We start from the raw sequence: 115,343 nt of genomic DNA, 5'->3' as shown, positions 1-115,343 counted from the left end.
TCAACACCAAGTTGTGCGGCGATGTCATCAAAAGTATAATTTTTCGTTTCACGGCTTGTTTTGAATTTTTGGTAATCAAAAACAGGCAGGTCATTTTTGTAAGACAAGGCCAGCGAATCCTTCAAATCAGCCGTTCTCAGCACCTGGAAACGGTTATCAGGCCAAATAACGATCATGGAATCCACATCGGTTTTTTTGCCCAGACCAATGTTCATAGGAACCTCCATACTCGATTGAAAACCACGAACCGGAAATTTCTCAAAACTCAGCACTTTATCTTTCTTGAAGACCAGGCATTTTGTTCCGATTGCATTGACATTACCAGGCTTGCCTTTAAGATAAATACGCGTATAGTCCCCTTTTGAGACCTTTTTACTATTCAAATTTTCATACACAAAAGCCTTTTCATTAATGTTATTCGTCACAATGTCCAGGTCACCATCATTATCCAGATCCGCATAAACAGAGCCATTGGAATACGAAACCTGATCATTCCGTACGAGTCCTTCCATATCCTGGAAAGCCAGGTCACCTTTATTGGCAAAAAATTTGTTGTTCAGCTTAATTTCTGGCAACTTATCAGCCAGTCCCGGATCATTTTCATCGAAATTCTTATTCCTGATCTTCTCCTGAACCACGTCGTCCGATACAAATTTGATGTAGTCCGTATCATTCATCCGTTTAGGAATACCGTTGGAAATGAACAGGTCTTTCAAACCGTCATTATTGAAATCGGAAAAAAGCGCAGCCCATGACCAGTCGGTTGAATGCACGCCGGAATACATGCCTATCTCGCTAAAAGAGCCATTACCATTATTGTATTGCAGATTATTACGTGCAAACTGATAATTATAACCTTGCCGGATCTTGTATTTGAAGATGCTGTACATGTCCTCCCCTTCCGATTTTTTGAGGATTTCATAGTTCGACGGCAGCATATCCAGCGAGACGATTTCCGGGAAAATGTCATTGTTAAGGTCACCAATATCCACGCCCATCGAAAACTGGCTGGTGTGCATGAGCGACGAATCGGTCATATCCAGAAATGCGCCGTTTTTTTGATTGATATACAAATAATCATTTTCATGAAAATCGTTGCCAATATACATATCGGGATAGCCGTCAAAATTGATATCGCCAACGCCCAAACCGAGGCCGTATCCCAACGCAGAGCTGTGAATGCCTGTTGTTTTGGAAACTTCAATGTATTTTCCGTTGTCGTTTCTAAAAAGCTTATCGCCTGCCAGCGGATGATAAACATTTTCAAAAAGCGCCCGCCTGCCAAATGTCCCATTCTGGTGAACTGAATGATTGAGCTGGAACATATCCAGATCACCATCGAGATCATAGTCAAAAAACATTGCCTGTGTGCCAAAAACGACCAGATCCAAGCCATAGTCCTTCGATTTTTCCGCATAAACGGGAATACCATCCTTGATTTCCTGGCATACAAAGAGAAGGTTATGCCCCTTCATCGTTTCAAAATTGCCAACCTGGCTAATGTAAATGTCCAGCATGCCATCCTGGTTAATGTCCACAATGGAAACGCCGTTTGACCAACCTTTTTCTCCCGTGAAATTCGCCTTTTCGGTTACATCCTCGAACTTCATGCCCGATTTATTCAGGTAGATTCGATTAGGCTCCTGATTGCCCGTAAAGCAAAGGTCCACCAGTCCGTCGTTATTAAGATCACCCGCTCCTACGCCGCCACCGTTATAAAAATACATGTAGTAAAATATATTGAAATCCTTGGTGGGTTTCAGCGTGTTGGAAAAGTCGATTCCCGTTTTTTCTGCTGTCAGGAGGTCAAAATCATACTCCGCAATGTCCTTTTCCTTTGAGCAGGAAAAACCGGCCAGGAATAAGACAAATGGAAGAATCCTGAAAAATATTTTTCGAAAAAGCATGGACTACAAATTGGCCGGTTGCGGCTTATTAATCTTAAAAAGAACGGGTTTTGCATTGCTTACCAGATTGATCAGGTAAGGTGCGCCCTGAATGGTGATCGGGCTGATCTGTTTCACTTCTCCGTCAATAGCATAGCCGCTTTGCGTGCTCATTAGCAGATCAAACTGCATATTTCCTTTGTTAATCAGCACATTGCCACGGCATGCGTCCAATGCTCCCAGCTGCGGAATAAAATGTGTGTAATTGCCGCCCACAATCAGGTCAGGCTTACCGTCGGCATTCACATCGGCGCTTTCTATGGCATTCAAACAAGAGATTTGAGCCATATGCGGCAATTCTTTCAGGGCAAACTGGCCCTTGCCGTTATTCACGGCAACCGCAGATTTGAGATAGCTAACCGACTTTTCAACTGCCGCTTTCAGCAAATCTTTCGGAAAGAGATCCTGAACCGATTTGTTGGCATATTCGGAATGTTTCAGACTTTCCTTTTTCAAGAATGGGAATTGGGTTGTAAGCTCCCTTTTTAATAAAATCGGCATATCACGCTCGTCGACCGTTTTGGTCATAACCTTTTCAATTGTCCCGTTTTTATTAAAGTCGTTGATCCAGATTTTCAGCGGCGCATTTGTCGACGCTTTCAGTGAAAAATTCTCGCCGATATTGCCAAAAACAATGTCCTGATCGCCATCGCCGTCCATATCGGCCACTTTCAGGCAGCCCCAGAAGCCGGCAAATTGTTCGAGGCCGGTTGTGATTTTTTGAAACTTGCTGCCGTCGTATTTCAGTATAACCGGCGCCATCCAGTCGCCGGCGATAACAAGCTCTTTGGACTTATCGCCGTCTACATCCGCCCAGGAAGCATCGCGTACCATGCCTAACTTGGTTAGTTCCGGTGCAATTGTTTTTCCAATTTCCTTAAAAACACCCTTTCCATCGTTCTGATAAAGATAACTTCTCGGACTGGATCCATATTCACGCGGCACGCTCCGGCTTCCGACGAACAGGTCAACATCGCCATCATTGTCATAGTCATGCGCAACAATCACAGCTGTGTTCATGGAATTAGGTGGCAACGCACGTGTGTTGATTGCAAAATTCCCCTTTCCATCATTCAGATAAAGCCGTGTTGGCAGATCCGGGCTCGTGACGAGCGTTTCATTTCCTCCGCTTCCCACAACCAGATCCTGATCACCATCGCCGTCTGCATCAAAGAATATTGCCGCAGTGTCCTCAAAACCAGCCAGATCCGTAAAAACTTTTTGCGTGGACTTAACGAACGAAGTGCCTTTCTGCAAATACAACTGCCCGCCCTGCCCTTTCGCACCACAGACGTAAACGTCCGCCTTACCATCGCCGTCCACATCCCCGATCGCCGCTTTCGGGCCTTCCTGCGACAGCAGCATGGGAATGTTACGCTCATGATAAAAGTCCTCGTATTTGTCTTCCTGATGTATGTCGAAACCATCGCTGGCAATTTGCGTAAGCAGCATTTCTTTTGCCTGAGCAGGGTTATTAAAATCCGCTCCCGTATTACTAATCTTAAAATTCAGCGTAGTATCTGCACTGATCCTGGGATAGCTTGTTACTTTTCTGTTTGGCCAAATAATGCGAATGGAATCAATGGTATTAATCTTTCCTAAGCCAATTGTGATCGGATATTCCGTGCTCGACTGGAATCCACGTGCCGGATTAACTTGTTTGCTAAAAATCTGGTTGCCTGCAAAAACTTCGATTTTAGAACCAATCGCATATGTGTTTTTGCCCTCACCGGTCAGTTTGAGCTTGATATAATGGTTTTTTTCAGGCTTAGCTTCACTTTTATTTTTATAAACAAAACAGCTTTCATTCACATTATTTACAACCAGATCCAGATCGCCGTCATTGTCCAGATCCGCGTAAGCTGCGCCATTGGAAAAGGATTTTGCACCTAACCCAAATTCATCCCCGCGTTCCTTGAACCGCAAATCTCCTTCATTATGAAAAAAGTTGTTAGGAACGGGATTAGAAGGCATTTTGTCGATAATGTTCTGCATATTCTCTTTTTCCCCTGACATCACCATTTTTTGTGTGACTTCATTGGCAAAAAAATCTATAAAGTCCTGATCGAGAATATCGTGATAAATGCCGTTACAAACGTAAATGTCCGTTTTGGAATCATTATCTGCATCGAACATCAAGGCACCCCAGCTCCAATCACTCGCCGCAACTCCTGAATAATTTGCGATTTCACTGAATGTGCCGTCCTGATTATTGAATTGCAGGCTGTTTTGCATGTATTGATTATAAAAACCCTTCTCTTTTTTGAGGTTGAAGAGATAATGGTTTTCAAACGATGTGGTCGTTTTGTAGCGGTATTCTTCGCGTGGCAGCATATCTGTGACAAATAATTCAGGATAACCGTCATTATTAATGTCCGCCATATCCGCACCCATAGATGCCAGGCTTGTGTGCTTTACACGTTTTTCAAGCTCTTCGGAGAATGTCCCGTCCTTTTGATTGATATACAAATAATCCTTTTCGTAGAAGTCGTTGCAGATGTAGATGTCCGGATATTGGTCACCATTAATGTCGCCCACTGTAACGCCCAGACCGAAGCCGATCAAACTGCCATAAATACCCGCTTCCTGGCTTACGTCCACAAATTTGCCGTTGTCATTCCGCAACAATTTATCGCCTCCTCCTTTAAGAAAATCTTTCACAGGCCAGTCCTTCGCGCGCATATTGCGGTCGTTGGCGTAGTTCAATGTATTTACGGGAATGAAGCTGTTGTTGAGAATGTAGGCATCGAGATCGCCGTCGAGATCGTAATCGAGAAATGCTGCGTGCGTGGTATAACCTGTTTCGTTCAGGCCATACTGAGCGGCAGACTCTGTGAAAGTCTGGTCACCATTATTAATGTAAAGGGAATTGCCCTGTTTGTTGACAAATTTCTGGTAACCCGCATTGCAAACATAGATATCGAGCAAATTATCGCCGTTAATGTCGACCATGACAACGCCCGTACTCCATTTCGTTGGTTCCGCTACGCCGGCTTTGTTGGTAATGTCCTCGAATTTGAAATTGCCCTTGTTTAAATAAAGCTTGTTATCGCCCATATTGGCGGTGAAGTAAATATCGGGCAAACCATCATTATTAATGTCCCCTATCGCGACACCGCCCCCATTGTAGAAATTCCGGTAATTGAAGATGTTGATGTCCTCCTTGTCTTCGACCTTATTAACAAAATCAATGCCTGTCGCAGACGCATCCATTTCTTCAAATAAGCCGTCCGGTTTGCTGGAATCCTTGCAGGAAGATAAAAAGAACAGGAAAGTAAAAACAGCTGCCGTGTACACGGCGCCTATATATTTTGTTATCATTTAATTCGATATCGAGGAGCTGAAAACTTCTTTTTCAGTAATGTTGCCAAAACTAACAGCGGGCTTTTTATAAACGATGAAGCCTTCCGCGGGTATATATTTATCAGGCTGCTGGAAATCGCTATACTTCCCGACTTTCCCTTTAATCCGAAAAACCATTTTGTCTTTTGTAAATTCTGTTGCGGTAATCTCGCCCTCGGCCATCATGTAACCTTCCCCGATCATCTGTTGTTTGTCAATGATCTTTCCCATTTTAATACTTGTTTCAACCGGTCCGTTAGCTGTGATCGCTTTGGTAATAGGTTTGGCGGCATACCACTTTTCTCCTCCCAGATTAATAATGGTCTTGCCCTCAAACTGATCCGTTAATGTAAGGTTCATCATATTATCGGAGATCAGCGCCTGGCCCGAAAAAACGCTTTCATTTGGATAAAATTCTTTCCCTCCGATCGTTATGACAATTTTTGCCTCATTCTCCTTTAACGTCTGAAAAAGCTGGTCTGCGGCCTGATCGGATGAATCTTTTGAACTACAACTAAAAACAATGAACGCTAAAAATAAAAGTAAGCAACGGGTCATTACCTTATGATTCAATTTGTACGCCAATAATAAAACAAAAATGCCCGAAATGATCGAGCATTTTTGTCAAAAGATATGATTTAAATCTTAGTATCCAGGATTCTGTTCAAGGTTTGCATTGGAAACCAAAGCAGCAGAAGGGATTGGATAAAGAACGGTATAAGCTTCTTTTACAGATGTTCCTGTGCCGGTCGTAAATTTACCGAAACGAATTTCTGTTGTTCTCTTACCACCTTCCCAATACAATTCGCGCCCGATTTCGTCGAACAGGTTAGCTTCTGTTAAAGATGCAAGTGCAGTTGCCCCGCGCAATGTTCTCAATGCATTGATTTGCGTTAAAGCACCAGCTGCGTTTCCGCCTCTAAGCATTGCTTCGGCTTTCATCAAATAAGCTTCTGCGTAACGCATGAGGAGATATTTTCCAGAGTTTGCAGGGTGATATTTGATAACTCGGATACCTTTATCCGTAGCAGCACCAGCCAATGGAACGTCTTTTGTGAATTGCAACGGCTTTTGCGTACGTGTATCAATTACTACCGCACCCTTATCGTCATACTGCTGACCGATCAGGAAGCCAAGACCGATACCTGAAAATTGCGTTCCATCTTTCTTAGCAGGCTTTCCGATACGTGTATCTTTTGCTTCGAAAGTGTCATAGAAATCAGCCAGGGTAGCAAATCCATTCCATCCGGAAGGGTTTTGCCCGTAGTGCAATGTCATGAACCAACGGTTTTGAGCTGTTCCTTCCTGAACATTGAAAATCGGTTCAGTCTTCGCTGCAGAAGAAAATGCTGCGAAATAATCTTTTTCCAATGAATATCCGTCAGCTGTGATTGCATCTACGTAAGCGATTGCTTTGTCCATGTCGGCCTTATCGAATGTGTAAGGACCTTCCGGCGTAGTGCTTTTGTAAACAGCCTTGTTCAGATACATTTTAGCAAGCAGGAAGTTCGCAGCTGCTTTGGAAGCCGTTCCGTTTGTTACAGACGGCCCTTTTTTAGGCAGGTTAGGAAGCGCTTCTTCCAGATCTTTCACGATGTAATCAAATGCTTCCGAGCGGCTCAACACCTTGGGAAGATCATTCACACCTTGTGTTACCTCACGGAAAGGAACTACGCCCCAGTAATCCATAACCCAATGCATATTATATGCTCTCAGGAACTGTGCCTCTGCTTTTTGTACAGCAGTAGGATTAGATGCAATGATCTCCGTTGCTTTGTAAGCTCTCTGGTTCAATGCATTCCATGCGCTCAGGATGTAAGAGTGGGAAGCATCCCAGGTATGCTGGTCCAAAGTCCGCCACACCCCGTTATCACCCCAGTCAACACCACGTGTTGGCGGGATCATTTCAGCTGTTGTGTGCTCTCCCAGGGCATAAATCCCTGCCTGATCTGAATAAGTTGATAAATCTTTATAAGCAGATGCGAGTGATTCCACCACATTAACAGGGGCAAATCCACCTTCTGCAACTTCGTTAACTACTGAATCTTTTTCATCATTAACAAGGTCAGTACAGGCCGACATCGTCGCCATGCAAACCCCGCTAACCAAAATTTTATATATCTGACTGGTTTTCATCTTGATAATGAATTTGAATTAAAATGAAACATTAACACCAACTGTCCACGTTCTTGCTCTTGGATAAGCCGTATAGTCGATCCCGAATGATGGTATATCGTTCAACGACTTATTGGTGCTAACCTCTGGGTCCTGTCCGCTATACTTTGTAAAAGTTAATAAATTCTGACCTGTAACGAAAAGTCTCGCATTGCTCAGGACTTTGTTCGCCTTCATAGGAACGCGATATCCCAAAGAGAAATTTTGAAGTCTGATAAAATTACCTTTTTCAAGGAAGCGGGTTGAAACGTCTGGCGCGTTCAATGCTCCTTCTCCGTTGCCGATCACGTCTTTTGTTACGTTACGACCATTTGCAAAGGATCCTTGTGTAAAGAATGCATTTGCAGTGTTTGAATACAAATAGTGACCAAATACACCATTAAAGAAAAGACTCATATCAAACGCTCCGAAAGTCAGGTTATTTGTAAGACCTGCGTTAACTTTTGGAAGCGGGCTTTTTCCACCCAGGAATTGCTGGAAGTCACCATTTGGATAAAGAGAGTTTCCGTTGTCATCAAATCCGCCGAACTCGCGAAGGAAGTAAGCAAACAGTGGCTGCCCTTCTGCCAAACGCTGAGCAAATGCACCTGACAAACCTTGTCCGTTGATCTCACCTGTATCATATGTTCCGATCAGGTTTTTCACAAGGTTTTTGTTATAAGATCCGTTCAAGACCATTTCCCACGAGAATTTTTTACCGTCCACGATGACGCCGGTCAAAGCAAGTTCAATACCACGGTTCTGGATATCCGTATCCAGGTTGCGGTAAACAAATGGGTTTGGAGCAGGCTGAGCAGCAACAACTTTAAAAAGAAGGTCTTTTGTGCTTTTGTTGTAAAGGTCAAGTGTTCCGCTCAATCTTCCTTTCAGGATAGAAAAATCAATCCCTAAGTTAAATGCAGCTGTTGATTCCCATTTCAAATCCGGGTTGTTAAATGCAACTGCATTCAAACCACCACCTGTGATTCCGTCACCAGCCTGGTTGATTGCGTAGTCGCTGTATCTGTCACGTCTGTCATAAACGTTGTGAGGGATCGCCTGGTTACCGGTAACACCATAACCAACTCTAAGAGAAAGGTCTGTAAATACCGTTTTAGGAATAAAATCCTCTTCAACCAGTTTCCATTTGAATGCTCCTGACGGGAAATAACCATATTTGTTGTTTCCACCGAATTTAGAAGAACCATCCACACGCAATGTACCGGTGAACAAATATTTGCTGCCAAAACCAAGGTTAACACGACCGAAGTAAGATTGCAGCTCGTCTTTTACATAGCTGGAATTTTGTACAACAGAACCAACACTTGACAATGCTGTTCCATCCTTAATGTTAACAGTTCCGGCTATACCCAGGTTATTGATCATCAGATCCAGGTCATTGGTACGGAAGTTAGCTGCTGCTACATTTTTGCTGCCATTTTCGAAGCTCTGATAGGAATAACCCAAAAGCGCATTTAAAGTAACGCTTCCTATTTCCTTGTCATAAGTGAAATAGTTTTCCATCAACTGGTTGTTGCTTTCCACGTCACGGATGTAAACGCGACCGATATTTTGAATACCCGCAACTACCAGGTCCTTTGAATAAGCTTGCTTTCTTGTAGACATCGATTTATCAAAACCAAGAACCGTTTTGAATTTCAAACCGCTGAAAATTTCAAGTTCTGCATTAATGTTACCGAGTGCGCGAAGCGTGTTGCTGTTATCCTTCGAAAGATTCACAAATGCCAGCGGGTTAGGCTCCGTTGTGGTTGACTGATTCAACACGCCGTCTTTATAAGCAGCACGCGTTGGGTTAGCTTTCAAAATACTTCCCATCAAATCACCTTCAAAACCGATGTTCTCAGAAATAGGAACACCCGTGTCCTGCGTATTTGCGAAGTTCAGGTTGCTTCCAATTGTCAGTTTGTCATTGATGAATTTTTTTGTTCCGCTGAAACCAACGCTGTAACGTTTCACATTAGATGTTTCAACGATACCGTCCTGGTTCATGTAACCCAGTGAGAAACGATAATTTCCTGATGGATCACCACCACCATAAGACAGGTTGTGCTGGTGTGTGAATGCCGAACGGAACAGCAAATCCTGCCAGTCGGTGTTAGCACCCTGATCCTGACCGCCTGCAGCCTTATATCCTTCCGCGTCCAAAAGATCGTATTTCTTAGTGATGTTGCTTACTCCCAATGAGTAACCATAATCAAGTGCTCCTTTGCCTTTTCCTCTTTTTGTTGTGATCAAAACCACACCATTCGCACCGCGTGAACCGTAGATCGCTGTTGCAGACGCATCTTTAAGAATGTCCATGCTCGCAATATCGTCCGGATTCAGGAAGTTAAGCGGGTTTTTCGCTGGTTGACGGCCAACACCCTGGTTATCACCGCCTGATGACGTGTTATCGCCGCTCAAAGGCACACCGTCAATTACAAAAAGCGGGTTATTACCACCCAATACAGACGACGTTCCACGGATACGTACGTTAATACCACCGCCCGGCTCACCGCTCGACTGGGTAATCTGCACACCCGCAACGCGTCCCTGCATCAATTGCTCAGGAGAAGTCACGATCCCTTTCTGGAAATCTTTTGATCCCAAAGCAGAAACCGCGCCTGTTGCATCTTTTTTCTTAACCGTTCCGTAACCTACGACAACGACTTCTTCCAAAGCCTTCACATCTTCGGAAAGTGTAACATTAAGTGTTGATTTGTTGCCAACCGCCACATCCTGCGTCTCATATCCAATGGCGCTGAAAGTCAATGTTGAGTTGCCAGGAACGCTGATCTGATAATTTCCTTCTACGTCTGTATTAGTTCCTTTTGTACTTCCTTTAATTGTAATGGTAACTCCCGGAATCCCACCGGTTTTAGCGTCTGTAACCTTACCGGATACATTCACATCCTGCGCAAAAGCATTTGTGGTTAAGCCAATCAAGATCATTAGGATGGCGAATAGCCCTGTGCCGTGTCCTGAAAATCTCTCTTTCGTCGCAATGTTCTTTGCACTGCTTGAATCATGTCGACGAAACACATGAAAGGATAAATTCATCATAGGTCTGTTAAGTAAATTGTTAAATCTGGTCACCGCTTTGTGTATCATTTTAACATTTGCGTCCAACTTCACTAAAAAATGCCCTAGCTCTTTTATTTTGGCCTTTTTTGTGAATTTTACTACGAAAAAGTTAAAGTTATTCAATGACGGTCATACAAAATAATATAAAAAGGTCGGATAATACAATATCGCTTTTCTCAATTTTGCTTAAATAAATCAATTTTTAAGCAAGAAAGTTACATTATCCAATTATAGTGCAAACGCCATATTTGAGAAGTACAAAAGCAGCGACAATCGGTGACTTTTTAATTAAAGTTTAATTTTTAACGCTTCACGCCTATAAAGACTTCTGAAAATATTTTGCTGGAAATCCTTGATCGTTGTTCGTAACTTTGAGGCTGTTATTTTCCGCTTATCCAACACCATGACCGCGCCGCTTTCCGTAACTAACAGTGATTTAAGTCTTCTTGCCAAACAACTCGAGGGTGAACTGCATTTCGATAATACGATGCGGACCCTATATGCGACTGATGCTTCCGCCTACCGTGAAATGCCCCTTGCGGTTGCCATTCCCAAGTCGGAGGCTGACATCAAAAAGTTGATCGCATATGCTACGGAAAAACACATTTCGCTTATCCCGAGAACGGCTGGAACATCCCTCGCAGGGCAGGTTGTAGGCAACGGAATCGTAGTGGACGTTTCCCGGAATTTTACTAAAATTCTTGAAATAAATGAGGCCGAAAAATGGGTGCGTGTGCAGCCAGGTGTGGTGCGCGATGAGCTTAACATGGCCCTGAAACCATACGGACTTTATTTCGGACCAGAAACGTCAACCGCTAATCGCGCCATGATTGGCGGAATGGTCGGAAACAACTCCTGCGGCTCTAATTCCATTGTATATGGCAGCGCCCGGGAGCATACTTTGGAAGTGAAAGCCATTCTTGCTGACGGTTCCGAAGCTGAATTCAAAAACATAAAAGGAAATGATTTCAGGAATTTGCTGTCCAATGCGCAGCAGAAAAACGGAAGTGCAACGCTTCTGGATAAAATATATCTCAAGACAAACGAGATTCTTCAATCTGATGAAAACCAAGCTGAAATAAGGAAAAACTTCCCAAAGCCCAGCATCGGCAGAAGGAACACCGGTTACGCATTGGATATGTTGCTCCACACCGAGCCCTATGCCGACAACACCGGCCAGAGTGAGCCCGCACAACCTTTCAATATGTGCAGTCTGATCGCAGGATCTGAGGGAACATTGTGTTTTTTGACAGAAATAAAATTAAACCTTGTTCCACTGCCCCCAAAGACTCAGGGACTCGTTTGCGTACACTGCGACACCATTGACGAAGCATTAAGGGCCACAATTCTGACATTAAAATATCAGCCGCACGCCGTCGAGCTTATTGATGACTACGTGCTGGAATGTGCCGCTACGAATGCAGAACAAAAGAAAAATGCATTTTTTGTAAAGAACAAGCCGGACGGCAAATATCCGGCGATTCTAGTCGTGGACTTGTCAAGAGAAACGAAAGAGGAAGTGGAAGCGCTGGCGGCAGAAATGACACGGGATTTGCAGGAAGCTAACATTGGCTTTCATTATCCGCTGCTTTTTGGAGACGATACCAAAAAGATCTGGACATTAAGAAAAGCCGGTTTGGGCTTGCTGGCAAACATTCCTGGCGATGAAAAAGCGGTTGCCGTTATCGAAGACACAGCAGTTGACGTGTACGACCAGCCTGATTATATCCGTGATTTCAATGTAATTCTGAAAAAACATGGCATGTCCGCCGTGCATTATGCACATGCAGGAACCGGCGAAATTCACCTCAGACCCATCATCAACCTGAAAACCAGCGAAGGCCACAGGCAATTCAGGATGATTGCAGAGGAGATTGCCGATCTGGTAAAAAAATATGACGGTTCCCTTTCCGGGGAGCATGGCGATGGCCGTTTAAGGGGCGAATTTATTCCGAAAATGGTTGGCGAGCATAATTACCAGCTTTTTAAGGATATCAAAAGAGCCTGGGACCCCAACAACATTTTCAACCCGGGAAAAATTGTGGATACGGCTCCTATGGATACTTTCCTACGCTATGAAGCCGATCAGCAAACACCGGAATTCAAGACTTATTTCCGTTTTCAGGACCAGAATATTTTACAGCATGCCGAGCAATGCAATGGTTCCGGCGACTGTCGCAAAACGCAAATGAGCGGAGGCACGATGTGCCCGAGTTTCATGGCAACGCGCAACGAAAAGGACACAACCCGCGCCCGCGCCAACATTCTCCGGGAAATGTTAACGCGTTCTCCAAAAGAAAACCGCTTTGATAATAAGGAAATTAAGGAAGTTTATGACCTCTGCCTGGCTTGCAAAGGCTGCAAAGGGGAATGTCCTTCCAATGTGGATGTGGCCAAATTAAAAATGGAATTTTTGCAGCAATATCACGATGCAAACGGCATTCCGCTGCGTTCTTGGCTGGTTGGAAATTTCTCGAAGATGACAGGCATAGCAAGCTATATTCCCTGGGCCTATAATTTAATTTTCAAAAATGCGCCTCTACGCAAAATCGCCAATCAAATCGTTGGCTTTCACCCCGAAAGGACAATGCCGTTGTTGCACAGCACGACGCTGAAAAAGTGGTATGAGCAACGCAAAACAACCAAATCAACGGGCCGTAAGGTGTATCTTTTCTGCGACGAGTTTACAAATTATAATGATGTCGAAATCGGAAAGAAATCCATTTTGGCATTGGAGAAACTTGGTTACGAGGTAATTATTCCAAAACACGCACCATCTGGAAGACCGCAGCTTTCCAAAGGCTTACTAAAAGATGCCAAAAAGATTGCGGAGGAAAACATTAAGCTGCTTAAAGACCTGATTTCGTACGACACGCCACTCGTAGGCATCGAACCATCTGCAATCCTCACGTTCCGCGATGAATATCCGGATCTGGTCAGTGACGAACTGGTAGAAGAAGCCAAAAAACTGGCGCAAAACGCATTGCAGTTTGACGAGTTCATAGCAAGGGAGATCGAGTTAAAGCACATATCAAAAGATCAGTTTACCAAAGAAAAGCGGCTGATCAAGTTGCACGGACATTGCCAGCAAAAGGCAGTTTCAAGTGTTATACCAACGAAAAAAATGCTTTCGCTTCCTGAAAACTATACTGTGCAACTGATTCCTTCGGGATGCTGCGGCATGGCGGGATCGTTTGGTTACGAAAAGGAGCATTATGACATTTCCATGCAAATCGGAGAGCTCGTTCTGTTCCCGGCAGTTCGCCAGCAACCCGAAGAGGTGATCATCGCAGCACCGGGCACCAGCTGCCGCCATCAAATCCACGACGGAACCGGAAGGCACGCAATGCATCCCGCCGAGATCTTGTGGGAAGCATTGATTTAAATGCAAAAGACTTTCCAAGCTTGGGCGTCTGGCCCAGCTTGGAAAGTCTGAACTCTAAGTGTCAATCTAAATCATTTAATTCGACAATGCCGATTCAAGAAAACGTCAATTCGAGATAAAAGGCGCTTTTCGGACGTAAGTTTCGTCCGTCAACTGCGCTATCAGAAAGTACGCTATATCCGCCGCACTGATCTTACTTCCAGGCGAATCTGCCAAATTGATCTTGATTTCCCCCTTAGTTTCAACAAATTCAATAAACGGAACCCGCACCATTGTCCAGCTAACTTCACTGGCCAAAAGTAAAGCATAAGACTTTTGCCGATCTGCATGAATATCCGGAAAAGTCGCCTTCATCCAATCCGTTGCTTTTTGTGTTTCAATGCCTTTTTTGTCAAATGGCGTATCCACATTTAGACCCGCTAATAAGATATATCTGAAATTTTCCGAATCATTTTTGCGCCTGGCAACTGCATTGATAATGTTCGTTGTCGCCTGACTCGCCACAAGCGGCTCGCCTTTCCGCTGCCCAACCGTGCTGATCACCGCATCGCAACCTTCCAGAAGGTGCTCAACAACGTCAGCATCCAGCGCATCGCCTTTGACGATTTCTATTAATGGATTTTGGATTTTGAAATCCTCAGGCTTCCGAAGCAATAATTTCAATTGAAATCCCTGATCAAGTAACTGGTTTACAAGACGTAACCCAGTCCTACCGCCACCACCGAGGACAGCTATTTTATGTATTTGATTCATTTTCTCTTTGGTAAATTTTTAAGCAATAGAATTTCTCCCCACTTTTTGAGCCGGGAATGTCACGGAATGTTAGAACCCGCAACGGATGCTGTATGATTTATCAGGAGATTTGAATGAGGTAAAGATAGGAAAGGAAAGCTCAGATGAAAAAATTTCACTTTTTATGATTTTCGACTTCGAATATTTGGTATATGGTTCAGTTTTATACTGATTATCATGCAGATACAAATCTCCAACCATTGGTTGGAGAAATTGGATGGTATCTGGCTGTTCTAAATGATACTGTCAAGCTTCCTCACGAAACCGAGTCAATCGGGATTATCATTTGCAAAAGCAAAGACAGGACGATTGTTGAATATTCACTTAAAAGTGCTGGGCAACCTATCGGGATTGCGACTTACAACACTTCACATCATTTACCGAAAATGTACGAAGCATTGCTACCGTCTGCCGCAGAGATTGCGCAGAAGCTTTTTGAATTTAGTCAATGAAACGTTATATGATAAATTTACGAAGCCCGATTTTACACTAATTCCTTCCCAAATTAAAATTCATCGTTGTCCCGATACGGAAGACGGTGTGCTTATACTTAAACCCTTCAAAACTATTTACAACCTCTACACGAAACGGGAAGCGGATGCCTACGTCGAGGCCGTAGCCCAGTTCGGCGTAATTGTTTGATGTTGGGGTGGCTAAGTAATGCAGCATGAAGTTTTCTTTGATGCCGAGAATGCGGAACCAGGTGATTTGGGTCAGCAGAAATTTGCGGAATTCGCTGAGTACGTGGGCTTCGAAGAAGTGCTTGGAAGTGCTGTACCGATAATAATCGAGCATTCTGAACGTGCTTACCGGATCGCCAAGCTGAAAGAAAAAGCGGTTGCCTGCGAAATGTTGATAGTCAGGGAAAGCGACGCTGTCGCCCATAAATTGTCCGGCAGCCAGTTTATAGCTCAGTTTGCTTCTCACGCCCGTTTCAAATCCATGCTGAATGCCGATTTTGAAGAAATCATATTTCACATCGCTGCCAAACACCTTGTTGATCCCTTTGCGGTAATCAAGTGACAATTTTGGCGAATCATCGTCATAGTACGATGTTTTCCCGCTCCTCGTGCGGTATTTCTGCCATGGTTTGTATGACGCGGCGATTCCTAATGTTAATGCCTGATGCTGCCGCATTTCGACAGACTTTGTACCCGACTCGTCCGTTAACTCGGCGTTAAAAGGAATGTTAGAAGTGAATTCTCTGCGTTTCCAGTCGATCCAGCGATAAGAATTGGTGTTCCGAAGATTGCTGAGCGGGCTGCGATCTGCGTATTCAATGTTAGCTTTTAGCTCAAAATGCTCGTTTTCACGGTCAGTAGCGAAGTCGAGGCGGAGAAAATTCTTTTCGTAAACTTTGATGAAGTTTTGTTCTAAAAATAATGTTGTAATGGAATTCAGCAAAGGGTGCATAGGGTTTTCACCATTGAATTGAGACACAGTTTGCCCGCCCGATACATTGATCTTGTTGCGTTTCCAGCCATAATCAACTCCTCCCATTGCCATTAGTTTTTGCCGGGCAAAAGAATATCGGGTGAGCGCATTAAACGATAATTCCGATTGCGCCCGCGAAGCAGAATACCGCTTTACACCATTGGTGCCGATTTGCAAACTGTCCGGCGTTTTCCTGGCGCCATTCCCTTTGTAATGCAATTTCAAACCACCGCCATTCAATACCAGCCCTTCCACCGTGTTGACCTGCGCACCAATGAGCGGCGTGACATAATCCAGCCGCCAGGGGCTTTTTTTACCTAACCTGAAACTGTGACCCGTAAAAATATCGCCCACAAAACCCAGTCCCCCGCCCTTTTTATTGTTCTTGGTCGTGTCCGATTTGGCCACTTTCAAACTGTCTTTCTGCTCTTCCGTGCCCTTATTCATTACAACAATACTGTCCAGCCGCGTGTAACTTTTAACTTCTGCAGTCGTCAGCGGGACCGTGCGAATGGAATCCCAAAAAGCCGTGCTCCGGATGCTGGCCATGGAATCCACGACAGTAGAATCATTTCTTGTAAAATTGAGATCAATGTCCTCGCCCTTTTCCTCTTTCGCCTTGATGTCCTGTTTTTCGTATTCCTTCATCAGTTTCCGGAGGTTCTTGGCAGAAAACTCCTTTTGCTTGCTGACAACCTCTTCCAGCTTTTGTGACTTGATTTCCCGGCTCGTCAGTTTCACTTTTTTCGCCTCTTCTTTCTGTTTTTTATCATCCACAACCACAATGTCCGGCTTAAATGTCGGGTTGATCTTAATATTTGAAAACGATTGTGATATTACAAAATCACCTTTCCCTTTGAGGCCATATATCCCGCCCTGAACGTGAAACTGCTGATTAACCGGCATCCAGACACCTTGAACCGGACTGTAAACCTGTTTGATATCAATGGTAAAACCAGTGTTAACCGTGGTAAGGTCGAGACTATAAATGCTCCATTCGTCTTCAATGATATGGATCCTGCCCTTATAAACGCCTTCGCCATAGGAGCGCGGTGTTACTTTTATTTTGTTTACCTCAATGCCATTTTCACGAAAAGCACCCTGGTATTCAAATTTATAGTAAGCAAATGCACGCGGCGACAACGGGGAAACAGCCTTTACGACTTCCGGCTGGTAAAAGCTGGTTAACAGGTAAGCATTGGGATTGGCAAAATCTTTGTCCTGGCTATTCCTGGCTGCAATAACTTTCTGTTTGTAAGTATTAGGCTGCTTGAATGTGACCTCTGAAACGCTTTCGTTAAGCATGGGAACGCCTTTCTTGAAATTCATTTCCTTCTCCATTTCCTTCAATTCTTTTTTGTACAAAAATTCCAAAGGAAGATCTGTTATCACTACGGAAGATTTGGAGTAAGCTTTGGCAACATAACTGTCCACTTGCAACAAATGATAGCGGCTTTTAGCAATCGCGCGGCGCATAATGGTGTACGCAGGATCTTCGTCGCGGCTTCCTATGCGAACTTCGCCAAGATTGAGCGCCTGCTCTTCCATAGTAAGGTCGAATGTTTCCATTCTGCCTTCGACAGTAAAACCTTTTTGGCCTGTTTTGAAACCCAGATATTGAAAAATGACCTCATAATAACCCGGTTTCAGATCCAGCTGATAGCGCCCCTCTTCATTGGAAATGGTGCTGATGGATGTGCCTTTGACAACAATCGCAGCAAAAGGAAGCGGATCGCCGTTTTTGGTTTTGATAATGCCTTTAATCCCACTCGAAGCAGTGCTTTGTGAAAAGCATTAATTGACAGTGAATAAGAAAAGAAAAATGACAATAAAGTAGCGTTGGAGCATAGAAAGACGGAGTCCCGTTTGAAATGGCAAATAGTCTGTTGACAAGATGCATTTAAATATAAACGGGTTGCTTTAAAAAGCCAATAGATTTTTCCGATCAGTTACATATCCGCAAATTCCCACGCGCTCTGGTAAGCATTCAAGCCGTCGGCATAGGAGATAAAATCCGAGTAAAACGGCAAATTGGAAAGGGTGGCGCTGTCGCCGATCACCACCAGCTTTTTGCGTGCCCGTGTCATAGCCACATTCATCCGGCGAATGTCCGAGAGGAAGCCGATCTCGCCTTCGGGATTACTGCGCGTCATGCTGATGTAAACAATGTCACGTTCCTGGCCTTGGAAACTATCGATTGTGTTAACCGAAATCTTATCTGTAAATGGCTGTAAAACAGCATTATGAATTAATTGCTCCTTTAATAAGCCTATTTGCTCTTTATAGGGAGATATAACCGCAATGGTTGGGAAATTCTCAATTTTGAAGCTTTTGGAGTGCATTAATTCGCTCGCGTATTGTGTCAAGTGTTTGAATAAAAACGCTGCTTCATCGGGATTCGTCGAGCTTGTTCCTTCCAGCTTTTCGTCAAAACCGCAACCCGCCGTGTCAATAAACGCCAGCGGAGCATCATCGGGAAACACCAGATGACGGGCGACAGAAACGTTGGCTTTGAGTTTGTTTTGGTAAAATATTTTAGAAGAATATCCCATAATCGCCTCGTTCATCCGATACTGCTCTTCCAGTAAAGTCACGGATTCGGGATGCAGCGAAACACATTTTTCAAGCAATGTTGTACTCAAACCGTTTTTCGCAGCTTCACTTGATTTAATGGTCGGGGCCAGCTGAAAATGGTCACCAGCGAGCACTACTTTTTCCGCTTTCAGGATCGGGATCCAGCAAGCGGGTTCCAAAGCTTGTCCGGCCTCATCGATGACCACAGTTTTATATCTCAAATTCCTGACCGTGTAGTGATTGGCACCGACCAATGTTGCGGTGATCACCTGCGCTTTGCTCAGGATATCCTCAATTGCATATTGCTCCACACTCCCCACTTCCTTCATGATCTTGTGGGCTTCGTCAAAAAGCGCTTTGCGCTGATCCCGTTCGGCTTTCCCAAAATTTCTTTTGTATTTGTGAGCGAGATTTTTGTATTCGTTTGCCTGCTTTTTTAATGCTTTAATGTCCTTCATGCGCGTATGCGCAGTAATTTTGCTATCCAGCGTCAGCGACATTAATCGCTCCGAAACGCGGACCGGATTGCCAACCCTGAGCACATTCAAACCTTCATCCGTCAATTTTTCGCTCAGCAAATCCACTGCTGTGTTACTGGGTGCGACAACCAGGATCTGCTGATAATCTTGTCTGACCAGGGCCTTAATCGCCTGCACCAGCGTGGTGGTTTTCCCGGTTCCGGGAGGCCCATGCACAATGGCCAGGTCCGAAGCCGAAAGTATTTTATTAACAGCCTCGTTCTGTGAGCTGTTTAATGTTGGAATTGCTATTTTGGGAAGTTCCTCGTTGAATGAAGGCGACTTTTCACCGGTAAGTATTTTTACCAAACGTCCTTCCTTCTCATTTTCGAGCAATGCGGCTGCCGACTTAATGGCGCCTTGCATTTCGTCATAACTATTGTCGTCGAAAAGCAGATCAATGCCCAGCTTTCCATCACGAGACCACTCAGGTAACTCGTCCGTACGAAGCGTAATTTTCAGCCTGTTACCGCCTTGGTGTGTGATAATGCCCTCTAACCGATCCTTTTTGGGTTCATGATTCGAAAACAAAACTGCCGGCATCCCAAACCGGAGCTGATGTGAAATATCCTGATGCGTAGTACGCTCAACCTCAACAGTCAAATAGTCGCCGCGGCTCATTTCCGAGCCCCGGATAGCAATCGGATACCAGCTAAGCCCACCGGCACGTCGTTCAGAAACTGATGATCGCTCGGTAAGTCGCTGGTAAGAAGCTTTGTCTTCCTCCCTTTCCGTTTTAAGTAAATCGAGGAGCCTTTTGAAATAATCCATGCACAAATAAAGTCAACAAAAGCGGTTTAATGCATTACACCGGCATCTGCGCCCTGCTGCACTTCTACTTTTTCTTTAATAAAACGCCTGCCAAAAACCAGCACAGAAAGTGCCAATAATGAAGATCCGGCCATTGCCGCAACCATCGGGACGACGGAAGGCTCTTCAAATAAGCTGATCACGATGGATATTAATGTTCCCGCCCCCATCTGAAAAGCGCCCATCAATGCAGATGCACTGCCCGCGTTTCGCGTGAAAGGCGCCAGTGAAAGCGCCGCGGCGTTGGGATAAGTATAACCAATGCAGCAAAGAAAAAAGAACAGGAATGCAATGGTGACCGGCAATGTAAGAAAGCCAGCCAAGGCTGCGGCCAGAAAAGTGAAGCTGACCAAAACCTGACAGATCAATGCAATGTTAACAACCTGCTCGCTGCTGAATTTTCTCAGAAACAATGTGTTCAATTGGCTTGAACCAATAAATCCGACAGAAAGAAAGGCGAATATCCAGCCATACACTTTGCCGTCTGTATGAAAGACTTCCATAAAAACGAGCGGCGAACCAGATACGTAAGCGAATAATCCTGAGAATGCAATGGCGCCGGTCAGCGCGTAAGTGTAAAATTGCGGCTCGCGAATCACTTGCAGAAAGTTGAGCAAAATAGGCTTCGGTTTCAGGGAAAGCGACTTATCGGGCTTATAACTATCTGGCAACCAAAGCACTGTAGCAATCAAAATCGCCACGCCCATTCCGGTGAGTATCCAAAATACCGAATGCCAGCCAAAAGCGTCCGTAACATACCCACCGACTGTGGGCGCTATCATGGGCGAAACGCCTACGACTAAAAGCAACAACGAAAATACTTTCGCATTGTCTTTAACCGGGAAAAGATCCCTTACCATAGCAACGGAAGCGACGGTAGCCGCACAACTTCCAATAGCCTGAATTACCCTGAGCAAAATAAGATCATTAATGCTGTTCGCCATCGCACATCCGGCCGAAGCCAAAATATAAACGGCCAACCCGATAAACAGCGGCCTCTTTCGTCCGAATTTGTCGAGTAGCGGACCATATAACAATTGGCCTAAGGAAATTCCTACAAAAAAGCCAGATAATGAGAGTGAAACTTTGGCAGCGGTTGTGTGCAAATCTTTGGCAATGGCTGGAAAACCAGGCAGATACATATCAATTGAAAAAGGGCCGAGCGCTGTCAGACTGCCCAAAATCAGGATGAGAAAGAAATACGTTTTTTTGGACATTAGTAATATGATGGCGTGGTATTATGCCAATGTAACGCGGATAGGCAGGCGCGGGTTCGGGGAAATTGGATTTATCTCACCAACTGACCACAAAAAAGAGGCCCCGTTTTTCGGAGCCTCAAGTATTTTTCACGACAACAGATCGGATTTCAGGCCGCGATCCAGTCCAGCTTTTTATAAACCTCACGCTCGCTTTCGCTCACGGCATATGGAACTTTGTTTTTTAGGTAAATAATGCAGCCGCGTCCTCTTTTGATCGGTGCTATTTTCACTACGTCGTCTCTGTGAATAATAATGTTAATGAGCTTTTGGCCCAGCAATTTAAATGTACCTGATTGTACCATGTCTCTTTTAATGAAAAACGTTATCGCCTTAAGCAATCCCACTCAACGAGTTGTCCGACTTCAAATACAACAAAAAGTAGTCCTTTGAAATAGCGAAATAGCCGAGGTCAGTTCTATTGCTCAATTGAAGAAAATCTGCCACTTCTCTCTGCGCATCCATTTCATTAGTAGCGCCTGTAACTGTAAGAACTGCGCCGGGTTTCAAAGTACTTATTGCGTTATTTCCAAGTGTAGCTATCATGTTATATTCAATTAAGAGTTAGTCGTTTTTTGAAATTGTTTTGACGAGAGTTTATAAATAAACATGCCAGACAATCTGATCAACGACAGGATAATCTTAATGAAACCGTACTTTCCGATCTTTCAAATGAAATATATAAAATTAAAATGCTGATTTCAAGCATTTTGCATAATTAAAAAAAAATTTAGATTATCCATTAAAAATCGGAAGTGAAACGCCGTTTCTCACCGCCGGTGACTTCGAAAATTCCGCAATTTGAACGTGCGAAATTCAACTTCGGTCTACAATTTCCGCACTTCATACGGCCTGCTCTGAACTTCGGTAATCTTGGATTTTATTGGGCTTTCTTTCTGCTCAATTTTGGGTCAAATCAAAGGCGTCATGAAAATCCTACTTACAGGTCTCCTGCTTCTTCTTACATATAACTGCATTGCCCAAACTTCCATTCATGGACGGGTGACCGATCAAAAAGGAAATGCCATTCCAGGCGTTAACATTTATCTGAAAGGAACTTATGATGGAACTTCCTCAGATCCGGATGGCACTTTTACAATGGAAACCGGCGAGTCCGGCACGCAGACCCTGACTGTGCAGGCGATTGGTTTCAGGAGCCGGGAAATTACATTGGAGATCAAAGGACAGCCAGTGACCCTCAACATTGCATTGGACGAAGCCATTAACCAGCTGAACGCAGTTACAATTTCCGCTGGCGCCATGGAAGCGGGCGATGAGAAGAAATCAGTTGTGCTGAAACCACTGGACATCGTCACCACTTCCGGTGCAATGGGCAACATTACGGCTGCATTGCTAACATTACCGGGCACTTCCACGGTGGGAAACGACGGGCGACTGTTTGTGCGTGGAGGCGACGCCTCGGAAACTGCCATTTATATCGATGGTCTGCAAGTTGGGAATGCATTTGGCAGCACCACTTCCAATGTTCCTACCCGCAATCGTTTTAGCGCAAACCTGTTTAAAGGATCATTTTTCAGCACAGGGGGATATTCTGCGGAATACGGCCAGGCACTTTCATCCGCACTGGCGTTGAACACGCTGGACCTTCCGCTCAGAAACCAGGGCGATGTGAGCATTATGTCGCTGGGCGGCGGCTATACACAGACTTTGGTGAGAAACGACCGCGCGCTGACTGCCTCTGCCAATTATTATAACCTGGCTCCGTACCAATCTCTTGTAAAGCAAAATTTCGATTGGGAAAAAGCGCCTTCCAGCTGGGATTCGGAGGTTTCGCTGCGACAGAAATGGGGCAATGCAGTGACCGGCAAGGCGGGTTTTATCAAAGCCTACTTTCATACAGAAGGCAGCAATATGGCGATCTGGCAGAAGATCCCGGGTAATGACGGCCGCGGAGATCGCGTCAAGCTTAACAATCATTATAATTATGGCAATGTTTCATTCAGGCATTCGGGCGGTAAAGGCTGGCTTTTTTATGGCGGCGCGGCGCTGTCCGATAACAGGGATGCGATTCAGTTTAATACAGATGATATAAAGCAGGTTAACCGGATTTTCCATGCCAAAATCGTCGCTGTAAGAGACTTCTCGTCACAATTTTCAGTAAAAAATGGCCTGGAATATTATGCCAAAAGTTATTCAGAGACATTATCGAATCAGAATCAGACGAGACAATTTTATGACAATCTGTTCAACCATTTCGTCGAGGCAACGTATTATTTCAGCAATCGCCTCATTATAGTGGGCGGCTTGCGGAGCGGGCATGGCACGCTGGCCAAGCAAACATGGCTTACGCCCCGGTTCTCAGTTGCTTACAAGTTGAATAATCAGGGACAGTTTTCGTTTGCGGCAGGGAAATTCAAGCAGCTCGCCGAGGAGAAGCTAAGGATATATCAAACCGATCTGAAAAACTCAGCAGCAACACATTACATTCTCAATTACTTCATCGTCAACAACAACCGCACATTCCGCGCTGAGGCTTTTTATAAAAATTACGACAAGCTGTTCACTTTCAAAGGCTTGGCAAGCACTCCCAAAAACATTGCTTTAAATGGCTCGGGTTATGCAAAAGGTGTCGACTTTTTCCTGCGCGACAAGAAAACGGTCAAAGACACCGATTTCTGGATCACTTACAGTTTCGTTGACAGCAAGCGGAAATTCGCCGCCTATGAAACCAAAGTTCAGCCAGCATTTGCCCCAAAACACAATGGCTCTGTTGTGGTGAAACATTTTGTGACTGCAATGAAATCTTTGTTAGGAACCTCCTGGTCATGGAATAGCGGCTACACTTATAACGATCCCAATCTTCCGGGCGAAATGCAGCGCAAAACAAAAGCATACAGCGACCTGAGCCTGAGCATCAGTTACCTCCCGAAACCCAATGTAATCCTGCATGTAGCCTGCTCCAATGTTTTGGGACGACAAAATGTATTCGGCTATCAATATGCCTCGCAACCGGACGAGGAAGGTTCCTATGCGGGCAAGCCGGTGGGCCAGGGTGCCAAACGGTTCCTGTTTGCAGGACTCTTCATCACACTTTCGAAGGATAAAAAAGCGAATCAACTAAACAATCTATAATACCAACTATCATGAAAAAACTAGCACAAATCGCCATCGCGATATTTTTCACATTCCTAAGCGCTTCTGCGCAGGATTCGCCTTACCAGAAGGCAATGAAGAAGGAAATCGCGAAACTTATCGAGAGCGATTCGCTTTCAGCGTTACAGCAATCGGCCAATGCATTCGGCCGGATAGCTGAACTCAACCCAAATGAATGGCAGCCTGCTTATTATCAGTCACTTGCCTATACATTCCAGGGTTTGGATAAATCGCTTTCTATTGATAAAAAGGACGAGGTGCTGGCGAAAGCCGACAAACTGGCTCAAAAAGCCGACGCATTATCTAAAAACAATGCGGAAATCGTCGCCTTGCAGGGTTTTGTGTTGATGGCAAAACTCAATGCGGATGCAGCAAGCCGTGGACAGAGCTTATCGGGTCCGGTGTTGCAGACATTCGGGAAAGCGCGTGCTATGGACCCTAAAAATCCCCGGGCACTTGCGCTAACAGCGCAAATGGAATACGGAATGGCCAGATTTTTTGGTTCCGGGACTGAAAAAGCGTGCGGATATGCAAAGGAAAGTCTGGCTATATTTGCTTCACAGGACGAGCAGGCGCTCAAAGCAGCCTTGTCGCCCACCTGGGGAAAAGCTTTGGCGGAGAAAATGGCGAAGACCTGTCAATGAAGCAATTTTTGTATTCAATAACCCTTTCTGATATCAATAATTAATGAAACTTGCTGCGAAGGGTTCGAAAAAATTCTGGAATTTTTCTCCGGCCTTTTTGGGTGCAAACCTGCTGATCGCGCTGGTTATTTCGATCGGCTCCTTCGCAGAATGCATTGCCACTGGTGAAGGTTACGGGGCTTTGGTGCAGGATATTCTGATTTCCTTTGTGATGTCTTCCACATTGAGCTACGGCGGATTTTTGATGGAAGATTATTTCGACAGGACCATTTCCTGGATTCAATATCCAGTCAAAAGATTAATCCTGGAAAGCCTTTGCTACTTTCTGTACGTGTTTTGTGCGAGCATTGTGATCATTTTTTTATTCCAATTATTTGTTACAAAAACATTTACAATCATCAACATTCCCTGGAACAGACTGGTAAGCTGGACGGCTTTTCCAATGAAAATCTCGTTTGTGATTTTGTTCATACTCATCAGCCGGTCGTTCCTGCTGGAATGGCGCACGGCGGCGATTGAGTCGGAGCAACTGAAAACGGAGCGGTTTGCGCAGCAATATCAATCCTTGAAAGATCAGCTTAATCCCCATTTTTTGTTCAATTCCCTGAATGTGCTAAGTAACCTTGTATATGAGAATCCGGACACGGCAGCCAAGTTCATTCGCCAGCTTTCCAGCACTTACCGTTATGTGCTGGAAGTGCAGCAGGAAGAGCTTGTTACGTTGAAACAGGAGTTAGGTTTTGCAGAAAATTATCTTTCGCTCCAAAAGATTCGCTTTGAGGAAAGTTTGCACTATGATATTCAGATCACTGGCAATCCGGAAGGATTTTTACCGCCATTATCATTGCAATTATTGCTGGAAAACGCAATCAAGCACAATGTTGCTTCCCTGGAAATGCCATTGAAAATTGATATTGGGCTTGCTAGTAATCATTTGATAGTTAAAAACAACTTACAGCCAAAGAGCAGTCTGCCGGATGATTCTACGGGCGTCGGGCTGGCTAACATCAGCAAGCGTTATGAATTGTTGAGCGGGGCGACAATATCGGTTACAAAGCTTGACGGTTGGTTTGTGGTTAAGCTCCCTTTATTGAATGTTGCTCAGGAAAAGATCTAATCGAAGTCCAACAGTTAGATACGTAGCGACGATAAAAATACACGTTGGCAACGGGATCGCGATATGCCAAGTCGCAGAGCGACGAAATATTGGTAGCAACAGAATCGCGAAAACGACAAGTCGCAGAGCGACGAAACATTGGTAGCAACAAAGTTTTAAAGCGCAAGGTAAATCCCGGCAGGGATGCAATGATGGGCTTGATGCATCCCGTTACATGAATTGATATAAATTTTGCCCCGGCAGGGGAATCCTGTCTCAAAATAAATGACTAAAATCTTAATCATAGAAGACGAAAAACCGGCGGTGAGGCGTCTTACTCAGCTTTTAAGCGAATATTTGCCCGAAGCCCTGGTGCTGGAAAGCCTCGATACTGTTACGGGCGCCATTAACTGGTTCGGCAACAATTCGGAACCAGACCTGATCTTTCTGGACATTCAACTTGCGGACGGCATTAGTTTTGAGATTTTTGAAAAAGTGAAAGTTACTGCGCCGATCATCTTTTGCACGGCTTATGACCAGTATGCAATCAAAGCATTCAAGCTAAACAGCATTGACTATTTGCTCAAACCCATTGATCCGGAAGAACTTAAACAAGCATTGAATAAATTTAAATCAGGCAAGAAAGACCAAGGCATTTCCCTGGATCAGCTACGCAGCCTGATGCAGCCTGAAACCAAAACATTCAAAACGCGCTTTCTGATAAAACTGGGAGAACGTATTCAGAGTGTTGATGTTCAGGACATTGCATTCTTTTTTAGTGAAGACAAAGCTACATTACTCCAAACCCGGCAAGGCAAGAAATACATTGTGGATTACATTCTGGATGAGATCGAGGAAATGGTCTCGCCGGATCATTTTTTCAGGATCAACAGGAAATACATCAGCTCTATTTCCGCTATTAAAGATGTCTTCATTTACTCAAACAGCCGCCTGAAAGTGCATCTCGAAAACTGCACGGATAAAGACATCCTCATCAGCCGTGAGCGCATGGGCGCATTCAAAAGCTGGCTTGGGCAGTAACGCGGCACGGATTTTTAACACATTATCTTTCAAAACGATTGATCACTTTCGAAGAAAGATATGAGAGCAATTTGGTCCGGGGCTATCGGATTTGGCCTTGTCAACATTCCCGTCAAACTTTTCAGTGCGACCCAGCAAGCCGAACTGGATCTGGATATGCTGGACAAAAAAGATCACGCGAACATTAAATATCAGCGTGTGAACAGCAACACGGGTAAGGAAGTCGACTGGGACGACATTGTCAAGGGTTATAAGGTTGACGACGAATACGTTGTGCTCGATGACAAGGACTTCGAGAAAGCCAGCCCGGAAAAAACCAAAATCATTGAAATTGCAGAGTTTGTCAATGAAAAAGACATTGACAGCATTTACTACGAGACGCCTTATTATCTACAACCCGAAAAATCAGGCGGCAAACCTTATGCATTGCTTCGTGATGCGCTGAAAAAAACGGGGAAAGCAGGTTTGGGAACTTACGTTTTGCGGAACCGCGAAAGCCTGGTTTTGATCAAGGCTGCCGGAGATCTTTTAATTTTGAATAAGATAAGATTTCAGGACGAGATCCGCGATACTGAAGAGTTGACTATTCCGGACATTAAAATAAAACCCGCGGAGATGGCTATGGCGGTGCAACTCATCGAGCAGCTTACCACGGATTTTGACATTTCAAATTACAAAGACACATACAATGAATCGCTGCTGAAACTGATCATGGCCAAAGCGAAAGGTAAAAAACCGGCCACGCCGAAAATGAAGATCGTGCATTCGAAAAGCAAGGATCTTATGGCTCAGCTAAAAGAAAGTTTGAGCGCGCCGAAACGTAAAGCATCCTGACATGAAAAAGAAAGCGGAACTGACGCATCTGGACAAGATTTACTGGCCGGACGAGAACATTACCAAAGGTGACTTGCTGGAATATTACAGCCTGATCGCACCGTATATTTTGCCTTATCTTAAAAACAGGCCGCTATCGTTGCGCCGCAATCCGAACGGCATCAAAGAAGCCAGCTTTTTTCAGAAAGATGCTGGCGACAATGTGCCGGACTGGATCAAAACGGTCGAAATCCTTGCAGAATCTACGGGAAAAATGGTCAATTATTTCGTATGCAATGACCTCGAAAGTCTGCTTTACATTGCCAATCTGGGCTGTATCGAAATGAATCCCTGGAATTCGACCATTAACAAGCTGGATAACCCGGATTACATTGTGATGGACATAGACCCGTCCGAAAAAAACACATTTGAAGATGTTGTGGATGTGGCGCTGGTTATCAAGGACATTATCGACCAGACTGGTATGACAGGCTTTTGCAAAACGTCAGGCTCACGCGGACTGCACGTTTACATTCCGTTTGGCAAAAAATACACTTACGACGAAAGCCGCGATTTCGCAGAGATTTTGGCCACAATGGTAACAGAAAGGCTTCCAGAGATTACAACACTGGAACGCTCACTGGCCAAGCGCAAGAAAAACCACATTTACGTCGATTTCATGCAAAACAGGATTGCCCAGACGCTGGCATCCGCATATAGCGTACGCCCCAAGCCGGGCGCAACCGTTTCCTGCCCGCTGGAATGGAGCGAGGTGAAACACGGGTTAAGTCCGAAAGATTTTACCATTAAAAATATGCTGAAACGCGTGGAGGAAAAAGGCGATCTTTTCAAAGGTGTTTTGGGCAAAGGCGTTGACATTCACAAAGCTTTGCAAAAACTGGAAACCTTACACGCGGGCTGATCCGGCATTTTAACTAAAATCACATTAGGAGATGTTTTGAAGTAATAGTTACTTTATCGCTTCAACCATAACCTAATCCCATGCTTTTTTCAAAATTTACCAAAACCCTGCTCTCTCCGCTCGCAGCAATCCTTGTCGCTGCGCCCTTGTTGATAACGACGGCATGCAAATCCGAAAAAAAAGCCGAGGAAAGTGCCGCAGACAGCACAGCAACAAAACCAGTCGTCATCGGTTATGTGGGAGGTTTCCGCGGGCTTGTTAATACGGACCGCATTGAGGTTGACAAGCTTACGCACATCAACTACGCATTTGTAGATGTACAGAAAGGAAAGGCTTTTTTAACCAATGAAAAAACAGATTCCACGAATTTCCGTAAGCTTAAATTACTGAAAGAGAAAAACCCCGACCTTAAAATTCTGATTTCTCTCGGTGGCTGGACTTGGAGCGAGAACTTCTCTGACGCCGTATTAACAGAAGCTTCCCGAAAAATCTTCGCAGCGAGTTCCGTTGACATTATCAAAAAATACGATCTTGACGGCGTAGACATAGATTGGGAATATCCCGGCATGCCTGGTGAAGACGGCAACGTTTACCGTCCCGAAGACAAGCAGAATTTCACATTAATGTTTGAAGCAATCCGTAAGGAACTGGACGCTTTTGAAAAAGAATCGGGTAAGAAAAAACTGCTTACTACGGCCGTTCCGGGTTTTACGTCTTTTCTAAAAGTGGTTGAAATGGGCAAAGCAGCAGCTTTCCTGGACTATGTCAATATGATGACTTACGACCTTTTCCAGGGCGATACCGCAGTGCATCATGCGGCGTTATATAATTCCGACATTTACAAAGCGAGTCATTCCGTGGATAATGCTGTAAAGGCGTTTTCGGCAGAAGGTGTTCCTATGAACAAACTGGTTGTAGGCCTTCCTTTTTACGGGCGCATGTTCCGTGTGGCAAAGCTGGATAAGGGCCTTGGCCAAAAGCAGATTTCGCAAAAATATGTGGATGGCTACACGATGATCAAAGACAGCATGATTAACAAAAACGGTTTTAAAGAATATCGGGACGAAACCGCAAAAGCGCCTTATTTAATGAATGCTAAGACAGGTGATGTTTTGAGTTACGACGACGAACAGTCTGTGCGGGAAAAATGCAAATATGTGCTGGATAAAAAATTAGCAGGCGTCATGTTCTGGGAATACGATTCCGACTCGAAAACCTATCTTTTGGACGAAATTGATAAAACATTCAAATAGTCAGAACAAACTCCATTGTTCGAGCTCGTGAAAACCTTCTTTCAGCTCACCGATCCGGAACCTGTTCACAAACTCATGCGCCCTGCGGGTAGGTTCCGGAAGCCGGTGTTTCCCAAGACATTTCATAGTGATGTCCATGCTGTCTTTTAGGCTCATTCGGTGCCCTGGTGATATAAAAACGGGTTTTACATTCAGCTTGCTCCTGAGCGCAAATCCAATAGTTTCCCCTCTGTCGGTCACGAGTGTGTAATCTCCCTTCGTTTCCCCCGGATCAGCATAATTTCCGGCCAGCTTCTTCTTGGCGCAGCCCAATGTCATCGTATCTGTCAGTACACCAAAATGCGTGGCTATTCCGAGTCGCCGCTTGTGCAGGATGCCATTCCCGTCGAACATAATGCAGTCCGGCTTCACGGGGATCTGCTCGTAAACCTTCAACAACGCCGGAATTTCACGAAAAGCGAGATAACCTGGCACGTAAGGAAAAATATTCGTGGTTTGCACGAGCGAACAGGCGATCGGCTTCAAATCGGGATAACTGAGGACAACCATGCCTGCGTATACTATATCACTGTTCAGGTCCAAAGAAATATCCGCCCCGGCGATGGTCTTGATTTCACCCTCCATGGGCGTAAGCCTGACCTGCGTCCGCAACTTTTCCTGAATGAGCGTAGCTTCCGCAATGGTCAGCTGGCCATAATTTGATTCCGGCGTTTCAATAATGTTATTCATGTGTGACTGGCATGATATTCTTTGTGTTCCTTAAAATATTTCGGTTTATTAAAAAATCAAGCCATCCTCATGGAACAAGTTACTGTTAAGCGTAAATGGGCAAATTGGAAATTCATTGCCTTTGTCATCATTCTCATTGCCATTTTTATCAAATTCTTTGTCCTCGGCGACGGCGACGAGAACGCACCGGTTACAGTAGAGCTGGATTTGCCAAAAGTTGCAATGCGCAATATGGAAGAAGTGGAAGCGGTTTTGGGTAAAGGAACGCTGGACAGCTATTATAAAGATGAGGTCGCAGGCTGCGAAAAATGCCCGAAGATGATCTATCGGGAAGGAAAGGTGGAAATCATTTATATCAATGAAATTGCCGACCAGATCCAGCTCAATAAACTTTCAGATTACGATTTTGAAGATCGGGTTATTTTAGGAATACTGAATTTAAAAGAAAACATTGCCCCGAACATTGATGATAATCATCTCAAAAGATGGGATAATTACGAGAAATATTCACAGATCTCAGCCTTCGGCAATGGCAGTAAAACTGAATATATTCTGATCAAGGCCAAAACCGAGTAATACTAATTGTATTATTTCAATGTTAAATACAAATTAACTTTCTCCGAAAAATTGTATTGCCCAATCATATTATCATTCGTCAAACTCCGTTAAATTACTCATCATCAATAACAACCATTCATATTCCCGTTAGCTCACTTATTGAAAAAATCCTATGTGTCTATATAACTTTGATTTACATTTGTACAGTCAAATAAGACAAACACAAGATTTAAAAATATTTAGCTATGAAAAATTCAATCACAACATTCGTTTGCGCTATGGCGCTCAGCACTACTTTCGCATTTGCTAACATAGAAGATAAAACAAAAGTAGCAGCACCCAATACATTACCAGCTTCGGCACAAACCATTGAAACGCCGGCTCCGCAACGTGAAAAAGCGACCAACGATTACGCGAAGTACACGCCGGCACAAAAAGCTTCAATTGTTGAGCTTAAAGTGACAAAATAGTTAGAGAATCAGTTATTAAGGTGAAATTGAGATTAAAAAGGAGAACCACTTAGTTCTCCTTTTTTTATGCCTTTTAGGAGCATTTTTATTTCAAGCAGCGGCAAGGCTCGACCCATCTGCCTTCTGCTCCTGATTCGCTCTGATCCTTTCAAGATATATATTGGCAAATGCCAGCAGTACGAATCCAAGAAAAAATTGAATGTAAGTGAATTGCATCAGTACATGGGACCAGCTGAGGTCCTTCATGAAAAATTCCTTATACAGCAAGAGGGCCACACTTCCCAGGTAACCAATGCTTTCGCAGATGTAAACAAAGAAACCCGCATTGGCCTTCATCCGGAAAAGAGCGATCATGCGCTCGAATACCACCGTTTGCAACACTGTGTACGCCAGGAAAGTCCCAAGTCCCACCATCAGCATCCAGTAAAAACCATTGATTGCACCTTTCTGAAAAAGAAATGTCCCTGCGCCTAATAATGTCACAGACACAAATAGGATCAGGTTAGTTAGCCGGAAACCCTTTACATTATCCCGCACAAAAGCCAGACTTCCAATAATTACTAGCACCACCACGCCCGTGATCATTTCTGTTGTCGTAAAGACGCTGCTTCCCCAGTTCGCATCGATTTCGTTCCAGATCTCAATCGTGAAATTATCCCTGAAATCACGCAGTACGACGAGCGTGGCGTAAAACACGACCAGACAAACGATCGGAAAGCCAAATTGCGCCATCACAACGCGTTTATCTTCCTTCGTCATCGGCTTGCGCTCTGTTCTTAACTGGATGTCCTCAGGCGTCGGCTTAGGAATTACCGAAAGCATCCACACAAAAAAGCAGAAAAACGGCAAAAACAATGCACCCATAAAACCTGGCATCCAGAATTCCGAAATGCGGGGAAGCATGGTGTGCAGCTCAATGTAAGTGGTTTTTAATATCCCGGAAGCCACCACAACGCTGATATTCAGCCCCATAGCAAGCATTTCGGTAAACCTGCGCCCTTCCAGAAAACTGAAAACAACTCCATAAACCATCCCAAGCGGCAAGCCATTGATAAACAGGAAAATAAAATTGTAAGGGTAAGGAACGAGTCCGAAGAAAAGCAATGCGATTTCCGCAACGAGAATTAATGAGATAATAAGTTTAATCCGGGAGCTATGTTTCAGCTCCGAAATGACCTTGATCCCGGCAAATTTGGAAAGTGTATAACCGGCAACCTGCGAAATAATCAGGATCGCCTTGTAACTGACATCGCCCAGTTCAAGTCCCTGATACAGACCTGCGTTAAAGGGTTTCCTGAAAGCATACATACAAAAATAGGCTCCAAAAGAGGCAATAACGGCCCAGGCAATGAACAGCGTGTTGGAACGCTGCAATGCTGTTTGTAAACGCATAGCACCGGTTTTTATGAATTACACAAAGACGGAGGCCTTTTCAAGGGCGTTTTCGAGGATCAGCAAGGCTTCGCGCAACTGCTCGCGACTAATGATCAGCGGTGGCGATAGTTGCAGCACATTCCCTTGCGAAACTTTAAAACTCAAACCATTTTTGAGGCACTCGTACATCACAATTTCTGCTTCCTTTATGGCTTTTTCCTTGGTGTCTTTGTCTCTCACTAATTCAATCCCCCACAACAATCCTACGCCCCTCACATCGCCGATCAGCGGGAATTTATCTTCTAATTTTTGTAATTCAGCTGCCATGAAAACGGCATCTTCCTGCACTTTTTCCAGGATCCGGTTTTGCTCCATATAGTCGAGCATCGCTAATGCGGCCACGCTCCCCAGCGGACTTTTTTCATGTGTAAAATGCCCCAGCGAGACGCTTTGGGCAATGTTATGCGATTCGCGGGCAATGATGGCGGCCATGGGCATGACGCCTCCGCCTAACCCCTTTCCTAAACAAATGATATCCGGCTCAATGTCATAATGTTCAAATGCGAACATCTTTCCCGTCCTGCCGAAGGCAATGGGAATCTCGTCGAGAATGAGTAAAACTTTGTGTTTCGTGCATATTTCACGAACCCTATTCCAATACGCTTGTGAGGGTATCTGGACATCCGTATTCCTCATGGTTTCGATCAAAAAAGCACCAATATCGCCCTCCTTTTCAATGACATATTCCAGATAATCCGCATAAGCCAGATCACCGTTTCCTGCATTGGCAAATGGTCCGCGATAAGTCATAGGTGGCGGAATGCGTTCTACACCTGGCATAAGCGGGCCCATATCTTTGCGAAAATCCAACTCACCGCCAGCAGAGATCGCATCCAGCGAAGCGCCGTGAAATGAATCCCAAAGCGAAACGACTTTGTGCTTTCCTGTCACAATGCGTGCCAATTTCAGAGCAATACTGATCGCCGACGTGCCTCCCGGTGCAAAAAGCACACGATTAAGGTTGCCGGGTAACAGACTTCCCAACTTTTTTGCCAGCTCAATCGCCGGGACATTGGTGTAACGCCTCGGTGAAAAGGGCAGGATATCGAGCTGTTCTTTTAATTTTTTAATAATGTAAGGATTCCGGTAACCGAGCTGGTGCACATTGTTGCCATGGAAATCCATATAAGTTTTACCCTGAATGTCAGTCAGATAAATCCCTTCGCAGTAAGCTAGCACATCCAGGCAAGGCGTTGACAACGACTGGTGCAGGAAATGCTCCGCATCTTCTTCCAGGTAGGAAACAGTTTCCGGATCGCTTATCACAGCATACCAATCCCGGCGTGCATCTGACAAATTGATATCCCCCTCCGTTCTGTTATGTTCCGCCATATATGACTAATAATGAGATTCCTGCATCCTGAAAAATAAATTATTTCGCGCTCTTCCAGAGATTTTCCGGTTCTTTAAGACCTTCAAATGCAGGCTTCACCGGGCGACCGATCCAGGCATATGGCTGCTGAACGCCGAGCACAAATGCAATCGTAGAAGCAAGGTCATAAGTGTAAACCTCCTGCTCGATCTTGTATCCCTTTTTCACATCCTTACCGTAAAAAATCCCCGCAATCTCGGCTTCCTGAGGTGTAGCGCCGCCGTGACCTTTGTTAAGTCCGCCATGATCCGCCCAAACGATCACCAATGTTCTGTCCATTATCCCGGCATCTTTCAAGCCCGAAAGAATTTTCCCGATCAGCGAATCGGCTTTGGCAACGGATTGATAATATTCCGGCGAGCCGTGGCCGCCGTGATGTCCTGCATGGTCTACGTGATCGAAATGCACAAAACCCAAAGCCGGTTTTTTGGTTTTTATATAATTGATGAAATCCGTTGCAGTGGAATCCTCAGTACCAAAACGCTTGTCGTAATTCACAGCGTCTTTTTGAAATAACCTTCCAAAACCATCCCAATGATACACCACGCCAATTTCGGCCTTAGGATTCGCCTTCTGAAATATACTGAAAATTGTGGGAAAGCGCCCGTCCTTTTCCTGCACGATCGGCGGCAAAGTGTGCTTATCAATTTCCCAATCATTGTTGATAATGCCATGTTGCTCAGGTCCCGCACCCATGATCATGGACGCCCAGTTCTGGCTGCTCGCGGAGGTTAGCACCGTGCGCACATTCCATTTCACGCTGCCATTAGCGATCATATCATGCAATACGGGCGATTTTCCTTTGTTAATGCCATCCGGACTTAGCCCGTCCACACCAATAACGATCACATGTTCAATGCCTTTTGGCCTGTCTTTTTGGGCAAAGCAAAAAGAAGAAAACGCTGCGAATGATAAGAGAAACGAAATTCTGAGCAACATATATTAAGGGTTTAGGATTCACTATAAGTTCCGCCGATCACCTCATCGCAAAGGCCGAAAGAGAGCGACATGCCCGCCCCGCCAAGTCCATTGATGATTGTGACGCCTTGTTCGGGCTTTAAGACGATTTCCGTCTTGCCATTTGTCATTTTTGGATAGATCCCATTCCAGGTTTGGGAAACTTTGGGTGATTTGAACTGCGCAAAAGTGCCGAGATAATCAAGGATCATTTTATTGATAAATTCGCGGTCGAACGGGTCAAATGTGAGCGCATACTCATGCGAATCGCCCACGGTAATCTCGCCCAGACCGTTTTGGGAAGCCATTACGTGAATGCCCCATTTGAGATATTCGCTGTATTCTTCCTGATATCTTGCTTTTAAACCTGCCAGTGAAGGTGCGGCTTTGAAACCGTCGTAATGGATCAGTGAAAGTCCGCCGCACAGTGCCGGGCCGATTTTCCAATCGTTGGGCTGTGCTTCCAGTCGGAGCATTTGTAATTTACATTTGGTCAAAGGCGCTGCTGCGAACTCCGCCGGATATAATGTCTCAAAATCCTGTCCGCTGCAAACAAAAATTTCATCCGCCGACCAGCTTTTGGAGCCGGATGAAACATTGGGATAATTGATTTGCGAAATGACCGTGTCCCAGTAAAAGGTTACACTCCACTTTTCCTGCAAGTAACGCGCAACGCCAGCAATGGCCTCCCGCGGGTCCACGATCATTTCATCCGCAGAATATAGTGAGCCTAACAAGCCGTTTCCATTCACCGCTGGCGACATTTCTAATGTTTCAGCAGCATTCAGGACTTTCACAGGCCGGTAACCGCTTACCTCCACAAACTCTTTGATTGCTTGCAACTCGTCATTCTTATAAGCCATATGCAAGCTGCCGCCTTCAAAAAACCAGCATTTAGCCTCCGTAAGCGTTTCCTTCCAGATGCTTTTGGCCTTCAATGCCCGATTATATAATGTTCCCTCGGGCTGCCCGATTGGCCACACCATCCCAAAATTCCTGATAGAGGCGCCGACAGCTTTCGAAGAACGCTCGATGACCGTAACCTGATAACCTCTTGACACCAAAGCCCTTGCCGTGGCTAATCCTACAATGCCTGCTCCAATAACAATAGCAGATTTACTCATCCTGATGTTGTTAAAAATTGCTATTTGTGAACTTCGCCAGCGTAAGCCGGGCTTTCTGAAATGATGGCAACCACGTCCGCAATGTCGTCAATAATATGCGTGGGTTTGTAAGGAAGCAGCTGGTCAGCCGTGAATGCGCCGGTGGTTATCCCGATCACATATTTGCAGCCTGCATTAATGCCTTCATTGATATCAACCTCAGTATCACCAACTTTCGCGACATTATTTGCGGAAGTAATGTTGAGTTTCTGCATAATTTTATTGATCATATCAGGATAAGGCCGTCCATAAGGCACCTCATCACTGGCAACCAGACAGTCGATTTTATCTTCCCAACCAAGCCGGCTGATAATCACATCCGCAATGTCCCGTGAAAATCCGGTGTTCAAAGCGATCTTCACGCCAGCCTCGCGCAATGTTGCAAAAGTCTCTTCCACATGCGGCAATGGCCCTATTTCCTGTGTGGTGCTGTAAAATTGGATCATTCCGTTCACGAAATGCGTATGAATGTCATTTACCAGCGCGTCTGTAATTTTCGTCTTATCCGCTTCGCGCGTTTCGAGCATCATCCTGATAGCCAGCGGCTTCTCATATCCCATTAAAGGATTTACAGCTTCAATGGCAATGTTATAACCCTGCGATTGCATTGCTTGCTGAAAAGCAATTCCTACAAAATTTTTGTCCTTGACAGTGGTCCCTGCCATGTCAAAAACAACAAGTTCTATTAACATCTTTGCATATATATTGGTGAACAAATACTGAATTTCTGGAAAAGGGCTTAGGTAATCTCGTTAATCTAAAAAATGCCTGGAAGTGCGTGAAAGCGCGATTGAGAACCATAGCGATCCTGTTGAGGCACAAAACTAGTGATATGCCCGAGAAATAAAGTTAAGTAAATGTTAATTAATATTTAACATTTACCCCAAAAATAAACAAGAAGTTAAGCTTCGTTGAAGAAATAGATCACCAGCAGCAACACTTCGTCACCATTGATACATTTAGGGTTATGCAGCTCGTTAGCATCGAAAAACATCGAATCGCCCTGATTCAGGACATATTTATTTTTGCCAACCGTATATTCGACCGACCCTCGCAACACATATTTGAACTCGTAAGCATTAGTGCGAACCATCGGGCGCTTGGCATCTTTTTCGAGACGGAGCAGGACCACGTCGATGTGGTTGTCTTTGAATTGTTTACTGAATATGCGATGATAGTAGAAGCCTTTGGCGTTTTCTTTGGTAAAAGGCTGATATTCTTCCTTCCGTCGTATGAGCACATTATCGCCCGGAGCGGTCGAAATTATGTCTTTGAAAAACACATTCAAATCAATGTCGAGCGCCTTGATCAGGCCGAGCATAACGGGAAGCGAGGGAATGGTGCGGCTGTTTTCGATCTGCGAAACGAGGCTTTTAGTAACTCCTGCTTCGTCAGCGATTTCCTGTAACGTAACGCCCTTATTTTTCCTGACTTCCTTTAATTTATTGCTGATCTGAAAAAGAATATCCTCCTGCATAATCCCGAAAATTGTTGCCTTTTGCCTTTAAATATGCCACAAGGTAATTTTTATTTTTTGTATAAAACAAAATCTCCCGGTTCATGGAACGGGAGATTTGCAACACGTTGTGTAATCGCTATGTTAGGCCAGCATATCTGTTATATGACTGTGGCTAAACTTATCTTTCACATTTTTCAACGATGTTTTCATGGCTAACAGCATTGCTTTTTGAAAATTCGGCCCGAAGCTAACCCTGGCAACACCCAGGTTTTGCAGCTTACTAAGTTCAGGCGTCCCTTTCGTAATTAATATGTTTATGGGAACAGCAAACTCATTGACCAGCGTAGAGATATCAGACTCTTCCCGTACAAAAATGGGGTAAACTCCATCCGCCCCCGCGTCCGCATAGGCACATCCGCGCTCGATGGCCACTTTTAGTTTCTCGTCATTTGTAAGCGAACTTGGTTTCAGAAAAACATCGGTTCTGGCATTAATAAACAACCGGACGCCTGCTTTTTCGGCTACTTTCCGGATCAATCTGATGCGCTCAACCTGCAAATCAACAGGCAACAGCTCATTGGTTTTCGGGTCGCTATCCTCTATATTAATCCCCGCAACGCCTGTCGCCAGCACTTTGCGGATATTGGCCTTCAATCCCTGCAAATCAGTGGCATAACCGGATTCGATATCGGCGGTTACAGGCACTTCAACCGCATTGACGATTTGCGTGATTACATTCAGCGCCTGGTCAAAAGGGATTTTTTCGCCATCCTGGAAACCATTGGCGCGCGCGATAGCCGCACTGGCAGTGGCGACAGCCTGATAACCGGTTTCTTCAAGCAATGCAGCACCCGCAACATCCCAAATGTTAGGCAAAACCAGCATTTGCTTGCTGTAATGCAGCTTTTTAAGCAGATCTGCCTTTTCTGATTGTGAGCTTTTTCTTTTCATTTTTAAGATCGCTAAGCACAACAAACTTACCCAAGAACAGGACTATTAAAATGATCCATTTTGATTTTTTTGAATAGTCCATTCAAATCGTAAAATTGGCAACATCTCGCCGTTCAAGCATTCAAGGCAATATTTCAATGGTCTTAATATTGAATTTTTTAACTTTAAAAATCGCTTAACAATACAACATCATTGCCGACTGACGACCGATCGCCGGTCGCTGAAAGTTATTAGACATCAAAATCATGAAATTCAGAAAACTCGGAAAAACTGACGAAAAATTATCTGCGATTGGACTTGGATGCATGGGCATGAGCATCGCTTATGGCCCGACTGACGATGCCGAAAGCATTGCCACATTGCATAAAGCGCTCGATTTGGGAATCAACTTCTGGGACACTGCGGATATGTATGCCAATGGCCAGAATGAAGAATTGATTTCAAAAGTGTTGGTCCCAAACCGCGATAAAGTTTTCATAGCTACGAAATTCGGCTTTCGCTACAGGGAAGATTCGGGTGATGCAAAAAATGCTAACGGCTCGTACTTTGACGGATCGCCCGCCTGGATGAAAACTGCCGTTGAAAACAGTTTGAAACGCCTCAAAATCGACACAATCGATCTGTATTATGCCCACCGTATTGACCCAAATGTGCCCGTTGAAGAGATGGTTGGCGCTATGAGTGAGCTGGTAAAGGAAGGAAAAGTGCGTTATCTGGGACTAAGCGAAGCTTCTGCCGCATCAATTCGGAAGGCACACGCTGTGCATCCCATCGCGGCGTTGCAGAGCGAATATTCTATGATTACTAGAGATCTGGAATCGGAAATCCTGCCAACGGTGCGCGAACTGGGCATTTCGTTGGTTCCGTTTTCGCCATTGGCAAGGGGATTGGTGACCGCAACATTACAGGTTGACGCATTAGCTGAGACTGATTTTCGTCGGACATTACCGCGTTACCAGCAGGAATACGCCGATAATAATGCCAAGCTGGTCAAAGGTTTTGCAGAAATTGCTTCCAATAAAAATTGCACGCCCGCACAGCTTGCGCTCGCATGGGTGCTGGCACAGGGAGAAGACATCATCCCTATTCCGGGGACCAAAAAGCGCAAATATCTGGAAGAAAACGCAGGTGCGCTGGAAGTGGAATTGTCAAAAACCGACTTAGCGACCATTGACGAACTCGTAGCGCGATACCCAGACACGGGCGAGCGCTATAATGAGGGCGGCATGCAGCTGGTGAACCATTGATATTTACGTCAAAATAAAATATTGCTATTCCATGCATTTATGTTAAAAAATCCTCCATAGTGCACATTAAGCCATTTTTAATATTGTATTTATATTAAATCACCACTCACTGGTAGTTTATTTATTTTATATTTGATAAAGCATAACCCTTGCCAACTGTAAATTTCGATGACCCACTTTCAACACTTTTCCGATGACGAGCTGGCCGCTTTGATGAAGGAGGGCGAAGAAGGTGCATTCGACGAAATTTACAACCGGCATTGGGACAAGCTTTTCTATGCTGCCCACCGCATGGTGAAGTCAGCCGAAGTGGCTGAGGAAATTACGCAGGATACGTTTATGCTGTTCTGGATGAAGCGGGAAACGCTGGAAATCCAGTCGCTTAAACCGTATCTGGCCGCAATGCTCCGCTATGAGGTGTATCGCTATCTGGCTAAATCCAAACAGGAGCAGGAATTGGAATTGTCGATCAAACAACAGGCGGTAACCTCGGTTTCCATAGACCAGGAGATTGAGAATAAACTACTTTTGGAAATTATTACGAACCTTACAAACCGCCTTCCAGAAAAATGCAGGCTCGTTTTTCAATACAATAAATTGCAGGACAGATCTTTACCGGACATTTGTGAGGAGCTGAACATTTCGCCCAAAACAGCCGAAGCGCATTTGACCAAAGCATTGAAAATGGTCCGTTCCAACCTGAGCGGCGTCACGCATCTTCTTCTGCAAATTGTGCTCCTTGCCAAATTTTAAGGTACTTCCATAAATTTTCTAAATTTTTTATTCTACAACTAAGGGGTTTTGCTTCCTTCTCCCCTCTAAGTAATGCAAAGGGTTTATCTGCTTTGCAATGACACAAGAGTACATCAGACAGCTTGCCGTAAAATTTCTCAACGGGACAGCCTCGGAAGAGGAAAAAGAGATATTGCATAAGTGGTACGACAGCCTGAACCCGGACGTGCCCGAAACCGAAACCGTCTTCACGCGCAACCCTGAAACGGCGAACGATATGAAGGAACGGATGCTGGCTAATATGAAAGCATTGCAGCAGCCCGCTCACAAAACCCTCGATTTTACGCTCATTAAGCGATTAGTTTCATGGTCAACAGCCGTAGCGGCGCTTGTGATTGCCGGTTTTATTTTTTGGACAAATCAGCATAAACCCGCCGAAACGGGTATCCTGCTCGTTCAGGCACCTTTGGGCAAAACATTGAAAGTAACATTGCCTGACGGCTCGTCCATCTGGCTCAATGCAGGTTCCAGCCTCACTTATCCGCATTCATTTTCGGGAAAAACAAGGGAAGTTGTTCTGAAAGAAGGCCAGGCGTTTTTCGATGTGAAACACATGACCCACAAGCCTTTCATTGTTCATGCCAAAACCTTGAATATTACAGTTTTGGGAACGTCATTTGATGTAAAAGCTTACCATAATGATCGGGATATTAAAGTAACTGTCAAGACGGGCAAAGTAGGCGTGACCATGCGCGATAAACCTGAACATCCAGCATTAATGTTGCTTCCGGCAGAACAGGCGGTTATTCCCGAAAAAACAACCAAAATCCATGTTAGCGAGATCAGCAAGCCTGCTATTGCGCCTTGGAAAGATAACAGAATGGTGTTTGAAGATGAATTACTATCCGAAGTCTTTCATGCATTGGAAAGAAAGTACAAGCAGCACATTGTCGTGGAAAAGGCCGATTTATCCGCTGAAAAAATATCCCTGACCCTCGATGATCAGCCGATTGGCGATGTCTTGAAAGTGTTGGGTTTCTCCAAAAAATTCAATTATTCACAATTAAACGACAGCACGATTGTAATTAGATAAAAAGCACTGAAAAATGGGGCTGGCTTTCCAGGAAGGCGGGCTCAAAAAACAGAAACCGGGAACACTGCGAATGTCCCCGGCAATGAATGTCCCTCTGCTATGCAATGCTTCGAACCATCAATAGCGAGAACGGGCGCGGTTTAACAGGTTAACCATTAAACATCCAAACAAATATGGTGAATTATTACCATAAGGGACTCCCCTTATTCAAAAAATTTATGCGCATTTCGACGCTTATTTTGGGCATTAACATGCTGACTGCGGCTCTTTTGGTAGCCGGCACAAGCGAGGCTCAGCACGTCAACATGGATGTGCGGCAGTCGAGAGTGAAGACTGTTTTCAGACAAATTGAACAGCAGACCGGCGTCACTTTTGCATTCGACGAAAAGCTCGTCCGTAATGCGCCGCAGATCACGCTTTACGCCATGGGACTGCCCGTGCCGGAAATCCTGAAAATGATCGAAAAGCAAACTTCGCTGGAATTCAGGCAAGTGGGCAAAATGATCGGGGTTACAGAAAAAACCAAACAGGAAATGGAGCGAGAGGCGGCGGAAATCCAGTCGCAATATCTCTTGCGGCCTATTAAAGGTAAGGTTACCGACGACAAAGGCGAAGCATTGCCCTCCGTTGCGATCCGCGTGAAAGGGACAAACGACGGAACGATGACGGATCTGGACGGAAATTACAGCATTGATGTGGCTGGCGATGAGTCCATTCTGATTTTCAGTTTCATTGGCTTTACTGCGCAGGAAACAATGGTAGGCTCGCGTTCCACATTGGATATCAAGCTTTTGCCGGATGTTTCTACGCTCTCCGAATTGGTTGTGACGGGTTATGGCGCGCAGCGCAAAAAGGATTTGATCGGCGCCGTTTCTGTTGTGGATGTGGAGCAATTGAAACAAACGCCTGACGGACAAGTTGCTAACCAGTTGCAGGGAAGAGCTTCCGGCGTTACCATTATCGGCTCCGGCCAGCCTGGCGAAACACCGCAGGTGCGTATCCGCGGTTTGAACACTTTTGGAAATAACTCACCTTTATATGTTGTTGACGGCGTTCCCACGACTTCAATCAGCGACCTGAACAGCAATGATATCGCTTCCATGCAAGTGCTGAAAGATGCCGGTTCTGCCTCAATTTACGGTTCACGCGCTGCAAATGGGGTGATCATCATTACGACCAAAAAAGGAAAAGACAAGGTTAAAGTGAGTTACAGCGCCTGGTATGGCATGCAAACGCCGCCAAAAGGGAATGTCTGGAACACATTGTCGCCGATGGAACAGGCGCAATTGAAATTTCAGGTGCAGCGAAACGAGGGAGCAACCGTGGGCGACGACCAATATGGCTCAGGCCCTAATCCAGTTTTGCCGGATTACATTCTGCCAACGGGCGCTAAGGAAGGCGATCCCGGTACGAATCCCGACCTCTACTATGTGAACCCTGAATACACATCGGTGGATGATTTCAACAAATTCAACCAGATTGTAAAGGCAAACAAAGAAGGAACAGACTGGTTTCACGAGATCTTCAAACGCGCGCCTTCAACGAGCCATAACATTTCGCTGAGTGGCGGAAGCGATCAGGGAAGCTATTTGTTTTCTCTCAATTATTTCAACCAAAAAGGCGCTCTAACCAACACTTATCTGAAACGCTATACATTGCGGTCAAACAGTCAGTATAACATTGGCAAGCACATTCGCATTGGTGAAAACCTTGCTTTTTCCGTTTCGGATAATCCTAAAAGTGCGCTTTCTGACGGCGGGTCGGCCATTGCGTTTTCATTCCGCATGCAGCCGATCATTCCCGTTCGTGACATTATGGGCAATTATGCGGGAAGCCGCGCGGCGGGCATGGGCGATGCGTTCAACCCGGTTGCAATGCGTGATCGCACGCGTTACGACAAAGGTTTGGACAACCGCTTGTTTGGTAACGTGTTTGCTGAAGTGGATTTGTTCAAAAATTTCACTGTCCGCACGAGTTTTGGTGGTGAAAATTATTCAGGCCGCTGGAATTCTTTCTCTTTTCCAACTTACGAAAACAAGGAAAACAGCAACACCAACACCTATTCCGAAGGCGCTTACTCTGGTTTCAACTGGACGTGGACCAATCTCGTGACTTTTCACAAAACCATGCAAAAGCACGACCTGACCGTTGTTGCAGGAACAGAAGCGTATAGTGGTAAGAGTTACGATCTGGGTGGCGATACGCAGGGCTATTTTTCCTTCAATCCCGATTATATGAACCTGGGAACAGGATCGGGCACAAGAAGCAATTACAGCAGTCGTTCAGCCGACGCATTGTTCTCGCTGATAGGGCGTTTGGATTACATTTATAATGATAAATATCTTTTTGGAGCCATTATCAGGAGAGACGGATCTTCGAAATTTATAAATAAAAGATATGGCCTTTTTCCTGCCGTGAGTGCGGGATGGCGTATTTCTCAGGAAGATTTCATGAAAGGCATCACCTGGCTGGACGACCTGAAATTGCGTGCAAACTACGGAGTCATGGGAAATCAGATCAATGTGCGGTCTGGTAATGCATTCACAACTTACGGTTCCAATCGCCGAAGCTCCTATTATGACCTTTCAGGCACAAGCGGGTCAGGCGCAAATGAAGGATTTGAGAAAAGCCAGATCGGAAACCCGGATGCCGTTTGGGAGAAAAACATCAGTACAAACATTGGTATTGACGCCACATTCTTCAAAGGCAGGCTGGACGTGATCGCGGATTACTATGTAAAAGATGTGAAGGACCTTTTGTATAATCCAACATTGATCGGCACAGCGGGCGGCGGCGCGGTTCCTTATGTGAACATTGCGCAGATGAAAAACAAAGGGGTCGATTTGCAGATCACTTCCCGCTTTGACATTGGCCGCGACCTGAAATTGAATGCGACGGCGACTTTCACGACTTACAACAACAAGATTTTGAAAGTAACCAACAGCACTAATTATTTTGATCTGGAAGGACGCGGATTTGATGGCCATTCCATTGTGAGAAACCAGGTTGGTAACTCAATTGGTCAGTTTTTTGGTTATAAAGTGATTGGTTTCTGGAATTCCGAAGAAGAAATTGCTACGGCCAATGCGCAGGCCGTTGCACAGACCGGTGATGAAAATGCGGTGTTCCAGGATGGCGCTTCATTGGGACGGTTCCGTTACCAAAACACCAACGGCGACGGCCAGATCACCGCCGCTGACCGCACCATTCTTGGCAATCCAAACCCGGATTTCAGTTATGGTCTGAATCTTGGTTTTAATTACAAACAGTTCGATTTCAGCTTGTTCCTTTACGGCGTTCAGGGCAATCAGATCTGGAACCAGACGCTTTGGTGGAGTGATTTTAACTCGTCAAGATCGGGAGCGAAAAGCCAAACCGCACTTTACAATTCCTGGACGCCAGAAAATCACAATGCAAAAGCACCGATCCAGGAAAATTCCAGCTCATTCAGCACGATCAATGTTCCTAACTCTTATTTCGTGGAAGACGGCTCTTACCTGCGTGCGAAAAATGTCCAGCTGGGTTACACATTCTCACCTGCGTTTCTGAAAAAGATCAAAACACAGCAGTTCCGGATTTACGTGCAGGCCACAAACCTGTTCACATTGACCGGCTATTCTGGCCTGGACCCCGAAGTGAGCAGAAATGCAGATGGTAACCCAACCGTATTCGGCATTGACGAAGGCTCCTACCCGTCTTCGAAACAATACACGGTGGGCATTAATCTTACTTTTTGACATTTACCAGAGACTGACATGAAAAAGGGATTTCGATATATCATGGCTTTTTGTCTGATGACCAGCCTTTCGGTTTTGCAGGGCTGCAAGGACGATTTTTTAGATAAACCGGTTCAGGGCGCATTGGGCGACGAAGTGCTTGCCAATGAAAAAGGCGTTGACGGCTTATTAACCGGCGCTTATGCAGCATTGGACGGACAGGGCGACTTCAACGGGGGAAGTGGCTGGGAAGCGCCGCCGGATAACTGGGTTTACGGTTCCATTCCGGGCGGCGATGCGCACAAAGGCAGCGATGGCGGTGATCAGACGCCCATCAATTCCATAGCAACATTCGCTGCCGGGGCTGATAATGGTTTTTTCAACACAAAATGGCGTGCACTTTACGAAGGTGTTTCACGCGCCAATGCCGTTTTGAAAGTCTTGGCTTTGGTAACCGACATTTCAGCGGAAAGTAAGGCTAACATTGAAGGACAGGCGCTTTTCCTGCGGGCGCATTATTATTTTGAGGCTAAAAAAATGTGGAACATGGTCCCCTGGATAGATGAAACCACAACGGATTTTAACCAGCCGAATGATAAGGACATCTGGCCGATGATCGAAGCGGATTTCAAAGCTGCTTACGAAAAGCTGCCCGCGACCCAGACATTGGTTGGTCGCGCAAACAAATGGGCGGCAGGCGCATATCTGGCCAAAACGTATTTGTATCAACGCAAATTTGCAGAAGCAGCAACGCTTTTCGCGACCGTGATCAGCAGCGGCGTCACTTCCAATGGTCTGAAATATGATCTAGTTTCATTCAAAGACAATTTTGACGCAGCCACGAAAAACAATGCAGAGTCTGTTTTTGCAATCCAGATGGTCGCCAACGACGGAACTTTGGACATTACCAACGCCAACATGGGCGGTATGCTTAATTTCCCTTACGGAACCGGCGCTCCCTTTGCTTGCTGCGGATTTTTCCAACCCACGCAAATGCTCGTAAACAGCTATCGCACAGATGCAAACGGCTTGCCATATGTCGACGACTTCAACAGTCATGCAGTTAAAAATGACCTGGGTGTTGCCTCTGCCACTGCATTTGTCACAGACGCCGGTCCGCTCGATCCACGCCTAGACTGGACCGTTGGCCGTCGCGACGTTCCTTACCACGACTGGGGACTGTTCCCGGGCATGAACTGGGTGCGTGACCAGCGTTACGGCGGCCCGTATGCCCCGAAAAAGAACATTCACAGACAAAAAACGCAGGACCTTTACGCGGATCTGAGTTCCTGGGCGCCGGGAAATGCGATCAATGTACTCGTGATCCGTTTTGCCGATGTACTGTTGATGGCCGCCGAAGCCGAAGCAAATGCAGGAAGTCTGGCCAAAGCTGAGGAATACGTAAACCGCGTAAGAACGAGAGCAGCAGACAAAACCGGCTGGCTTTACAAATACATTGACAACAAAAATCCGCTAGCCGGATTTTCCACAACGCCAGCCGCAAACTACGTTGTAAAACCTTATCCAACCGGCACGCTCGCAGCAAAAGGCAAAGACAATGTTCTGAAAGCCATCTACTTCGAGCGCGGCATCGAACTTGCCATGGAAGGCCACCGCTTCTTCGACCTCGTTCGCTGGGACCAAGCTGACAAAACTCTAAACAGCTTCTTCGGCTACGAATCCAAAATCACCACCGACCTGGTCGGAGGGAAATTTATTAACGGGAAAAACAATTACTTCCCGATTCCGCAGTATCAGATTGATATGAGTGTGGTGAATGGGGCTGCAATGTTGAAGCAGAATCCGGGGTATAATTGAGGAATTTTGAGTTTAATGTAAATGATTGGAGCACTGCCGGACTCGGGTTCGGCAGTGCTTTTTTGATGACAAGACTTAGAAAGTCTTCATCCCACGTTTCTTCCTCCCAACAAATTCATACTTCTTTACTTTAAATTTTTCCACCTCCTTTTCCAGGATCTTATTTGCTTTCTGAATCATTTCGGTCTGGGCTTTGACGGTGATAAGCAAATCATTCATTGCTTCTATATTATCGAGTTGAGCAAACACGATTCTTTCTAAGTGTGCTTTTGTGTATTTCATGGATTGTGATTTTAGCTTTGTAATGTTTGCAAAGATATCATTTATGCTTTTAAAGCTATATTTAAATATTATAAATATTTTATATATGCTTAAAAAGCATTTTTTATCTGCGAATGATGTTTTTCTTACTGTGTATTTTGCAAGTAAAAAGACAGATACACATTAAAGGCATGAAAAAAGCGAGTAACCGCATTAAAGCCGTTTTAGCAGAGCAAGGCAAAACTAACAACTGGCTTGCTGAGCAATTAGGAATGAATAAGACAACCGTTTCAAAATGGTGTAGAAACCAAATGCAGCCAACGATGGAGACGCTTTTTGAAATCGCTGAGGCTTTGAATGTAGATGTGAGAACCTTGCTGGTATCTAATAAGCAAGCATCTTGATAGGAGCAAAAAAGTCACTCACCTTGTCACCCTGAGCGGAGTCGAAGGGGGCGTTACTCCTAGGTGGTAACGCCCCCTTCGACTCCGCTCAGGGTGACAGGGTGAGTGACTTTATATCACCCTCAACTCCGGATCATAAAACCTTTTCCACACCTCAATGGTCTCCTCCAAAGTTTCGGGTGGGGATGATAGGTAATCTTTGATCTTTGCTAAATTTTCGGAATGAACGTCCTTAGCGGTGTATTTGATGAGGTCGGTGAGCAGGGCATCGATCTTCGAAGTGTCGTTGCGCCAGTTTTTGCTGTATTTTGTAAACCACTCTTCATTTAGGAAGACAACACCTGAGTAGCGGTAAACGTCTGAAAAGCCGAATGCGTCTATGACGATGGGTTCGGTGGGCCATTCTTCGTCCAATGCTTTGTCGCTGAATCTCTCCCGGCCGTCGCCTAGTAATGCAATAAATCTGTATGTTTTGACTGTCATGAATGAGCTGGTTATGCTTTCTGATGTGGCCGAATTTCGGTATTAATGCTGAATCCTGAAAATTATCGTGCCTCTTCCAGAGCGGAAATTTTCACTTTTTTTGCCTCCCCGAGGAAAAGTATTTTGCAAACACAGGCATCTCTTTGTATTCCTGAAACTTGGTGAGCAACACACCCAAAAGTATAATCACCAATCCGATGATCTGCACGGCATTGAACGTCTCGCCCGCGATCATCCAACCCACAATCACAGCCACCACCGGATTCACATATGTATGCGTGCTCACCAGCGCTGGCGGGCGAATGGTCATAAGCCAGGTAAATGCCAGAAATGCAACCATAGAACCCATTGTAATCATATAAATCAGGCTGCTCCAAGCTTCGAAGGAGACACTTGACAACGAAAACCGTGGATATTCTCCCGCTAATCCAGAGAAGAAAGCACTGGCGATTCCCGCAGCCATCAGCTGAATTCCGGCCAGCATAACATTGGAATATCCGGCAGTATCCGCCTTTTTGCTGAACAGCGACCCGGCCACCCACAATGCTGCGCTTAATATCAACACGAGGTTTCCGATCAGCTGCATGTTTTCAGTGCCTGCCTTGGGAACAGCCGCGTAAGAGAATAACACCAGGCCAACAAAACCCAAAAGCAACCCGGCAATGATGGTTTTTTGCGAGAAATAAAACCTCCACAACTTGCGGTCAAACAGGATAAACATGAACGGTTCGGTGGCAATCACCGTCGCCGCATGACCCGAACCAATGTATTGCTCCGCCCAGGTAACCAGCCCCGAACCTCCGACCAGCGCGATCGTGCCGCCGATGGATGCAGTTGTGATAATATTTGCCGGCGGAATCCGATGCCCTTGCACTTTGGCAATCAGAAAAAGCAAAATCCCAGCTGTAAAGTAGCGAAACGCACAAAAAAGGAATGGCGGAAAGCTTTCCAATCCAAAAGTAATCGCAATATAAGTGGTGCCCCAAATCACATAAATCGCAAAAAAGGCCAGTGCCACTTTCCATTGCGCAGTGTCTTTGCTTTCCATAAAACGACGTTTTATTTATTGAATGTGTTGCTGTTTTTGGCTTACCTAAAAATCAGACCATCAATTAACATTACATGTCCAATTTTCGACAAAAACTGGACATGTCCTTATAATCTGTTCAGAAAATGGACATATATTTGCATCATGTTCAATTTAGCCTTAAAACTGGACACGTAATAAATGGGAAAATACGATCGTAACAAGCCATATAACACATTACCATTGCTACCGCCTCCTGCCAGCATTGAAGATGATATCGATGTGTTGAAAAAACTTGTTTCAGCATCTCGCGCACTTGCAACAGTCAACGCTACGGTTTTACGCATTCCAAATCCACTCATGCTAATAAACACCATTGCTTTGCAGGAAGCTAGGACGTCAACCGAAATTGAGAATATTTTCACAACCGAGGATGACCTGTACAAAGCAGTTTCCGACACAGCAAAAGAGGACCGAACCAACATTGCGACAAAGGAAGTGCTTCGTTACCGGGAAGCACTTTGGGCAGGATATCATGAACTTATAAAAAGCAATGAAATAAATACTGGTCTGATAATCAGCATCTTTCAGCAAATAAAAGATACAACGTCTCAGCTGCGGGTGCCGCAAGCCGTGATTGTCATTAAAAGAGGGGAAAGTGAGTTTAGAGCAGGAGAAACCATTTACACGCCACCAAGGGGATCAGGAATAATTGAAAATCTAATGGCAAATTTAACGGAATATCTAAACGACGATCAAAAATATCCGGCGGATCCGCTTCTTAAAATGTGTATTGCACATTATCAATTTGAGGCTATTCACCCATTTCAGGATGGAAATGGCAGAACCGGACGTATCCTTAATCTGTTGTATCTCGTAAATAAAAATCTGCTTTCGCTCCCCGTTTTATATTTGTCTCAATACATTATAAAACATAAGGATGAATACTATCACAACCTGGCTGGTGTTACGCAACGGGGTGAATGGAAAAACTGGATTTTGTACATGCTCGACGCCGTAGAAAAAACGTCTTTGTTTACCAGCGATCTTATCTCCGACATTTTGAGTCAAATGCTGGAGACTTTTTTGCATGGCAAGAAACATATCAAATGGTACAATAAAGAAGTCAATGAGGTTCTTTTTAGCCAACCATATAGTAAACCGAAAACGCTCGGTGAGGCAATTGGCAAAACTTCCCGCACCACGCTGGCAAAATATATGGACGACCTAGTTCATGCTAAAATCCTGACACCCAAGCGGGACGGCAAAGAAATTTATTATATAAACGAAGACCTGATTAGAATTTTACAACCATAAGTAACCAATCAAATGATCCGCATATCAACCCTTCCCGTCATCGAAAACGCCGAACAATTTAATGCGGCAACGCTTATCCTGCTTGTGGACGTGCTTTTTGTGGGCGACACACCAAGGAAAATGCGGGAGCACATCAAGAATAATCATGGTGGTTTTATTTATGATAAGAAGACCTACATTCCGATTACATTAACAGGTACGCCGCAGAGCCTTCTTGCTAACGCGGGAACGCCCATTGTTTTTAAATTTGATCATGGTTTTCAGAATGACTATCATTTCAATGGCAACCTCGACGCGGCTATTTTTCACAAAAAACTGTATGATATTTCGCATCTTGCGGGGCAGTCTTCCATTCAGTTCGTGAAAGAAGAGGAATTTATTATCGAGCGTTATCTGTCAGGAGCACGTGTATATATTGAGCCGGAAAAAGAAGCTAAACTGCTCGCGCCGATCACAAAAATGCCCGCTATTGGCATGAAAGCGATGAAAGGTCTGGCGCCGGTGAAAAAATAACTGAAATCAGCGACAATGTCGAAGTTATATAGTGTACTCCGGTTCAAATGCCCGCGCTGCCACAAGGGCGATCTTTTCGTTAAAAAGAATCCATACAGTTTCAAAAACGCATTGCAAATGCCCGACCGGTGCCCGGTTTGCAATCAGGATTTCCAGATCGAGCCAGGATTTTACATTGGTGCATTGTGGACCAGTTTTCCGATCGTGATCTTCATTATGGCACTCCTGTCCGCGCTCCTTTTGATTTATTTAAAAATGGAGCTCAACACATTCTTTATAACCATTACTGCCATCCTTTTCCTCCTCCAACCGATCATTATCAGGCTCGGCAGGGCAATTTGGATTAATGTTTTTGTTGATTTTAAAGAAGAAAGCTAATTCTAGAGATCAATTTTTGAAATCGCTTTTCCCCAATTTTTACCCAAAACTGCGACGCCTTGTTCATTCGGATGCAGAAAGAATGTTCCTGCCTGGCCTTCTTCGGGCTTGAATAGCTTCTTGGCGTTTTTCTTGAAATACTTAAACGACTTCGTGTCCCCCTTAAAAACCCTTCCCGGCTGCGAAGTTTTGTATTCCTTAATCAGCTCGTCAATCTCCGGAACATAACTTTCAAGTCTGGCAAGTCCTTCCGCCAGATATTTCGATCTATTGTAGGTGTTGGTGCTATACCAGATTGGATGGTGGATAATCACTTTACCGCCCGGATACTTATTAAGCAGCTCATTGACAATCGTTTGCAAATTTTTCCTATAATCTTCCTTCGAGACCGGCGCGCCGTTGGGTCCTTCCATAGCGCTGTCGTTTGTTCCCAATTTCATGGAAAACAACAGCTGGTGGTCTTTTTGCTGGAACAGACTATCAGCAGCTTTGGTAGCCAGTGAAAAGTATTTTCCGTGGCCCGGCAGCCAGTCCACCGTAGTAGAACCACTCCTGCCTACATTTACAAACGACACATCCTGAATGCCTTTCTCTTCTTTAAGATAATTAACCGCATGCGTTGGCGGCGGAAATCCGTTTGTGCCTCCTTTGCCTTGCGTAATGCTGTTTCCAATGAAAACGATGGCGAGTTTTGATTCTTTTTTATTTTGGGCGACGACTTGCAGCGTGGCTACAAGCAGGAAAATAAGCGTAGAAAATTTAAATTTCATTGAGTTTAGTGTTGAAAATGGGGTAAATGGATAGTTACTAATGCTGCATCAATATAAGTCACCATCGCGCACTAAACAAATGTTGGCAAAGCACATACTTACTTTACTAATGCCTTGGTCAATTGGGACAAACTCACCACGAAGGGAACTCCGGAAAATCTGTTCGGCTTATAGCCTGCTAATTTTGTGATGTCCCATTTTTGGCTTTCAAATTCACTTTCAACCGTAAAATCAATGTGATACACCAGATATAAGGATCCTTTTGGTTTTGGATAATGCTTTTTCTCTAAATCTTGTTTTGAAAAAATCCTCGGACCGTCTTCTTTCAGCTTGCATAACCTGCCCGAAACGGTTTCCCGCGGCCCGTGTAACAGCAAATATTTTGCTTCTGCCTGCTTCGCACCAAGCGGAAGAGAGCCGCTATCTGTGCCCGTTCTGAAATTGTAAAGCCTGTTTTTCTCAATCCAGGCGAGCTGTTCTGCATTTTTATAAAAACCAATGATCACAAATGTTTCATCGGGAATCAGGCTGCGGTTTTCACCCAATGTTTCGGGCAACTGCTCTGTGACTGCCTCGTTGTTTTTGGATTTATAAATGTCATAACTGCGGAAAGCGGCCTTTTCACGCTGAGAAGCACGGTTCAAAAAATGCTGCGTTACATCGTTTAGAAAATTGCGAAGTGCATTGATTCCATTATTTGTTTTGGACGGGCGTACCGCAAATGCACCCAGGCCAGGGATCAGTTCATTGAAACCCTTCCACTTAAACGGCTTCTCTCCTTCCCCCGGATACAAGACATAAGCACCGGCTGTTCTGCGGATTGCGTCTTTGTACGAATGCATTTTCAAAAGATCGTCCCGCTTATATTCCTTGAAGGACTCGACCCGGTATTTTGCGTCAAAATGAATGTGTACGATTAATTCCTCCGTTTCAGCCTGTGCCTGACTAATGCCGACAGGCCATATCGAGAGTGTAAAATCAGGACGCATGCCCGTTGTCCAGCTGCCGGGATTAGGATAGTCGTTTTTACCGGAGAATGATCGGTTGAAGCTGAATTCTACATTAAGCCTTCGCGAAGGACCATTGAAAATTCCCTGAACAGCCACATGCTTCCCGTGCTTTAATTGCAAGCCCAAACCGTCCGCTGTGGATTTGAGCAGACTGCTGAGACTCACCGGGGTAATGTCAAAGACATCCCGTATCAAATCCAAAAGCTGAAAAAACAGCCAATATTCATAAAGCACCGCAACGTCCTTTTTCCCAGCGGCATACACATCGTCCCCTCCGCGCCAGACCAGCTTTGCGGCCAGGTCGAACATTAGCCAAATCCTGAAAATCTCCTTATAACCAGCTTTTCTTTGCAAAACCGGACTGTTCAGAGACAACATTGCCGGGTTACTGATCCGCTGAAAAAACGGATTTGTCAACATCAGATCAAGCTCATTTTCCAGGATTGACGCCTCTTCGAATAGTCTGCTGCTATTCTTTGCGCACGATTTGAAGTCACTAACCAACGCGACAAAACCGGTTAAAGCGTGTTTGACAAACCGATTTTCGGACGTATCCAATGATTCTGTTTTCGAAAACATTGTAACGCGTGCCGGGATGTTTCCGAGCTTTTTGTGCAGCGAATGTGAAGAAGGAATGCTTATTCTATTACCTGAACCCGCCATGTGCCTGATTATCCTGCCATCGACCCGCCGGATCTTGCGAATGTCTTTCAACTCCTCATTTTCCGACCACTTTGTCACCGGCACACCGATTATTTTCTGAACAGCACTAACGAATTCATCAGACTGCAAAATTGATCTAATAAAGGCAAACCGCTGATATAATGTCCGCGAATCCTGATTGAAATCAACCGTAAAGTTATGTGTCACAGGTGAATTGTGCGCCAGCAGCAGATCGGTGCAATGCTCGGTAATGTTTTCGAGCATTAACCGGTAATCCTGCCTGTAACTGGCTTTTTTCGAGCGGATTTCAACTTTAATTTCCGCGCATTTTTGCTTCTGTGGTGTAAGTATTTCAAAAGTCGCTGTTCCTGTATAAACGTTAGGAGCCAATCTCCCCGAGCCAGGATTGATTTTAGAAGGATAAACAATCTCGGAAGCTTTCAAACAATAATTATCCGAGACGCTGTATTCATAAAAATGCCCTTCCACCAGCTGGATCCGGGCTTCCCCGTTTTCAAATGCCTCCAATTGGTCGACCTTAAAGATCGTTTCCAGGTTGCTGTCCTCACCGATGATTTTCAGCTCAATAGATGTTGCCCGGATTGAATGCTTAGCGAAAGTCCGTTTTCCATCAGGCTTCGGCAAAGCTTGTAAATCCGTTGTCGATGAGGCTTTTGTACATTCTTTTAAGCTTTTCCAATGTGACAGGATAATGTACTATGCCCAATTCTGCCAGTTCTTTTTTTGAATTTAAAAAATTCTCAATTTCGTCAGCATCTGAGCCGCATAACGCTGCTAATGTCTTCAAAATGGGTTCCAATCTGCGCCTAGATCCATGCACTTTTGGCAATAACTTCTGGACTATCGCAGCATCAATGATCTCACTTACTTTCCATTCTGGTTCAATGTAATTGGCGATGGCTGCAAAACGCACAATTTCTGCCGCGCTTCGATAACCAAACTCTGCACCCGCTTTTTGCAGCTGCTCAAAAAAGCTTAGTAATGCATTATTGATCAGCGCTTTGTCACTCATTTCAATCTGCTTATTTAAAACCAGCTCGACAAAACCTGTTGCCATTAAGCAGCCAGATCTGCTAATTGAATCCAGATTTAACGTGCAGTCAAGACTCAAAAAATGCGCCATTTCCTCCCTTATCACCCGAAACTCAATCACATTGGCGCGGTCCAGAACCTTTGGACTGAACATATACGTTGTTTCGTCAATATTGACAGTGCCGATGATAAACAAGTTTTTTGGAAGCCTGATCCTGGAAGGAACATTGTCATGCTTTTGGGTGTATCCGGGATGCAGTCTGATATCGCCACCTGATTCCATTGCGCTCAGGAAATCAGCGAAGTAGCGCTCAACGTGGCTAAGGTTCATTTCGTCGAGAATGAGGAAATAAGGCTTTGCGGGATTTTCACCTGCCAATATGATCAGATCCAGCACGCCGCTATCCGGCTTCACATATTTGCCTTCTTCCAAAGCATTGGGATAGCCCAGCAACGGCTCGCGATTTGTCCAGTCCGCACCTACGGCCACCAGGCAAATCTGATCTTCGCTTTCACAAATCCATTTTGAAAACGCCTGCGCAAGTTTCGTTTTGCCGGAACCGGAAAGGCCGGTAAGGATGACAAATGGCTTGGCCAGCAGCGAAGTGACAAAGCGTAATGTGAAGTTGGGATTAATGTGCAGGTTGCATCGGGCAATGCTTTTTTGAAATGCCTTGTAGTCAAACGCTATTTTACGATTTGGCTTCCTTTTAGGTAAAACCGGCCTTTCGCCCACCGTTTGCTTATAGATGCCGATGATTTCCACGAGATCTTCCTCGACCTCCGCTCTATCCATCTTCGCCGGATCATAGGCTTTAAAAACCAGCGACGCGCCATAACGGGCCGGTTTTCCAAAATTATGACGTTTAAAATAGTCACTGATCCTGACCGGATTTGCCAGTTTCCAATTCGTATTGGGCGGAATAGTTTCGCTTAACCCATAGCCCAGGATGAGCAGGTTCTGCTTTTTGAAATAAAGATAAAAGGGATAAATGCCGTTGGTGATCGTTTGCCCTTCGGCCAGAAAAGCGATCCAGGTAACCCTGGCCGGATTGCCCTTTCCAAAACTCAGCTTGACTTTTAAGCCGTTAAAATGATCAGCAAAATGCGCAGTTTTAAGACTGTCAGTCTGCGACTGTTCCAGAAACCTGGAAAGTTCGTCGAAGTATTCCATCAAATAGTGTGTTCAGAGGTCTTTAAAATTCATCCCCGTTGAGGTTTTAAAGATGCTGAATTTTTATCTCTATTCAATGGAAACTTGTTAGTTTTCAAGACTATTAAAAAAAAGCTGACGAATTGCGGAGATGTGGGCTATTAAAACAAGAGGGACTACTACAGCAGGAAGCAGTACAAGTGGAAAATATGTTATGCCGATATTAGGCTGATCAAAAGACAGTTGCTGAAAAGGCGTTTTTGCCGTTAAAATTGCAATGCTAACAACATTGATAAGTAATATCAACCCTATCACATTCCAAATAAGCAACAGTCTATGACCAGCTTTTTTGGTAACAAAAACGAAATAGAAAATAATAACGGCTGAAATACCGGACAATATATCAAAATTATTTCCTTCGAAAGTCATTAGTTCCGGGATAAAACCGGCTGCAAATACATAGTAAAGGACAATCTCAACCGGCAACCGAACGACGTGCAGCAATGTCAGGAATTTCATATCAAGGCCGTCCAAAAAAAGCTTCCCTTTACTAGACAAACAGAGATATCCTGCAAGCAGGAACCCCGGACCAATCAACAATGTCAATCGCGGCGGAATAGCTGACTCCACTTTGTAAAAATCAAACAAGCTTAGCAGCGACTGAAATAGGATATAGAGAATTAAAATACCTAAGATCCCGATTGATTTACTTGTTGCAAAATAGAACGCGACCACTGCATACACAACAACAGCGCCAAAGAGAATCAGAATAAAAATTGGTACATCGAGCATGGTTTCAATGATTTAAAAGCCACGCAAAGATCTCGCTGCTAACAGCCAATAATTCTTGCCATTTGACAAGAAATCACTTTTGGGAAAACTTTTTTCTGATTCTGCTTAGTGATGTGTCAGTGACACCTAAGTAAGAAGCAATATGTTTTAATGAAGCATTCTGGAATATTTCGGGATTCGAATAAAGTAATGCCTCATATCTCTGATCCGCCGTTTTATTGATCATGGACAACGTTCGATTTTTGAACGCTACAAATCCTTTAACTAAAACAGCTCTCCCAAATTCACGAAATTCGGGAATCGCATGAAAAAGTCCATTAAGCTCATTAAAGGACAGTACCCAGCCGGCAGCGTCTGTGAGCGCTTCCATATTTTCCTGAGACGGGATTCGTTGAAAAAAAGAGCCGACTTCAAATACCGGTGTTTTTTGAGAGAAAAAATTAAGTGTTATTTCGTTACCATCCACATCAAATAGGTAAGACCGCATAAATCCTCTTTCGAGAAGCAGGTATTCGTCACTGATTGCACCTTCCTTCAAAAACACATCTCCCTTGACCCACTCTTTCTTTCTGAATTTTGATGCAATAGCAATTGCTTTTTCCGGCTCGATACTAATCGTCTGCTTGATATAACTGGCTAGAAATTGAATATCACTGTCCATGCAAGTTAAAAAGGCTGTTTAATCAATATTAGCCGGCTATCAGCTTATTCCCCCAAAGCCAGCTTAATGTGCGCCAGATGATGCTGCAAATGCCAAACTGACATAGCCAAGGCCTGTTTTTGGTTAAGCCATATTTTTCGAAGTGGGTGAAAATAAGCTTTTCCAAATGCCTCCTCGTCCAGGCTTGCCGCGAAATATGCGTAGCGCTGGTTCGTGCCGGCGAGTATTTGAAGCGACTCTGCAATGGGCATTTCGAGCGAGTCGGACGTAACTGCCCAGGAGTCCATGTTGATCATCGTAGGATCCTTGTAATCCGGCTCAGTAACGGCTTTTTTCATCCGGAAATAGTGCAGCAATGCAATGTCAGCCACATGGTGGATAAGCTGACGAATGTCCCAGCTTCCTTCGCGATAAGTTTTGGTAAGGTCTTCATCTCCAAGATTTTCCGCCAGCTTTCTATATTCCGACGCGCTGTTTTTGATTATCTGGATAAAGCTTTCGATTTCCGCTGGTGAATAGTCATCTTTCAGGACGAATGGTCCGATGGGAAATTTACGGTCTGTCATGGCTTTGAGTGACTGCTAAACTGTATTCTTTTTCTTTTTTACTTCAACAAAAATGGCTCCTGCGATCAATCCGACCAGTAAGAGTGAGCTTACGAGGTCAATTTTACTTCCAACAGCCACAGAAACCGGCTCGAAACTGAACTTGATCGTATGTTTTCCGGCTGGCACTCTTAATGCCCTCAGAATATAGTTCGCGCGCAGCATATCGGCAGGTTTGTCATCAATAGTCACCTTCCATTCGTCGCGGACATTGTAATAGATTTCTGAGAAAACAGCTAGTCCTTCGCTTTTGGAATTGCTTTCGTAGATCAATTCATTCGGCTTGTAGCTTGTGAGGCTGATCTTGTCGGTTGAATCTGCCTGCAAAGTTAAACCTGTAAGTTTGGAAGCAAATTTCTGATCGAGGACAGCTTCTTCTTTGGGCTTTAATGAGTCCAATGCGGCCATTTCAGCATCGGCATTGGGCACTACTTTATAACTTTTCACAAACCAGGCATTGCCAAGCGCTCCGGGATTTGTCTGAGCCACTTTGTTGCCCTGCTGATCCGGAATCAAAATGTATTTCGTATTCAACATATTGATAATGTTGGAATTAGGCTTTTGAGTAGCGATTTGCCGCTCAAACAATTCCTGATAACGACGCAGCTTTGCACCGTGATAACCTCCAAGTGATTTGTGGAAATACGAGGCATCAGCGCTGTTGAATGGTCCCTGGCGCGACGAAAGATCGTAAACACGATAGTTCGGATCCGTATCCCTTAAAATCTGCTCGTCGGCAGGCGAAGGCGTGGTTATGCCCTGTGCTGCATAACTGCTTACAAAGTCTTCATTGTTGAGATATCTTTTATCAATGCCAAAAAGGTCAAAAATCACCAGTACCAGCAATGTTCCGTAAAACAGAACAGGTTTCACTTTGTCCTTCATCGCAAACCAAACCAGTCCGGCGGCAAGCAAGAGAAATATCAGGCTTCTGATTGCATCGCTTTTCATCAAACCTGCCCTATCCTGAACAATCGAATTCATGATCTGCTGTGCAAATGCCTTATCCTGGGTAGACGGCATCAGATATTGCTCCACATATTGCGGATCACCGGCACCCTGAAAATTAAAAAATACGCCCGGCATCAGGGCCAGAATGAGCGTAACGCCGCCGGTAATGCCCAATGTAATGAGGAATGATTTCTGAAATTCCTTCCATTCCACCCGTTTCTGAGCAATTTCGGCCAAAGCCAGCACGCCCACAAGCACCATTAGCAGCTGCGCCAGCGAAACAACCATCGTCATCGCCCTGAACTTGTTGAACATCGGGAAATAGTCGAAAAACAGGTAATTTATTCCTGCAAAACTTTTACCCAAAGCCCATATAATGTAAAGAAGTATGACGCCCCCAGCCCAGTATTTGATCGGATTTTTGACAATAAACAAACCGAGTACAAAGAGGAAAAAGACAATGATCCCGACATAATTCGGGCCACCCATAATCGGCTGATCGCCCCAGTACAGCGGTTGCTGCTGAATTACATTCAATGCTGATGCAGGATCTACCCCTCTTCCCACCAACGTTTTATATGTTTCAGAAGTGTTGGAAAGCGGCCCGTATGACGTGCCTCCATAAGCATTGGGAATCACCAGTGTCAGTAATTCTCCGAAGCCATAACTGTAAGTAAAAGCATATGTTTTGTCCAGGCCCGAGCCGTTGGCATCGGCAGTTGCCGCTGCACCAGGGGCAGTAACCCTGGGTGTAAGTTCGGATTTACCTCGGATGGTTTCTTTGGTATAATCAAATGCATTCCAAAGACGTGTTGTATGCGTCCCCACCGCCACCACCGCAGCGAAAGCAAGGCCTGCTAAAACAAGCGTCAGGTCTTTTACCAAACCCCTTTTTATATAAGAAACACTCTCTATAATGACCAGAATAATGATCCCGATTCCCAGGTAATATGTGATCTGAACGTGGTTAGCGTATAATTCAAGCGAAAGGAACAGACCGGTTAATGCGGCCCCGGCAAGCCAGTTTTTCCTGAAAGCAAGGATCACGCCCGCCAAAACGCCCGGCGCATACATGATCGCAATCACCTGCGATACGTGCCCGGCTTCCAGATTAATCACATTAAATGCTGAAAATGCGAAAGCGACCCCGCCGATGGCGGCGAGCCAGCTTCCTGCGCCTAACACCAGGAAAAGAATGTACGCGCTTACCATTCCAATGAGGAAATAGTTGGCTGGCGCTGGTAAAATGCGGTTAATCGCTTGTCCGAGCTTGGTAGAAACGCTTGTGGGATAATCTGCTGCTACGAGGTAAGCGGGCATTCCGGAGAACATTCCGTTGGTCCAGGCCGACCATATCCCTGTTTGTTTGTTATAGTCCAAAACTTCGCGTGCAGCTCCTTTGGCTTGTACATCATCCTGGGCCGTCAGTTTTTTACCTTGCAAAACCGGCGAGACGTACGCAATGGACAGAATCATAAAGCCTATTACCGCGACAAGATGCGGCCAGGAACGCTGCCATGAAATCAAATTTTTCATTCGTTAACGCATATTAAATTTCTATTAACCGCCGCAAATATATAAGTATTGATATATGTTTGGGGTGTTAATTCTGAATCTTCATCCGGCATTTTTTTAACAGAATTCGGAATCAGGTCGTATATATTAAGAAAATACCGGATAAATTTGCGGAAATTGTGCCTTTAAGGTTTTAAAGGAACTGAACAGCGAACGAAAGAAGTAACCCAAAATTAAATGAAAAGAATTGGAGTATTTACCTCAGGAGGAGATGCACCGGGTATGAACGCCTGCATCAGGGCGGTGGTCCGCGGTGCCTGCTACCATGGGATCGAAGTTTATGGAATAAGAAGAGGATATAGCGGAATGATTGCCGGTGATCTCTACAAAATGGAGTCTCACTCGGTTAGCAATATAGTACAAAGAGGAGGCACAATCCTTAAATCGGCAAGGAGCAAGGAGTTCATGACTCCGGAAGGACGTAAAACAGCATATGAAAATCTTCAGGCAGCCGGCATAGAAGGACTGGTGGCCATTGGCGGAAACGGAACATTCACCGGCGCAATGATATTTGGTAACGAATACGGCATCCCAACTGTAGGCGCACCCGGAACAATCGACAACGATTTGTACGGAACAGATTACACGATCGGTTTTGACACAGCCGTAAATACTGCACTCGACGCGATTGACAGGATCCGTGATACGGCGAGCTCACACGACAGGATATTTTTTATTGAAGTGATGGGCCGTGACTCAGGTTACATTGCGGTGCAGTCCGGGATTGCAGGCGGCGCTGAGCTGGTAATGGTTCCGGAAGTATTAACCCCGATTTCCGAAGTTGTAGAAACCCTGAAACAAGGATGGAGCCGTTCTAAGTCGTCTTCGATCATTATTGTAGCAGAAGGCGATGATGAAGGAAGTGCGCAGGAAGTTGCCGAAAAAATCAAAGGTCAGGTTGATGAGAATGCCGATATCCGGGTAACGACATTGGGTCACACCCAGCGCGGCGGTCCACCATCAGCATACGACCGTATTTTGGCGAGCCGTCTGGGTCTTGGCGCTTTGGAAGGTTTAATGGGCGGGCAGAAGAATGTAATGGCCGGAATTATTAATAACGAGCTGGTTTATACGCCTTTTGAAGATACAATCCGTCTCCCTAAGCCTATTAATGAGGATTTGTTGAGAATGGTAAAAATATTGAGTGTGTAAATAAAGGTTACGGATCAGGTGTAGCCCACCAATTTGTAAACGACATTTCCTATCCATTCATGCCAAAGCATGCTGAAACCGGCGATTGCGTCGGGGCTTGGGACCAGGAAATCGTGCAATCTTAAACTGTAATACCCACCATAGAAGTCGGCCGGAAAAGTGGCAGTGCGTATGCCTACCTTCGCAAAACATCCGGCCGACCGGCGCATGTGGAAAGCCGAAGTGATCAGCAGATATTTCCCGGCCGGAAATCGTTTTCTTAATATTATAGACGAAAACATCGCGTTTTCCCGCGTATTCCGGGCTTTTTCTTCAAATAAAATATCCCCGGGCGGCACACCCCATTGCACCATCAGGTCTGCGGCTTGCCTCGTTTCCCCTTTTCCTTCCAGCATGAGCTCACCCGAACTGCTTCCGGTGATCAATATTTTTTTGATCTTGCCTGCTTTATAAAGCAAATAGGTCTGCAAAACACGGTCTCCGCGTTTGCCCAGCACGGCATGGTCTTCGGCAGGATGGTTGGAATCCATAAGCCCTCCCGAAAGCAAAATCCCAACATCATATTGCCCGTCCAACTCATTCATATTCACCGGTTTTGGTTCCCACCAGTTCAGGGCAGTATTCACCAGGAATGTATTGGAGATCAGATAAAGCAAAATAAAAGCGGTTATCGCTGTCGATTTTCTTCGTTTGCGATTTTGGGTAAACAAACTATACAGCAGTAAAACGAAAACAATGCTCAGCGGCATCGCGATAAAATCTATTGCTTTGGACAGAAAATAAAACATTTGGATAAGATGCTGATAGAAGTTATCGTTTTGAAGTTAATTTTGTGGCTTTCACAAAGTTTGATCCAGCCAAATATACCATTCGTAAGCAAACAACTTTTAGCCTGATGAAAAATTATAACCGCGCATTATTCCTTTTACTGGTACTTTTTACTGCTTCTCATGCAGGCTTTTCACAAGGTTACCGCATACAGGCAACGATTAAAGGACTCGCGGATTCATCATTGGTAATCGGACATTACAGCCGGAACAACACTACATTTGTACCAAAAGACACGGCAAAGGCAGACGCGAACGGCAAAGTAGTGTTTGAAGGAAAAACAGACCTGCCAGGTGGCTTATACGTGATCCTGTTTCCTGGAAACCGCAGCTGGGTTGAGTTGGTGTATTCAGGAAAAGAGCCGAATTTTTCAATTGAAACGGATACAGTGGATGCGATCGGCAATATGAAGGTGACCGGATCGACGGAAAATGAGCTTTTTTATACTTATCAGAAAAAATTAAAATCCGGTGCGCTCGAAATTGAGTCGCTGAAAAAAAGCGGAAGCACCGATGCAGGAGCCAAGATCAGGGCTTTGCAGGACAGCTTTAATGCATATCGTTTAAAAACGCTTGCTGATAACCCGCAGGCTTTTACGGTGAAATTGTTAAAGATGTCCGCAGATCCGGAAGTTCCTGCTGCTCCTAAACTGGCGAACGGCAAACCGGATTCCATCTGGGTTTTTAATTATTACAAAGCACATTACTGGGACAACTTCGACTTCTCCGACGCCCGAATTATCAACACTCCTTTTCTGGAACCCAAATTGGACCGGTATATAAAAAATCTGGTCGTTCAAAGACCGGATTCGCTGATCAAAGATGCGGATATGCTTGCAAAAAAAGCATCGGCCAACAAAGATGTGAAGTCACAAGTGGTTTTATACATTACTAACCAGTACGAAAATCCGAAAACGGTTGGTACAGAGGCAGTTTGGGTGCATATGGCACAGAAATACTATCTTTCCGGTGAAATGGGCACTTCTGAGGATGTAAAAAAACGCATTACAGAAAAGGTCAATACACTAAAAGATCTGCTGGTTGACAAAACCTTCCCGGCTTTAACTTTAACCGATCCGGCAGGTAAAAAAATTAGCGTACAGGGCCTGGATGCAAATTATAGCGTCATTTTCTTCTATTCTCCTACCTGCGGACATTGCAAAGAAGCTGCGCCGAAGCTTAAAGCATTTTACGAAAAGAACAAAGCGAATGGCATCAAGATCATGACCGTTTCCACTGATCATAACATGGAGGAATGGAAAACATTTATCAAGGAGCAACATCTTGAAGACGTTCCCAATGGTTTCGACGCATTGAACCAGATTGATTTCTTAAAGAAATTTGACGTGGTGACGACGCCAACCATTTATATTCTGGACAAAAACAAAAAGATCATTGCCCGCAAAATGCCGGTAGAGCAACTGGAAGATTTCCTAAACTATTACCAAAGCAAACTCGCCAGGAAACTATAAGAAAGCTACGCAAATGGGAGCCTTCACAGCAATGCTTTCTGACTTAAAAGCAAGCTTCCCGGTTGCAGCATCCACATCATAAACAACCAGATTATCAGTGGTTTGGTTAGCGACGATCATAAACTTTCCGCTGGGATCAATGTTAAAATCCCGCGGCGTCGAAATTGATTTCGTTTGCTGGTCCACCATTTCCAAAGCTCCATTTGCCCCGATTTTGAAGCCACTAATTGAATTATGGCCACGATTGGAAACGTATACAAATTTACCGTTCGGATGCAAATGAATGGCGGAACTGGTGTTTGACGGCCCCGCATAGTCCCTAGGAATGGTTGGATAAGTGTTAACGGCCTTAATGACGCCATTTTTATCTATCGTGCAGGAAGTAAGCGTTGCTTCAAGTTCGTTCAACAGGAAAAGTGACTTTCCCGAAGGATGAATGATCAAATGACGTGGTCCGGCGCCAGGTTTTCCTGAGAAAAATGGTTGCGCAGGATTAGGTTTGAGCGCACCTCCCTTGTTGTCCGCCACGTAATTCATGATTTTATCTGATCCCAAGTCTGTCACATAAACATATTTTCCGTCCGGCGATGCAGTTGCAAAATGCGCATGTGCCTTTTCCTGGCGTTTCGCGTTTGGTCCGGTTCCTGTGAATTGTTCTGTATAAGTAGGCGCGGTTACTTTGCCATCCGCCTGCAAATCATAAGCCGTAAAGCTTCCTCCGCCGTAATTGGCCACATATGCCGTCTTTCCCGAGCTATGCACCGAAACATGGCATGGCCCGGCTCCTGCCGACGACTCGCTGTTCAGGTAAGTCAGCTTTTTGTCCCCGCCAATGGCAAACGCGACGATTTTATCGCCACCGACGGTATATAAATTCTTTTTATTGGGTGAAATCGCCACATAGCCAGGGCCAACGCAATTATTGAACGTATCAATCAATGTAATTTGGCCAGTCGACATATTCAGTTCGCAGAGCGAAACAGAAGAGTTTGCGCCTTTATCCTGTGTTCCAATGTAGAATGCAACCGTTTTGTCCTGGAAAGACACGCTTACCAAACCGGTCAGCAACAATGCAAAAATTGTAACTAGCTTTTTCATGAATTTTTTGATTTCGTAAGGCAACTTGAAAAGGAAAGCAGCGCAAAAGGCATTTTTAATGTTATTTTGAATAATATAAACTGACCGATTCACAAAAAACATACATATGGACACGATCACCTGGCAGGACTTTGAAAACGTAGACCTCAGAGCAGGAACTATTATACAGGTTGATGATTTTCCAAAAGCAAGAAAACCAGCATTCAAACTCAGAATTGACCTCGGACCGGAAATTGGGATTAAGAATAGTTCAGCCCAGATCACCAAACGTTACACCAAGGAGCAACTCCTCGGCAAACAGGTTCTGTGCGTCACAAACTTCCCCGTAAAGCAAATCGCCGACTTCAAATCCGAAGTCCTCACAACCGGCTTCATCCTCCCCGACGGCGAAGTAATCCTTTCCAGTCCTGATTATGAAGTGCCGAACGGAACGCGGCTGGCTTGAAAATCCCGGAGGGATGAAACGTCATGCACGTTGTTTCATCCCTCCGGGATTTAAAAATTGCACGCGAATATCGTTTTCTACAAACATTGTATCCCTCTGGGATTTTAACCGCCCGACGAGTAAAAACAAAAACTCTGTAATTCATTTATATAATTCTGTAACAACTCCGCGGGACTTTGGGTTGATATTTGCAGAACAATAATTGATAATACAGACAGAAATAAAACAATGGAAACGCTGAAATTTAAGACCAATATAAAATGCGGAGGCTGCGTAGCTACTGTTACGCCGTTCCTGAACGAGGATAATGCGATTGAAAACTGGAATGTAGATTTGGAAAGTCCGGAGCGGATTTTGAAAGTGGAAACGAGCAAAACACCTCAGGAAATCGCACAACTTATGAAAAAGGCAGGCTATAATGCGGAAGAAATAGCGTGATAATTAATATCTTTGAATGATATGAAAAGCAACTTACACCGATCGATCACTGTTTTCATGGCCTTTTTGGTCCTGATGAGCAGTACGGGCTTTGCCTTTATCGAGCATCATTGCTTGGTACGCGGCAAATCGGTGCAGGTTGTTACTGATCTCAAAAAAGACTCTTCCAAAGATAAGGAGGGTTCATCTTGCTGTGCCAAAAGCAAAAATTCGAAGGAAGCGAAAGGGATTTTCTTTAAAAAAACCGATTGCTGCAAAGAAAGCCAGACGTTTGAAAAGCTGCAAGTCACGACTTCCGCCATTCACGAGCTGGCTAAACTGCTGAAAACTTGGAGCTCAGATCAGCTGTTTTTCGTTCAACAAGGCTTTTTATCATTTATTGAACAGGAAATAGGGGCAAATGCCCCGCCTGCTTCAGATATATCCTTCTCCTCCCGATTGCATGGGAAGAGTATGCGCTATGCAATCCAGTCACTCTTGATTTGATACATTGATTTCAATTGTAACCGTGCAACACTTTGCTTACTGGCAAAGAACCGCACCGCTTCTCTTTTGTATCAATGAATTAAATAAATCATGCTTAAATTTCTGACGGGAGGGATATTCTTTCTTGTTACTTCCTCTCTTTTCGCACAGCGTATAACGGGCTCAGTCAATGAGCAGGTGCCCGATAGCAAGGATCTTAAACCGATCACGGGTGCAAATGTTTACTGGTCCGGGACAACGCAGGCCACGACTACGGACACCAGCGGACGTTTCAACATTCCCCGCTCGGCGCAATCCAATTTGCTGGTTATCAGCTTCGTGGGCTTTCGGAATGATACGGTTAAAATGGGTGCTGAAAACGATCTGCAAGTGGTTTTGCAAAGTGATCAAACATTGAATGAAGTCGTAGTTCGCGGCAACACGTCAACGATCGACAGGCTTTCGCCACATCAGACCGAGATCATTACCACCCGCGCATTGGCCAAAGCGGCTTGCTGTAATCTTTCCGAAAGTTTTGAAACGAACGCATCCGTCTCCGTCTCTTACGCCGACGCGGTTACAGGCTCCAAACAGATTCAAATGCTGGGATTGAACGGAACTTATATTCAGACCAACATTGAAAACATTCCTTCCATCCGCGGATTGGCCTCCACTTTCGGGCTCAACTTCGTGCCGGGAACCTGGATCCAGTCGATCGATGTGGGTAAAGGAGCGGGTTCTGTTGTGAATGGTTATGAGTCCATGACGGGGCAGATTAATGTTGAAATGCAGAAACCGGACAGTCGTGAAAAGCTGTATCTGAACACGTATGTCAATAATTTTGGCCGCGCGGAAGTGAATTTAAACCTGGCAACGCAACTGAACGAAAAGTGGAGCACAGGGCTGCTGACACACGCCAGCACATTACGCAACCGGGTGGATAAAAACGGGGACGGATTCCTGGATATGCCCCTTTACACCCAGTACAATGTGGTTAACCGATGGAAATATCAAAGTGACAAAGTGATGGCGCAGTTTGGAGTGAAAGCTTTGTATGAAGATCGTTTGGGTGGGCAAAAAGATTTTGAAAAAGACATGAAAGGAACGACGCAAGCTTATGGGTTTGGTGCCAAAGTGAACCGTTATGAGTTCTTTTCCAAGATCGCACGGCTGTTCCCGGATAAGCCTTACAAAGGATTGGGTTTTATCCTAAATGCCTCATTACATGATTCCAAATCATATTTTGGCCTTAATAATTATGATGGAACTCAAAAAACCATGTATGGAAATCTGATCTATCAATCGATCATTGGCAACACAAACCATTCTTATAAAACAGGTCTCAGTTACTTGCTAGACAATTATAATGAGCTTTACAAAGACATGCGACTGGCCAGAAACGAGTCGGTGCCAGGGGCATTCTTTGAGTATACTTACAATAATCTGGATAAGTTTGTGCTCGTTGCAGGTGGTCGTGTCGATTTCCACAATCTTTACGGGACACAATGGACGCCGCGTTTGCATTTGAAATACAGTCTGACCGACCAAACCACGCTTCGGGCTTCGGCTGGAAAAGGGTTCAGGGTTTCCAATCCACTGGCTGAGTATTACGGAAATCTGGTTAGCTCGCGCACAGTGCAATTTCGGGAAAGCATTCGGCCCGAGGTTTCCTGGAATTACGGCGCAAGTGTGACACAGGACTTCAAATTGGGCAATATGAGCGGAAATCTGATCGTGGATTTTTATAGGACAAATTTCGAAAACCAGCTCGTGGCTGATATGGAAGATCCGCGTTACATTCGTTTTTACAATCTGGAAGGCAATGCATATGCAAACAGTTTTCAGGCCGAGGCGAATTTGACACCAATCAAACGCCTGGAACTAAAACTTGCTTACCGGCTTTTTGACGTAAAACAAACCATTCGCAATGTATATGACGAAAATGTGTTGCTGCCAAGAATGATGGTAAGCCGTGACCGGGTGCTTTTTAATGCCGGATATGCGCTGCCTTATGACAAATGGAAATTCGATGCCACGGTGCAATGGAACGGAAAGCGTCGGATCCCGTATATGGGCCACGTCGATGATCACCATATCCCGGACAACCTGACTTCAACCATGTCACCGTCATTTTATAATTTTAATGCGCAGGTCACCCGTACATTTCCAAAGTGGGACATTTATCTGGGCGGGGAAAACCTGGCCAATTTCCGTCAGAAAAACCCGATCATGGGCACGGATGAACCGTTTGGACAACATTTTGATGCTGGAATGGCCTGGGGACCGGTTGTAGGACGAATGATTTATGCAGGAATACGTTATAAAATAATAAGATAATTGAAGAGCCTTATGAAACTGCATATAAAAAACATGGTTTGTGATCGTTGCAAGCGGGTTGTCCGGGAAGAACTGGAAAATCTGGGCATTGGATTGCAGTCAGTCGCATTGGGTGAAGTTGAAACCGCAACGGATATTGATCCTGAACTTTTGATAAAAGTCAAATCTACTTTGGAAAAAAGTGGGTTTGAATTACTCGATGACCGGCGGCTGGCGATTGTGGAGCATATTAAGACATTGATTATCGAAGAAGTGCAGTATTTAAAAGGCCATAAGCCTGAGCAGCAGAACTTTTCGGATTATTTGTCTGAAAAAATCGGTTACGAATATTCGTATTTGAGCAACCTTTTTTCTTCTGAAACCGGGCAGACCATCGAACAATATATTATCGCCCAAAAGACAGAAAAAGTAAAAGAATGGCTTTCGTATAACGAGTTGACATTGAGCGAAATGGCATGGCGATTGTCATATAGCAGCCCCGCGCATTTGAGTAATCAGTTCAAAAAAGTGACGGGCATGACGCCGGGAGAGTTCAAGAAAAGCACTTTGGCGCGAATAACCCTCGATAAAGTGGGCCATTGAATCAGACATTAAACAAACCTTCAATCATCATGAAAAATGTACTTTTTGCTGTGGTAATGCTTCTTTTCACAGCCTGTGGAGGAAACAACCACAAAACTGAGAAATCTGCGAATGAGACTACCGCAGCAGCAGGGAAAAAATACGCATGTCCCATGCAATGTGAGGGAGAAAAAACCTACGCAGAAGCTGGAAAATGCCCGGTTTGCAAGATGGATTTACAAGAAGTAGCCATGGGAGAAACAGATTCTACGGGACACAATCATTGATCATTAAAACATTAGAAATTATGAAAACGACCATCTTATCCATTTTGATAGCCCTTTTTGCCGGGGTTAACATGGCTCAGGCCGACGGTGACAAGGAGATCAAAATCAAAACTTCTGCGATTTGCGAAATGTGCAAGGAACGCATTGAGCGTAACCTGGGCCTTTCCAAAGGCGTGAAAGAATCCAATCTGGACTTGAAAGACAAAGTAGTTACGGTGAAGTATAATCCGAATAAAACTACGCCGGAAGCCATAAAGGCAACGATTATCAACACAGGCTACGACGCGGATACGCAAGTTGCTAACCAGAAAGCGCACGATAAATTGCCGAACTGCTGCCGGAAAACGGCCGCTGCGCACTAGTAACAAAACCACTTTGTCATGAAAAACAACAGACTAAAAATGCTGGCATTAGCCAGCATAATGACCGCCTATTTCCCTGTGTTGGCGCAGCACGAGCATCATCAGGAGCCCAAAAAAGCCACCGCTAAGCCCGCTGAGCATGATATGAAGGGCATGGATCACAAAAACATGAAAGCTGATACTGTCGATCATAGCAAGATGGATCATAGCAAAATGGACCATGAAAATATGAAGCATGATACGGGGCATATGACGCATAGTTTTTCCCTCAGCCTGCCGATGACGCGCAACGGCTCGGGCACAGGCTGGCAGCCCGACGCGACGCCTATGTATGCCTACATGAAGCACGCAAGTAAGTGGAATTACATGTTGCATGGAAGCGTTTTTTTGCGCTATACGGCCCAAAACTTCAATAATGATGGCCTGAAAGGATCGAAATCAAAGGTTAGTGTGCCAAACTGGTTCATGGGCATGGCGCAACGGCAGATCGGTAAAAATGGTTTGCTGAATGTCCGCGCGATGGTTTCGCTGGACAGATTATTAGATGGCGGAGCAGGTTATCCCCTTTTATTCCAATCCGGAGAAACCTGGAAGGGCGAGCCGCTGATCGACAAGCAACATCCGCATGATCTTATCTCCGAGCTTTCCGTTGCTTACACCCAAAGGCTGAATGAGAACATTGACCTGACCCTTTATGCGGGTTATCCCGGCGAGCCCGCACTTGGCCCGACAGCATTTATGCACAGAATGTCCGCTTTCAATAATCCGGATGCGGTTTTGGGACACCATTGGCAGGATGCAGCGCACATTACATTTGGTGTGGTAACAGCGGGGATCCGGCTTTGGAAATTCAAATTGGAAGGTTCGTCCTTCACCGGTCGTGAGCCAAACGAAAACCGTTTTGACTTTGACAAACCGCGATTTGACTCATACAGTTACCGGTTATTATTCAATCCCTCGACGAACTGGGCATTGCAGGTGAGCAGGGGTTTTATCAAAAATCCAGAACCATTGCACGGCGGTGAAAATGTGGACCGGACAACAGCCTCCGTTCAGCATTCGGCTAATTTGAATGGTAAAAACCGATGGATCTCAACTTCTGCCGTTTGGGGATTGAATGAAGCCGGCGGCCACCATAGAGAGCATTCTGCTTTGCTGGAATCTAATGTGCAGTTGGATAAATGGGCTGTTTACGGTCGTTATGAATGGGTTCAGAAAAGCGTAGACGAGCTAGGCTTCCCTGGAAATATCAGAATTTCGAAAGATCAATTCCCCATTTCCATGTTCTCAATCGGCTTAAACCGTCAGATAGCTTCATTCCAAAATACGCTCTTGCAAGCCGGCGGCCAGATCGGGATTTATTCGATTGACAAATCACTGAGACCAATTTATGGCGAAACGCCGCTTTCCGGGCAGGTTTATCTGCGCATTACGCCGGGACTCATGCGAATGTAATGTTGTGCGCTTATATTTCAAGAAAGCTGCCATTCATCCTGGCAGCTTTTTGTAGTTTTGCGCATCATTAAAAATAAACCCCTCTCGTGGCCTGGTATCACAATTATTTCAAAGGACTCCCGCAACGCGCCTGGAAACTGCACCAGGATGAAGAATACACTGATTATGAAGTTGATTTTCTGCGGGATGTGTTAGAAATAAAAGAAGGCAGCAGAGTTTTGGACATGCTGGCTGGTTACGGGCGCCACGCAATTCCGCTTGCCGAAGAAGGTTGCAAAATCACTTGTATTGATATTTCGAGTGAATACTGTGATGAATTGAAAGCGGTTTCAAAAAAGCAAAAATTGCTTTTGACAGTCATCTGTGACGATGTGCTGCAATGTGCTATCGAAGAAAATGCATTTGATGCGGCTTACTGCATTGGAAATAGTTTCAGTTTTTTCCCAAGGGCCGAAATGCAGCAGTTTATTTCAAAAATGGCAAATGCTGTAAAGCCAGGCGGCCACATCACTATCCATACTGAAAACCTTGCGGAAAGCATTCTTCCAAATTTCCAGGTGAGAAACTGGATGCCAGTAAAAGATGATATCATTTATCTTGCCGAAAACGAATATCGACCCGAGGAAGGCTATATTGAGGCAGAACAAACATTTATTTCCGGTTCTGAAAAAGTGACGCATACGGTTCGTCAACACATTTTCACGCTTTCGGAAATTACTTATATGTTTGAATCTGCGGGTTTGCAGGTTGTAGGAACATTCGGGAATTTGGAAGCCGACCCATTTGCTTTGGGTGACGAGCAGCTGTATTTGGTTGCCAAAAAATTGTGATCAATGCGGCAATTTAGGTCTTAATAAACCGTATGTCCAGGTGCCGGCAATGGCGCTGAGCAATGTAACAATCACCGCCAAATATCCGGCGCCAATCTGCGCAAACAAGGGTCCGGGGCATGCACCGGTTATGGCCCAGCCAAATCCGAAAAGCAGTCCGCCGTAAATCTGGCCTTTGCTGAATGTCTTATCGGGGATCACAACCTCTTCGCCCGAAATGGTTTTCAGGTTGAAACGCTTTATTAATTGAACCGAAACCAGTCCCACCAGCACCGCAGAGCCGATTACGCCGTACATGTGAAAAGAATCAAACCGGAACATTTCCTGAATCCGAAACCAGGAAACGATCTCTGCTTTCACAAAGACGATCCCGAAAAGTAAGCCGGTAACCAGATATTTGAAATTCGAAGTAAATCCTTCTGCCAGCTTTTGCGTGTTGCTTCCGTCGCTATCATCTTCTAAAAGAGCACGAACCTGCGTATTTTCTACCTTTTCCATTTTGTATATCAATTAAAGAACGAGAGTAAACAAAAATGGCAGGAGCAAATGTGTGCAAACCAGCCCGCCAATAAAAAAGCTTACCGTTGCCACCAACGATGGCCACTGCAATGTTGCCAATCCTGTAATAGCGTGGCCGGATGTGCAGCCTCCCGCATAACGCGTTCCGAAACCTACTAAAAAGCCTCCGAAAACGAGAAAAATGAGTCCTTTCAGGGAAAGAATGCTTGAAGTGCCGAAAATTTCCATTGGCATCAGGCCCGAAAAACTGGTCAATCCATACCCGCTTAATGTTTGTTGCGTTGCATCAGCGATCACAATTTTATCAGGATTAGCTAGGTAAAAACTGGCAATAAAGCCACCAATCGTGATGCCCGCCACAAAAAACAGATTCCAAATTCCTTTTTTCCAATCATACTTGAAAAAGGAAATATTCGCCGGGATTACCGCCGCACAAATGTGCCGCAACGAAGAAGAAATCCCGAAAGACTTATTTCCCAGCAGCAACAAAGCCGGCACAGTCAACCCGATTAGAGGCCCCGCCACATACCAAGGCCAAGGCTCCCGAAGCACTTCAATAACGTCCATATACTAAATCGATTGATAATGTGTTACAGGCACATTCGTTTTCTCCACTGCGCCGAAGCCGCCTTCAATGTTTACGACGTCGTCGATGCCGCGGGATTTGAGGATGGAGGCTGCAATCATGGAGCGGTAACCTCCTGCGCAATGCACGTAAAGGGTTTTGTTTTTGGGAAATTCGGCCATAAGGTCGTTGATATTGTCTAATGGCAGGTTGCTGGCCCCTTCAATGTGCCCGGCTGCAAATTCGTCTGGTTTGCGCACGTCGATCACTTCCGGACTTTCCTTCTGATAAATCCCTGCGAATGAATTAGCGGAAACATTATCAACGGAATCAGTCTCTTTGCCGGAATTAATCCAGGCTTCAAAACCACCATTCAAAAATCCGACAGTATGATCGTAACCGACTCTTGCCAAACGCGTTACTACTTCTTCTTCCTTGCCAGGCTCGGTCACAATCAGCAAATTCTGTTTCAAGTCCGGGATCAGCGCACCAACCCAGGGAGCAAAACCGCCTTCGATGCCAATGTTAATTGAATTTGGGATAAATCCTTTTGCAAAATCCTCCGGTTTTCGCGTATCCAGAATGAGCGCACCCGTATTATTAGCTTTGGCCTCAAATGCCTCAGGAGATAATGCCTGATCGCCGCGTTCCAGCACATCATCAATGCTTTCGTAACCATCACGGTTCATCTTCACATTTTCCGGGAAATATTTGGGCGGTTCGGGCAAGCCGGCTGTGACTTCGCTGATGAATTCCTCTTTCGTCATATCGTCCCGCAAAGCATAATTGAAAAGCTTTTGGTTGCCCAGTGTATCGGAAGTTTCCTTGCTCATGTTCTTCCCGCAAGCAGAACCCGCTCCGTGCGCTGGATATACGATAATGTCATCCGGTAACGTCATAATCTTCGAACGCAGGCTTTCAAACAACATTCCGGCCAGATCTTCCATTGTCAGATCACATTTCTGGGCCAGGTCGGGACGCCCTACGTCTCCAATGAAAAGTGTATCGCCGCTGAAAAGAGCAACTGGTTTTTTGTTTTTATCAAATAATAAATAACTCGTCGATTCCAGTGTGTGACCCGGAGTATGCAATGCTTTAATTATGATATCCCCTAATTGAAACTCCTCATTATCATCAGCGATGTGAGCCTTGAATGCTGTATTTGCATTAGGACCATACACAATTTCAGCACCGGTTTTTTCAGCGAGGTCGAGATGCCCTGAGACAAAATCAGCATGGAAATGCGTCTCAAATACATACTTGATTTTTGCCCCGATCTTTTCGGCTTTTTGAATGTATGGCTCCACTTCACGCAAAGGATCAATGACCGCCGCTTCGCCATTGGAAACGATAAAATAAGCACCCTGAGCCAGGCATCCGGTATATATCTGTTCTATTTTCATGAAGGATAATTCAGTTTATTGATATAAAGTTAACCAAAACGCCCCTGTTTTCGTTTCTGACCGGGATGGATGCGCCACCCCGATCAGCTTCCTCAAACCTTTACCAACTTCCATTTTCCAAGCCTGAACCGCCAAATTCCCAACAATGCCAGAATAGACTCTGCAAACGGAACCGATATAAAAACGCCGACCGGACCGAAGTTCATCATAACGGCCAGCACATACGCAACCGGAATTTCAATTGCCCAAAAACAAATCAGGTTCAAAACAGTCGGCGTTTTGGTATCCCCTGCCCCATTAAGAGACTGAATGACGACCATTCCATAAGCATAAGCGGCATAACCCAGGCACAGCACGCGCAACGCCATTTTTCCTGTGGCAATTACGTCCGGATTTGGGCTGAATAAACCGATGATTTCCTCGGCCGCTACGAACATTAAAATGGCCAGTCCCAACAAGAAGAAGAAATTATAAGACGCACATTTCCAGACAGATTTCTCTGCACGGTCGGGTTTGCCGGCGCCCAGATTCTGTCCTACAAGCGTAGCCGCAGCATTGGCCAGTCCCCATGCAGGCAGCAAAGTGAACATAATCACACGAATTGCAATGGTGTAACCCGCAACCACGTCACTGCCAAACTCAGATAATATACGTGTCAGGAAAATCCAGCTTGCAGAGCCGATCAGAAACTGAACCGTTCCACCGGTTGCCACTTTCACAATGGTCGCAATGGTTTCCGGATTGGGACGCAGATCGGCCCAAAGCAAGCCCAGTGACTTTTGCGCTTTGGTTAACGAAAACAGCTGATAACCAACGCCTATGGAACGACCCAAAGCCGTAGCAAGAGCCGCACCTGTAACACCTAACTCAGGAAATGGCCCAAGTCCGAATATCAGGATCGGCCCCAGGATCATGTTCATGCAATTTGCCACAATCAATGATCGCATGGCCGTCGCTGCGGAACCTGCGCCGCGCAATGCACCGCTTAGTGAATAAAGCAAAATAACGACCGGGCTGCTCAGAAACTGAATCCTTGCAAAGTCGGTCCCGAGTTCAATTACTTTTGCATCAGCACCCATAATCCGCAGGATATCACCGGCAAACCAGGTCCCAACAGTTGCAGTTACGGCCGAAATAGCCAGGGAAATGATAATAACCTGCCCGACCGCATGCCTTGCGCCATTGGTGTTGCCCTCTCCGACACGACGTGCAATGGTCGCCGTAGCAGCGGTGCTCAAACCAATCGCAACAGAATAAACCAACGTTATAACAGACTCAGTAAGCCCGACAACCGCCACGGCTTCTGTACTCACTTTTGAAACGAAAAAAATGTCAACAACGGCAAATAGCGACTCCATGACCATTTCCAGGATCATTGGGACGGATAGCAAAAAAATCGCTCGGTTGATGCTTCCTTCGGTAAAACTTTCTTCGGAGCCGCGAATAGCCTGACGAAGCAGTTGAAACCACTTTTTCATGGATGAAATAAATTGAAATAATAATAAGAAATGTGTGACCCGTAGAAGTCACGAAAGGTTGTCCGGTAGTCCGAAAGACGGATCAGGAAAGAATTGTGGTTATTGTAAACCGGGGATGATCACCAACATATTTCGCAGAATTTGGCCAAAGATACAAAAGTGCTTTTCTATTATTCAAACAAAATAATGGATTAATTAATATGTAAGTGTAATTTCACGGCCTGGACGGGATGAACTTTTGCTTGCGCTAAACCGTTGCCTTTCTACTCTTTCCTGCGAATTTTGGTATAAAAGTGAAGCATCCGGGAAAGAAAATACAATTAAACAATGCTGCATGATTGATAAAAAGAAGTTATACTCGACAGCCGAAAAGCAGGAAACTGCTGTACTCGTAGCGGTCAGTACGCAAAAACAACCGGCTGAAAAAACAAAGGAATATCTGGACGAGCTTGCTTTCCTGGCGACTACACTGGGCGTGGAGACGGTAAAAACATTTACACAGAATCTGGAAAGAGCCGATATTCGAACTTATACGGGAAAAGGAAAGCTGGAAGAAATTTTGATTTACGTGACTGCGAATCCTGTGGACATGATCCTTTACGATGATGACCTTACGCCTTCGCAGGTGCGAAATCTGGAAGCTGTTTTCAAAGATATCAAGGTGATTGACAGGAGTTTACTGATCCTGGATATTTTTGCCATGCGGGCACAAACCGCCCAGTCCAAATTACAGGTCGAACTGGCCCAGTATCAATATCTATACCCGAGACTGACGCGTATGTGGACCCACTTAAGTCGCCAGTCAGGAGTTGGTGTGGGTATGCGCGGGCCTGGTGAAACAGAATTGGAAACAGATAAACGTCTCGTAAAAGATCGGATTGCATTCTTAAAGGAGAAACTGGAAAAGATTGATCGTCAAAGCACTACGCGGCGTAAGGAAAGAGACCGGCTGGTCCGTGTTGCCATTGTCGGTTATACCAACGTCGGAAAATCAACATTAATGCGCGGGCTTTCGAAGGCAGATGTTTTTGCTGAAAACAAGCTGTTTGCCACTGTTGATTCGACTGTTAGAAAGGTGAATATGGAGAATATTCCATTCTTGCTTACGGACACGGTTGGTTTCATACGCAAATTACCCACGCTACTCATTGAGTCGTTTAAATCAACTTTGGATGAGGTTAGGGAAGCCGATATTTTACTGCATGTCGTGGACATTTCGCACCCTTCGTTCGAAGAACATTTGGATGTGGTGAACAAAACGCTGGAAGACATTGGCGCTGCAAACAAGCCGACCATTTTGGTGTTCAATAAAATTGACCTTTACAATCCGACATTTAATGCGGATAATGATGAAGGACAAGAAATTGAGCAGACAGAAAGTGTTTTGGAACAATTGAAAAAGAGCTATATCGCTGATAAAGCTGATCACGTTGTATTTATTTCCGCTGAAAAGAAAGAGAATATTGAAGAATTGAGAAACACATTATTTTCCATAGTGAAGGAAAAACACTTCTCAATTTATCCGAACTGGCTCGATTTGGGATATACCGCAGTTCAAACGGAAGAATAATCATTTGTAATTCAAATGATTTTTTGCCAGTTTTGCACCCCAATTCGACTGCGTAGTTCAACGGATAGAGCGGATCGCCGCCCGATAGGAGTTTCCTAAACTCTGGATATGGCCAGGTTTGCGCTCGAATCCGATTCCCGTCGCGGTTACAAGTACGACGCAAAAAAATTGACTGCGTAGTTCAACGGATAGAATAGGAGTTTCCTAAACTCTAGATATGGGTTCGATTCCCGTCGCGGTCACGAAAGCCAGGCTTATGTCTGGCTTTTTTGTTGATAGAATAGGAGTTGTCGAATGCGACCCCAGCCTAAACTCTAGATATGGCCGGGCGGCCGGTGCCGTTCGATTCCCGTCGCGGTCACGAAAGCCAGGCTTATGTCTGGCTTTTTTGTTGATAGAATAGGAGTTGTCGAATGCGACCCCAGCCTAAACTCTAGATATGGCCGGGCGGCCGGTGCCGTTCGATTCCCGTCGCGGTCACTGAAGCCAGGCAATAGCCTGGCTTTTTTACGCCCAATAAGTCACCGCTTGTTGTTACTAAATTTCCCCAGGCTTAAAAACCCTTAATGCGACTTTGCATTGAAAAACACTACCAAAATCCCTAAATCGTTGTACTTTTTATAGTTATAGTCAGTTTCGATCATTAGCATGGCAATTGTATAGATTACATTAAAATAAAATACAACACAATGCAAATGCTTTCAGGCCTGGGCCGCACCCGCTACATTCCTCTTCTCGTACTTTTTACACTTGCTATCCTTCAATCCTGTCGGAAAAATCCGAAAGAGATGACAAAGGAAGAATTGGAAAGCCATCTGAGTGATAAGAGACATTACGATAAACTGATTGAATTCAGTAAAAATGCAGGCATTAACGTTGAAAAATTCGCTTTAAAAGGTGAATCTGCGCCGGTTTTTGCACTGCTCGAGGAGGCAGGGTTCGGGTACAAACCCACATTACGCTACACCGAAAAAAAGATCAAGGCAGACACATTATTACTTCGCGAGGCGGCCGAATCACTTGTAAAAGGTGAATCTGTGGAAAAAGTGATGGAAAAGCTGGAACCCGTTTTTCCGGTTTATCACAATCTGAAAGTGCATTATGCCCGGTTATTGAAAGAAAATAAAGCCGATAGCGCCGCATATGTCGCCGAAACCCTTAATGCTTACCGCTGGATCAAGAGACAGTCCAAAGGTGCGCCGAGATTTGTGATGGTGAACATTCGCGGAGCATATCTCACTGCCATGGATTCCGCTGGAAAGAATGTGCTGAGTATGCGCACAGTGGTGGGCAAGAGCGATACACAGACTCCAACCATTGACACATATGCAACGAGTATTGTCACACACCCTTACTGGAATGTGCCCAAAAGCATTGCAATCAAGGAAATTTTCCCAAAAGCGGTTAAAGATACTGCATACCTGACCCGTAACAGGATTCAGATCATTGATAATAAGGGACAGGCTGTAAATCCGGCGGATATTGAATGGGAAGAGCTTACTGCTGACAAATTCCCTTACCGTTTTCGCCAGGAAACGGGCGAGGATAACTCACTTGGATTGCTGAAAGTAGAAATCAAAAACCCGCTGGCGATTTATTTGCACGACACCAATGCAAGATATCTCTTCAAAAGCAATTCGCGGTGGAGAAGTCACGGCTGCGTGCGCGTGCAACAACCCACTGAACTGGCAAACTATATGGCCGGAACCAAACTGCTCGACAATGACTTCATGACCGAGCCGGACACTGTTTCCACGCCGCCGAAATGGCACAAATTAAAAGCAAGAATTCCCGTATTCCTGCTTTATCTGGGTGCTGATTGTAATGAAAAAGGGGATTTGCTTTATTTTGAAGATGTATACAAAAGAGGGTCGCCCAAAGTTTGATTTAGCTCATTAAGCGACAGACCTGCCAGAAGCGGCGAATCTTTAACATACTTCTGATCAGCGGAATAAATAAATAATCCGGCGCCATTACACAGCATACTGATCAATTTTTTTGAATCTAAAATAGAAACAGCAGGACATCCAAGGCTCCGTCCTAACCGGCCTGTATTTTTGATAAAAGACTCACTCACATAATCTGCCCCATGCATGACGATCGCCCTTTCCAAAGCGCGGTCGTTAATGCCTTTTTCCAGACCTTCTAAGCGCAGCGACAGCCCATGCTTGCCATTGTAGGTGCCCAATGTCCTATAAAAGCCCAAACTGGACTGATAAGAAGAATTATCATTAGAAAAACGCTTCGCAAACTCATCACCGGAATTCCTGCCATGCGCCACATAAGTGTTTAGCAAAACTTTTCTTTTGATTAAGTCAATCACATACAGCCTCTTATTTTTTGAAGACTGACTTAAATCGGCAATCGCAAGGACAGGGTTAGCCAGATTCATTTTCTGGAAGCCATACCACGCAAAGTAAAATGCCGCTTCCGAAAGACCCTGTTTTTTAAGGCCCAGCGAATCATAAAGACTTGCCCATTGCGGTCTGGCAACGGAATCAGCATTTATTTTTATTGAATGGGAAGTTGAAGAATCGGATAAAGAATCAAATTTTTGGAACCCGAAGGAAACACTAAGCGCAATCATTACTGCTACTAATACTGCCTGAGCTTTTGTCATTTCTAATCGTTTTATTGAAAAATCTAATATTTGCGATTGAGAGAGGAGGTGAATTAACCCCTTGAAGGGTGCATGTTTAACAGCCCTGTTCGTGTTAATGGTTCCTAAAAAACAAAAAACAGCTCGTAATAAGCTGTTTTTCAGTTAGTTAAAATTGTGATATTTTTTTTATTTTTTCTCAATTCCTGCCAAAACCCGTCGGATATCATTTGCCTTATTCATGAAATTCAGACTTGTTTCTAGGTCGTGCTGATCGATGGCATCCTTGAACTTTTTCAGCAGCTCAATGTAGTCTCCCAATGCTTTTGACACATTGGTTTTGTTCTGATCAAAAATGGGCGCCCACATTTGCGGCGAACTTTTAGCGAGCCTGACCGTTGAAGAAAAACCGGTGCTGGCCATTGCAAAAATTGCCTTTTCATCCTGTTCTTTATCCAAAACCGTCAATCCAAGCGCAAAAGAGCTGATATGGCTCAAATGTGAAACATAAGCCAGGTGCAAATCATGTTCGGCCGGCTGCATATAGTAGATTTTCATACCTACATCGCGCAGAAAAGTTTCAACCAGGCCAAGTGACTCAGGATTGCTTTTATGCTTATCGCAGATAATGACGTATTTATCCGTCAGCAACTCCTTAAATGCAGCACCGGGGCCGGAATTTTCTGTTCCTGCCATAGGATGCACGGCAACAAATTGGGCACGTTTTGCATGAGCGTCCGCAATCTGGCAAATTGCCTCTTTTGTCGAGCCAAGATCCATAATGGTCCGACCTTCCGGCAAATGATCGAGCATATAAGGCAATAGCTTGTTAATGGCGTCGACAGGCGTTGCCAGCACATTCAGTTCAGAAATTTCCAGTGCAACATCGAGCGTAACGATCTCGTCCACAATGCCTTTGGCCAATGCAATTTTCTGATTCACCAAAGAGTTATCAACCCCTACAAACTTTACATTGGGGTATTTTTCACGCAGGCTCAGCGCGAATGATCCGCCCAATAAGCCCACTCCTATTATACTAAGTATCATTTCAATGCTATCTAAATAAAAAAGAGAGGTCTATGTCTTAATTCTTTCCACCGCTTCCCATATGCGTTCTTTCGGCATACAAAGCGATAAGCGGATGTAACGCTGTCCCTTAGGCCCGAAAATGAAGCCAGGCGCAATGAATATGTGTTTTTCAACCAAAAGACTGTTCACCAGCGACTCAGCCGACTCAACGGAATCAGGCAATTTACCCCAAAGGAACATTCCTTCTTGTTTGCGATCCCACGTGCAGTCAATTGTTTCCAAAATAGCCTCAGCAGCTTCTAAACGGCCCTGATACACCGCATTGCGTTCGTTATGCCAGTCATCCGAATTATGTAAAGCCGCCACAGCCGCTTCTTGCATTGCCCAGAACATGCCCGAATCCACATTGCTTTTGATCGTAAGCACTGCATTGATGTATGGCTTGGCCGCTGATAACCAACCCATTCGCCAGCCGGCCATATTGTGCGACTTGCTCATGGAATTGAGTTCAATAGCAACATCTTTTGCGCCTTCAACGGATAATAAGCTGATCGGTGCCTTTTTATTCAAAACCAGACTATATGGATTGTCATGACACAGCAAAATCTTATGCTTTGTCGCAAATGCCACAGCTTCTTCAAACAACTCTTGCGTAGCGGGCGCTCCGGTGGGCATATGCGGATAATTGAGCCACATAATCTTGGTCTTAGGCGTTATCAACGCCTCCATTGCGTTCCAATCCGGCTGCCAGCCAAAATCTTCACGCAAAGGATATTCTTTTACAACCGCCCCGACCATTCGACTAACAGCACGATAAGCAGGATAACCCAGCTCAGGAACCAACACTTCATCACCCGGATCGAGAAATGTCAGGGAAATGTGTGTGATGCCTTCCTTTGAGCCGATTAGCGGCAAGATTTCCGTTGCCGGATCAAGTTTAACGCCATATGTATGATAATAGAAATCTGCGATTGCATTCCGATATGCAGGCGTACCCACATAAGGCTGATAACCATGCGCTTGCGGCTTCTGAGCCGCTTCCGATAAGGCATTTAATGTTTCAGATGAAGGCATCATATCCGGGTTTCCAATCCCCAGGTTAATGACATCGTGGCCTTCTGCAATCAGTTTGCGAACCTCCGCAAGCTTCACCGAAAAGTAGTATTCGGAAGTCTGCTTGGTGCGCTGGGCAGTTTCTATAATCATTACATTGTTATTAATTACACCTTCAAAAGTTGGCTTTCCAACCGTAATTTCAGAACCTGCGCTCGAAATGGGGCGCAATTTACGATTTTTAACGCAATGGGAAGCAATGATCATTTGGGCTTTATCCATTAAATTGCAGCATGAACTTTCAGCGTTTTTTTCTGTTTTTCTCGGTGTTTCTTGCAGGTTGTTCCAAACCTTCGGAGAAAATTGTAGTGGCCACGGCCGCCAATGTGCAATATGTGATGAAGGAAATCAAGACAGAATTTGAGAAAGAAACCGGCAAAGAAATCGACATTGTCGTTGGTTCTTCGGGCAAGCTTACCACGCAGATCCGCGAAGGCGCACCATTCGATGTGTTTGTTTCGGCCGATACAAAGTATCCGCAAGAGATCTTTAAAAACGGCGGCTCAGCAGATAAGCCTAAAATTTATGCATTAGGCGCATTGGTTTTATGGTCTAAAAATATCCCGAAACCAGAACTGAATGTCGATCTGCTAGAAGATGCCAAAATCAAAAAAATTGCCATTCCTAACCCGGAAACAGCACCTTATGGTGAAGCCGCAATTCAGGTTTTAAAATCAAAAGGTCTTTTTGAAAAAATAGAGAAGAAACTGGTTTTCGGAGAAAGCATCGCGCAGACTGCTCAATACATTACATCGGGCAATGTGGAAGCTGGTTTTAATGCATTATCCATCGTTCTTTCACCAGAAATGAAAGATCAGGGCAGTTACATTATTCTGGATTCCACAGATTATAAACCCATAGAACAAGCCGCTATCCTTCTGAATCACAGCGCAGATTCACCAAAAAAAGAAACCAGCGAACAATTCTATAAATTTCTATATTCCAAAAAAGCAAAAGCAATTTTCCAAAAATACGGCTACAAATAGAAACATTCAGTCATTCACTCATTCACTCATTTAAAATTAAACTTGAACCCCGAACCCCTCTGGCTTACATTCAAACTGGCAACGATTACGTCGGTAATCCTGCTTGTGCTTGCATTGCCATTGGCTTACTGGTTGGCCTTCGGAAAATTCAAGGGGCGGGGAATTGTGGAATCGCTGATTGGAATGCCGCTTGTTTTACCGCCGTCTGTGATTGGATTTTACCTGCTTTTAGCATTCAGTCCTTCCTACTGGTTCGGCGCCTGGATCGAAAGCGTTTTTGGCCTGCGGTTGGTTTTCAGCTTTCCCGGACTGGTAATTGCCTCCGTGCTATATAGTTTGCCGTTTATGGTTTATCCTATTCGCGCTGGCTTGCAATCGCTTCCCGCATCCTTACGCGAAGCCTCTTATACATTAGGCAAAAATGAATGGGAAACGTTCTTTAAAGTGCTTTTACCTAATTGTAAACCAGCCATTCTTACCGCATTTGTCATCACATTTGCCCACACAGTTGGTGAATTCGGCGTTGTACTCATGATCGGGGGCAACATTCCAGGGGTTACGAAAGTTGCTTCGGTTGCGATTTATAACGAAGTGGAGGCCCTGAATTACGGCGCGGCGAACGACTACGCCATGGTGCTTTTTGCAATTACATTCGTTATTTTGCTGTTGGTTTATTCTATTAACAACCGCCTGCTCCGTGTCCGACAGCCTTCTTGACGTCCATATCAAGCATTCTTTGCAAACTGTACATGGTGTGATGCCAATGGAAATTGCCTTATCGCTTGCAAAAGGACAGATACTGGCTATCACCGGGCCATCGGGAGCAGGAAAAACAACATTATTAAGACAGATCGCGGGGTTACTAACCCCAGAAACAGGCAAAATCGTTTTCGAAAAAGATGTTTGGCTCGACAGTTCCAAGCAAACGTCATTGGCTCCGCAGCTAAGGAACATTGGTTTCGTTTTTCAGGACTATGCCTTATTTCCGCATCTCACTGTTGAAGAAAACCTGCTTTTCGGGTTACCAAAAGGCTGTGACCGTAACATTGTCGACGACTTACTCACCGCCACCGAACTTTCCAATCTCGCACACCGCAAGCCTAGCCAGCTTTCAGGCGGCCAGCAGCAACGCGTAGCATTAGCCCGGGCGCTGGTAAGGAAACCTCATCTAATGTTGCTGGATGAGCCTTTTGCGGCGTTGGATTATGACATGCGCTATCATTTGCAGGATATGCTTCTGAGATTTCATCGGCAACATCAATTCACAATGATCATTGTCACGCACGACATTGGTGAAATATTCCGCCTGGCAGATCAGGTTGCGATTATTGAAAACGGTAAAGTCATCCTTCAAGGAACGCCAACGGAGGTTTATGCGAAAGATCCATCACAAACGGGCGATTTTGTGATTTTCGGTGAAGTTTTAAGCTGTGTCAGACAAGCCGACCAACTTTTAGTAAGCGCGCTCGTCGAAAACAAAGTCCGCCAACTTACATTGCCGTTGAATCTGGCCTCTGAAATGATTCCGGGAAATACATTTACGCTTCGTTATCCTATGGATTCGGCACGCGTCATGCTGATCAGGCATTAAGAATCCCAATGTCACTAAGGGTAATTTTGAAAGCAGCCGGTCTTTTTTCCAAAAACCATTTTTATCCATTCTATATGCGGGTCATTTTTAAATTTTTGCAGGTTGCCATTTTCATTCTGCCCCTGATTGCAATGCGTCAGGACAAGCCACTTCGCGTGATATTTTTTGGAGATTCCATCACACAGGCCGGCGTAGGGCCGACCGGTTACATTACCAAAATGAGCGAAATGCTCAAAACAAAAGGTCAGGACAGCCAGTATGAGCTCATGGGAGCCGGAATCGGCGGCAATAAAGTGTATGACCTTTATTTAAGACTGGAAGACGATGTACTTTCTAAAAAACCGGATGTAGTCTTTATTTATGTGGGAATCAACGATGTATGGCATAAAACGTCTTCGGGGACCGGAACGGATCCTGACAAATACGTAAAATTTTATGAGGCATTGATTAAAAAGATGAAAGCCCAAAACATCCGTGTGATCGTATGCACACCAACGGTAATCGGCGAAAGAAATGACGCCTCCAACCCTCAGGACGGCGACCTGAACCAATACTCCAAACTCATCCGCGAAATCGCCACCCGCAACAGCCTGCAACTCTGCGACCTAAGGAAATCATTTCAGGATTATCTGGTCCAAAACAACCCTGAAAACAAGGAAAAAGGTATTTTGACTTCGGATCGGGTGCATTTAACGGAGGAAGGAAATAAATTTCTGGCGGAGCGGATGATGGAAGCGCTGGTGCAGAAGTGATTTTTTAGGTTCTGTGAATGTAAAACTCCTTTCAAGCAAAAAAGATCTCGTTTGAGGTCTTTTTTGCTTGAAAACTCTTTATGTCCTACCAAAGCTTCTCGGGATAAGCTCCGGTCTCATGCAACGCATTCAGCGATGCCTGAACAGTCGGTTTATCCTCGGGATAGGTGACGCCGAACCAATCGGAAGCGATGCGGAAGACGCGGCAATCGCCCATGCCGTTTTTGATGATGTGGGTCATCACGGTTGGGATGTAAAATTCGGCCTTTGGAGTGTTAATGTTTTCCCTGGCGTATTTTTCAAACAAGTCTTTTGTGATCGGGAACATGCCTGGCTTGAAACCCCAGAAGTTCATTGAAACAGGGGTTTCCGGTGCCAATTCGGTTTTAACATCATTTTCTTCGAAATAGATTTTTCCGTCTTCTTCAAAGATTTTGGTACGCTCTACAACCGATTCCAGATTGTGATCTGCTCTTTCGACGCAAATTCCGCGGGAAACGGTTCCGTTTTCGGATAACGTGCGTTTCAGCTCATAACCGATCATCGCGTGCTGCTTATCATTGGTGTCGTTGGTCAGGAATTCGGCCATGGTGGCGAAAGCATCGTGACCATAAAAATCATCTGCATTGATCACCGCAAATGGCGTTTCTGTCTGTGGCCAGGCGCACAATGTTGCATGTCCTGTTCCCCAGGGCTTCACGCGGTCAACGGTCCCCAGGTCCTCAGGAACATAAGACTGAACGCCTTGAATTGCGAAATCGTAATCAATTTTGCCTTTTAACTTTGGAGCGAAAATGGCTTCCGCACTGTCTTTAATTTCTTGACGAACGATAAAAACTACTTTACCAAAACCGCTGCGAATTGCGTCATATAATGAATAATCGATGATTGTCTCCCCATTTGGGCCAAACTGGTCTAGCTGCTTAATGCCTCCGTAACGGCTACCGATGCCGGCAGCTAAAATCAAAAGAGTTGGTTTCATTCAAATTGTTTTAATGTGTATGTCTGCTACTTGAAGCGACAAATTAAGCCCATTCAGGAATATAAAAAAAACGCGTCCGGGGATTTCGGAACGCGTTTGAAAAATAAAATATTTTAAGAATATTGTTATACAGCAAAACTTTCGCCGCAGCCGCAAGTGCGGGTTGCATTGGGATTCACAAATTGAAAGCCTTTACCATTTAAGCCATCTGAAAAATCAAGTACAGTTCCGGCCAGGTAAAGAATGCTCTTCTTGTCTACAATTATTTTCACACCTTTGTCCTCAAAAACCATATCAGTAGGCTTGGTTTCGGAATTAAATTCCAAATTATAAGTCAAGCCTGAACAGCCGCCTCCCAAAACGCCCACGCGGATTTGATAATCTTCAACATGTCCGTCTGCATTGCGGAGTTCAACAATTTTGTCTTTGGCGGTATCACTTACAGTAACCATGCTATTTCTAAGTTTTGTATTCGTCAATATTTAACGTCTGAAACAAATAATAAAGTTCACTAACCCCTCAGCGTTCTTTTTAATTTTCGTAATGTGTCTTCCAGCTGGTTTTTGTAGTCGGTTAACTGACTTAACCCCGTCCTGCCCATAATCGGTTTGTTAAGATATTTATTCTCAATCACTTCACCAGTAAGAATGTTAACCGGGCGGCGCATATACATTTTCTCAATCGGCAAATCGGACCATAACGGAGAGTAATACATGCAGTCCTTGAAATAATAGTGCGTCACCTGGCTATGCCTGCTCGCACCTTCCCGCAAAATTGGTTCTCCGCCATGGAAAAGCGTCGCTGACCAGATCAATGCCTGCCCTTTTCTTACTTTAAAAACTTCCTTTTTCTGGCCGGTCGCGACCATTAATTTTTGTACAAAATTCTCATATTCAGTATATTGAACATAACTTCCTGCATCCTGAGCACCGGAAAGACCAATATCGGCCATATTGAAAAACGGCAGCTTCTGACTTCCGGGGTAGTAATGCAAAGGCCCGTTTGACTCGTCTATATCTTCCAAAGCCACCCAACCCCCGCACATAAACCGTTCAGGAATGGAAGAAAAATGGATGGCATCGCTATGCGTTTTCTGTTGTGAACCGACCTGAAAATTAAGGGTTTGGAAAGGAAAAGGCTCTCTTCGGTATAAAATCCGCAGCATATCCAGGATCTTTGGGCAGCCTGCCACTTCCCGCACGAGCGGTGTAATATTCCAGGCATCCTGGATCCTCGGTGAAGTGTAATGTGGTTTTAAAAGCTCAACAATCCTGTCAAATGTGCTCTCCGGCAGTTCTGTATCCAGGATCAGGTAACCTTTTTCAGCATAATCTTTAACAAGCTGTTTTGTATCTTCATCGAGTACAGACTGTTCGAGTTCCTGTTCAAAAAACGGGGAATCGATCCAAGGCTGGTTCATTGGGTAAACCGTTGTATTCATACTTCAAAATTTAAAGTGGTGTTTTCGGATTAACATTCCTGAAAATAAGCACTTTAAAAATCATTACAATATTGCTGCGCCGTTTTTATTTATGGCAGAAACGTGCATACTGGATTCAATTCCGGCATCAGCAAATTTTTGCTGCATGGCCAGGCCGGCACTTTCAGCATTTGCCTTTCCCTTGCTAAGCGCAAACATGGATGGTCCTGAACCTGAAATGCTGCATCCTAATGCGCCATTTTCTATCGCTGCCAGCTTGACAACATTAAATTCGGGTATCAAAATGGACCTTACCGGCTCAATAATGACGTCAACCATCGATCTTCCGATCAACTCGTAATCCGACTTCATCAAACCTGCCACAAGCCCGGCAACATTACCCATTTGAGCGATCGTATTTTTCAGTGAGACCTCACTGCGCAAAATAAACCGTGCGTCTTTCGTATTAATCTCAATGTCGGGGTGAACCAATGTGCAGTACAGGTCGTCAGGAACCGGGATTGTGAAAATATCCAGCGGATTATAACTCCTTATCACCACAAAACCACCTAAAAGCGAAGGTCCCACATTGTCCGCATGCGCAGATCCGGAAGCTATTTTTTCCCCTTCCATCGCAAAAGGCAGTAGTTCCTGGCGGCTCAGCGGATTACCCAGCAGCTCATTCATCGCCACCACGCCAGCCACCGCACTTGCGGCACTGGAACCCATTCCGCTTCCTAACGGCATATTTTTATGCAAAACCACCTCCGCTCCAAAATCCTTAATGCCCAGATGTTTCAATAAATGCAGCATCACAACGGTTACGGCATTCTTTTCTGCATTCCGCGGCAACCGACCTTCATCTCCGGTGATTTCTTTAATAACAACCCCAGGCTCATCCCGTCTTCTTATTTCCACAACATCCCCCGGGGCCTCAATAGCGAACCCGAAAATATCAAACCCACACGCAACATTAGCCACCGTAGCCGGCGCAAAAGCTCTTATTGAATTCACTATAAATGATTGTTTTGCTTACCCCAAATAACTACTAATACTCATGATATCCGCAAATACGCCGGAGGCGGTTACTTCGGCGCCGGCGCCTGGGCCTTTGATCACCAGCGGGCGGTCTTTGTAACGTTCCGTAGTGAAAGAGACAATGTTGTCGCTTCCGGATAATGTATAGAATGGATGCTGGGCGTCGACGGTTTTGAGTTCAATGCTTGCTTTTCCATTTTCCAATGTGGCGATGAAGCGCAGCTTTTCCTGTTTTGCTTCCGCCGCTGCCTGCATGCTTGCGAAAAACCCATCAGAGATTTCCAATTCCTGGAAAAAAGCGTCGACCGTGGGCGCATTCAGGCAGTTTCCTGGTAAAATGGCCTTAATGCTGATTTCCTCTGCTTCCAGCGGAACGCCCACTTCACGCGCGAGGATTAATATTTTACGTCCAACATCTGCCCCGCTCAGATCTTCGCGCGGATCCGGCTCCGTGAAGCCTTTCACTTTCGCTTCCCTAACCACGTCTGCAAAACGGATTCCCGGACCGAAATTATTGAAAATGTAAGACAAAGTTCCGGACAGGATCGCTTCGATTTTCAGGAACTTGTCGCCGCTGGCCATCAATCCCTGAATGGTGTTAATGATCGGCAAACCTGCACCAACATTGGTTTCATACAAAAACTTAACACCGCGCTGCAATGCGGTCCGCTGCAACGAAACATACTCCGAGTAAGAGCCCGAATTCGCCACCTTGTTAGGCGTCACGACGGAAATACTGGCATCCAGCAACATATGATAATACTGAACAATATCCTTATCAGAAGTGCAATCAACAAAAACGCTGTTCGGTAAGTTGAGCTCAATCATACGCTGCACGAATGCGGGCAGGCTCGTTTTCACGCCTTCATCCATGACCCGATCGCGCCAGTTTTCCGGGCTGATGCCGTCCGGATCAAGCAGCATCTTTTTTGTATTGGTCAAACCTGCAATGTTCAGGTTTAGTAGTTTTTCTTCCCTTAAATACTTTGTCTGATTTTTGATCTGGTTTAGCAAAGTGCCGCCAATCAATCCCATTCCTACAATAAACAAATTCAGCGACCGCGTTTCCGATTGAAAAAACACGCCATGGATAGCATTCAGCGCTTTGGAAAGGTCACTTTTTGCGATCACTACGGAAATATTCAGCTCAGAAGATCCTTGCGCTGTGGCAACAACATTGATCCCGTTTTTACCTAAAACAGAAAACAGTTTCCCCGAAACCCCAGTGCTCTTCTTCATTCCCTCACCCACAATCGCGATAATGGACAAGCTTTTTTCAATGGCAATGCTATCAATATGGCCTAACGAAATCTCAGTCGCAAACTCTTTTTCAAGAACTTCCGTAGCGCGCTGCGCATTTTTAGGATCAATAGAGAAACAAATCGAATGTTCGGAAGATGCTTGTGAGATCAGAATAACGCTGATGGCATTGTTGGAAAGTGCGGTAAAAAGCCTTCCCGAAATCCCTGCAACACCAATCATCCCGCTCCCCTGAATGTTCACCAACGCGATCTCATCAATAGAGGAAATCCCGGTGATCGCATAGTCCTTACCGTTAGCGGCTTTTTGTACATAAGTCCCTTCAAAATCAACATTGAATGTATTGAGGACTTTTAGCGTGATGTTCTTAGCAAATGCAGGCTGCAAGCTCGGCGGATATATCACTTTTGCACCAAAATGGGAAAGTTCCATCGCTTCCGAATAGGATATGGAAGGAATGGTAAATGCATTGGCCACTTTCCGCGGATCTGCCGTCATCATCCCGTCAACGTCCGTCCAAATTTCAATGGAATTGGCGTCCAATGCTGCCGCAATGATGGATGCAGTATAATCCGAACCGCCTCGGCCCAATGTGGTCGTTACGCCTTCCGCTGTGGAAGCGATAAAGCCCGTTACGCATTGCAATGCAGATGTTTTGGCAAAATATTCTAAAATCTGACGATTTGTAATTTCAAAATTCACATCGCCCATTCCATAAGTGGCATTGGTGTGAATAATCTGGCGTGCGTCGCAGAATTCGGCTGCTATGCCTTTGCTTTTCAGGATTTCGGTGATCACCATTGTGGACAATCGCTCGCCGAAGCTCATAATCAGGTCCAGTGTCCGCTCCGAAAGCTCCTTAATCCAGGAAACACCTCTTAATATGTCTTCCAGTTCATTAAAAATCCCCCTTATGGCTGCGAATGTGCTGCTTTGGTTTTTTACAGGAATCAGTCCGCGAACTACCGCAAAGTGCCTTTCTTCAACCACTTTAAGGAATTCCATGTATTCGGGATTCCCCGCAGCAGCCATTTTACCAATCTCGATCAACCGGTTGGTCACGCCGCCCATGGCAGAAAAAACGACCGCTATACGCTCCCCTTCCGCCAGGTTTTTTTCAAGGATACTGATTACCGTTTTAATGCTGTCAACCGAACCGACAGAGGTGCCGCCAAATTTAAGAACCTTCATTTAAAGCTATATTCGAATACGCAGATGATCAATCGTTCGCGCCCACAGGGTTTTGAACCGAATGCAAATATAACAATTCGGACGCCCTATACTTCAAAGAATCAAGCCCATATAAACATCTATTTGAAAAATATAATATTTTAAATAATCTTATTTACTACCATTAATATTCTACTAAAAGATTTTTATCTGAGTTTTTATTGTGCGAATTTGAGTTTCACTAGAATATAATTCTGTGAAACAATTACCTAACTAGTTCACTCCTTAAAAATTCAATTATGAGAAAAGTCTTTACTTTGGGCTTTCTGACGATGCTATTGCTCCTTAAGGGCGCAGCTTTCGCACAGGACCTGAACATTAAAGGGAAGGTTCAGTCCGACGACGGGAATCTTCCGGGTGCCAGTATCCTCATCAAAGGCACCAGCAGAGGAAGCACAACCGATGCGAACGGCGAGTTTACAATGAGCGCCCCTTCCGGCGCAACCCTCGTGGTCTCTTTTATCGGTTACAAGACATTAGAAGTGCCTGTCGGCAACAAAACAACACTTGACATTACGCTGGAACAGGACGCTACGCAATTCAGCGAAATTGTGGTAACGGCCCTGGGTATAGCGCGCGAGAAAAAAGCATTGGGCTATTCTGTGCAGGAAGTGAGTGGAAAAACGCTGACGCAAGCGCGTGAGACCAATCTTGTCAATTCGCTTTCAGGACGGCTTGCGGGTGTACAGGTAACCAATTCCAATGGTGCGCCGGGATCTTCTTCTCGGATGATCATCCGTGGCGCGAGCTCGATTGGAAGCAATAATCAGCCTCTGTTTGTCGTAGACGGCGTTCCGGTGGATAACAGCAACTTCGGTTCGGGAACGGGCGTGGATTATGGCAATGCTGCGGCATCCATTAACCCGGATGATGTGGAGTCGATAAACGTATTGAAAGGACCCAGTGCAGCAGCACTTTACGGTTCACGCGGAGCGAATGGTGTAGTTTTGATCACGACCAAAAGCGGGAAAGGAACGAAGGGAATTGGCGTGTCATTTAATACCAATACCGCATTTGAAAGTCCGTTCCGACTTCCGGAATGGCAAAATGAATACGGACAGGGAGCAGCAGGCCAGTTTTCTTATGTTGATGGAAAAGGTGGCGGAAAAGGCGACGGTGTTGATGAGAGCTGGGGCCCGAAACTGGACGGCAGACTGTTGCCACAGTTCGATTCGCCCATTGCCGCCGACGGAACGAGAACGCCGACGCCGTGGATCGCGCACCCGGATAATGTGGATAAATTCTTCGAGACAGGTAAAACGTATACCAATAGCGTTGCCGTTACAGGCGGGAATGAAACAGCCGATTTCCGTCTGTCATTCACCAATCTGAGCCAAACGGGAATTTTGCCGAACACGGATTACAAACGCCGCACGGTTTCCTTGAATGCGGGCTGGAATCTGACCAAAAAACTGAGCGTAAGGGCAACCGGAAACTACATTAAGGACGGCAGCGACAACCGCAACAACTTTGGGCTTTACTTTATATGGTTTGGTCGCCAGGTGGATATGGATAAATTGACGAGCTATAAAAAGCCGGGCAGCATTTATCAGAACAACTGGAATGATAACTATTGGACGAATCCTTATTATCTGCTGAACGAAAGCACTCGGGCGAACGAAAAGGATCGTCTTTACGGAAATTTCTCAGCTACTTACAAGTTTACAGACTGGCTTACATTAACAGGCCGCACCGGAACGGATTTCTATGAAGATCGCCGCAAGACCAAGAGCGCGGCCCGCCAGGCCGTTATAGGAACTTCCAACTTGTTTGACGCTTATAACGAAGAGCAGATTTTCGTCCGCGAATCCAACTCGGATTTCCTTTTGAATGCAACACATAAATTCGGTGAGTTCGACATTACGGCCAACATTGGCGGTAACCACAGAACAAACTATGCGCAACGCAATTACATGGGTGCCACAGAATTAGCCATTCCAAGGGTTTACAACTTTGGTAACTCACGCCAGAAATTGGTTGGAGAAAATAGTTTTATCAAAAAAACTGTAAACAGCCTTTACGCTTCGGCTAACCTGGGTTTCAGGAATTATCTTTTCGTAGACCTTACTGCACGGAACGACTGGTCGAGCACATTGCCTTCGGATAACCGCTCTTACTTCTACCCTTCCGCGGCGGTGAGTGTCATTATTACTGATATGTTCAATGTAAGATCATCGGTGCTTTCTTTTGCCAAAATCAGGGCAGGTGTAGCGCAAGTTGGTAACGATACAGATCCTTACCGCCTGGTCAGCACTTACAAATACGAAAATGCCTGGGGAAGCACGCCGAGCTTGTCTGAAAACAATGCGATGCTTAATGCGAATTTGAAACCTGAAATTACCTCTTCCTATGAGATCGGGACGGACATCAGGTTATGGCAAAACCGGGTTGGTATTGATGTAACATATTACAGCAAAGTATCTAAAAACCAGATTCTTGACGTGAATATTTCCAATGCAACGGGCTTTCTATCCAAACTTTTAAATGCGGGTAAAATCAAAAACTCAGGCTTGGAGATCCAGCTGACCGCAACGCCTGTTAAGCTCAATAATTTCCAGTGGGACATTGGTTTGAACTGGGCCAAAAACAACAACAAAGTGCTTTCACTGGACGGCGGATTAACCACTTACCAGCTGAACACCAGCTACAATGCGCTAACGCAGGCTACAACAAACAGCGCTTTCCGCGGACTTTCGGTGGAAGCACGCGTAGGACAGCCATATGGAACATTCTTCGGAAAAGGGTTTTTGCGCGCTCCCGACGGACAGATCGTTTATGACGCACAGGGATATCCGATGATCGATCCGGTAAGCCGTGTTTTGGGAAGCTTTACGCCTGATTGGATTGGTGGTATTTCCAACACGTTTACTTACAAAAGATTCTCTCTCAGCACATTGATCGATATCAAATCGGGCGGGGATATTTTCTCACAATCCATCAACATTGGCCGTTATACGGGAGTTTTGAAAGAAACAACATTCGGTCGCGAAGAAGGTGTGATTGGTGCTGGTGTTGTGAATAAGGGGACTGCTGCTGCTCCCGAATATGTGCCCAACGAAAAAAGGATCTCGTCGGAAGAATATCACCACAAATATTATCTCCTGACCAATAACGAGAACACCATTTTCGACGCGAGTTACGTGAAGCTGCGCGAAGTGAAATTGACTTATACGATTTCCGGCAAAGTTTTCAACAAGCTGCCTTTCCGCGATATCGCTGTTTCCGTAGTAGGACGTAACCTGGCTCTGCTGAAAAGTAACCTGCCCCACATCGATCCTGAAACCAGCTATTACAACGATGGAAACCTCCAAGGCATAGAAAACGGACAGATCCCTACTACGAAAACGGTAGGTTTCAACATCAGTTTCAACTTATAAGACATTGTGTAAATCGAATTGATATGAAAAAAAATATAAACGCATTCATTTTTAAAGGGCTGCTTTCCGCAACATTGCTGGGGTTTGCAGGCTGCACGGGCGATTTTGAAGAAATCAACACAAATAATAACAGTGCTGCTTCGGGAACGGCAGACCTTTTCTTGCCTCACGGGATCCAGAGCGCTGTGGACATTTACTGGGGCGGTGCTCTGGGGATGGATGTCGGTGACGGTTTTTCGCAACATTGGGCGCGGATCCAGTATACGGATATTGATCAATATACAGTTTCAAGCGATGTGTATACTGCTGGCTGGCAGGGACTTTACATTGAATCCCTGGCTGATTACCAGCGCATTTACAAAATTGGACAAGAAACCAATAATGTGAATTACCAGTCCGTGGCAGTCATTATGCGGTCGTGGGTGTTTTCTTTGCTTACCGACATTTATGGTGACATTCCCTACAAAGATGCCTTGCAGGGCTTAGAAGGCACATTACTTCCTAAATATGACGCGCAAAAAGATGTTTATGCCGGCTTAATCGCAGAACTGAAAACAGCGGGCGAAGCTATCAATACGACGGATAAAAGCATTGCGATAACCGGTGATATCCTTTTTGCCAACGATCTTACCAAATGGAAAAAATTCGCTAACACATTGAGTCTGCGTATTTTGAGCCGAATGATCGACAAAACGGACTCGCCGATTGATGTAAAAGCAGAGATTGCCCGGATACTGGGTGATCCTGTGAAATATCCCGTGATTGGCTCTGTTGCCGAAAACGTTCAACTCAATTACCTGGACGTTACCAACAACCAGAACCCCGTGAATGTAAACCGCAAAACACGTGATGATCACCGGGTTAGCGCAACATTGGTTAATAAATTAAAAGCACTGGGTGATGCACGTCTGCCAGTTTACGCAAACCTTTCCACATTGGAACCCGCTTATGTAGGCGTTCCCAACGGGTTATCGTCTTCCGAAGCAGGTAAGCTGGGTCTTGAAAATACTTCACGTGTTGGCGCTTATTTCATTGCTCCTACTGCACCGGGTGTGATCATGAGTTACGCTGAGCTGTTGTTCCTGAAAGCGGAATTTGCTTACAAAGGCATAGCTGCGGCAGGTGATGTTGCCAAAAATTACACAGACGCCATCACGGCATCCCACGCGCAATACAAGCTGACCGTTGCGCCGGCATATCTCACGGCCAATGCATTAAAAACGGGTACGACCGGTTACACCCAGATTATGGAGCAAAAATGGATCGCGCTTTACGGACAAGGCCTGGAAGCGTGGACGGAATATCGCAGAACCGGAATTCCAGCGTTGCAACCGCCGGTTTTGAATACAAATCAGAATGTAATTCCTACGCGTATGCCTTATCCCGGTTCTGAGGAATCGCTGAACTACGAAAACTTCGCAGCAGCACTGGCTAATCAGGGTGGGAAGAATGATATGAAGTTAAAACTTTGGTTCGCCAAATAACCGCAGATTGATTGAGGGGTAAAAAAAGAAACGGGTCAGATGCGTGCGGCATCGGACCCGTTTTCTTTTGTAATGCTGTATTTATTAAAATGCGAACCCAAATCCCGCCCCTACATTAACCACGCCGATAAACCGTTTTTCGCTCACCTGCTCAGAAAAATCAAGTGAACCCCGAATGGCACGGATCGTAACATCTTTAATTTCCGCTTCGGCGCCGATTACATCCGCACTCACCTGGAAAAACAAGGCTCCTGACAAAGGTAACCGCAAACTCGCGCCGCCAGCAAGGCCAAATGCAGTGGTAGAGGCCGGCTTAAGACTTACAGTAATGGGATCTCCACCTGCTTCCGAAGTCCCTAAAAGATCTACCGTCGGAGAGTTTGCCCAGACTTTCCCCGCTTGTGCATGAAGTTCAAGTTGCACCCTATTCATGTTAATGTACAAAGCCGGGCCGATCATCAGTGCATTCAGCTTCCAGTTGGATACGTTACTTTGCCATGTAAAAGACTCGTTCAGGATCTGTGCGTAACTATTCGCTTTGTCCAATATAGGTTGCGAATTCGTTTTATTAATGTTCATACTTCCAGAAGCGCGAAGCCCGATCCACCGTGCGATGCGAAAGTCGTAGTTGGCTTGTCCGAAATATCCCGAACCCGTCAAACCAGCAAACGGATCGTCGAGTTTTTCACGGGCAAGTTCACCAACCGGTAAGCTGTACCCGCCTGTAACAGAGAAAAAGCTGCGTGTGTTCTGCGCTTTGCTTTCGATACTGAATAATAAAAAAAGTGCAATTAGGAACGCGAAGCAATTGGGAGAAATTTTCATAAATCTGGCTGAATATCGTAATAAGGTCCTGTCTGAGTATTTTATTTTTCAACTAAGTTAACATCAAACATACCTGTTTTATTACATTTTTTACAAATGACTTTGTTTGGGGAAATTTTATCAACACAATGTTATATAAATGTCCTGAAAAGGCGATTGGAGGCTTTGGTACAACTTTGGTACTTAAAATTTCAAACTAAATCAATGAAACATGGACAGGCGAGAAACTGATAAAGAAGCCAAAGCGACGAAAAACACCAAAAATGTATGGAAATGGATTTTGGGAGTTGGTATTGTGTTAATGGCAATCGCATTTTGGGGTGGATTTTTCAACCATAATGAAAATTTTACAGAAGCTGAAACGCCTTCATCGCAAGGTGCGGAAGGAGCAGGATCAGCAGCAGCAGCCGACAGCGTTGCGTCCGACACCATCATGGAGAACGTCCGCAAGACAGAATAATGAGGCTATCTTAAAAGTGCATCCCATAAAATTTCGGCAGGATGTTGTGAACGACGTCCTGTTCCGTCTTTTATCTGGTGACGGCAACTGGTTCCGGCAGCGGCCACCAACACTTCATCAGGCTGCTGGCGGACAGTTGGAAAAAGCACCAGCTCGCCTATTTGCATAGAAACCTCATAATGTTCTTCCTCATAGCCAAAAGATCCTGCCATGCCGCAGCAACCAGAGGGAATCAGCTGAACCTGGTAATTTTCTGGCAGCGACAATGCTTTTTTGGAAGCCGATAATGTCGATAATGCTTTTTGATGACAATGCCCATGCAACTTGATCAGTTGCTTTTTTTGTGTAAAAGCACTCTTATTTATTCGTTTGGCGTCGATTTCTCTCGCAATGAATTCCTCAAAAAGTAAAGCATTAGCAGAGACCTTAACGGCATCTTCACGCTGCTCCGCAGGAACAAGGTCAATATATTCATCTCTGAATGAGAGGATTGCAGAGGGCTCAATGCCAATTAGCGGTGTGTCATAGGTGATCAGATCTTTCAATTGAGCCACATTTTTGATCGCCAGTTTTTGCGCTTCTTTCACAAAACCTTTCGACAAATAGGAGCGACCGGATTCATCGTGTTTTGGAATAATCACTTCATAACCCATCGCTTCAAGCAATTCAACGGCCTTTTTGCCAACTTCTACATCATTATAATTGGTGAATTCATCACAGAATAAATAAACCTTCCTAACATTGTCCTGTCTCGGCTTCGGCCTCTTTTTCCACCAATTTTCCAGTGTTTGCGGATGCAAATGCGGCATAGAACGCTCCGGGTGAAAACCCACCATTTTGTTCGCAACTCTTCGGAGGGACGGCGTTCCGAATACGCTATTGAATGCCCAGGGAGCGATGGAGGCCAGTTTCATTTGCTTTGAAAAATTGGCGATCAGCTTGCTGCGCATGGGAATGCCGTGGGTCTCATAATACTGCTGCGTAAATTCTGCTTTCATCTTGCCCACATCCACGCTCGAAGGACATTCAGATTTGCAGCCTTTGCAAGAAAGACAAAGATCCAGCACTTCCTTAACCATTTCTTGTGTCGCACCGATTGGTGTCGCACCGACTGGTGTCGCACCGATTGGTTCTTTCTTATTCGCTGGTGTCAAATACTGCCTTAGAATGTTGGCGCGCGCCCTAGTTGTATCACGCTCCCGGCGCGTTGCCATGTAACTCGGGCACATGGTGCCGCCGGTCAGTTCTGTTTTGCGACAATCTCCTGATCCACTGCACTTTTCAGCCAGGCGGAGCATTCCTTCCTGTTTGGAAAAATCAAAAATTGTCTTGATTTCGGGCTGTGGCTTATCCTGTTCGTAGCGCAGAAACTCGTTCATGGGCGGCGTATCCACGATTTTATTGGCATTGAAAATCCCTTCCGGATCCCAGATCCTCTTCACCTGCCGGAACATTTCGTAAACTTCGCTTCCCATCATATAAGGGATAAATTCGCCCCTTAACCGCCCGTCCCCATGCTCTCCCGAAAGCGAGCCGTTGTATTTTTTTACCAATGCGGCCGTATCCGCCAGAACCTGCCTGAAAAGCTGCTTACCCGCTTCTGTTTTGAGGTTAATCATCGGCTCAACGTGCAACTCACCTGCGCCTGCGTGCGCATAGTATGAAGCGTGCAGACCGTGATTTTTCAGTAGAATTTCAAGTTCCGCAATGTATTCCGGCAGATCTTCCACCGCCACGGCGCAGTCTTCGATCAGGTTAACCGGCTGCGTATCACCCGGCAGGTTTCGGATCAGTCCCAAACCTGCCTTTCGGATATCCCAGGCCTTATTCGCATCCTCTCCAAACAGAAGCGGGTAGGCATAACCCAGTTTTTCGGCTTTAAGTGCAGCGATCAGTCGGGTGGCTTGCTCTTCCACCTCTGCATTGTTATTTCCCCAAAATTCAACCAATAATAAAGCGGCTGGATCGCCCTGCATGAAGAACCGGTTTTGCGAATAAACGGTGTGATCTTTGGTGAAATCCATGATATAGCGATCCACAAGCTCAGAAGCTTTTGGATTAAACTGCATGGCCACGCGGTTGGCATGTAACGATTCGGCGAGCGAGTCCGCATGAACGCAAACCACGCCCACAGAAGCGGGCGGTGCATCCACCAAGGCCAGTTTCGCCTCCGTCACAAAGCATAATGTTCCCTCCGAGCCCGCAATCAGGTTACAGAGATTGATTTCATTTTTTTCAAAACCTTTTACCAAAGCATCCAGCGCATAACCTGAGTTTCTGCGGGTTACCGTTGGTTTGGCAAATTGCTTTTTGATCAATTCCTGATCCACCGGATTGGAAATTAATCCTATCATGCCGGCCAGAATGGCTTGTTCCCTCTTGCTATTTGCTTTCTTTCCTGTGATAATGCTGGTAAAGTCAGAAACAGATTGCTTATTAAATGTCGTTTCCAAACCGTCCGACAGCAATGCTTTTACTTCCAGCAAATGATCGCGCGTGGCTCCCCAGGTGATGGAGTGCAAGCCGCAGGAATTATTTCCGATCATCCCGCCAATCATTGCGCGGCTTGCCGTAGAAGTTTCTGGCCCGAAAAGGAGGCCATATTGCGCCAGATGTTTGTTCAGGTCATCGCGTATCACGCCCGGCTGAACACGCACCCACTTTTCAGCCGCATTAACCTCGATTATTTTTCCAAAATGCTTTGAAATGTCAATCACAATCCCGCTTCCCACCACCTGCCCGGCCAGCGACGTGCCTGCCGCTCGGGGAATGAGCGTTACTTTATTTTTGACTGCAAATTCAATCAGATTGCGAATATCTAGCACCGTTCGCGGCAAAGCTACAGCCAGCGGCATTTCCTGGTAAACAGAAGCATCCGTTGCGTAGATGGACTTTTGGGCCGCATGCAAGGTTGAGTTGTCAAAATAAAGCTCCCCTTCAAATCGGGAACGGAGGTCATTGAATTGTAGGATTGAAACGCGGCTCATTCGGAAAATCGGGAATTAAGAAGCTAAGTTAAAGGAAGTGCTGGGCAAATGCCGCACTATCTTACGTATATTGGCACACTTTTTACACTTGAAAAGTGACCTCAAAACTTATTATACACAAAATGAAAAAAGTCACACTACTGATACTATTGTTTACCAGCATATTGGTAAAAGCCCAGAATACTGCAACTATAACGCTCACTAACCCAAAACAAGGCCCTGTAACCGTAACATTGGTTCAGGAAGATGTTCACTTTCACCCCAATCTGGGCATCGGCCTGGCAGACGTCAAACTGGAACCCGTCGCTTCCACTGATTTTAAAGATAAAACCACTGAAAAAACCGTAATCCAATTGCCCGAACCAAGAATGATGCGGCTGCAATACGGCGGCGGAACGGTTAATAAGACCTGGATGCTATTTATACAACCCGGCGACGACCTGACCATTGCTTTCGCAGACAATGGAGATGTGACTTTTTCAGGCAAAAACGCTAATTATCAGACTTTTCTGAAAAATTATTTTCTAGAAAATCAATTCCAGTATTTACCCGTATTTGGCTACAAACCATCGCAGATCGACAATAAAGCCGTTGTACAACAGAGTGATAGCTTAGAAAAAGTGCGTTTGGATGCCTTCGAAAAGTTTAAGACAGCCAATCCCGTTGTTCCGGGTTTTGAGGCCTATGTTTTGGCTACGACTGCAACGGAGCCTTCGTTAATGAGACGTTTGATCCAGGAAAAAATCATGCGCGGCAATCGCGTCACCAAGCTGGATGACGCGCAGCGCAAAGAGCTTGAAGAAGTTACATTGGCTGATTTTAAGATCATGTCGGATGAAGCATTGCTAAGCCAGTCGTATCGCGATGAGCTTCGCAATTGGGCACTAATCCCTTCGACACGTAAATTCCCACTGGCTTCGGAATCGCGGTACGAGATCAGCCCGGAAGCTTTGAAAGACGTGTATGCATTCAGCAAAGAGAAGCTGGCGAACTATCCGAAACAGAAGGAATATCTGCTCACTTACTGGCTTAATTACGCCGCTACGGCAATTCCAAGTATTGAAACAAGCAAAGCCCTTTTGGAAGATTATAAAGCCACATTCCCTCAGTCGCCGCATTCGGAATATATTTCGAAATTAATTACAGCCAAAGAATCATTGCAGCCTGGCGCGGCGCTTGCTGACGTTACATTATTGAATGTAGACAGCTCAGCCGTAACGGTTTCTTCCCTAACGGGCAAGCCGGTTTGCATGGTATTTTCATTCAGCATTGGCCAGCATGAGCCGGGAATGAAGGCTTTGGAAGACAAATTAGGTGACAAAGCAACGTTTGTTTACGTTTCGGTTGCACCTGGGATCCCATTCGGAACCTGGAAGCAGTATACTAAGGACAGGCCGAATGCCAAGCATCTTTGGGCCTCGGATGAGAACATTGAAATTTTGAAAGAAAAATACGCCATCGACATTCGCTATCCGTTTCTGGTGACGGATGCGTCAGGAAAAATTGTCAACCGCTGGATTCCGCAGGAGTTTCCTGATAACAAAACATTGGCCGCGGAATTGGACAAAGCGGCTCGTTAAATCAAAAATGCACCATCAAGAATAATCGCGGAGCGATGCAATCTTGGTAGCAACATGTCATCAACATTTAGATAAACCCCGGAGGGATGAAACAACACGTACACCGTTTCATCCCTCCGGGATTTTGTCTTGCGCAAACAATCATTTTTGCTACCAATATTATATCCCTCCGGAATTTGGTTTAACAACGTATACAGATCGTGTGGGTTAATTCCTGATTTTTGTAATCAATGGTCAAACTGTAATTGTCACAAATTTGCTTCACAATTGCCAAACCCAATCCTAGCGACTCGCTGCCTGTGGATTCTTTCTTGAACCGGTCGAATAAACTTTCAGGATCTGTTTTTAAGGCATTGCCCGTGTTGCTGACCTGCAAATAATGTTCGCCACAGCTGATTTCCAATGCTCCGTTAACGTAATTGTGGCGAATGGCGTTGTTGAGCAGGTTAACGATCATTATTTCTGCCAGTGCAGGCGACATGAGCACGATAAAATCACCTGCCACATCAATGCTGACACTGAGCTGTTTGTGTGAAATAATGTCTTCAAAGTCTTTCAGTTTTGCTTTTATCAGTTCAGCAAGATTCGTATTTTCCTGTTCTGTAAACTGCTGATTTTCAATTTTAGCTAATAACAATAATCCCTGATTCAGTCGTGAAATCCTGCGCGAGGCATGATAAATTTCCTCTATCCAGTAGGTGTGCTCTTTACCCAAATCGCCCATTTGAATAAATTGTTCAACCCGCGCATTGATCAATGCGAGCGGAGTCTGCATTTCGTGGGATGCGTTTTCGGTGAATTCTTTAAGACTTTTATAATCGTGCTGCATTTTGGAGGCCATTTTTACCATTACATCTTCCAGCTCATTGAACTCCGTAATTTCACTTTTAGCCATTTCCAACTTTTGACTTTTGGTCCAGTCGAAATCCTTAATACTGGCCAGCGAATCGTAAAACGGCTGCCATAATTTGCCCGACAACCGCCGGTAAAAAAAGAACATTCCGAACATTAATAAGCCTAGAAACGTGATCATTGTGGCTGAAATCGCCTCAATGAGTTTATAGGACTGGATCATGGATTTTCGGATCGCGACGCGGTAAGGCGAGCCGCCGATGAATGTGTAAAAAGTAAGTTGCCTGAACGGGTCCAGATTTTCCTCATAGCGGTTCAATATCAGCGTGTCCTTGAAAATCACCTCATTCCTGATCCGGCCCGAAACGGGGATAACTTCGATTTTATTCTCCACAAAATAGGAGTTATCAGACCACGTGTCGTGTGTTTTGACATAGGCCTCGAAATCCCGCCTCTCAACTTTCAGCCTGCTTTCCACTTCATCGTAAATCATGTATTTAATGATCCAATAGAATGCAATGCCGACCGCCAGGTAAATAACAAGCGACGCCAGGAGATAAATGCGGCTGGTTTTTTCGAGTAATTTCAAGGCGCTGTGAATTTGTAACCTATGCCGTAAATAGACTGAATGTAGTCTTTCCCTCCTTTTTCTATAATCTTTTTCCTAAGGTTTTTAATGTGTGAATAAACCATATCCAGCGAATCGGACGAATCCATATGATCGCCCCAGAGATGTTCCGCAATGGATTCCTTGGTCAGCGCAACATCTGTATTGGCCAGAAAGTAAAGCAGCAGATCATATTCTTTCCGCGACAAAACCGCCTCTTTTTCAGCCACAAAAACCTTTCTCGATTGCAACTGAACCCGGATCTCCTTCCAGATCATATCATTATTCCCGCCAAAATTCCGCCTCCTGATCAGCGACTTCACCCGCGCGTTCAACTCCGAAAGGTGAAAGGGTTTGGTCATATAATCGTCCGAGCCGATTTCCAGCCCTTTAATCTTGTCTTCCAGGGTATTACGGGCAGAAATAATAATAATCCCTGTTGCCGCGGCAATCTTCTTTAAAGTCTGCACAATGTTGAAACCGTCCCCATCCGGCAATGTCAGGTCAACGATGGTGCAGTCGTATTGATACAAACTGATTTTCTCATCCGCCTGCCAGAATGTGTTGGCAACTTCACAAATAAATCCTTCGCGTGACAGATATGCCACGATACTTTCCGCCAGGCCCTTCTCATCTTCTACTACTAATATTTTCATCGGTCAACTGCAAGATAACGGACAAATGTAAAGTGGGAATCTGGAAAAATTTAGGAGGATAATATTTTGTGTTACAATGGCTTGAATTGGCAGGTTTTTCCCAAATGTTTCCAGAATTGACTCCTAGTTTCGTCCCAAAATATTGTTGGATTAACTAGTCATTCCATGTTCATTCCTATTTCAAGATTGCTTTCTGCCAGGTTGCTGGAAGCACCCGACAAAGGGCCATTCATCTTTTTGAAAAAACACGCATTGCTGTTTGCATTCTTTATAATGGTCCCAATGTGCGGATTGTTCGCGCAACAGGTGAATTTGCAGGAAATTTTACAGGAAGGCACCCAAAATTATCCCTTCCTAAAATCCAAACAAGCCGAAATCCGCGGCGCGGAAAGCAGGGTTAAATCTGTAAAAACCGATTATTTGCCAACACTCGTTGTGCAGGATCAATATACATTTTCTACAAATAACAGCGTAGCCGGTTCTTTCTGGGGCAATGAAGGAAGTGTGATCTCCCCTTCCGGCGGCATTCGGCCCGAGAACATTTATACAGGCACTTTCGGAAGTTTTACGAGCGCTTTAGTGGATTGGCGGGTCTTCAATTTTGGGAAGGTGAAGGCCAATGTCAAAACGGCGAAAGCTGACCTTATCCGCAGTCAGGCCGATTTTGAAAATGAATTGTTTCAACACCAGGTTCGGATCGTGGACGCTTATCTGGTGCTGCTGATCAATCAAAAACTAGTCGGGGCGCAGCAGCAGAACCTGGAAAGGGCATTGGTTTTCAAGCGCGTAACAGACGCCGCGGTCGGTTCAGGAATGCGGCCGGGCGTGGACAGCTCGCTGGCCAGTGCCGAATATGCCAAGGCAAAATTACTGGTGCTTGAAAGTCAGCGTTCCACCAAAGCGCAGGCATTACGCCTGGCAGAACTCACCGGCCAGTTGCGCGACAGCATGCAGGTGGATACAATGCAATTCTACTCCCAATTGCCTGTCGGGACTTCTTCAACATACTCGTTTTTGAAAAACCCTGCTTTGCGCTTTTCCCAATCACAAATAGACGCTTCCTATGCCAGAAGTGCCGCTGTCCGTAAATCATATCTTCCATCAGTTTCTATTCTGGGCTCTGGCTGGGCGCGCGGTTCGGGCGTTTCCAACAAAGATGATTCGTTTCATACCAGCTTTTCCAGCGGGGTTGATTATCAGGTTTTCAATTATTTATTCGGTGTTTCCACACGCTGGAACCTGACTAACATTCTCCGCGTAAGGAACGATTACAAAACCGAACAGTTTCAGGTTGAGCGTTTTAAAGAACTTTATCAAACCCAAAAACTGCAACTGGATCGTCAATCCCGCGAGGCAGATATGCAATTTCAACTTTCCATGGAGCAGGCACGACTTACTCCGGTGCAGTTAAATGCTGCGCAACGTGCTTTTAATCAGGCGCAAGCCCGCTATCAAAGCGGCTTAACAGACCTTTTCACACTGGCCCAAAGCGTCAATGCATTGAACCGCGCCGAGGTGGACAAATTTGTTACTAACGGCAATGTCTGGCGCGCATTGCTCATGCAGGCGGCAGCCGCCGGAGATCTGTCCATATTCCTTAATCAAGTTGTTAAGTAAATCAATTCATTATGTATCAACTCATTAGAACCGCGCTGCGACAGCCTATTTCCATCGTGGTAGTAGTGATTGGAATTCTTTTCTTTTCCATTCTCTCCATTCGCAGCATTCCTGTCGACATTTTTCCAAACCTGGATTTACCCACCATTTATGTAGTGCAACCTTATGGTGGTATGGCGCCCGATCAGATGGACGGTTTCATTGCGACACGTTATCAGGATCACTTTTTATATGTTTCGGGAATCCGGGATGTGGATGTGAAAACCATTCAGGGCCTTTCGCTGATCAAGCTTTCGTTTTATCCCGGAACCGATATGGCACAGGCTGCCGCGGAGGTCGCGAACAATGTTTCGCGGGCAAAAGCCTACATGCCCGAAGGGACTGTTCCCCCGCAAGTCGTTCGCTTTGATGCAAGTTCCGTTCCGATCGGTCAGATGGTTTTCGAAAGTTCGTCCCGCTCATTGAACGAGATCCAGGATTTTGCCTCTTCCCGCGTGCGGCCGATGTTTAGCCGTATTGAAGGCGTTTCCAGTCCGCCGCCATTCGGTGGTAACCAGCGCACCATCGTCATCCGTGTTGATCCTGAGCGCGTTAGAAGTTACCATTTGACGCCGGAAGAAATTATCAAATCCATTATCACCAACAACCAGCCGTCCCCCGCCGGTAACATCCGCATGGGCGACCGGACATTGATGACGCCCGTCAACTCACTGATTAATAAACCCGAAGATTTCCTCAACATTCCGATCCGCGTTGGCGCAGGCCCTACTGTGTTCATTCGTGATGTGGGCACGGTGGAAGATGGCGCCGACGTAACGGTAAGTTATGCATTGATCAATGGCCGCCGTGCCGTTTACATTCCTGTGGTTAAAAAGTCGGATGCTTCTACGCTGGATGTGGTGAATAACATTCGCGCTGCGCTGCCGCAGTTAAGGAATGCTGTTCCGGAGGATGTGAAGATCTCCTATGAATTTGACCAATCAGTTTACGTGACCAATTCGCTCAAAAGCTTGATTACAGAAGGGATTCTGGGCGCATTACTAACCGGATTAATGGTGCTTTTGTTTTTGCGTGACTGGCGTAGTGTGATCATTGTAATTGTCACTATTCCAATTTCAATTCTCTCTGCTGTGATTCTGATGAATTTGTTTGGTCAAACCATCAACATCATGACATTAAGCGGTTTGGCACTGGCAATTGGTGTTTTGGTGGATCAGGCAACGGTTACGATTGAGAACATTCACCAACATCAGGAAATGGGAAAACCAAAGGAACAGGCGATTTGGGATGCTTGTAAGGAGATTGCCTTCCCTGAATTTCTGATCCTGCTGGCCATTCTGGCGGTTTTTGCGCCTTCGTTCGTGATGAGCGGCATTCCGAGATCTATGTTTTTGCCTCTGTCGCTGGCAGTTGGTTTTGCAATGATTGCTTCGTTTTTGTTATCGCAGACATTGGTCCCCGTTTTGGCCAACTGGCTGCTGAAAGATCATCCAAAACATGAAGCGCCGACCCTGGCACTCGACAAGCGGGAAATTGATAATGTCATTGAAGAAGGTGCGCATCCATCATTGCCGGTAAAGGGTTTTGAAAAATTCAAACTGAAATACATCGATTTCCTGGGAGGCATAATGCGAAAAGGAAAGATGGTGGTTCCGGTTTATCTGGTTGGAGCTGTTGCATTGATCTTCGGCGGATTCTTCTTGATAGGAACTGATATTTTACCAAAGGCCAATAGCCACCAATTCCAGATGCGCCTGCGCATTGCGGACGGAACACGGGTGGAGCGCACCGAGCAGGCAACATTAAAAGTGCTCGATTTGATCAAGTCGGAAGTGGGTCAGGAACATGTTGAGATTTCGTCGGCATATGTTGGAACAGTGCCTTCCAGTTATGGAACTTCCAACATTTTCGTGTTCAACAGCGGGCCGCACGAAGCTGTATTGCAGGTTTCCCTGCATGAAGATTTTCCCGTGAAAATGGATGCATTAAAAGAAAAACTGCGCGAACGCATCGGTAAGGAAATTCCTGCATTGAAAATTTCATTCGAACCCATTGAACTCGTAGACAAGATCATGAGCCAGGGCGCATCCACGCCCATTGAAGTGAGTGTTGCCGCTAAGGACGTTGAAGAGGCCGGACGATTCGCTAAAAGAATTCAAAAAGAAATGCAGCGCATTGCTTTTCTGCGGGACGTTCAAATCGCGCAGCCATTGGAATATCCGGTGCTGAATGTTGAGATTAACCGCGAACGCGCCGGTCAGCTTGGCATAACCTCGACCCAGGTTGCCAGATCAATGGTTGCCGCAACATCATCGAGCCGTTTTACGGATAAAAATCTATGGCTGGACGATGCGAAAGGGTTGGCCTATCAGGTTCAGGTTCAGATTCCTGAGTATCAAATGACTTCTGTGGAAGACATTGGGACAATCCCACTGAAAACCGGCGTTAGCAACCCGTTACTGGCCGATGTGGCCACATTTTCAGAAAAAACAGCGCCGGGTGAATACGACCGAGCCGGACCGAACCGCCTGGTGACCGTGACGGCCAATATTCATAAAAAAGATCTTGGTGCCGCTACGAAAGCCGTTGAAACAGCCATCAAAAAAGCCGGAGAGCCTCCACGCGGTGTTTTGGTGGAACTTAAAGGCCAGTCTGACTTGCTGACAGAAACATTAAGCAGTTTGCAAATTGGCTTGGTTATCGCCATTGTCATCATGTTCTTGCTGCTATCTGCGACTTATCAATCATTCAAATTATCACTTGTGGTGCTTTCGACAATCCCAGCGGTTGTTGTCGGCTCAATCGGATTACTACTTTTAACCGGCGCCACTTTGAACCTGCAATCTTACATGGGTTTGATTATGTCTGTCGGAGTTTCCGTGGCCAATGCGATTTTGATGGTTACCAATGCAGAAAACCTGCGGTTACAGCTCAACGACTCGTATAAGGCCGTGATTTTGGCTGCCGGAAGCAGGATACGGCCTATTTTAATGACCAGTATTGCAATGATCGCCGGGATGATCCCGATGGCATCCGGCTTAGGTGAGGGCGGTGACCAGATTGCACCGCTGGGACAAGCCGTAATCGGTGGGCTTATCGCCTCTACATTGGCCTCACTGCTTATTCTTCCCGCCGTATTCACAATGGTTCAGAAAAAAGCCTCCATACATTCATTATCGCTCGATCCGGAAGATCCGGAAAGCAATTTTTTCCGAAATAAACTTCAAACTTCCATTTCCATGAACACCCTGAAATCGTTAATTATCATTGGAACAGTTTCATTTGGCATGCTGTCCTGCAATTCTGAGGCTGAAACCACTGAACATAAAGGGCAAAAAGAGGAGAACGCGCCTGCGACCGAAATGGCTGTCGTACAGAGTCTGAAACCAGCCAAACAGCTCGCATTACCCGGCGAATTGAAGCCATGGAATAAGGTTAGCATTCACTCGAAGGTGAAAGGATTCGTAAAAAGTGTAAATGTGGATCGTGGAACAATGGTGCGAAAAGGACAAATACTTGCAACGCTCGAGGCGCCGGAGGTTTTATCAGAATTAAGTCAGGCAAAAGCACAGCTGATTGCATCGGAAGCAGCATTACATGAAAGCACGACCCGTTTCCGGACCAGTTCACTTACCTATAACCGGCTGTTACAAACCAACCGGACCGAAGGCGCCGTGTCGCTCAATGAACTGGATTTGGCAAAAGGGAGGTCGATTACAGACAGTTCGGCTGTGGCAATGGCCCAGGGAAATGTGCAGGCTGCCCGCTCCTATATGGAAACAAAATTACAACTAGCGAATTACCTGACTGTTGCAGCACCATTTGACGGTATAATAACTGAGCGAAACATCAGTCCAGGCGCATTAGTAGGCCCCGGCGAGAGCGGTGCAAAGCCTTTATTTGTTTTGGAAGACAATACAAAATTGAGGTTAACCTTGGCCATTCCCGAGAATTTATCCAATGCAATTCCCACAAAAGGCGAGATCAGTTTCACCGTTTCAGCTAGTCCTGAAAAGCGATATAAAGGCGTCTATGCGAGAAGTTCGAGGACATTAACGGAAGAAAACCGTTCTATGGTGACTGAATTCGACGTTGATAACCGTTCAAATGAGCTCAAAGCGGGTATGTATGCGCAGGTAAATTTGAACACTGCCCGCACCGCAAACACATTATTCGTGCCAACTTCCGCCGTAGTCTATTCCAGTGAGCAAGTTTTTGTGATCCGCGGAAAAGACAAAAAAGCAGAATGGGTACCCGTAAAAAGAGGCACCGTGGTGGACACACTGGTAGAAGTCTTCGGAGATCTGCACGCCGGTGACCCGATTGTAAAAAAAGCTTCGGAAGAATTTAGGAACGGGGAGAATCTATAATATTAAGGATAGAGAATATAGGAGCAAAAGTTGCCATTATGACAACTTTTGCTCCTATATTTGTGTTTTGAAAATACACACATTGCATGAACGTTATCAGCTTCAAGAAATTAAGAGATTTTTACAACGCACATCCGGATTCAAAGGCACACCTGACATCGTGGTTCAAGACGGTCAAAAAGGCGGATTGGAAAGATTTCAACGCTGTCAAACGGGACTTCAGAAGTGTGGACCTTGTAGCAGACAATAGATTGATATTCAACATTAAAGGAAATCATTATCGTTTGATTGCAAGGACAAGTTATGAGCACAAGAGAATTATGATTAAGTGGATTGGAACGCACGCTGAATACGATAACATAAACGCAGCCAAAATATGAGAGATTTGGATATGGAGCTGAAAATCATTGAAACAGAAGAAGAATATAACAATGCAATCACCCGCATTGACGAACTCTTTGACGCCAAAAAGGGTAGCCAGGATGCGAAAGAGCTCGATCTTTTGGTTTTGCTTGTCAATAAATATGAGCTGGAAAATTTTCCCATTGACGAACCCGACCCAATTGAATACATCAAGATCAGAATGGAAGAAATGGGGCTGAAAGCGAGCGATCTAGTGCCTTATATGGGTAACAAAGGAAATGTTTCCCGTGTACTAAATCGAAAACGCGGATTGTCCATTGAAATGATTCGCAATCTCCATAAAGGCTTGGGATTTCCGCTGGACGTGTTGGTCTCCGAGCCTAAACTTAAACCGGCCTAAACTGAAAAAAGCAGCTCAGCGCTGCTTTTTTCGGTTTAATAAGAAATGCCCTTAATTCCTGCTATACGTATCCAGTGTAGCCTGCGGGAAAGTTTTAAGAATGTCCGTCATGGTGTTTTTTACCATTGTTTCGCGGTCTTCTTTTTTGGTCGGGGCTTTCACTTTGCCGGAAGCCCATCCCTGCCAAACCATCCGGTCGCTGTTTTTCTGATAAATATTCAGGATAAAACGGCTTTCCTGATAGTTGTAAGTCGAAATGTTATTTCCTCCGCCGTACCACCACATATATGGTGAGTACATGTTGTTGGAACGCACTTGCTGACGGTCTTTCACATCGGTCATAAATCTTACGATAATGTCGGGATTTTTGGTATCCATTTTATAACCTTTGGCCTCCATCACTTCCACAACCGCATCTCCCAGCCTTCTTCTGTTCAATTCACTTCCCAAAAGCGGATCCTGCTCCATATTGTGCTCGGCTTCCACCTTGAAAGTTTTGAATTGCTTAAGATTGACAGAAGAATCATAATCATAACTTACCTGTAGTGCCTGACTGCACGCAATCATTAAAGCACCCGCCACAACCACCGCTACGGTGGATTTCATCAACTTCACTATGGTTTTCATGTTTGTTTGAACGTTTAGTTTTACTAATAATCTGACAGTTTCCGAGGGCAAAAGTTTAATTGTCCGGACAACAATATCATATAAACTATAAACAAATATTTTTGGTATATAAGTTTAAAAAAAACATTTTATCAATACCCTTAAACACATCAGAAACAGCGATTTCTATTTATGCAAACGTTTGCATAAACTGCCTTAAATGGTAGACAAGAATAGTCCAGAAATGGTTGTAAACAAATACGCGCCCGGGGCTAACCGGACGCGATGTACTGGGAATTTATAGGGACCACAAACTTTTACTGCAAAGGGCTAGACTTTCTTATAGTCTGGATGCTTGTAGGGATCTCGATATGGACGGGCCAAAAGTGCGTTGGCTTCTCTATCCCCTACAATTTCGCGTTTTACCGGATCATAAACAATGGGTCGCCCGGTTTTCATGGAAAGATTTGCGAGAATACAGCTTGCCGTAGAAATATGACCTTCCTCGATGTCGGCAACAGGCTTGCTGCTGTTGTCGATCGCGCTTAAAAAGTCGAGCATATGGAGTCGCGTTGCCGGAGCTGCATTTAGTTCAATCGCCTTTTCCGTTACATCCTCCGGATATTTTTCTTTTTCAAAAACAACATCTTTATGGATCTTCTCACCTTTGCCCTGGGGAATGAAATCATAGGCCATTGTGCTCGCCCATAACGTTCCTTTTTCTCCATATAGCGTAAATGACCAGGGATAATCCGGATTATTAGGCGTCCCCCACGTGCGGTGCTGCCATACGCAATTCAGGTCATCGTATTCAAAAATCGCTGATTGCGTGTCGGAAATATTGGATTTACCTTCTTTCTGAACATAAATTCCACCGGTCGAACTAATCTTCTTCGGCCAGCCCAGTTTGAGCATCCATCGCACAGTATCGAACATATGCACGCACATATCACCCGTGATGCCGTTTCCGTATTCCATGAACGTTCTCCACCAGCGGACGTGCGGCAAGCCGTCATACGGCCTCAAGGGAGCGGGACCAGTCCATTTTTCGTAGTCGAGATAGTCAGGAACCGCTTCAACCGGCGGGTTGCCATTGTTACGCATATGATAGTAGCAGCACATTTCCACATGTGAAATTTTGCCCAGCAAGCCTGCATCAACAATGTTCTTCTTCGCGTCGATCAAATGCGGTGTGCTTTTCCGCTGCGTTCCTACCTGAACTACTTTTTTATATTTACGGGCAGCTGCCACCATTGCCTCGCCTTCCATCACATCAACGCTGATAGGTTTCTGCACATATACGTGCGCACCTGCCTTCACGGCGTCAATCATTTGCAACGCGTGCCAGTGATCAGGCGTGCCTATCAGCACAATGTCCATTTCGTTCTCTGCAAGCATTTTCTGGTAATCGCCATAAAGCTTCGGCGTCTTACCCGATTTTTGGCGTTGGCTTACCAATTTCCCAGCCTCATTCAACTGATTTTTATCAACATCACAAAGCGCGAGCACTTCAACCGGAGCCACTTGTATCAACCTGAACAAATCACTTTTACCATACCATCCCGTGCCAATTAGTCCCACACGAAGCGTTTTTGCCGGGTTAATTAGATCCATTCCCCTCGCACCAAATGTTGAGAGCGCAAGTGCCGCCGTAGCACCGTGCAAAAAACTCCGGCGATTGATATTGAAACTGTTCATTGACTAAATGGTTGGTTATGGTCTGGTTTAGTTGTTACTAAAAGGGATTTGAATGGCAGGTTTACTTTCAGCCAAAATTATTTTAATTAATTCCGTGACCACAACGATCCTTCTCCGACTATTGTGACCTAAGCGTTAGTAATAATTTAGATATGGACAAGATTATTGCCACGACGGTGAGAAGTATGCTTGCCTTTTTCAAAAGGAATCCAAGTCTCTCTATTTATTTTTCCGGAAGCACACCGGCGCGCACAAGATTGTATTCCATCATAGTCGGAAAAGAACTTTTAGAAGCAAGTAAAATTTTCGAAATTTATGGCTTGCAGGGAAATGCAAAGGAGCTATTTGTTTCAAATCATAAGTATGATGCGTTCCTTATCACATACATAAAATTTTAGTCCAATGAACACAACAGCAAGAAGCAAGAGAACTAAATTCAGAAAGGAAACCACTTATGCCTCGTTGGAAGAAGCGGTCGAAGCAAAATTGGTTATAGCTCGCAAACAACTGGAAGGTGTAGACCTAAGTTTTTTTGAAGAAAAAAAGAAACTACAATAATCATTTCAAATACTCCCCAACATTCTCCTTCGTCACCAACTGAAAAGGAATTAAAACTTCCTGCTCAAACTTCTCCTTCTTGGCCGCTTTCACGGCAGTTTCAATGGCTTTACCGCCTTGTTCCTGTGCGTTTTGGAAAATTGTAG

96 protein-coding genes, 1 tRNA gene and 1 pseudogene (2 of these 98 running past the window's edge) are annotated in these 115,343 nt (G+C 45.1%); 48 read left to right on the top strand and 50 right to left on the bottom strand.

Annotated elements, in window-relative coordinates; translation table 11 throughout:
• The 5 genes from B5X68_RS16935 to B5X68_RS16915 all read right to left on the bottom strand — a co-directional run.
• Nucleotides 1-1,907 carry the 5' portion of a VCBS repeat-containing protein gene (locus B5X68_RS16935; RefSeq protein WP_082215939.1) on the bottom strand. 1,429 nt of this gene lie to the left of the window's left edge, so 1,907 of the gene's 3,336 nt are visible here — the first part of the coding sequence; the start codon lies at nt 1,905-1,907; its stop codon lies beyond the left edge, outside the window.
• Nucleotides 1,908-1,910: 3 nt separating this feature from the next.
• Nucleotides 1,911-5,267 (bottom strand): VCBS repeat-containing protein, encoded by a 3,357-nt coding sequence (locus B5X68_RS16930; protein WP_082215938.1) that lies wholly within the window; start codon nt 5,265-5,267, stop codon nt 1,911-1,913.
• Nucleotides 5,268-5,846, bottom strand: coding sequence for a hypothetical protein (locus B5X68_RS16925; RefSeq protein ID WP_082215937.1), 579 nt, complete (start codon nt 5,844-5,846; stop codon nt 5,268-5,270).
• An 87-nt stretch (nt 5,847-5,933) separates the two neighbouring features.
• A complete protein-coding gene (locus B5X68_RS16920; RefSeq protein WP_082215936.1) occupies nt 5,934-7,424 on the bottom strand; it encodes a RagB/SusD family nutrient uptake outer membrane protein in 1,491 nt (496 codons plus the stop codon).
• Nucleotides 7,425-7,442: 18 nt separating this feature from the next.
• A complete protein-coding gene (locus tag B5X68_RS16915) occupies nt 7,443-10,505 on the bottom strand; it encodes a SusC/RagA family TonB-linked outer membrane protein (protein ID WP_170916669.1) in 3,063 nt (1,020 codons plus the stop codon).
• 424 nt (nt 10,506-10,929) lie between these two features.
• Between B5X68_RS16915 and B5X68_RS16910 the strand changes: the two genes are divergently transcribed.
• Entirely contained in the window at nt 10,930-13,911 is a 2,982-nt protein-coding gene (locus B5X68_RS16910) for an FAD-binding and (Fe-S)-binding domain-containing protein (RefSeq protein ID WP_082215935.1), read from the top strand.
• Nucleotides 13,912-14,016: 105 nt separating this feature from the next.
• Here the strand turns inward: B5X68_RS16910 and B5X68_RS16905 are convergent, their stop codons facing one another.
• Nucleotides 14,017-14,664 carry an NAD(P)-dependent oxidoreductase gene (locus B5X68_RS16905; protein ID WP_082215934.1) on the bottom strand — a complete coding sequence of 216 codons (648 nt, stop codon included), beginning with the start codon at nt 14,662-14,664 and terminating at the stop codon, nt 14,017-14,019.
• Nucleotides 14,665-14,855: 191 nt separating this feature from the next.
• Here B5X68_RS16905 and B5X68_RS16900 point away from each other — a divergent pair, with 191 nt between their 5' ends.
• On the top strand, nt 14,856-15,155 hold the full coding sequence (locus B5X68_RS16900; RefSeq protein WP_082215933.1) for a PDDEXK nuclease domain-containing protein: 300 nt from the start codon (nt 14,856-14,858) through the stop codon (nt 15,153-15,155).
• A gap of 37 nt (nt 15,156-15,192) precedes the next feature.
• Here the strand turns inward: B5X68_RS16900 and B5X68_RS16895 are convergent, their stop codons facing one another.
• The 5 genes from B5X68_RS16895 to B5X68_RS16875 form a co-directional block, all read right to left on the bottom strand.
• Nucleotides 15,193-17,892, bottom strand: a complete 2,700-nt coding sequence (locus tag B5X68_RS16895; protein ID WP_374754822.1) for a DUF5686 and carboxypeptidase regulatory-like domain-containing protein — start codon at nt 17,890-17,892, stop codon at nt 15,193-15,195.
• 194 nt (nt 17,893-18,086) lie between these two features.
• Nucleotides 18,087-20,000: an AAA domain-containing protein gene (locus B5X68_RS16890; RefSeq protein WP_082215931.1), complete on the bottom strand. Its 1,914-nt coding sequence runs from the start codon at nt 19,998-20,000 to the stop codon at nt 18,087-18,089.
• A 26-nt stretch (nt 20,001-20,026) separates the two neighbouring features.
• Nucleotides 20,027-21,256, bottom strand: coding sequence for a multidrug effflux MFS transporter (locus tag B5X68_RS16885; RefSeq protein ID WP_082215930.1), 1,230 nt, complete (start codon nt 21,254-21,256; stop codon nt 20,027-20,029).
• A gap of 149 nt (nt 21,257-21,405) precedes the next feature.
• On the bottom strand, nt 21,406-21,600 hold the full coding sequence (locus B5X68_RS16880; RefSeq protein WP_082216156.1) for a hypothetical protein: 195 nt from the start codon (nt 21,598-21,600) through the stop codon (nt 21,406-21,408).
• Between the two features lie 28 nt (nt 21,601-21,628).
• A complete protein-coding gene (locus B5X68_RS16875) occupies nt 21,629-21,841 on the bottom strand; it encodes a hypothetical protein (RefSeq protein ID WP_082215929.1) in 213 nt (70 codons plus the stop codon).
• A 381-nt stretch (nt 21,842-22,222) separates the two neighbouring features.
• Here B5X68_RS16875 and B5X68_RS16870 point away from each other — a divergent pair, with 381 nt between their 5' ends.
• The 7 genes from B5X68_RS16870 (at nt 22,223) to B5X68_RS16840 (ending at nt 30,178) form a co-directional block, all read left to right on the top strand.
• A complete protein-coding gene (locus B5X68_RS16870) occupies nt 22,223-24,388 on the top strand; it encodes a TonB-dependent receptor (protein ID WP_082215928.1) in 2,166 nt (721 codons plus the stop codon).
• An 11-nt stretch (nt 24,389-24,399) separates the two neighbouring features.
• Nucleotides 24,400-25,053, top strand: coding sequence for a hypothetical protein (locus B5X68_RS16865; RefSeq protein WP_082215927.1), 654 nt, complete (start codon nt 24,400-24,402; stop codon nt 25,051-25,053).
• Nucleotides 25,054-25,096: 43 nt separating this feature from the next.
• On the top strand, nt 25,097-26,170 hold the full coding sequence (locus tag B5X68_RS16860) for a sensor histidine kinase (protein ID WP_141110324.1): 1,074 nt from the start codon (nt 25,097-25,099) through the stop codon (nt 26,168-26,170).
• Between the two features lie 264 nt (nt 26,171-26,434).
• The gene (locus B5X68_RS16855) at nt 26,435-27,190 is read left to right on the top strand and encodes a LytR/AlgR family response regulator transcription factor (RefSeq protein ID WP_082215926.1); all 756 of its coding nucleotides are present in this window, start codon (nt 26,435-26,437) and stop codon (nt 27,188-27,190) included.
• Between the two features lie 60 nt (nt 27,191-27,250).
• Complete coding sequence (gene ku, locus B5X68_RS16850; protein WP_082215925.1) at nt 27,251-28,024, top strand: non-homologous end joining protein Ku; 774 nt, start codon at nt 27,251-27,253, stop codon at nt 28,022-28,024.
• Between the two features lies 1 nt (nt 28,025).
• Nucleotides 28,026-28,925 (top strand): non-homologous end-joining DNA ligase, encoded by a 900-nt coding sequence (ligD, locus tag B5X68_RS16845; protein WP_082215924.1) that lies wholly within the window; start codon nt 28,026-28,028, stop codon nt 28,923-28,925.
• An 80-nt stretch (nt 28,926-29,005) separates the two neighbouring features.
• A complete protein-coding gene (locus tag B5X68_RS16840) occupies nt 29,006-30,178 on the top strand; it encodes a glycoside hydrolase family 18 protein (RefSeq protein WP_082215923.1) in 1,173 nt (390 codons plus the stop codon).
• Here B5X68_RS16840 and nfi read toward each other — a convergent pair whose 3' ends face one another.
• Nucleotides 30,179-30,907, bottom strand: a complete 729-nt coding sequence (nfi, locus tag B5X68_RS16835) for a deoxyribonuclease V (protein ID WP_082215922.1) — start codon at nt 30,905-30,907, stop codon at nt 30,179-30,181.
• A 69-nt stretch (nt 30,908-30,976) separates the two neighbouring features.
• Between nfi and B5X68_RS16830 the strand changes: the two genes are divergently transcribed.
• Nucleotides 30,977-31,483: a hypothetical protein gene (locus B5X68_RS16830; RefSeq protein ID WP_082215921.1), complete on the top strand. Its 507-nt coding sequence runs from the start codon at nt 30,977-30,979 to the stop codon at nt 31,481-31,483.
• A gap of 227 nt (nt 31,484-31,710) precedes the next feature.
• Complete coding sequence (locus B5X68_RS16825; RefSeq protein ID WP_082215920.1) at nt 31,711-31,935, top strand: hypothetical protein; 225 nt, start codon at nt 31,711-31,713, stop codon at nt 31,933-31,935.
• A gap of 90 nt (nt 31,936-32,025) precedes the next feature.
• Here B5X68_RS16825 and B5X68_RS16820 read toward each other — a convergent pair whose 3' ends face one another.
• The 7 genes from B5X68_RS16820 to B5X68_RS16790 form a co-directional block, all read right to left on the bottom strand.
• Complete coding sequence (locus tag B5X68_RS16820; protein ID WP_082215919.1) at nt 32,026-33,327, bottom strand: DUF5690 family protein; 1,302 nt, start codon at nt 33,325-33,327, stop codon at nt 32,026-32,028.
• 18 nt (nt 33,328-33,345) lie between these two features.
• The gene (locus B5X68_RS16815) at nt 33,346-34,701 is read right to left on the bottom strand and encodes an aspartate aminotransferase family protein (RefSeq protein WP_082215918.1); all 1,356 of its coding nucleotides are present in this window, start codon (nt 34,699-34,701) and stop codon (nt 33,346-33,348) included.
• A gap of 40 nt (nt 34,702-34,741) precedes the next feature.
• Nucleotides 34,742-35,680: an alkaline phosphatase family protein gene (locus tag B5X68_RS16810; protein WP_229208454.1), complete on the bottom strand. Its 939-nt coding sequence runs from the start codon at nt 35,678-35,680 to the stop codon at nt 34,742-34,744.
• Between the two features lie 11 nt (nt 35,681-35,691).
• Complete coding sequence (locus B5X68_RS16805) at nt 35,692-36,822, bottom strand: TIGR03364 family FAD-dependent oxidoreductase (RefSeq protein WP_082215917.1); 1,131 nt, start codon at nt 36,820-36,822, stop codon at nt 35,692-35,694.
• A gap of 20 nt (nt 36,823-36,842) precedes the next feature.
• Entirely contained in the window at nt 36,843-37,553 is a 711-nt protein-coding gene (locus B5X68_RS16800) for an HAD-IA family hydrolase (RefSeq protein WP_082215916.1), read from the bottom strand.
• A gap of 209 nt (nt 37,554-37,762) precedes the next feature.
• Nucleotides 37,763-38,338: a helix-turn-helix domain-containing protein gene (locus tag B5X68_RS16795; RefSeq protein WP_082215915.1), complete on the bottom strand. Its 576-nt coding sequence runs from the start codon at nt 38,336-38,338 to the stop codon at nt 37,763-37,765.
• 123 nt (nt 38,339-38,461) lie between these two features.
• Nucleotides 38,462-39,271 carry an isocitrate lyase/PEP mutase family protein gene (locus B5X68_RS16790; protein ID WP_082215914.1) on the bottom strand — a complete coding sequence of 270 codons (810 nt, stop codon included), beginning with the start codon at nt 39,269-39,271 and terminating at the stop codon, nt 38,462-38,464.
• 245 nt (nt 39,272-39,516) lie between these two features.
• On the opposite strand from B5X68_RS16790, the gene B5X68_RS16785 reads away from it, so the two are divergent.
• From B5X68_RS16785 to B5X68_RS16765, 5 genes are all read left to right on the top strand, one after another.
• Entirely contained in the window at nt 39,517-40,518 is a 1,002-nt protein-coding gene (locus tag B5X68_RS16785) for an aldo/keto reductase (RefSeq protein WP_082215913.1), read from the top strand.
• 168 nt (nt 40,519-40,686) lie between these two features.
• The gene (locus B5X68_RS16780) at nt 40,687-41,271 is read left to right on the top strand and encodes an RNA polymerase sigma factor (protein WP_082215912.1); all 585 of its coding nucleotides are present in this window, start codon (nt 40,687-40,689) and stop codon (nt 41,269-41,271) included.
• Between the two features lie 97 nt (nt 41,272-41,368).
• Nucleotides 41,369-42,343 carry a FecR family protein gene (locus B5X68_RS16775; protein WP_082215911.1) on the top strand — a complete coding sequence of 325 codons (975 nt, stop codon included), beginning with the start codon at nt 41,369-41,371 and terminating at the stop codon, nt 42,341-42,343.
• Between the two features lie 218 nt (nt 42,344-42,561).
• The gene (locus tag B5X68_RS16770) at nt 42,562-46,080 is read left to right on the top strand and encodes a SusC/RagA family TonB-linked outer membrane protein (protein WP_170916668.1); all 3,519 of its coding nucleotides are present in this window, start codon (nt 42,562-42,564) and stop codon (nt 46,078-46,080) included.
• 18 nt (nt 46,081-46,098) lie between these two features.
• Nucleotides 46,099-47,877, top strand: coding sequence for a RagB/SusD family nutrient uptake outer membrane protein (locus B5X68_RS16765; RefSeq protein ID WP_082215909.1), 1,779 nt, complete (start codon nt 46,099-46,101; stop codon nt 47,875-47,877).
• Between the two features lie 75 nt (nt 47,878-47,952).
• Here the strand turns inward: B5X68_RS16765 and B5X68_RS16760 are convergent, their stop codons facing one another.
• Nucleotides 47,953-48,159 (bottom strand): hypothetical protein, encoded by a 207-nt coding sequence (locus B5X68_RS16760; RefSeq protein ID WP_082215908.1) that lies wholly within the window; start codon nt 48,157-48,159, stop codon nt 47,953-47,955.
• Nucleotides 48,160-48,329: 170 nt separating this feature from the next.
• Here B5X68_RS16760 and B5X68_RS16755 point away from each other — a divergent pair, with 170 nt between their 5' ends.
• Nucleotides 48,330-48,542 (top strand): helix-turn-helix transcriptional regulator, encoded by a 213-nt coding sequence (locus B5X68_RS16755; protein ID WP_082216154.1) that lies wholly within the window; start codon nt 48,330-48,332, stop codon nt 48,540-48,542.
• Nucleotides 48,543-48,653: 111 nt separating this feature from the next.
• On the opposite strand, the gene B5X68_RS16750 is transcribed toward B5X68_RS16755, so the two are convergent.
• Entirely contained in the window at nt 48,654-49,025 is a 372-nt protein-coding gene (locus B5X68_RS16750; protein ID WP_082215907.1) for a hypothetical protein, read from the bottom strand.
• A 91-nt stretch (nt 49,026-49,116) separates the two neighbouring features.
• On the bottom strand, nt 49,117-50,073 hold the full coding sequence (locus B5X68_RS16745) for an EamA family transporter (protein ID WP_082215906.1): 957 nt from the start codon (nt 50,071-50,073) through the stop codon (nt 49,117-49,119).
• A gap of 180 nt (nt 50,074-50,253) precedes the next feature.
• On the opposite strand from B5X68_RS16745, the gene B5X68_RS16740 reads away from it, so the two are divergent.
• The 3 genes from B5X68_RS16740 to B5X68_RS16730 are packed head-to-tail and all read left to right on the top strand — an operon-like array spanning nt 50,254 to nt 52,260.
• On the top strand, nt 50,254-51,369 hold the full coding sequence (locus tag B5X68_RS16740; RefSeq protein WP_082215905.1) for a Fic family protein: 1,116 nt from the start codon (nt 50,254-50,256) through the stop codon (nt 51,367-51,369).
• A 12-nt stretch (nt 51,370-51,381) separates the two neighbouring features.
• A complete protein-coding gene (locus B5X68_RS16735; RefSeq protein WP_082215904.1) occupies nt 51,382-51,882 on the top strand; it encodes a hypothetical protein in 501 nt (166 codons plus the stop codon).
• Between the two features lie 15 nt (nt 51,883-51,897).
• Nucleotides 51,898-52,260, top strand: a complete 363-nt coding sequence (locus tag B5X68_RS16730) for a DUF983 domain-containing protein (protein WP_082215903.1) — start codon at nt 51,898-51,900, stop codon at nt 52,258-52,260.
• Nucleotides 52,261-52,262: 2 nt separating this feature from the next.
• On the opposite strand, the gene B5X68_RS16725 is transcribed toward B5X68_RS16730, so the two are convergent.
• The 7 genes from B5X68_RS16725 to B5X68_RS16695 all read right to left on the bottom strand — a co-directional run bounded on the left by B5X68_RS16725 (nt 52,263) and on the right by B5X68_RS16695 (nt 61,454).
• Complete coding sequence (locus B5X68_RS16725) at nt 52,263-53,030, bottom strand: GDSL-type esterase/lipase family protein (protein ID WP_082215902.1); 768 nt, start codon at nt 53,028-53,030, stop codon at nt 52,263-52,265.
• 98 nt (nt 53,031-53,128) lie between these two features.
• Entirely contained in the window at nt 53,129-55,348 is a 2,220-nt protein-coding gene (locus tag B5X68_RS16720) for a DUF2357 domain-containing protein (protein WP_141110323.1), read from the bottom strand.
• Nucleotides 55,335-56,930 carry a DUF8727 domain-containing protein gene (locus B5X68_RS16715; RefSeq protein WP_082215901.1) on the bottom strand — a complete coding sequence of 532 codons (1,596 nt, stop codon included), beginning with the start codon at nt 56,928-56,930 and terminating at the stop codon, nt 55,335-55,337. Before B5X68_RS16715 ends, B5X68_RS16720 begins: the two co-directional genes overlap by 14 nt.
• An 87-nt stretch (nt 56,931-57,017) precedes the next feature.
• Nucleotides 57,018-57,701, bottom strand: a complete 684-nt coding sequence (locus tag B5X68_RS16710; protein ID WP_082215900.1) for a DUF8737 domain-containing protein — start codon at nt 57,699-57,701, stop codon at nt 57,018-57,020.
• Nucleotides 57,702-57,774: 73 nt separating this feature from the next.
• Nucleotides 57,775-58,362, bottom strand: coding sequence for a Crp/Fnr family transcriptional regulator (locus tag B5X68_RS16705; protein WP_141110322.1), 588 nt, complete (start codon nt 58,360-58,362; stop codon nt 57,775-57,777).
• Between the two features lie 44 nt (nt 58,363-58,406).
• Nucleotides 58,407-58,928, bottom strand: coding sequence for a DinB family protein (locus B5X68_RS16700; RefSeq protein WP_082215899.1), 522 nt, complete (start codon nt 58,926-58,928; stop codon nt 58,407-58,409).
• Nucleotides 58,929-58,943: 15 nt separating this feature from the next.
• Complete coding sequence (locus tag B5X68_RS16695) at nt 58,944-61,454, bottom strand: hypothetical protein (RefSeq protein ID WP_082215898.1); 2,511 nt, start codon at nt 61,452-61,454, stop codon at nt 58,944-58,946.
• Nucleotides 61,455-61,670: 216 nt separating this feature from the next.
• Here B5X68_RS16695 and pfkA point away from each other — a divergent pair, with 216 nt between their 5' ends.
• Complete coding sequence (pfkA, locus tag B5X68_RS16690; protein ID WP_082215897.1) at nt 61,671-62,645, top strand: 6-phosphofructokinase; 975 nt, start codon at nt 61,671-61,673, stop codon at nt 62,643-62,645.
• Between the two features lie 14 nt (nt 62,646-62,659).
• Here pfkA and B5X68_RS16685 read toward each other — a convergent pair whose 3' ends face one another.
• Nucleotides 62,660-63,433: a YdcF family protein gene (locus B5X68_RS16685; protein WP_082215896.1), complete on the bottom strand. Its 774-nt coding sequence runs from the start codon at nt 63,431-63,433 to the stop codon at nt 62,660-62,662.
• Between the two features lie 107 nt (nt 63,434-63,540).
• Here B5X68_RS16685 and B5X68_RS16680 point away from each other — a divergent pair, with 107 nt between their 5' ends.
• Nucleotides 63,541-64,944, top strand: a complete 1,404-nt coding sequence (locus B5X68_RS16680) for a TlpA family protein disulfide reductase (protein ID WP_082216150.1) — start codon at nt 63,541-63,543, stop codon at nt 64,942-64,944.
• Here the strand turns inward: B5X68_RS16680 and B5X68_RS16675 are convergent.
• A complete protein-coding gene (locus B5X68_RS16675; protein WP_082216151.1) occupies nt 64,939-66,042 on the bottom strand; it encodes a lactonase family protein in 1,104 nt (367 codons plus the stop codon). The two genes, B5X68_RS16680 and B5X68_RS16675, sit on opposite strands and share 6 nt — an antisense overlap.
• A 106-nt stretch (nt 66,043-66,148) precedes the next feature.
• On the opposite strand from B5X68_RS16675, the gene B5X68_RS16670 reads away from it, so the two are divergent.
• The 9 genes from B5X68_RS16670 to B5X68_RS16630 all read left to right on the top strand — a co-directional run bounded on the left by B5X68_RS16670 (nt 66,149) and on the right by B5X68_RS16630 (nt 73,222).
• Nucleotides 66,149-66,487, top strand: coding sequence for a tRNA-binding protein (locus B5X68_RS16670; RefSeq protein ID WP_082215895.1), 339 nt, complete (start codon nt 66,149-66,151; stop codon nt 66,485-66,487).
• Nucleotides 66,488-66,715: 228 nt separating this feature from the next.
• Nucleotides 66,716-66,925 carry a heavy-metal-associated domain-containing protein gene (locus B5X68_RS16665; protein ID WP_082215894.1) on the top strand — a complete coding sequence of 70 codons (210 nt, stop codon included), beginning with the start codon at nt 66,716-66,718 and terminating at the stop codon, nt 66,923-66,925.
• Between the two features lie 21 nt (nt 66,926-66,946).
• The gene (locus B5X68_RS16660) at nt 66,947-67,411 is read left to right on the top strand and encodes an HYC_CC_PP family protein (protein WP_082215893.1); all 465 of its coding nucleotides are present in this window, start codon (nt 66,947-66,949) and stop codon (nt 67,409-67,411) included.
• Nucleotides 67,412-67,501: 90 nt separating this feature from the next.
• Nucleotides 67,502-69,727, top strand: coding sequence for a TonB-dependent receptor (locus B5X68_RS16655; protein WP_082215892.1), 2,226 nt, complete (start codon nt 67,502-67,504; stop codon nt 69,725-69,727).
• A gap of 12 nt (nt 69,728-69,739) precedes the next feature.
• Nucleotides 69,740-70,309 carry a helix-turn-helix transcriptional regulator gene (locus B5X68_RS16650; protein ID WP_082215891.1) on the top strand — a complete coding sequence of 190 codons (570 nt, stop codon included), beginning with the start codon at nt 69,740-69,742 and terminating at the stop codon, nt 70,307-70,309.
• Nucleotides 70,310-70,338: 29 nt separating this feature from the next.
• Nucleotides 70,339-70,575 (top strand): heavy metal-binding domain-containing protein, encoded by a 237-nt coding sequence (locus B5X68_RS16645; protein ID WP_082215890.1) that lies wholly within the window; start codon nt 70,339-70,341, stop codon nt 70,573-70,575.
• 20 nt (nt 70,576-70,595) lie between these two features.
• On the top strand, nt 70,596-70,937 hold the full coding sequence (locus B5X68_RS16640) for a heavy-metal-associated domain-containing protein (RefSeq protein WP_082215889.1): 342 nt from the start codon (nt 70,596-70,598) through the stop codon (nt 70,935-70,937).
• A gap of 18 nt (nt 70,938-70,955) precedes the next feature.
• Complete coding sequence (locus B5X68_RS16635) at nt 70,956-72,392, top strand: hypothetical protein (protein WP_082215888.1); 1,437 nt, start codon at nt 70,956-70,958, stop codon at nt 72,390-72,392.
• 86 nt (nt 72,393-72,478) lie between these two features.
• Nucleotides 72,479-73,222 carry a class I SAM-dependent methyltransferase gene (locus B5X68_RS16630; RefSeq protein ID WP_082215887.1) on the top strand — a complete coding sequence of 248 codons (744 nt, stop codon included), beginning with the start codon at nt 72,479-72,481 and terminating at the stop codon, nt 73,220-73,222.
• Here the strand turns inward: B5X68_RS16630 and B5X68_RS16625 are convergent, their stop codons facing one another.
• From B5X68_RS16625 to B5X68_RS16610, 4 genes are all read right to left on the bottom strand, one after another.
• A complete protein-coding gene (locus B5X68_RS16625; RefSeq protein WP_082215886.1) occupies nt 73,223-73,720 on the bottom strand; it encodes a DUF6691 family protein in 498 nt (165 codons plus the stop codon).
• A 12-nt stretch (nt 73,721-73,732) separates the two neighbouring features.
• On the bottom strand, nt 73,733-74,308 hold the full coding sequence (locus B5X68_RS16620; RefSeq protein ID WP_082215885.1) for a YeeE/YedE family protein: 576 nt from the start codon (nt 74,306-74,308) through the stop codon (nt 73,733-73,735).
• 3 nt (nt 74,309-74,311) lie between these two features.
• On the bottom strand, nt 74,312-75,709 hold the full coding sequence (locus tag B5X68_RS16615; RefSeq protein WP_082215884.1) for an MBL fold metallo-hydrolase: 1,398 nt from the start codon (nt 75,707-75,709) through the stop codon (nt 74,312-74,314).
• A 92-nt stretch (nt 75,710-75,801) separates the two neighbouring features.
• Nucleotides 75,802-77,187, bottom strand: coding sequence for an MATE family efflux transporter (locus B5X68_RS16610; protein ID WP_082215883.1), 1,386 nt, complete (start codon nt 77,185-77,187; stop codon nt 75,802-75,804).
• A 334-nt stretch (nt 77,188-77,521) separates the two neighbouring features.
• Between B5X68_RS16610 and hflX the strand changes: the two genes are divergently transcribed.
• From hflX to B5X68_RS16595, 3 genes are all read left to right on the top strand, one after another.
• Nucleotides 77,522-78,757 (top strand): GTPase HflX, encoded by a 1,236-nt coding sequence (gene hflX, locus B5X68_RS16605; protein ID WP_082215882.1) that lies wholly within the window; start codon nt 77,522-77,524, stop codon nt 78,755-78,757.
• A 170-nt stretch (nt 78,758-78,927) separates the two neighbouring features.
• Nucleotides 78,928-78,999, top strand: a tRNA-Arg gene (locus B5X68_RS16600).
• Nucleotides 79,000-79,446: 447 nt separating this feature from the next.
• Nucleotides 79,447-80,643: a L,D-transpeptidase family protein gene (locus tag B5X68_RS16595; protein ID WP_082215881.1), complete on the top strand. Its 1,197-nt coding sequence runs from the start codon at nt 79,447-79,449 to the stop codon at nt 80,641-80,643.
• Here B5X68_RS16595 and B5X68_RS16590 read toward each other — a convergent pair.
• The 3 genes from B5X68_RS16590 to B5X68_RS16580 all read right to left on the bottom strand — a co-directional run bounded on the left by B5X68_RS16590 (nt 80,601) and on the right by B5X68_RS16580 (nt 83,591).
• Nucleotides 80,601-81,377 (bottom strand): murein L,D-transpeptidase catalytic domain family protein, encoded by a 777-nt coding sequence (locus B5X68_RS16590; RefSeq protein ID WP_082215880.1) that lies wholly within the window; start codon nt 81,375-81,377, stop codon nt 80,601-80,603. The two genes, B5X68_RS16595 and B5X68_RS16590, sit on opposite strands and share 43 nt — an antisense overlap.
• A gap of 168 nt (nt 81,378-81,545) precedes the next feature.
• Entirely contained in the window at nt 81,546-82,403 is an 858-nt protein-coding gene (locus B5X68_RS16585; RefSeq protein ID WP_082215879.1) for a prephenate dehydrogenase, read from the bottom strand.
• 30 nt (nt 82,404-82,433) lie between these two features.
• Entirely contained in the window at nt 82,434-83,591 is a 1,158-nt protein-coding gene (locus B5X68_RS16580; protein WP_082216149.1) for a pyridoxal phosphate-dependent aminotransferase, read from the bottom strand.
• A gap of 140 nt (nt 83,592-83,731) precedes the next feature.
• Here B5X68_RS16580 and modA point away from each other — a divergent pair, with 140 nt between their 5' ends.
• The 4 genes from modA (at nt 83,732) to B5X68_RS16560 (ending at nt 86,827) form a co-directional block, all read left to right on the top strand.
• Nucleotides 83,732-84,484: a molybdate ABC transporter substrate-binding protein gene (gene modA / locus B5X68_RS16575; protein WP_082215878.1), complete on the top strand. Its 753-nt coding sequence runs from the start codon at nt 83,732-83,734 to the stop codon at nt 84,482-84,484.
• A 42-nt stretch (nt 84,485-84,526) separates the two neighbouring features.
• On the top strand, nt 84,527-85,201 hold the full coding sequence (gene modB / locus B5X68_RS16570; RefSeq protein ID WP_082215877.1) for a molybdate ABC transporter permease subunit: 675 nt from the start codon (nt 84,527-84,529) through the stop codon (nt 85,199-85,201).
• The gene (locus B5X68_RS16565; protein ID WP_082215876.1) at nt 85,182-86,075 is read left to right on the top strand and encodes a sulfate/molybdate ABC transporter ATP-binding protein; all 894 of its coding nucleotides are present in this window, start codon (nt 85,182-85,184) and stop codon (nt 86,073-86,075) included. The genes modB and B5X68_RS16565 overlap by 20 nt, the downstream gene beginning before the upstream one ends.
• 74 nt (nt 86,076-86,149) lie before the next feature.
• Complete coding sequence (locus B5X68_RS16560) at nt 86,150-86,827, top strand: SGNH/GDSL hydrolase family protein (RefSeq protein ID WP_082216148.1); 678 nt, start codon at nt 86,150-86,152, stop codon at nt 86,825-86,827.
• A gap of 85 nt (nt 86,828-86,912) precedes the next feature.
• Here B5X68_RS16560 and B5X68_RS16555 read toward each other — a convergent pair whose 3' ends face one another.
• The 5 genes from B5X68_RS16555 to thrA form a co-directional block, all read right to left on the bottom strand.
• A complete protein-coding gene (locus B5X68_RS16555; RefSeq protein ID WP_082215875.1) occupies nt 86,913-87,809 on the bottom strand; it encodes a nucleotidyltransferase family protein in 897 nt (298 codons plus the stop codon).
• A 125-nt stretch (nt 87,810-87,934) separates the two neighbouring features.
• Nucleotides 87,935-88,261: a HesB/IscA family protein gene (locus B5X68_RS16550; RefSeq protein WP_082215874.1), complete on the bottom strand. Its 327-nt coding sequence runs from the start codon at nt 88,259-88,261 to the stop codon at nt 87,935-87,937.
• Nucleotides 88,262-88,320: 59 nt separating this feature from the next.
• A complete protein-coding gene (locus B5X68_RS16545) occupies nt 88,321-89,250 on the bottom strand; it encodes a phytanoyl-CoA dioxygenase family protein (RefSeq protein ID WP_082215873.1) in 930 nt (309 codons plus the stop codon).
• A gap of 63 nt (nt 89,251-89,313) precedes the next feature.
• Entirely contained in the window at nt 89,314-90,243 is a 930-nt protein-coding gene (locus tag B5X68_RS16540) for a homoserine kinase (protein ID WP_082215872.1), read from the bottom strand.
• Nucleotides 90,244-90,261: 18 nt separating this feature from the next.
• Nucleotides 90,262-92,718: a bifunctional aspartate kinase/homoserine dehydrogenase I gene (gene thrA, locus B5X68_RS16535; protein WP_082215871.1), complete on the bottom strand. Its 2,457-nt coding sequence runs from the start codon at nt 92,716-92,718 to the stop codon at nt 90,262-90,264.
• 278 nt (nt 92,719-92,996) lie between these two features.
• Between thrA and B5X68_RS16530 the strand changes: the two genes are divergently transcribed.
• Both B5X68_RS16530 and B5X68_RS16525 read left to right on the top strand, forming a co-directional pair.
• Nucleotides 92,997-96,134, top strand: coding sequence for a SusC/RagA family TonB-linked outer membrane protein (locus B5X68_RS16530; RefSeq protein ID WP_082215870.1), 3,138 nt, complete (start codon nt 92,997-92,999; stop codon nt 96,132-96,134).
• Between the two features lie 23 nt (nt 96,135-96,157).
• Nucleotides 96,158-97,618 (top strand): SusD/RagB family nutrient-binding outer membrane lipoprotein, encoded by a 1,461-nt coding sequence (locus B5X68_RS16525; protein ID WP_082215869.1) that lies wholly within the window; start codon nt 96,158-96,160, stop codon nt 97,616-97,618.
• 84 nt (nt 97,619-97,702) lie between these two features.
• Here B5X68_RS16525 and B5X68_RS16520 read toward each other — a convergent pair whose 3' ends face one another.
• Nucleotides 97,703-98,443: a hypothetical protein gene (locus B5X68_RS16520; protein ID WP_082215868.1), complete on the bottom strand. Its 741-nt coding sequence runs from the start codon at nt 98,441-98,443 to the stop codon at nt 97,703-97,705.
• 211 nt (nt 98,444-98,654) lie between these two features.
• On the opposite strand from B5X68_RS16520, the gene B5X68_RS16515 reads away from it, so the two are divergent.
• A complete protein-coding gene (locus tag B5X68_RS16515; RefSeq protein ID WP_082215867.1) occupies nt 98,655-98,903 on the top strand; it encodes a YrdB family protein in 249 nt (82 codons plus the stop codon).
• Nucleotides 98,904-98,908: 5 nt separating this feature from the next.
• Here B5X68_RS16515 and B5X68_RS16510 read toward each other — a convergent pair whose 3' ends face one another.
• On the bottom strand, nt 98,909-101,890 hold the full coding sequence (locus B5X68_RS16510; protein WP_082215866.1) for an FAD-binding and (Fe-S)-binding domain-containing protein: 2,982 nt from the start codon (nt 101,888-101,890) through the stop codon (nt 98,909-98,911).
• Nucleotides 101,891-102,012: 122 nt separating this feature from the next.
• On the opposite strand from B5X68_RS16510, the gene B5X68_RS16505 reads away from it, so the two are divergent.
• Nucleotides 102,013-103,470 carry a thioredoxin domain-containing protein gene (locus B5X68_RS16505; protein WP_082215865.1) on the top strand — a complete coding sequence of 486 codons (1,458 nt, stop codon included), beginning with the start codon at nt 102,013-102,015 and terminating at the stop codon, nt 103,468-103,470.
• Nucleotides 103,471-103,651: 181 nt separating this feature from the next.
• On the opposite strand, the gene B5X68_RS16500 is transcribed toward B5X68_RS16505, so the two are convergent.
• Nucleotides 103,652-104,911, bottom strand: a complete 1,260-nt coding sequence (locus B5X68_RS16500; protein ID WP_170916667.1) for a sensor histidine kinase — start codon at nt 104,909-104,911, stop codon at nt 103,652-103,654.
• Complete coding sequence (locus B5X68_RS16495) at nt 104,908-105,585, bottom strand: response regulator transcription factor (protein WP_082215864.1); 678 nt, start codon at nt 105,583-105,585, stop codon at nt 104,908-104,910. The genes B5X68_RS16500 and B5X68_RS16495 overlap by 4 nt, the downstream gene beginning before the upstream one ends.
• 165 nt (nt 105,586-105,750) lie before the next feature.
• Between B5X68_RS16495 and B5X68_RS16490 the strand changes: the two genes are divergently transcribed.
• The 4 genes from B5X68_RS16490 to B5X68_RS16475 all read left to right on the top strand — a co-directional run bounded on the left by B5X68_RS16490 (nt 105,751) and on the right by B5X68_RS16475 (nt 112,335).
• A complete protein-coding gene (locus B5X68_RS16490) occupies nt 105,751-107,202 on the top strand; it encodes a TolC family protein (protein ID WP_141110321.1) in 1,452 nt (483 codons plus the stop codon).
• 11 nt (nt 107,203-107,213) lie between these two features.
• Nucleotides 107,214-111,572, top strand: coding sequence for an efflux RND transporter permease subunit (locus B5X68_RS16485; RefSeq protein WP_082215863.1), 4,359 nt, complete (start codon nt 107,214-107,216; stop codon nt 111,570-111,572).
• A gap of 86 nt (nt 111,573-111,658) precedes the next feature.
• Nucleotides 111,659-111,952, top strand: coding sequence for a type II toxin-antitoxin system HigB family toxin (locus B5X68_RS16480; protein ID WP_082215862.1), 294 nt, complete (start codon nt 111,659-111,661; stop codon nt 111,950-111,952).
• Nucleotides 111,949-112,335, top strand: coding sequence for a helix-turn-helix domain-containing protein (locus tag B5X68_RS16475; RefSeq protein ID WP_229208453.1), 387 nt, complete (start codon nt 111,949-111,951; stop codon nt 112,333-112,335). Before B5X68_RS16480 ends, B5X68_RS16475 begins: the two co-directional genes overlap by 4 nt.
• 51 nt (nt 112,336-112,386) lie before the next feature.
• Here the strand turns inward: B5X68_RS16475 and B5X68_RS16470 are convergent, their stop codons facing one another.
• The gene (locus B5X68_RS16470) at nt 112,387-112,962 is read right to left on the bottom strand and encodes a DUF4136 domain-containing protein (protein WP_082215860.1); all 576 of its coding nucleotides are present in this window, start codon (nt 112,960-112,962) and stop codon (nt 112,387-112,389) included.
• Between the two features lie 309 nt (nt 112,963-113,271).
• Complete coding sequence (locus B5X68_RS16465) at nt 113,272-114,639, bottom strand: Gfo/Idh/MocA family protein (RefSeq protein WP_082215859.1); 1,368 nt, start codon at nt 114,637-114,639, stop codon at nt 113,272-113,274.
• Nucleotides 114,640-114,767: 128 nt separating this feature from the next.
• Between B5X68_RS16465 and B5X68_RS29480 the strand changes: the two are divergent.
• Both B5X68_RS29480 and B5X68_RS28955 read left to right on the top strand, forming a co-directional pair.
• Nucleotides 114,768-115,037 (top strand): annotated as a pseudogene (locus B5X68_RS29480) (DUF6934 family protein); the annotation flags it as partial.
• 4 nt (nt 115,038-115,041) lie between these two features.
• Entirely contained in the window at nt 115,042-115,197 is a 156-nt protein-coding gene (locus B5X68_RS28955; protein ID WP_170916666.1) for a hypothetical protein, read from the top strand.
• On the opposite strand, the gene B5X68_RS16455 is transcribed toward B5X68_RS28955, so the two are convergent.
• Nucleotides 115,198-115,343, bottom strand: partial view of a sugar ABC transporter substrate-binding protein gene (locus tag B5X68_RS16455; RefSeq protein WP_082215857.1) — the final stretch only. It continues 790 nt past the right edge of the window; the window shows 146 of its 936 coding nt (coding positions 791-936); the start codon falls outside the window, past its right edge — the gene reads right to left on this strand; its stop codon occupies nt 115,198-115,200.

The sequence above is a fragment of the Dyadobacter psychrophilus genome, from assembly GCF_900167945.1.
Classification (GTDB): Bacteria; Bacteroidota; Bacteroidia; order Cytophagales; family Spirosomataceae; genus Dyadobacter; species Dyadobacter psychrophilus.
The sequence above is the reverse complement of the archived record's forward strand: the minus strand, read 5'-3'. Positions and strand labels throughout refer to the sequence as shown.

Coding starts and splice junctions, on each gene's coding strand:
- B5X68_RS16595 (WP_082215881.1), top strand. CDS start 79,447: ATGCAAATGCTTTCAGGCCTGGGCCGCACCCGCTACATTCCTCTTCTC.
- B5X68_RS16610 (WP_082215883.1), bottom strand. CDS start 77,187: ATGAAAAAGTGGTTTCAACTGCTTCGTCAGGCTATTCGCGGCTCCGAA.
- B5X68_RS16580 (WP_082216149.1), bottom strand. CDS start 83,591: ATGATTATAGAAACTGCCCAGCGCACCAAGCAGACTTCCGAATACTAC.
- B5X68_RS16890 (WP_082215931.1), bottom strand. CDS start 20,000: ATGGATTATTTCAAAAGGCTCCTCGATTTACTTAAAACGGAAAGGGAG.
- B5X68_RS16635 (WP_082215888.1), top strand. CDS start 70,956: ATGAAAAACAACAGACTAAAAATGCTGGCATTAGCCAGCATAATGACC.
- B5X68_RS16770 (WP_170916668.1), top strand. CDS start 42,562: ATGCGCATTTCGACGCTTATTTTGGGCATTAACATGCTGACTGCGGCT.
- B5X68_RS16880 (WP_082216156.1), bottom strand. CDS start 21,600: ATGGTACAATCAGGTACATTTAAATTGCTGGGCCAAAAGCTCATTAAC.
- pfkA (WP_082215897.1), top strand. CDS start 61,671: ATGAAAAGAATTGGAGTATTTACCTCAGGAGGAGATGCACCGGGTATG.
- B5X68_RS16875 (WP_082215929.1), bottom strand. CDS start 21,841: ATGATAGCTACACTTGGAAATAACGCAATAAGTACTTTGAAACCCGGC.
- B5X68_RS16470 (WP_082215860.1), bottom strand. CDS start 112,962: ATGAAAACCATAGTGAAGTTGATGAAATCCACCGTAGCGGTGGTTGTG.
- B5X68_RS16640 (WP_082215889.1), top strand. CDS start 70,596: ATGAAAACGACCATCTTATCCATTTTGATAGCCCTTTTTGCCGGGGTT.
- B5X68_RS16490 (WP_141110321.1), top strand. CDS start 105,751: ATGTTCATTCCTATTTCAAGATTGCTTTCTGCCAGGTTGCTGGAAGCA.
- B5X68_RS16520 (WP_082215868.1), bottom strand. CDS start 98,443: ATGAAAATTTCTCCCAATTGCTTCGCGTTCCTAATTGCACTTTTTTTA.
- B5X68_RS16495 (WP_082215864.1), bottom strand. CDS start 105,585: ATGAAAATATTAGTAGTAGAAGATGAGAAGGGCCTGGCGGAAAGTATC.
- B5X68_RS16900 (WP_082215933.1), top strand. CDS start 14,856: ATGGTTCAGTTTTATACTGATTATCATGCAGATACAAATCTCCAACCA.
- B5X68_RS16780 (WP_082215912.1), top strand. CDS start 40,687: ATGACCCACTTTCAACACTTTTCCGATGACGAGCTGGCCGCTTTGATG.
- ligD (WP_082215924.1), top strand. CDS start 28,026: ATGAAAAAGAAAGCGGAACTGACGCATCTGGACAAGATTTACTGGCCG.
- B5X68_RS16560 (WP_082216148.1), top strand. CDS start 86,150: ATGCGGGTCATTTTTAAATTTTTGCAGGTTGCCATTTTCATTCTGCCC.
- B5X68_RS16625 (WP_082215886.1), bottom strand. CDS start 73,720: ATGGAAAAGGTAGAAAATACGCAGGTTCGTGCTCTTTTAGAAGATGAT.
- B5X68_RS16670 (WP_082215895.1), top strand. CDS start 66,149: ATGGACACGATCACCTGGCAGGACTTTGAAAACGTAGACCTCAGAGCA.
- B5X68_RS16775 (WP_082215911.1), top strand. CDS start 41,369: ATGACACAAGAGTACATCAGACAGCTTGCCGTAAAATTTCTCAACGGG.
- B5X68_RS16910 (WP_082215935.1), top strand. CDS start 10,930: ATGACCGCGCCGCTTTCCGTAACTAACAGTGATTTAAGTCTTCTTGCC.
- B5X68_RS16615 (WP_082215884.1), bottom strand. CDS start 75,709: ATGAAAATAGAACAGATATATACCGGATGCCTGGCTCAGGGTGCTTAT.
- B5X68_RS16465 (WP_082215859.1), bottom strand. CDS start 114,639: ATGAACAGTTTCAATATCAATCGCCGGAGTTTTTTGCACGGTGCTACG.
- B5X68_RS16715 (WP_082215901.1), bottom strand. CDS start 56,930: ATGGAATACTTCGACGAACTTTCCAGGTTTCTGGAACAGTCGCAGACT.
- B5X68_RS16865 (WP_082215927.1), top strand. CDS start 24,400: ATGAAAAAACTAGCACAAATCGCCATCGCGATATTTTTCACATTCCTA.
- B5X68_RS16505 (WP_082215865.1), top strand. CDS start 102,013: ATGAAAAAAGTCACACTACTGATACTATTGTTTACCAGCATATTGGTA.
- B5X68_RS16730 (WP_082215903.1), top strand. CDS start 51,898: ATGTCGAAGTTATATAGTGTACTCCGGTTCAAATGCCCGCGCTGCCAC.
- B5X68_RS16485 (WP_082215863.1), top strand. CDS start 107,214: ATGTATCAACTCATTAGAACCGCGCTGCGACAGCCTATTTCCATCGTG.
- B5X68_RS16620 (WP_082215885.1), bottom strand. CDS start 74,308: ATGGACGTTATTGAAGTGCTTCGGGAGCCTTGGCCTTGGTATGTGGCG.
- B5X68_RS16660 (WP_082215893.1), top strand. CDS start 66,947: ATGAAAAGCAACTTACACCGATCGATCACTGTTTTCATGGCCTTTTTG.
- B5X68_RS16870 (WP_082215928.1), top strand. CDS start 22,223: ATGAAAATCCTACTTACAGGTCTCCTGCTTCTTCTTACATATAACTGC.
- B5X68_RS16710 (WP_082215900.1), bottom strand. CDS start 57,701: ATGCTCGATGTACCAATTTTTATTCTGATTCTCTTTGGCGCTGTTGTT.
- B5X68_RS16915 (WP_170916669.1), bottom strand. CDS start 10,505: ATGATGAATTTATCCTTTCATGTGTTTCGTCGACATGATTCAAGCAGT.
- hflX (WP_082215882.1), top strand. CDS start 77,522: ATGATTGATAAAAAGAAGTTATACTCGACAGCCGAAAAGCAGGAAACT.
- B5X68_RS16815 (WP_082215918.1), bottom strand. CDS start 34,701: ATGGCGGAACATAACAGAACGGAGGGGGATATCAATTTGTCAGATGCA.
- B5X68_RS16905 (WP_082215934.1), bottom strand. CDS start 14,664: ATGAATCAAATACATAAAATAGCTGTCCTCGGTGGTGGCGGTAGGACT.
- B5X68_RS16735 (WP_082215904.1), top strand. CDS start 51,382: ATGATCCGCATATCAACCCTTCCCGTCATCGAAAACGCCGAACAATTT.
- B5X68_RS16820 (WP_082215919.1), bottom strand. CDS start 33,327: ATGCGTTTACAAACAGCATTGCAGCGTTCCAACACGCTGTTCATTGCC.
- B5X68_RS16765 (WP_082215909.1), top strand. CDS start 46,099: ATGAAAAAGGGATTTCGATATATCATGGCTTTTTGTCTGATGACCAGC.
- modA (WP_082215878.1), top strand. CDS start 83,732: ATGAACTTTCAGCGTTTTTTTCTGTTTTTCTCGGTGTTTCTTGCAGGT.
- B5X68_RS16855 (WP_082215926.1), top strand. CDS start 26,435: ATGACTAAAATCTTAATCATAGAAGACGAAAAACCGGCGGTGAGGCGT.
- B5X68_RS16760 (WP_082215908.1), bottom strand. CDS start 48,159: ATGAAATACACAAAAGCACACTTAGAAAGAATCGTGTTTGCTCAACTC.
- thrA (WP_082215871.1), bottom strand. CDS start 92,718: ATGAAGGTTCTTAAATTTGGCGGCACCTCTGTCGGTTCGGTTGACAGC.
- ku (WP_082215925.1), top strand. CDS start 27,251: ATGAGAGCAATTTGGTCCGGGGCTATCGGATTTGGCCTTGTCAACATT.
- B5X68_RS16830 (WP_082215921.1), top strand. CDS start 30,977: ATGGAACAAGTTACTGTTAAGCGTAAATGGGCAAATTGGAAATTCATT.
- nfi (WP_082215922.1), bottom strand. CDS start 30,907: ATGAATAACATTATTGAAACGCCGGAATCAAATTATGGCCAGCTGACC.
- B5X68_RS16675 (WP_082216151.1), bottom strand. CDS start 66,042: ATGAAAAAGCTAGTTACAATTTTTGCATTGTTGCTGACCGGTTTGGTA.
- B5X68_RS16525 (WP_082215869.1), top strand. CDS start 96,158: ATGAAAAAAAATATAAACGCATTCATTTTTAAAGGGCTGCTTTCCGCA.
- B5X68_RS16750 (WP_082215907.1), bottom strand. CDS start 49,025: ATGACAGTCAAAACATACAGATTTATTGCATTACTAGGCGACGGCCGG.
- B5X68_RS16515 (WP_082215867.1), top strand. CDS start 98,655: ATGGACAGGCGAGAAACTGATAAAGAAGCCAAAGCGACGAAAAACACC.
- B5X68_RS16755 (WP_082216154.1), top strand. CDS start 48,330: ATGAAAAAAGCGAGTAACCGCATTAAAGCCGTTTTAGCAGAGCAAGGC.
- B5X68_RS16550 (WP_082215874.1), bottom strand. CDS start 88,261: ATGGTTACTGTAAGTGATACCGCCAAAGACAAAATTGTTGAACTCCGC.
- B5X68_RS16705 (WP_141110322.1), bottom strand. CDS start 58,362: ATGGACAGTGATATTCAATTTCTAGCCAGTTATATCAAGCAGACGATT.
- B5X68_RS16590 (WP_082215880.1), bottom strand. CDS start 81,377: ATGACAAAAGCTCAGGCAGTATTAGTAGCAGTAATGATTGCGCTTAGT.
- B5X68_RS16530 (WP_082215870.1), top strand. CDS start 92,997: ATGAGAAAAGTCTTTACTTTGGGCTTTCTGACGATGCTATTGCTCCTT.
- B5X68_RS16840 (WP_082215923.1), top strand. CDS start 29,006: ATGCTTTTTTCAAAATTTACCAAAACCCTGCTCTCTCCGCTCGCAGCA.
- B5X68_RS16585 (WP_082215879.1), bottom strand. CDS start 82,403: ATGATACTTAGTATAATAGGAGTGGGCTTATTGGGCGGATCATTCGCG.
- B5X68_RS16800 (WP_082215916.1), bottom strand. CDS start 37,553: ATGTTAATAGAACTTGTTGTTTTTGACATGGCAGGGACCACTGTCAAG.
- B5X68_RS16785 (WP_082215913.1), top strand. CDS start 39,517: ATGAAATTCAGAAAACTCGGAAAAACTGACGAAAAATTATCTGCGATT.
- B5X68_RS16680 (WP_082216150.1), top strand. CDS start 63,541: ATGAAAAATTATAACCGCGCATTATTCCTTTTACTGGTACTTTTTACT.
- B5X68_RS16650 (WP_082215891.1), top strand. CDS start 69,740: ATGAAACTGCATATAAAAAACATGGTTTGTGATCGTTGCAAGCGGGTT.
- B5X68_RS16925 (WP_082215937.1), bottom strand. CDS start 5,846: ATGACCCGTTGCTTACTTTTATTTTTAGCGTTCATTGTTTTTAGTTGT.
- B5X68_RS16805 (WP_082215917.1), bottom strand. CDS start 36,822: ATGAGTAAATCTGCTATTGTTATTGGAGCAGGCATTGTAGGATTAGCC.
- B5X68_RS16645 (WP_082215890.1), top strand. CDS start 70,339: ATGAAAAATGTACTTTTTGCTGTGGTAATGCTTCTTTTCACAGCCTGT.
- B5X68_RS16825 (WP_082215920.1), top strand. CDS start 31,711: ATGAAAAATTCAATCACAACATTCGTTTGCGCTATGGCGCTCAGCACT.
- B5X68_RS16740 (WP_082215905.1), top strand. CDS start 50,254: ATGGGAAAATACGATCGTAACAAGCCATATAACACATTACCATTGCTA.
- B5X68_RS16655 (WP_082215892.1), top strand. CDS start 67,502: ATGCTTAAATTTCTGACGGGAGGGATATTCTTTCTTGTTACTTCCTCT.
- B5X68_RS16790 (WP_082215914.1), bottom strand. CDS start 39,271: ATGAAAAGAAAAAGCTCACAATCAGAAAAGGCAGATCTGCTTAAAAAG.
- B5X68_RS16555 (WP_082215875.1), bottom strand. CDS start 87,809: ATGAAACCAACTCTTTTGATTTTAGCTGCCGGCATCGGTAGCCGTTAC.
- B5X68_RS16745 (WP_082215906.1), bottom strand. CDS start 50,073: ATGGAAAGCAAAGACACTGCGCAATGGAAAGTGGCACTGGCCTTTTTT.
- B5X68_RS16695 (WP_082215898.1), bottom strand. CDS start 61,454: ATGAAAAATTTGATTTCATGGCAGCGTTCCTGGCCGCATCTTGTCGCG.
- B5X68_RS16885 (WP_082215930.1), bottom strand. CDS start 21,256: ATGTCCAAAAAAACGTATTTCTTTCTCATCCTGATTTTGGGCAGTCTG.
- B5X68_RS28955 (WP_170916666.1), top strand. CDS start 115,042: ATGAACACAACAGCAAGAAGCAAGAGAACTAAATTCAGAAAGGAAACC.
- B5X68_RS16860 (WP_141110324.1), top strand. CDS start 25,097: ATGAAACTTGCTGCGAAGGGTTCGAAAAAATTCTGGAATTTTTCTCCG.
- B5X68_RS16725 (WP_082215902.1), bottom strand. CDS start 53,030: ATGAAATTTAAATTTTCTACGCTTATTTTCCTGCTTGTAGCCACGCTG.
- B5X68_RS16545 (WP_082215873.1), bottom strand. CDS start 89,250: ATGAATACAACGGTTTACCCAATGAACCAGCCTTGGATCGATTCCCCG.
- B5X68_RS16475 (WP_229208453.1), top strand. CDS start 111,949: ATGAGAGATTTGGATATGGAGCTGAAAATCATTGAAACAGAAGAAGAA.
- B5X68_RS16810 (WP_229208454.1), bottom strand. CDS start 35,680: ATGTTGCTCAGAATTTCGTTTCTCTTATCATTCGCAGCGTTTTCTTCT.
- B5X68_RS16665 (WP_082215894.1), top strand. CDS start 66,716: ATGGAAACGCTGAAATTTAAGACCAATATAAAATGCGGAGGCTGCGTA.
- B5X68_RS16930 (WP_082215938.1), bottom strand. CDS start 5,267: ATGATAACAAAATATATAGGCGCCGTGTACACGGCAGCTGTTTTTACT.
- B5X68_RS16700 (WP_082215899.1), bottom strand. CDS start 58,928: ATGACAGACCGTAAATTTCCCATCGGACCATTCGTCCTGAAAGATGAC.
- B5X68_RS16920 (WP_082215936.1), bottom strand. CDS start 7,424: ATGAAAACCAGTCAGATATATAAAATTTTGGTTAGCGGGGTTTGCATG.
- B5X68_RS16795 (WP_082215915.1), bottom strand. CDS start 38,338: ATGCAGGAGGATATTCTTTTTCAGATCAGCAATAAATTAAAGGAAGTC.
- B5X68_RS16480 (WP_082215862.1), top strand. CDS start 111,659: ATGAACGTTATCAGCTTCAAGAAATTAAGAGATTTTTACAACGCACAT.
- B5X68_RS16685 (WP_082215896.1), bottom strand. CDS start 63,433: ATGTTTTATTTTCTGTCCAAAGCAATAGATTTTATCGCGATGCCGCTG.
- B5X68_RS16510 (WP_082215866.1), bottom strand. CDS start 101,890: ATGAGCCGCGTTTCAATCCTACAATTCAATGACCTCCGTTCCCGATTT.